This window comes from Rhodococcus sp. 008 (genome assembly GCF_001682295.1).
GTDB classification, from domain to species: domain Bacteria; phylum Actinomycetota; class Actinomycetes; order Mycobacteriales; family Mycobacteriaceae; genus Rhodococcus_F; species Rhodococcus_F qingshengii.
In genome coordinates this window covers 2,521,847-2,636,723 of the sequence record NZ_CP012749.1, presented here as the reverse complement: position 1 = coordinate 2,636,723, position 114,877 = coordinate 2,521,847, and the positions used below count along the sequence as shown (strand labels likewise).

At 62.2% G+C, this 114,877-nt stretch carries 114 protein-coding genes, 4 tRNA genes and 1 pseudogene (2 of these 119 cut by a window edge); 41 read left to right on the top strand and 78 right to left on the bottom strand.

All coding sequences use genetic code 11. The annotated features are described in order from the left end of the window. The 6 genes from AOT96_RS12355 to AOT96_RS12330 form a co-directional block, all read right to left on the bottom strand. Positions 1-676: the 5' portion of an alpha/beta fold hydrolase gene (locus AOT96_RS12355; RefSeq protein WP_065351801.1), read on the bottom strand. Its footprint begins 197 nt before the window's first position; 676 of the gene's 873 nt are visible here — the first part of the coding sequence; its start codon is at positions 674-676; its stop codon lies off the left edge, out of view. A gap of 30 nt (positions 677-706) precedes the next feature. Next, positions 707-1,663 carry a catechol 1,2-dioxygenase gene (locus tag AOT96_RS12350; protein ID WP_054188629.1) on the bottom strand — a complete coding sequence of 319 codons (957 nt, stop codon included), beginning with the start codon at positions 1,661-1,663 and terminating at the stop codon, positions 707-709. Continuing rightward, complete coding sequence (locus tag AOT96_RS12345; RefSeq protein WP_007731632.1) at positions 1,663-3,006, bottom strand: M20 family metallopeptidase; 1,344 nt, start codon at positions 3,004-3,006, stop codon at positions 1,663-1,665. The genes AOT96_RS12350 and AOT96_RS12345 overlap by 1 nt, the downstream gene beginning before the upstream one ends. A gap of 122 nt (positions 3,007-3,128) precedes the next feature. Next, positions 3,129-4,418 (bottom strand): aromatic ring-hydroxylating oxygenase subunit alpha, encoded by a 1,290-nt coding sequence (locus AOT96_RS12340; protein WP_007731634.1) that lies wholly within the window; start codon positions 4,416-4,418, stop codon positions 3,129-3,131. 81 nt (positions 4,419-4,499) lie between these two features. Next, complete coding sequence (locus tag AOT96_RS12335; protein WP_065351800.1) at positions 4,500-4,898, bottom strand: acyl dehydratase; 399 nt, start codon at positions 4,896-4,898, stop codon at positions 4,500-4,502. After that, positions 4,895-5,380, bottom strand: a complete 486-nt coding sequence (locus AOT96_RS12330) for an FAS1-like dehydratase domain-containing protein (RefSeq protein WP_007731639.1) — start codon at positions 5,378-5,380, stop codon at positions 4,895-4,897. Before AOT96_RS12330 ends, AOT96_RS12335 begins: the two co-directional genes overlap by 4 nt. A 101-nt stretch (positions 5,381-5,481) precedes the next feature. Here AOT96_RS12330 and AOT96_RS12325 point away from each other — a divergent pair, with 101 nt between their 5' ends. Both AOT96_RS12325 and AOT96_RS12320 read left to right on the top strand, forming a co-directional pair. Next, on the top strand, positions 5,482-6,333 hold the full coding sequence (locus AOT96_RS12325) for an alpha/beta fold hydrolase (RefSeq protein WP_007731641.1): 852 nt from the start codon (positions 5,482-5,484) through the stop codon (positions 6,331-6,333). A gap of 7 nt (positions 6,334-6,340) precedes the next feature. Beyond that, positions 6,341-7,522, top strand: coding sequence for a multidrug effflux MFS transporter (locus AOT96_RS12320; protein ID WP_019746495.1), 1,182 nt, complete (start codon positions 6,341-6,343; stop codon positions 7,520-7,522). Between the two features lie 5 nt (positions 7,523-7,527). On the opposite strand, the gene AOT96_RS12315 is transcribed toward AOT96_RS12320, so the two are convergent. The 5 genes from AOT96_RS12315 to AOT96_RS12295 form a co-directional block, all read right to left on the bottom strand. Then, the gene (locus AOT96_RS12315) at positions 7,528-8,271 is read right to left on the bottom strand and encodes an IclR family transcriptional regulator (RefSeq protein WP_007731643.1); all 744 of its coding nucleotides are present in this window, start codon (positions 8,269-8,271) and stop codon (positions 7,528-7,530) included. 70 nt (positions 8,272-8,341) lie between these two features. Further along, positions 8,342-10,273 carry an ABC transporter ATP-binding protein gene (locus AOT96_RS12310; protein ID WP_003943946.1) on the bottom strand — a complete coding sequence of 644 codons (1,932 nt, stop codon included), beginning with the start codon at positions 10,271-10,273 and terminating at the stop codon, positions 8,342-8,344. Next, on the bottom strand, positions 10,270-12,003 hold the full coding sequence (locus tag AOT96_RS12305; protein WP_054188631.1) for an ABC transporter ATP-binding protein: 1,734 nt from the start codon (positions 12,001-12,003) through the stop codon (positions 10,270-10,272). Before AOT96_RS12305 ends, AOT96_RS12310 begins: the two co-directional genes overlap by 4 nt. Positions 12,004-12,117: 114 nt before the next feature. Beyond that, the gene (locus tag AOT96_RS12300) at positions 12,118-14,472 is read right to left on the bottom strand and encodes an MMPL family transporter (protein ID WP_003943813.1); all 2,355 of its coding nucleotides are present in this window, start codon (positions 14,470-14,472) and stop codon (positions 12,118-12,120) included. Between the two features lie 71 nt (positions 14,473-14,543). Further along, positions 14,544-15,173, bottom strand: coding sequence for a TetR/AcrR family transcriptional regulator (locus tag AOT96_RS12295; protein WP_003943912.1), 630 nt, complete (start codon positions 15,171-15,173; stop codon positions 14,544-14,546). 250 nt (positions 15,174-15,423) lie between these two features. Between AOT96_RS12295 and AOT96_RS12290 the strand changes: the two genes are divergently transcribed. Continuing rightward, positions 15,424-16,533, top strand: coding sequence for a GGDEF domain-containing protein (locus AOT96_RS12290; RefSeq protein WP_003943790.1), 1,110 nt, complete (start codon positions 15,424-15,426; stop codon positions 16,531-16,533). Between the two features lie 12 nt (positions 16,534-16,545). Here AOT96_RS12290 and AOT96_RS12285 read toward each other — a convergent pair whose 3' ends face one another. Then, entirely contained in the window at positions 16,546-17,001 is a 456-nt protein-coding gene (locus AOT96_RS12285) for an RrF2 family transcriptional regulator (protein WP_003943908.1), read from the bottom strand. Positions 17,002-17,129: 128 nt separating this feature from the next. Between AOT96_RS12285 and AOT96_RS12280 the strand changes: the two genes are divergently transcribed. Beyond that, complete coding sequence (locus AOT96_RS12280) at positions 17,130-18,071, top strand: sterol desaturase family protein (RefSeq protein ID WP_003943902.1); 942 nt, start codon at positions 17,130-17,132, stop codon at positions 18,069-18,071. On the opposite strand, the gene AOT96_RS12275 is transcribed toward AOT96_RS12280, so the two are convergent. The 3 genes from AOT96_RS12275 to AOT96_RS12265 form a co-directional block, all read right to left on the bottom strand. After that, the gene (locus tag AOT96_RS12275) at positions 18,037-18,375 is read right to left on the bottom strand and encodes a DUF202 domain-containing protein (protein ID WP_065351799.1); all 339 of its coding nucleotides are present in this window, start codon (positions 18,373-18,375) and stop codon (positions 18,037-18,039) included. The two genes, AOT96_RS12280 and AOT96_RS12275, sit on opposite strands and share 35 nt — an antisense overlap. After that, complete coding sequence (locus AOT96_RS12270; protein ID WP_003943804.1) at positions 18,376-18,726, bottom strand: YidH family protein; 351 nt, start codon at positions 18,724-18,726, stop codon at positions 18,376-18,378. Positions 18,727-18,849: 123 nt separating this feature from the next. After that, positions 18,850-19,533 (bottom strand): YceI family protein, encoded by a 684-nt coding sequence (locus AOT96_RS12265; RefSeq protein ID WP_003943876.1) that lies wholly within the window; start codon positions 19,531-19,533, stop codon positions 18,850-18,852. A 246-nt stretch (positions 19,534-19,779) separates the two neighbouring features. On the opposite strand from AOT96_RS12265, the gene AOT96_RS35680 reads away from it, so the two are divergent. Both AOT96_RS35680 and AOT96_RS12255 read left to right on the top strand, forming a co-directional pair. Continuing rightward, positions 19,780-19,953: a hypothetical protein gene (locus AOT96_RS35680; protein WP_003943953.1), complete on the top strand. Its 174-nt coding sequence runs from the start codon at positions 19,780-19,782 to the stop codon at positions 19,951-19,953. Between the two features lie 98 nt (positions 19,954-20,051). After that, entirely contained in the window at positions 20,052-21,539 is a 1,488-nt protein-coding gene (locus AOT96_RS12255) for a DUF1254 domain-containing protein (RefSeq protein WP_231917434.1), read from the top strand. A 52-nt stretch (positions 21,540-21,591) separates the two neighbouring features. Here AOT96_RS12255 and AOT96_RS12250 read toward each other — a convergent pair. From AOT96_RS12250 to AOT96_RS12235, 4 genes are all read right to left on the bottom strand, one after another. Next, positions 21,592-21,682, bottom strand: a tRNA-Ser gene (locus tag AOT96_RS12250). 56 nt (positions 21,683-21,738) lie between these two features. Then, positions 21,739-21,930 (bottom strand): CsbD family protein, encoded by a 192-nt coding sequence (locus tag AOT96_RS12245; protein ID WP_003943869.1) that lies wholly within the window; start codon positions 21,928-21,930, stop codon positions 21,739-21,741. A 138-nt stretch (positions 21,931-22,068) separates the two neighbouring features. Continuing rightward, the gene (locus tag AOT96_RS12240) at positions 22,069-22,530 is read right to left on the bottom strand and encodes a nucleoside deaminase (RefSeq protein ID WP_064112063.1); all 462 of its coding nucleotides are present in this window, start codon (positions 22,528-22,530) and stop codon (positions 22,069-22,071) included. Continuing rightward, a complete protein-coding gene (locus AOT96_RS12235) occupies positions 22,531-23,070 on the bottom strand; it encodes a tRNA adenosine deaminase-associated protein (protein WP_003943823.1) in 540 nt (179 codons plus the stop codon). Positions 23,071-23,118: 48 nt separating this feature from the next. On the opposite strand from AOT96_RS12235, the gene AOT96_RS12230 reads away from it, so the two are divergent. Beyond that, positions 23,119-24,093, top strand: coding sequence for a prephenate dehydrogenase (locus tag AOT96_RS12230; protein WP_031332706.1), 975 nt, complete (start codon positions 23,119-23,121; stop codon positions 24,091-24,093). A 26-nt stretch (positions 24,094-24,119) separates the two neighbouring features. Here AOT96_RS12230 and AOT96_RS12225 read toward each other — a convergent pair whose 3' ends face one another. Beyond that, positions 24,120-24,707: a putative glycolipid-binding domain-containing protein gene (locus tag AOT96_RS12225; protein ID WP_083197618.1), complete on the bottom strand. Its 588-nt coding sequence runs from the start codon at positions 24,705-24,707 to the stop codon at positions 24,120-24,122. 238 nt (positions 24,708-24,945) lie between these two features. Between AOT96_RS12225 and AOT96_RS12220 the strand changes: the two genes are divergently transcribed. The 6 genes from AOT96_RS12220 (at position 24,946) to AOT96_RS12195 (ending at position 30,688) form a co-directional block, all read left to right on the top strand. After that, a complete protein-coding gene (locus AOT96_RS12220) occupies positions 24,946-26,091 on the top strand; it encodes a DNA cytosine methyltransferase (RefSeq protein ID WP_030535749.1) in 1,146 nt (381 codons plus the stop codon). Then, positions 26,088-26,948, top strand: a complete 861-nt coding sequence (locus tag AOT96_RS12215; protein WP_065351796.1) for a hypothetical protein — start codon at positions 26,088-26,090, stop codon at positions 26,946-26,948. Before AOT96_RS12220 ends, AOT96_RS12215 begins: the two co-directional genes overlap by 4 nt. A gap of 10 nt (positions 26,949-26,958) precedes the next feature. Continuing rightward, on the top strand, positions 26,959-27,363 hold the full coding sequence (locus AOT96_RS12210) for a very short patch repair endonuclease (RefSeq protein ID WP_019746481.1): 405 nt from the start codon (positions 26,959-26,961) through the stop codon (positions 27,361-27,363). 10 nt (positions 27,364-27,373) lie between these two features. Continuing rightward, positions 27,374-28,063 (top strand): DUF998 domain-containing protein, encoded by a 690-nt coding sequence (locus tag AOT96_RS12205; protein ID WP_007731663.1) that lies wholly within the window; start codon positions 27,374-27,376, stop codon positions 28,061-28,063. A 79-nt stretch (positions 28,064-28,142) separates the two neighbouring features. Next, positions 28,143-29,387, top strand: coding sequence for an alpha/beta hydrolase family protein (locus AOT96_RS12200; protein WP_065351795.1), 1,245 nt, complete (start codon positions 28,143-28,145; stop codon positions 29,385-29,387). Between the two features lie 98 nt (positions 29,388-29,485). Next, positions 29,486-30,688 (top strand): DUF6461 domain-containing protein, encoded by a 1,203-nt coding sequence (locus AOT96_RS12195; RefSeq protein ID WP_065351794.1) that lies wholly within the window; start codon positions 29,486-29,488, stop codon positions 30,686-30,688. 73 nt (positions 30,689-30,761) lie between these two features. Here the strand turns inward: AOT96_RS12195 and AOT96_RS12190 are convergent, their stop codons facing one another. Further along, positions 30,762-31,940 carry a cation:proton antiporter gene (locus AOT96_RS12190; protein ID WP_065351793.1) on the bottom strand — a complete coding sequence of 393 codons (1,179 nt, stop codon included), beginning with the start codon at positions 31,938-31,940 and terminating at the stop codon, positions 30,762-30,764. Positions 31,941-32,054: 114 nt separating this feature from the next. Between AOT96_RS12190 and AOT96_RS12185 the strand changes: the two genes are divergently transcribed. Further along, positions 32,055-32,852, top strand: coding sequence for a DUF4352 domain-containing protein (locus AOT96_RS12185; RefSeq protein ID WP_030535755.1), 798 nt, complete (start codon positions 32,055-32,057; stop codon positions 32,850-32,852). Between the two features lie 86 nt (positions 32,853-32,938). On the opposite strand, the gene AOT96_RS12180 is transcribed toward AOT96_RS12185, so the two are convergent. The 9 genes from AOT96_RS12180 to AOT96_RS12140 all read right to left on the bottom strand — a co-directional run bounded on the left by AOT96_RS12180 (position 32,939) and on the right by AOT96_RS12140 (position 39,712). Continuing rightward, positions 32,939-33,568 (bottom strand): pyridoxamine 5'-phosphate oxidase family protein, encoded by a 630-nt coding sequence (locus AOT96_RS12180; RefSeq protein ID WP_042447707.1) that lies wholly within the window; start codon positions 33,566-33,568, stop codon positions 32,939-32,941. Then, positions 33,565-34,380 carry an ABC transporter ATP-binding protein gene (locus AOT96_RS12175; protein WP_065351792.1) on the bottom strand — a complete coding sequence of 272 codons (816 nt, stop codon included), beginning with the start codon at positions 34,378-34,380 and terminating at the stop codon, positions 33,565-33,567. Before AOT96_RS12175 ends, AOT96_RS12180 begins: the two co-directional genes overlap by 4 nt. Continuing rightward, positions 34,377-35,429, bottom strand: coding sequence for a FecCD family ABC transporter permease (locus AOT96_RS12170; RefSeq protein WP_065351791.1), 1,053 nt, complete (start codon positions 35,427-35,429; stop codon positions 34,377-34,379). Before AOT96_RS12170 ends, AOT96_RS12175 begins: the two co-directional genes overlap by 4 nt. Beyond that, positions 35,426-36,469: a FecCD family ABC transporter permease gene (locus tag AOT96_RS12165; RefSeq protein ID WP_065351790.1), complete on the bottom strand. Its 1,044-nt coding sequence runs from the start codon at positions 36,467-36,469 to the stop codon at positions 35,426-35,428. The genes AOT96_RS12170 and AOT96_RS12165 overlap by 4 nt, the downstream gene beginning before the upstream one ends. Then, positions 36,466-37,500 (bottom strand): iron-siderophore ABC transporter substrate-binding protein, encoded by a 1,035-nt coding sequence (locus tag AOT96_RS12160; RefSeq protein ID WP_030535759.1) that lies wholly within the window; start codon positions 37,498-37,500, stop codon positions 36,466-36,468. The genes AOT96_RS12165 and AOT96_RS12160 overlap by 4 nt, the downstream gene beginning before the upstream one ends. 156 nt (positions 37,501-37,656) lie before the next feature. After that, positions 37,657-38,433 (bottom strand): helix-turn-helix domain-containing protein, encoded by a 777-nt coding sequence (locus AOT96_RS12155; RefSeq protein ID WP_030535760.1) that lies wholly within the window; start codon positions 38,431-38,433, stop codon positions 37,657-37,659. Positions 38,434-38,649: 216 nt separating this feature from the next. Beyond that, a tRNA-Arg gene (locus AOT96_RS12150) sits at positions 38,650-38,722 on the bottom strand. A gap of 82 nt (positions 38,723-38,804) precedes the next feature. After that, positions 38,805-38,896: transfer RNA gene (locus AOT96_RS12145), tRNA-Ser, on the bottom strand. Between the two features lie 96 nt (positions 38,897-38,992). Continuing rightward, a complete protein-coding gene (locus AOT96_RS12140; RefSeq protein WP_003943860.1) occupies positions 38,993-39,712 on the bottom strand; it encodes a dienelactone hydrolase family protein in 720 nt (239 codons plus the stop codon). 61 nt (positions 39,713-39,773) lie between these two features. On the opposite strand from AOT96_RS12140, the gene hisC reads away from it, so the two are divergent. The 3 genes from hisC to AOT96_RS12125 all read left to right on the top strand — a co-directional run bounded on the left by hisC (position 39,774) and on the right by AOT96_RS12125 (position 43,552). Continuing rightward, on the top strand, positions 39,774-40,850 hold the full coding sequence (gene hisC / locus AOT96_RS12135; protein WP_065351789.1) for a histidinol-phosphate transaminase: 1,077 nt from the start codon (positions 39,774-39,776) through the stop codon (positions 40,848-40,850). A 100-nt stretch (positions 40,851-40,950) separates the two neighbouring features. Further along, the gene (locus AOT96_RS12130; protein WP_030535773.1) at positions 40,951-42,645 is read left to right on the top strand and encodes a bifunctional metallophosphatase/5'-nucleotidase; all 1,695 of its coding nucleotides are present in this window, start codon (positions 40,951-40,953) and stop codon (positions 42,643-42,645) included. Between the two features lie 37 nt (positions 42,646-42,682). Further along, entirely contained in the window at positions 42,683-43,552 is an 870-nt protein-coding gene (locus tag AOT96_RS12125; protein ID WP_047271521.1) for an MYG1 family protein, read from the top strand. A gap of 8 nt (positions 43,553-43,560) precedes the next feature. On the opposite strand, the gene AOT96_RS12120 is transcribed toward AOT96_RS12125, so the two are convergent. Then, the gene (locus AOT96_RS12120) at positions 43,561-44,571 is read right to left on the bottom strand and encodes an alpha/beta hydrolase (protein WP_065351788.1); all 1,011 of its coding nucleotides are present in this window, start codon (positions 44,569-44,571) and stop codon (positions 43,561-43,563) included. Positions 44,572-44,970: 399 nt separating this feature from the next. Between AOT96_RS12120 and AOT96_RS12115 the strand changes: the two genes are divergently transcribed. The 4 genes from AOT96_RS12115 to AOT96_RS12100 all read left to right on the top strand — a co-directional run bounded on the left by AOT96_RS12115 (position 44,971) and on the right by AOT96_RS12100 (position 48,084). Next, positions 44,971-45,591: a LysE family translocator gene (locus AOT96_RS12115; RefSeq protein ID WP_007731691.1), complete on the top strand. Its 621-nt coding sequence runs from the start codon at positions 44,971-44,973 to the stop codon at positions 45,589-45,591. Between the two features lie 25 nt (positions 45,592-45,616). Further along, positions 45,617-46,021: a DUF4259 domain-containing protein gene (locus AOT96_RS12110; protein ID WP_064113851.1), complete on the top strand. Its 405-nt coding sequence runs from the start codon at positions 45,617-45,619 to the stop codon at positions 46,019-46,021. Between the two features lie 160 nt (positions 46,022-46,181). Further along, positions 46,182-47,390, top strand: coding sequence for an aspartate transaminase (locus AOT96_RS12105; RefSeq protein WP_065351787.1), 1,209 nt, complete (start codon positions 46,182-46,184; stop codon positions 47,388-47,390). A gap of 25 nt (positions 47,391-47,415) precedes the next feature. Then, entirely contained in the window at positions 47,416-48,084 is a 669-nt protein-coding gene (locus tag AOT96_RS12100) for a 4-carboxy-4-hydroxy-2-oxoadipate aldolase/oxaloacetate decarboxylase (RefSeq protein WP_007731695.1), read from the top strand. Positions 48,085-48,143: 59 nt separating this feature from the next. On the opposite strand, the gene AOT96_RS12095 is transcribed toward AOT96_RS12100, so the two are convergent. From AOT96_RS12095 to AOT96_RS12070, 6 genes are all read right to left on the bottom strand, one after another. Then, complete coding sequence (locus AOT96_RS12095) at positions 48,144-49,187, bottom strand: L-idonate 5-dehydrogenase (protein ID WP_030535776.1); 1,044 nt, start codon at positions 49,185-49,187, stop codon at positions 48,144-48,146. A gap of 11 nt (positions 49,188-49,198) precedes the next feature. Beyond that, the gene (locus tag AOT96_RS12090) at positions 49,199-49,954 is read right to left on the bottom strand and encodes an SDR family oxidoreductase (RefSeq protein ID WP_007731698.1); all 756 of its coding nucleotides are present in this window, start codon (positions 49,952-49,954) and stop codon (positions 49,199-49,201) included. Positions 49,955-50,049: 95 nt separating this feature from the next. Next, the gene (locus AOT96_RS12085; protein WP_047271513.1) at positions 50,050-51,384 is read right to left on the bottom strand and encodes an MFS transporter; all 1,335 of its coding nucleotides are present in this window, start codon (positions 51,382-51,384) and stop codon (positions 50,050-50,052) included. Beyond that, positions 51,381-52,454 carry a biotin-dependent carboxyltransferase family protein gene (locus tag AOT96_RS12080; protein WP_007731701.1) on the bottom strand — a complete coding sequence of 358 codons (1,074 nt, stop codon included), beginning with the start codon at positions 52,452-52,454 and terminating at the stop codon, positions 51,381-51,383. The genes AOT96_RS12085 and AOT96_RS12080 overlap by 4 nt, the downstream gene beginning before the upstream one ends. Then, positions 52,447-53,154: a 5-oxoprolinase subunit B family protein gene (locus AOT96_RS12075; protein ID WP_172403470.1), complete on the bottom strand. Its 708-nt coding sequence runs from the start codon at positions 53,152-53,154 to the stop codon at positions 52,447-52,449. The genes AOT96_RS12080 and AOT96_RS12075 overlap by 8 nt, the downstream gene beginning before the upstream one ends. Next, positions 53,151-53,954 carry a LamB/YcsF family protein gene (locus AOT96_RS12070; RefSeq protein WP_054827080.1) on the bottom strand — a complete coding sequence of 268 codons (804 nt, stop codon included), beginning with the start codon at positions 53,952-53,954 and terminating at the stop codon, positions 53,151-53,153. The genes AOT96_RS12075 and AOT96_RS12070 overlap by 4 nt, the downstream gene beginning before the upstream one ends. Before the next feature lie 191 nt (positions 53,955-54,145). Here AOT96_RS12070 and nac point away from each other — a divergent pair, with 191 nt between their 5' ends. Continuing rightward, positions 54,146-55,069 (top strand): nitrogen assimilation transcriptional regulator NAC, encoded by a 924-nt coding sequence (gene nac / locus AOT96_RS12065; RefSeq protein ID WP_030535780.1) that lies wholly within the window; start codon positions 54,146-54,148, stop codon positions 55,067-55,069. Here the strand turns inward: nac and AOT96_RS12060 are convergent. The 24 genes and pseudogenes from AOT96_RS12060 to AOT96_RS11945 all read right to left on the bottom strand — a co-directional run bounded on the left by AOT96_RS12060 (position 55,063) and on the right by AOT96_RS11945 (position 78,377). Then, complete coding sequence (locus tag AOT96_RS12060; protein WP_065351786.1) at positions 55,063-55,989, bottom strand: D-isomer specific 2-hydroxyacid dehydrogenase family protein; 927 nt, start codon at positions 55,987-55,989, stop codon at positions 55,063-55,065. The genes nac and AOT96_RS12060 overlap by 7 nt on opposite strands. A 45-nt stretch (positions 55,990-56,034) precedes the next feature. Then, positions 56,035-56,817 carry an SDR family oxidoreductase gene (locus AOT96_RS12055; protein WP_007731708.1) on the bottom strand — a complete coding sequence of 261 codons (783 nt, stop codon included), beginning with the start codon at positions 56,815-56,817 and terminating at the stop codon, positions 56,035-56,037. Continuing rightward, positions 56,814-57,335 carry a gluconokinase gene (locus AOT96_RS12050; RefSeq protein ID WP_065351785.1) on the bottom strand — a complete coding sequence of 174 codons (522 nt, stop codon included), beginning with the start codon at positions 57,333-57,335 and terminating at the stop codon, positions 56,814-56,816. Before AOT96_RS12050 ends, AOT96_RS12055 begins: the two co-directional genes overlap by 4 nt. Positions 57,336-57,439: 104 nt before the next feature. Beyond that, the gene (gene yut, locus AOT96_RS12045; RefSeq protein ID WP_042447682.1) at positions 57,440-58,483 is read right to left on the bottom strand and encodes an urea transporter; all 1,044 of its coding nucleotides are present in this window, start codon (positions 58,481-58,483) and stop codon (positions 57,440-57,442) included. Positions 58,484-58,517: 34 nt separating this feature from the next. Then, entirely contained in the window at positions 58,518-59,465 is a 948-nt protein-coding gene (locus tag AOT96_RS12040) for an urease accessory protein UreD (protein WP_042447680.1), read from the bottom strand. Then, positions 59,462-60,103: an urease accessory protein UreG gene (gene ureG / locus AOT96_RS12035; RefSeq protein ID WP_007731713.1), complete on the bottom strand. Its 642-nt coding sequence runs from the start codon at positions 60,101-60,103 to the stop codon at positions 59,462-59,464. The genes AOT96_RS12040 and ureG overlap by 4 nt, the downstream gene beginning before the upstream one ends. Before the next feature lie 10 nt (positions 60,104-60,113). Beyond that, positions 60,114-60,827, bottom strand: coding sequence for an urease accessory protein UreF (locus AOT96_RS12030; RefSeq protein WP_042447677.1), 714 nt, complete (start codon positions 60,825-60,827; stop codon positions 60,114-60,116). Next, positions 60,811-61,458, bottom strand: coding sequence for an urease accessory protein UreE (gene ureE / locus AOT96_RS12025; protein ID WP_050655600.1), 648 nt, complete (start codon positions 61,456-61,458; stop codon positions 60,811-60,813). The genes AOT96_RS12030 and ureE overlap by 17 nt, the downstream gene beginning before the upstream one ends. Positions 61,459-61,467: 9 nt before the next feature. After that, positions 61,468-63,186 carry an urease subunit alpha gene (locus AOT96_RS12020; protein WP_003943847.1) on the bottom strand — a complete coding sequence of 573 codons (1,719 nt, stop codon included), beginning with the start codon at positions 63,184-63,186 and terminating at the stop codon, positions 61,468-61,470. Between the two features lie 35 nt (positions 63,187-63,221). Then, positions 63,222-63,659 (bottom strand): urease subunit beta, encoded by a 438-nt coding sequence (locus AOT96_RS12015; protein WP_003943812.1) that lies wholly within the window; start codon positions 63,657-63,659, stop codon positions 63,222-63,224. A 29-nt stretch (positions 63,660-63,688) separates the two neighbouring features. Then, positions 63,689-63,991 carry an urease subunit gamma gene (locus tag AOT96_RS12010; protein ID WP_042447673.1) on the bottom strand — a complete coding sequence of 101 codons (303 nt, stop codon included), beginning with the start codon at positions 63,989-63,991 and terminating at the stop codon, positions 63,689-63,691. Between the two features lie 51 nt (positions 63,992-64,042). Beyond that, positions 64,043-65,728, bottom strand: coding sequence for an ammonium transporter (amt, locus tag AOT96_RS12005; RefSeq protein ID WP_042447671.1), 1,686 nt, complete (start codon positions 65,726-65,728; stop codon positions 64,043-64,045). A 569-nt stretch (positions 65,729-66,297) separates the two neighbouring features. Beyond that, the gene (locus AOT96_RS12000) at positions 66,298-67,293 is read right to left on the bottom strand and encodes a squalene cyclase (protein WP_042447668.1); all 996 of its coding nucleotides are present in this window, start codon (positions 67,291-67,293) and stop codon (positions 66,298-66,300) included. Positions 67,294-67,385: 92 nt separating this feature from the next. Then, positions 67,386-68,081: an Imm52 family immunity protein gene (locus AOT96_RS11995; protein WP_230793306.1), complete on the bottom strand. Its 696-nt coding sequence runs from the start codon at positions 68,079-68,081 to the stop codon at positions 67,386-67,388. After that, complete coding sequence (locus AOT96_RS35280; protein WP_155277918.1) at positions 68,078-68,254, bottom strand: hypothetical protein; 177 nt, start codon at positions 68,252-68,254, stop codon at positions 68,078-68,080. Before AOT96_RS35280 ends, AOT96_RS11995 begins: the two co-directional genes overlap by 4 nt. 43 nt (positions 68,255-68,297) lie before the next feature. Then, positions 68,298-68,717: a hypothetical protein gene (locus tag AOT96_RS11990; protein WP_030535789.1), complete on the bottom strand. Its 420-nt coding sequence runs from the start codon at positions 68,715-68,717 to the stop codon at positions 68,298-68,300. Between the two features lie 60 nt (positions 68,718-68,777). Beyond that, the gene (locus AOT96_RS11985) at positions 68,778-69,596 is read right to left on the bottom strand and encodes a hypothetical protein (RefSeq protein ID WP_136471673.1); all 819 of its coding nucleotides are present in this window, start codon (positions 69,594-69,596) and stop codon (positions 68,778-68,780) included. 1,399 nt (positions 69,597-70,995) lie between these two features. Then, positions 70,996-71,121, bottom strand: a complete 126-nt coding sequence (locus AOT96_RS36550; RefSeq protein WP_080712705.1) for an HNH endonuclease — start codon at positions 71,119-71,121, stop codon at positions 70,996-70,998. Positions 71,122-71,580: 459 nt separating this feature from the next. Then, positions 71,581-72,354, bottom strand: a complete 774-nt coding sequence (locus AOT96_RS11970; RefSeq protein WP_230587489.1) for a hypothetical protein — start codon at positions 72,352-72,354, stop codon at positions 71,581-71,583. A 3-nt stretch (positions 72,355-72,357) separates the two neighbouring features. Beyond that, positions 72,358-75,372 carry a Tox-REase-5 domain-containing protein gene (locus AOT96_RS11965; protein WP_050655605.1) on the bottom strand — a complete coding sequence of 1,005 codons (3,015 nt, stop codon included), beginning with the start codon at positions 75,370-75,372 and terminating at the stop codon, positions 72,358-72,360. Beyond that, on the bottom strand, positions 75,369-75,707 hold the full coding sequence (locus tag AOT96_RS11960) for a hypothetical protein (RefSeq protein ID WP_065351782.1): 339 nt from the start codon (positions 75,705-75,707) through the stop codon (positions 75,369-75,371). Before AOT96_RS11960 ends, AOT96_RS11965 begins: the two co-directional genes overlap by 4 nt. 62 nt (positions 75,708-75,769) lie before the next feature. Further along, positions 75,770-76,162: a hypothetical protein gene (locus tag AOT96_RS11955; protein WP_020968150.1), complete on the bottom strand. Its 393-nt coding sequence runs from the start codon at positions 76,160-76,162 to the stop codon at positions 75,770-75,772. A gap of 90 nt (positions 76,163-76,252) precedes the next feature. Then, entirely contained in the window at positions 76,253-76,936 is a 684-nt protein-coding gene (locus AOT96_RS11950; protein WP_020968149.1) for an MspA family porin, read from the bottom strand. Positions 76,937-77,526: 590 nt separating this feature from the next. Then, a pseudogene (locus AOT96_RS11945) lies at positions 77,527-78,377 on the bottom strand (glycoside hydrolase family 43 protein). A gap of 251 nt (positions 78,378-78,628) precedes the next feature. Here AOT96_RS11945 and AOT96_RS11940 point away from each other — a divergent pair. Together AOT96_RS11940 and AOT96_RS11935 are read left to right on the top strand one after the other, a co-directional pair. Continuing rightward, positions 78,629-79,123, top strand: a complete 495-nt coding sequence (locus AOT96_RS11940; protein ID WP_030535796.1) for a DUF1877 family protein — start codon at positions 78,629-78,631, stop codon at positions 79,121-79,123. 401 nt (positions 79,124-79,524) lie between these two features. Further along, on the top strand, positions 79,525-79,905 hold the full coding sequence (locus AOT96_RS11935; protein WP_065351781.1) for a hypothetical protein: 381 nt from the start codon (positions 79,525-79,527) through the stop codon (positions 79,903-79,905). Positions 79,906-80,656: 751 nt separating this feature from the next. Here the strand turns inward: AOT96_RS11935 and AOT96_RS11925 are convergent. From AOT96_RS11925 to AOT96_RS11905, 4 genes are all read right to left on the bottom strand, one after another. Then, positions 80,657-80,929 carry a hypothetical protein gene (locus AOT96_RS11925; protein WP_020968145.1) on the bottom strand — a complete coding sequence of 91 codons (273 nt, stop codon included), beginning with the start codon at positions 80,927-80,929 and terminating at the stop codon, positions 80,657-80,659. Between the two features lie 1,340 nt (positions 80,930-82,269). Beyond that, positions 82,270-82,359 (bottom strand) — tRNA-Ser (locus AOT96_RS11915). Positions 82,360-82,410: 51 nt separating this feature from the next. Beyond that, on the bottom strand, positions 82,411-82,836 hold the full coding sequence (locus AOT96_RS11910; protein WP_020968140.1) for a MarR family winged helix-turn-helix transcriptional regulator: 426 nt from the start codon (positions 82,834-82,836) through the stop codon (positions 82,411-82,413). A gap of 128 nt (positions 82,837-82,964) precedes the next feature. Further along, positions 82,965-84,203, bottom strand: a complete 1,239-nt coding sequence (locus tag AOT96_RS11905; protein WP_051720822.1) for a lactate 2-monooxygenase — start codon at positions 84,201-84,203, stop codon at positions 82,965-82,967. On the opposite strand from AOT96_RS11905, the gene AOT96_RS11900 reads away from it, so the two are divergent. Further along, the gene (locus AOT96_RS11900) at positions 84,202-85,191 is read left to right on the top strand and encodes an NAD(P)H-quinone oxidoreductase (protein ID WP_007731765.1); all 990 of its coding nucleotides are present in this window, start codon (positions 84,202-84,204) and stop codon (positions 85,189-85,191) included. The two genes, AOT96_RS11905 and AOT96_RS11900, sit on opposite strands and share 2 nt — an antisense overlap. Positions 85,192-85,206: 15 nt before the next feature. On the opposite strand, the gene AOT96_RS11895 is transcribed toward AOT96_RS11900, so the two are convergent. Continuing rightward, positions 85,207-86,409, bottom strand: coding sequence for a cysteine desulfurase-like protein (locus AOT96_RS11895; RefSeq protein WP_007731767.1), 1,203 nt, complete (start codon positions 86,407-86,409; stop codon positions 85,207-85,209). A gap of 132 nt (positions 86,410-86,541) precedes the next feature. On the opposite strand from AOT96_RS11895, the gene AOT96_RS11890 reads away from it, so the two are divergent. The 6 genes from AOT96_RS11890 to AOT96_RS11865 all read left to right on the top strand — a co-directional run bounded on the left by AOT96_RS11890 (position 86,542) and on the right by AOT96_RS11865 (position 91,876). Beyond that, positions 86,542-87,111: a bacterial proteasome activator family protein gene (locus AOT96_RS11890; RefSeq protein WP_003943894.1), complete on the top strand. Its 570-nt coding sequence runs from the start codon at positions 86,542-86,544 to the stop codon at positions 87,109-87,111. Positions 87,112-87,175: 64 nt separating this feature from the next. Beyond that, the gene (wzm, locus tag AOT96_RS11885) at positions 87,176-88,048 is read left to right on the top strand and encodes a galactan export ABC transporter permease subunit Wzm/RfbD (protein ID WP_029254233.1); all 873 of its coding nucleotides are present in this window, start codon (positions 87,176-87,178) and stop codon (positions 88,046-88,048) included. A gap of 9 nt (positions 88,049-88,057) precedes the next feature. Continuing rightward, a complete protein-coding gene (gene wzt, locus AOT96_RS11880; protein ID WP_007731776.1) occupies positions 88,058-88,864 on the top strand; it encodes a galactan export ABC transporter ATP-binding subunit Wzt/RfbE in 807 nt (268 codons plus the stop codon). Further along, positions 88,861-89,757 (top strand): galactofuranosyltransferase GlfT1, encoded by an 897-nt coding sequence (gene glfT1, locus AOT96_RS11875; RefSeq protein ID WP_054188649.1) that lies wholly within the window; start codon positions 88,861-88,863, stop codon positions 89,755-89,757. The genes wzt and glfT1 overlap by 4 nt, the downstream gene beginning before the upstream one ends. A gap of 174 nt (positions 89,758-89,931) precedes the next feature. Then, on the top strand, positions 89,932-91,002 hold the full coding sequence (rsgA, locus tag AOT96_RS11870; protein WP_065352833.1) for a ribosome small subunit-dependent GTPase A: 1,071 nt from the start codon (positions 89,932-89,934) through the stop codon (positions 91,000-91,002). Positions 91,003-91,048: 46 nt separating this feature from the next. Then, entirely contained in the window at positions 91,049-91,876 is an 828-nt protein-coding gene (locus AOT96_RS11865; protein ID WP_065351779.1) for a TylF/MycF/NovP-related O-methyltransferase, read from the top strand. A gap of 3 nt (positions 91,877-91,879) precedes the next feature. On the opposite strand, the gene AOT96_RS11860 is transcribed toward AOT96_RS11865, so the two are convergent. After that, on the bottom strand, positions 91,880-93,745 hold the full coding sequence (locus AOT96_RS11860; RefSeq protein WP_083197705.1) for a glycosyltransferase: 1,866 nt from the start codon (positions 93,743-93,745) through the stop codon (positions 91,880-91,882). Positions 93,746-93,823: 78 nt separating this feature from the next. Next, positions 93,824-94,633 (bottom strand): glycosyltransferase, encoded by an 810-nt coding sequence (locus tag AOT96_RS11855; protein WP_054831529.1) that lies wholly within the window; start codon positions 94,631-94,633, stop codon positions 93,824-93,826. A 145-nt stretch (positions 94,634-94,778) separates the two neighbouring features. Here AOT96_RS11855 and AOT96_RS11850 point away from each other — a divergent pair, with 145 nt between their 5' ends. Continuing rightward, positions 94,779-96,989, top strand: a complete 2,211-nt coding sequence (locus AOT96_RS11850; protein ID WP_065351778.1) for a hypothetical protein — start codon at positions 94,779-94,781, stop codon at positions 96,987-96,989. On the opposite strand, the gene AOT96_RS11845 is transcribed toward AOT96_RS11850, so the two are convergent. Both AOT96_RS11845 and AOT96_RS11840 read right to left on the bottom strand, forming a co-directional pair. After that, on the bottom strand, positions 96,944-97,924 hold the full coding sequence (locus AOT96_RS11845) for a Gfo/Idh/MocA family protein (RefSeq protein WP_065351777.1): 981 nt from the start codon (positions 97,922-97,924) through the stop codon (positions 96,944-96,946). The two genes, AOT96_RS11850 and AOT96_RS11845, sit on opposite strands and share 46 nt — an antisense overlap. A gap of 3 nt (positions 97,925-97,927) precedes the next feature. Further along, the gene (locus AOT96_RS11840; protein ID WP_042950324.1) at positions 97,928-99,028 is read right to left on the bottom strand and encodes a DegT/DnrJ/EryC1/StrS family aminotransferase; all 1,101 of its coding nucleotides are present in this window, start codon (positions 99,026-99,028) and stop codon (positions 97,928-97,930) included. Positions 99,029-99,138: 110 nt separating this feature from the next. Here AOT96_RS11840 and AOT96_RS11835 point away from each other — a divergent pair, with 110 nt between their 5' ends. Together AOT96_RS11835 and AOT96_RS11830 are read left to right on the top strand one after the other, a co-directional pair. After that, complete coding sequence (locus AOT96_RS11835; protein ID WP_058038038.1) at positions 99,139-99,855, top strand: DapH/DapD/GlmU-related protein; 717 nt, start codon at positions 99,139-99,141, stop codon at positions 99,853-99,855. 58 nt (positions 99,856-99,913) lie between these two features. Further along, the gene (locus tag AOT96_RS11830; protein ID WP_065351776.1) at positions 99,914-100,933 is read left to right on the top strand and encodes a lysylphosphatidylglycerol synthase transmembrane domain-containing protein; all 1,020 of its coding nucleotides are present in this window, start codon (positions 99,914-99,916) and stop codon (positions 100,931-100,933) included. Positions 100,934-100,940: 7 nt separating this feature from the next. On the opposite strand, the gene rfbB is transcribed toward AOT96_RS11830, so the two are convergent. Further along, positions 100,941-101,942, bottom strand: a complete 1,002-nt coding sequence (gene rfbB, locus AOT96_RS11825) for a dTDP-glucose 4,6-dehydratase (protein ID WP_042921217.1) — start codon at positions 101,940-101,942, stop codon at positions 100,941-100,943. A gap of 96 nt (positions 101,943-102,038) precedes the next feature. Between rfbB and rfbA the strand changes: the two genes are divergently transcribed. Genes rfbA through AOT96_RS11805 form a run of 4 tightly spaced genes read left to right on the top strand, consistent with a single transcriptional unit; the run spans position 102,039 to position 105,559 of the window. Next, on the top strand, positions 102,039-102,914 hold the full coding sequence (gene rfbA, locus AOT96_RS11820) for a glucose-1-phosphate thymidylyltransferase RfbA (RefSeq protein WP_003943968.1): 876 nt from the start codon (positions 102,039-102,041) through the stop codon (positions 102,912-102,914). A gap of 1 nt (position 102,915) precedes the next feature. Then, positions 102,916-103,521 carry a dTDP-4-dehydrorhamnose 3,5-epimerase family protein gene (locus AOT96_RS11815; protein WP_042921219.1) on the top strand — a complete coding sequence of 202 codons (606 nt, stop codon included), beginning with the start codon at positions 102,916-102,918 and terminating at the stop codon, positions 103,519-103,521. Positions 103,522-103,572: 51 nt separating this feature from the next. After that, complete coding sequence (locus AOT96_RS11810) at positions 103,573-104,664, top strand: S1C family serine protease (RefSeq protein ID WP_003943984.1); 1,092 nt, start codon at positions 103,573-103,575, stop codon at positions 104,662-104,664. A 34-nt stretch (positions 104,665-104,698) separates the two neighbouring features. Then, a complete protein-coding gene (locus AOT96_RS11805) occupies positions 104,699-105,559 on the top strand; it encodes an ATP-grasp domain-containing protein (RefSeq protein ID WP_064113905.1) in 861 nt (286 codons plus the stop codon). On the opposite strand, the gene AOT96_RS11800 is transcribed toward AOT96_RS11805, so the two are convergent. From AOT96_RS11800 to AOT96_RS11785, 4 genes are read right to left on the bottom strand one after another with little or no spacing between them, the layout of a single operon-like run. After that, positions 105,548-107,095: an AMP-binding protein gene (locus tag AOT96_RS11800; protein ID WP_083197617.1), complete on the bottom strand. Its 1,548-nt coding sequence runs from the start codon at positions 107,093-107,095 to the stop codon at positions 105,548-105,550. The two genes, AOT96_RS11805 and AOT96_RS11800, sit on opposite strands and share 12 nt — an antisense overlap. Continuing rightward, positions 107,092-108,330: a thiolase family protein gene (locus AOT96_RS11795; protein ID WP_065351775.1), complete on the bottom strand. Its 1,239-nt coding sequence runs from the start codon at positions 108,328-108,330 to the stop codon at positions 107,092-107,094. Before AOT96_RS11795 ends, AOT96_RS11800 begins: the two co-directional genes overlap by 4 nt. Further along, positions 108,327-109,259, bottom strand: coding sequence for a fumarylacetoacetate hydrolase family protein (locus AOT96_RS11790; RefSeq protein WP_030535808.1), 933 nt, complete (start codon positions 109,257-109,259; stop codon positions 108,327-108,329). Before AOT96_RS11790 ends, AOT96_RS11795 begins: the two co-directional genes overlap by 4 nt. A gap of 53 nt (positions 109,260-109,312) precedes the next feature. Then, a complete protein-coding gene (locus tag AOT96_RS11785; protein ID WP_065351774.1) occupies positions 109,313-110,104 on the bottom strand; it encodes a cyclase family protein in 792 nt (263 codons plus the stop codon). Positions 110,105-110,313: 209 nt separating this feature from the next. Here AOT96_RS11785 and AOT96_RS11780 point away from each other — a divergent pair, with 209 nt between their 5' ends. After that, positions 110,314-110,922, top strand: coding sequence for a TetR/AcrR family transcriptional regulator (locus AOT96_RS11780; protein WP_158170230.1), 609 nt, complete (start codon positions 110,314-110,316; stop codon positions 110,920-110,922). A gap of 13 nt (positions 110,923-110,935) precedes the next feature. On the opposite strand, the gene AOT96_RS11775 is transcribed toward AOT96_RS11780, so the two are convergent. Genes AOT96_RS11775 through AOT96_RS11765 form a run of 3 tightly spaced genes read right to left on the bottom strand, consistent with a single transcriptional unit; the run spans position 110,936 to position 113,375 of the window. After that, positions 110,936-111,919: an alpha/beta hydrolase gene (locus AOT96_RS11775; protein ID WP_030535811.1), complete on the bottom strand. Its 984-nt coding sequence runs from the start codon at positions 111,917-111,919 to the stop codon at positions 110,936-110,938. A gap of 19 nt (positions 111,920-111,938) precedes the next feature. Beyond that, on the bottom strand, positions 111,939-112,847 hold the full coding sequence (locus AOT96_RS11770) for a PIN domain-containing protein (protein ID WP_007731798.1): 909 nt from the start codon (positions 112,845-112,847) through the stop codon (positions 111,939-111,941). Positions 112,848-112,901: 54 nt separating this feature from the next. Further along, on the bottom strand, positions 112,902-113,375 hold the full coding sequence (locus AOT96_RS11765; protein ID WP_269465953.1) for a GtrA family protein: 474 nt from the start codon (positions 113,373-113,375) through the stop codon (positions 112,902-112,904). 63 nt (positions 113,376-113,438) lie between these two features. Here AOT96_RS11765 and AOT96_RS11760 point away from each other — a divergent pair, with 63 nt between their 5' ends. Together AOT96_RS11760 and AOT96_RS11755 are read left to right on the top strand one after the other, a co-directional pair. After that, positions 113,439-114,872, top strand: coding sequence for an FAD-binding oxidoreductase (locus AOT96_RS11760; protein ID WP_003943934.1), 1,434 nt, complete (start codon positions 113,439-113,441; stop codon positions 114,870-114,872). Further along, positions 114,869-114,877: the beginning of a decaprenylphospho-beta-D-erythro-pentofuranosid-2-ulose 2-reductase gene (locus AOT96_RS11755; RefSeq protein ID WP_007731800.1), read on the top strand. It continues 753 nt past the right edge of the window; the window shows 9 of its 762 coding nt (coding positions 1-9); its start codon is at positions 114,869-114,871; its stop codon lies beyond the right edge, outside the window. The genes AOT96_RS11760 and AOT96_RS11755 overlap by 4 nt, the downstream gene beginning before the upstream one ends.

Genomic DNA, 114,877 nt, shown 5'->3' with positions numbered 1-114,877 from the left:
GAGTCGGCGCCTTGATGAGTGCCATTCGATCCGGGCGCAGCAGGTTCCGCTGGCGAACCTCCATCTCCTGCAAGGAAAGGAGGTTGTGGATGTTGGCGACAAAATCAGGCTGATGGTAGATCCGGTGACGAGCCTGAACCAATTCCTCGGTTGCATCGGCGGGATCATGCATGAGCAACTGCATACGTGCGCGGGTCAATTCGATGTCGTCGCTCTGGACGGCCTTCGCGGTCGACGTCTTGATGCGCTCCATGACTTCCGGGTTCGCGACTGTTCCGCCTGCTGCCAGCAACTGCAGCGACAGAACACGTTCGGGCTGCTCGCTGGCCAGGTAGGCAGCGACCCAACCACCGAGGCTTTCACCCACCAAGTGCACACGGTCCAGTCCGACCGCGTCGAGGTAGTTCACCAAATGCTCGACGTAGCGCGGAATCTCGTACGGGTAGTCAGGCTTGCCGGTGTAACCATGGCCGAGCATGTCGATCGCGTGAACCCGGTAAGACTCGGCGTGCGGTGCAATATTGCGTGCAAATGCCTCGAGGTGTCCGCTGGTGCCGTGCAGGAAGATCACGGCCTCGTCACCGGATCCTGCCTGCAGAGAGCGCGTGGGCACACCGCCGGCGTCGACGGTCGTCAACTCGAAATCGAGCCCGGCAAGTTCGTTCCAGATTGTCATCAGAGAAACTTCCTTTACTGAAGGTGCAGATTATGTTGTTGCGCTGTCTGTTCCAGCTGGATCGAGAATCGTGACACCCATACCGGTGAGCCACTCGGGAATCGCTTCGTAGGCAAGGCGTTCACCCGGAACGTAGTCGAGCATCGCGGCCATCATGAGCCAGGTCCGCAACTCCTGCGCACCGTTGCCCGCCTCGTCTTCGATCTGCTGCGTCGTGAACTCGGCAAGCTCACTTGCCTTGCCGCTGGCAAACAGATCAAGAATTCGGTCATCGAACTCCGGAGTGATCGCGGCATCGGCTGCGCGGATGATCTGGCGTCGCCGGACGTCGTAGTCGGACCAGTTCTCCCGGCCGTCCAGCCAGGCTTGAACCATGAAATCCTCGTCCTCACCGTGCGGATCCCGCCAGTCCGGCCAAGGCAGACGATGAGACAATCCACCGGACGCGATCACCACGACCCGGGTATCCGCCGGATACGACGCAACGGCATCCCGCAGGGCCTTCGCCACTTCCTCACATCGCTTGAACGTCGGGAGGGGCGGCGCGAATACGTTGACCACCAACGGAACTATCGGAACATCGATTCCGTCGAGAAGGTACTGAATCGCGTGAGACTGACCATGATCGATCTGCAATCGCGCCGAGTAGGCAAGATCGAACCGGCCACCTTCGATCAGCTCGTTTGCAAGGTGCCTGGCGAACTCCACGTCGACCCGTTGCGGCCCCTTGGGTGTTCCTGACTCGCCACTGGAAATGCACTCTCCGACGCCGAGAGTGAACGCCGGAATCAGATCCAGCCAGAAACCGCGAAAGTGGTTGGAGCCGAAAATCAAGACAACATCGGGTTTCGACGCCGCGATCTTCTCCCGGCTCAGATACAGCGCGTCCCGGAAGCGTTCGGCCTCCGCCTTGTGCGTCGTCTCTTCCCAATGGGTGTTCATCAAGGTGCTGTGGGAGGCACCGATACCCAGAACTATCTTCGCCATCAGTCGATTCCTACTTCCTCGAGCGAGCGGGTGACGGTGTCGAGGGCCACTCGGATCAGATACTTCGTAAATCTCTCCGCCGCAGCCAGATCCACAGTGTTCATCCCCATCGCGAAGTCCACCTCGAACGGTGCGTCGACCACCTTGGGCATACCCACCCGAATCGTCGGGATGCCGCGGCTGCGCAGGATGTTTGCGTCGGTGGCTCCACTCGCGTCGAAGAAGTCCTGATGCGGCTCTCCTTCGGCAGCTTCCCACGCGTGGACTGCGGCGCGGCGCAACCACATTCGAGGGTCGGAACCCTCACCGGGGATGGCAAGAACCTGTTCGACGTCGATCTGCAGATCCAGCGATTGTGCGATCTCCGCAACGACGGCTTTGAGTTCGCGCTTGGCCGCGGTGGGCGTCGTCCGCGGGCTGAGCCGTAGATCAACGGTAAGGCGCACCTGCTCGGGGGTGAACGACGCTGTTCGCTCCCACCCGCCGCGGATGTTGGCAACGATCCCCTGAGGCGCAACCAAACCGTCCTGATGCGCCGCCGAGTACTTCGGGAACCATTCCTCCAACTTGGCGACCACCTCGCCGGCTGCGGTAATCGCGTTGCGGTACGGCAACCGGTGGCGCGAGCCGACGTAGGTGTGCAGACCGTGCACCGTGATCTCGAACCAGGCCAGTCCCACTTCTTCCCAGGAGACCGTCCAGCCGGGCTTGGCGATCAACGCGCAGTCCGCCCACACTCCCTGTTCCAGGAGGAACGAGCAGCCGACGCCCTGGCCGGTGTTGCGTCGGGGGTTTCCGACACCGGGGCGGGCATTGGTCGGCATACCACCGGCGCCGAATCCGAGCACCAGGTCACCGCGGAGCGGAATACCGGCTGCGGCAATTGCTTCGGCCGCCGCGACAATGCAGACGGCGTGGCCTTTGGGGTTCGACGCACCCAATCCGATCACGTAGTTCTCGTCGAACTGGGCGTGCGGCGTCAGATCCGCTCGCAGCTCATTTCCCACCCACGGCAGGTCTTCCGCCGGATCGCCGGTCGTGACGGTGTCGATCGGCGCATACAGCAACAGGTCCGGTCCGGACCCGTCACCGCGGAGCCTTCCCCACGAGTTCGCTTGCCGATCATCGAGATCCATTGTGTGGGCCTCGATGCCCGACGCTGCCAGGACCGCCGTGATGTGGCGGGCCAGCGGTGCTTCGTCACCCGTCGGACTGGGAATGTTGACCACCGAAGTGGCGAGATCCCGCAATCGCGCACGATCGACATGGGCGTAGGCTCGCTCGACCCATTCCCGGCGCTCGTCGCCTAGGCCTGCGAGAGCATCGGCCCTCGCAGTGGTCATGGATTGACCTGATGTACCTGAGTATTGCTGCGCTCGCCGGCCAGCTGCCACAGCTTGGGAACTGCCACTGCAACAGCGGCACCGATAGCGACAGCCGTCAGAATCTTGAACATGTATCTCTCCTATTCGCTGGTGCCGGTGGGAATCTGAGCGTCGGCGACAGGGGCCGAGCGGGGCGTTGGCGTCCGGCGCTCTCGGGTGGGCCTGACCGGCGCCTTGGGGGTGTGCTTGGCCGCGTCGGCGATCTTCTCGGCGTACTCTTCCTCTGCCAGATTTCGCCACGTCGTCAGCGACACGTCCGGTCGGTACAGCTTCTCCGGCGGTGCGTCGGTGACCTCGACCATCCACGCATCCTGACCCGAGAACTGACCGTGGAACAGCCAGCGGATCGCGCCGAGGTACTTGGCGTAGAAGCCCAATTTTGCTGCGCCGGAGACGAAGTTGACCATGAGGCCGACGTACTTGTGGTTGTCTTCGTCCACCGGGACGTAGAACTCGTAGTGAATGAACTTGGGGTACGCGATGCGCAGGACACCCGGCATGGACAGTGAAGCAAAACCGGGGAAGTTCTGAGCTGCGATCACAGGATTGACGTCCAGACCGGCGCCGACGTTTCCGATCTGCGAAATCTGGGTCTCGTCCGGCTTCTTCTTCCACCACCGCTTGTTCGTCCAGGTTCCCACGCCCGGGAATTCCGCCTCCCAGTACACCTCTTCCTGCACGCGGTAGATCCAGCGTCCCTCAGGAACGATGCTCGTGATGTTCCACGTCGGCATCGGCTTGAACAGACGCCACAATGCGGTGCGGTGCAGGTACTTCGCATGTCCCTCGTCGAAACCGTTCTCACATGCGAAGCGCCAGTTGCCTTCTCGGGGCTGAATCCGACCACCGACGATACCCTTGTTCTCCACCAGCTCACGCGGCAACTGGTCGTCGATGGACGGCGCCGGCTCGTTGGCGATCGGGATGTACACCCACACCAGACCGAGTCGCTCCTCGATCGCATAGGTCTGGACGTTCAGCTTGCCGCAGATCTTGGAATCCGGACCGTCGGTGATGACCGCGGCCAGCTTGCCGTCAGTGAGCCGGTACGTCCAGCCGTGGTACGGGCAGCTGACAGTTCCCGGGAACTGCTGATCGCCCTCGGACAACGGAACGCCGCGGTGCGGGCACCGATCGTGCAGGGCATATGCCTTGCCTGCGTCGCGGATGATCGCCAGCTTTTCACCACAGATGGTGAAGCTCTTGGGGTCTTTGGTGATGTGGTTCGACCACGTGACCGGGTACCAGTAACCGCGGTATCCGCTGCCGGCTGCGTTGTAACCCGGCCATGCCGTCCAATCCTGCCGACCGGCCGCTCGTGGCCGCTCGGGCAGCGCGAACGTGGCTTCCGACGCCTCGACACCAGTCATGTGAAGTCCTCTCGACACTGAACGTTTGAATGAAACAGATCTTGGGTGAGATTGCGGTCTACGCCAATGGATTCGGTTCGCTCAGCAGACCCGGACCACCACAGCGGTTCCGACGGCACACAGCACGCCATTGTCCGAATGCTCCCGCAATGCCAAAGTTAGTTGGTCACTGTCGATTTGGGACACTTCACCCGACACCTCGAGTGTGGTTCCGACGGGCGCGGGCGCACGATTCTGCCAGGAGACGGACACAACTCCTTCGTATCCACCGGCAAAGTGTGACGCGGCACGAAAGAACAGCGTGCCCTGCAACTGGGCCATGACCACCGGTGCGGACAACCCCTCCGTCTGCGCATATGAGGCGTCGTAGTGAATACGGTGCGAATTGTGCGTCGACGCCCCGAATCGAAGGATCCGAACCGGATCGCAGATCAAGGTCACCGATTCGATCGGCGTGCCCACGACTACTGTTTCGGTCATCGGACGATGAACTTCTCGACGACCTCGGCAAATGCGCCGGACTGCGCACCCCGGTAAGTCTTGGTGACCGAGAGCAGCAGAAACTCGTCCGGAGCCCGGCCCTTGGTCGTCACGGTATCGAGTACTCGCCCTACGACGACAGCCTCACCCAGCGGGGCCGGTCGCAAGAAAGTCACACTCTGCCCGCCGGCCATCAAGCGCACGTCGATACCGTCTGTGCCCGGCACTTCGTCACGGAACATGCCGTCTGCTCGGTACTCTCGATCGGAGCCACCTTGCGGTCCTCGCAAAAGCGAAGGCAGATACATCGGATGGACGGCAAATGCCGGGTGCTCCGGGTCGAGAAACCGGGGGTCCGTCTCGGCGGTGGCAACCGCAAACGCAACCGACTCCGCCGGACGCACCGTTCCCAACTCTCGCGTTTCCCGCGTACCGATCATCGCCTCCGCGCGATCACGCGCGTGCTCGAGTTCTGTTCTCATGCCAGCACGCTAGGCATTCGGAAGTCTCACAGCCACGAACCGGGTTCGCCTGCCGGACCGCGATACTTCCAATACCGCTCACCTCGAGGTCAGGTATAGCCATGGCTGATCAACCGAAGAGCTTGTACGCCAAAGCAGATGGCGTCACATTCCATTACTACGACCTCGGCGAGGGCGACCCCACGATTTTCCTGCACGGAGGCGGCCCCGGCTGCACTGCGTGGTCCGACTTCGGGCCAGTGGCACCGCTCTTCGCCTCGGATCGACGAGCGATTCTCGTTGATCTGCTGCAATACGGTCGGTCCGACAAGTGCACCATCGCCGGCCCAATGTGGGACTTCCACGCCGCCAAGGTGGTTGCCCTGCTCGACGAACTCGGAATCGAACGCGCAGACTTCGTCTGCAACTCGTGGGGCGGCACCATAGCTCTCAATCTTGCGGCAAAGTACCCGGAACGCGTTCGCTCCCTGGTGATCACGGGCAGCATGCCCGTCTTCTACGGTCCACTCGCGCCGCTCCCCGAGGATGGCCGTCGTGGCCGCAACGCCCGCGACGTCTACTACGGCGGCACCGGCCCCACCCTCGAAAAACTCCGCACCTTGATCACCAGTCTCGAATGGTTCGACGGATCGAAGTTGCCCGCCGAAACCCTCCAGATGCGATACGAGCAAAGTCTCGACCCCGAAGAAATGGCCCTGGCTGCCTCGGCGGACTCACCTCGTGGCGATTGGCAGGATCTCACAGCTGAACTCGGCCAGATCCAGGCGCCGACGCTCTTCGCCTGGGGCATGCACGACGCATTCCTCACCCCGGACTACCCGCTCATGCTTGCGCGGATGATTCCCCATGGCCATCTCTACATCATGGACAAGGCGTCGCATCATCTTCAGGAAGAACGACCATACGACTACTACAGTGTAGTTTCGGGTTTCCTTGACCAACAGCACAACTGAACTAACGGTGATCGCCCCGAGGGGCGGTGCACGGATCCGATTGGTACTGCTTCTCGGAATTCTCACCGCCCTCGGGCCGTTCACCGTCGACATGTATCTTCCTGCGCTGCCACAGATCACGCAGGAATTCGGTACGTCGGACACGATGGTTCAGCTGACCCTGACGGGCACACTGCTGGGTCTGGCTTTCGGCCAGTTGCTCATCGGCCCACTGTCCGACATCTACGGACGTCGACGTCCCCTGCTCGTGGGCACAGTAATTCACGTCGGCGCGTCGTTGGCCTGCTTCTTTGCTCCGTCCATCGAAGTCCTCACTGCGCTGCGAACCCTTCAAGGTTTCGGCGCCGCCGCGACAGGCGTGATCGCGATGGCAATCGTTCGTGATCTATTCACCGGACACGATGCGGCAGTTGTACTTTCGCGGCTGATGTTGGTCATGGGCGTAGCGCCCATCCTGGCCCCCTCCATCGGCGGGGCACTGATGTCCGTAACACAGTGGCGCGGAGTCTTTCTCGCTCTCTTCATCCTGGGCATCGCGATGATCGCACTCGCGGCAGTATCGCTGCCGGAAACACTTCCACCCGAGAATCGGTCGGGCAAGGGCATCGGCGCCATCGCGCGAAACTACATTGCGCTCGGCAAGGATGCCCACTTCATGGTGTTGGTGCTCGTGTGCGGTCTCGGCCGCGGCGTTTTGTGGTCGTACATCGCCGCGTCGTCCTACGTGATGCAGGAACAGTTCGGACTGAGCGCCACCGCATACGGATTTGCCTTTGCCGGCGGCGCCGTCGTTCTGATCGGTTCGTCCCAGCTCAACGTCGTGCTTCTCGGCCGGTGGTCGCCGAATTCCATCACGATCTGGGCAATGTGGGGCAGTAGTGCCGTCGGCGCTGCATTTGTTGTTGTTGCCGCCACCGACTCGTGGGGATTCGTCGGGTTTGCCGTCCCCATCCTGCTGATGCTCTGCGCAACGGGTTTTGTCATGCCCAACGCACCGGCGGTTGCACTGTCCCGTCACGGAGAAGCCGCAGGCTCAGCAGCCGCGCTGATCGGATTTGCGCAGTTCGGCGCTGCCGCTGTGGTTGCGCCCATCGTCGGCCTTCTCGGCAACACCAGTCTTGCCGTGGCCATCTCCATGACCGGGGCTTCGGTTCTCGGCGTGATCGCGCTGCTCTGCGTGCGTCGATAAAACGGTTATGCCGAGCGTTCGAGAACCGATACCTTCCGGCTGATCCCTTCGGCCGCCGCGCGCAACGGTTCGGCAAAACGCTCGGTGTCCATTCGATACCGCGGACTCGACACACCGATCGCGGCAACTGCTTCACCAAGTCCACCGAAGATCGGGGCAGCGATACTCGATGTTCCCAGGCGAACCTCTTCGGTCTCGACCGCCAACTGCTGCGAACGAACAGCGTCGAGTTGCCTACGTAACCCGTCTTCCGAGTTCACCGTCCGATCGGTGAACTCGACAAATCCGTTGCCTGTCACCGCTCGAAAAACGGAATCCGGTGAGTACGCGAGTATCGCTTTGCCGGTTGCCGTGGCATACATCGGCAGCCGGCCAGCCACCCGCGACGGCAGGTCCACCCCGTGATGACCGGAGATCTTGTCGATGTACAGAACATCGAGGCCGTCGCGAATCGCGAGGTGAACCGTCTCCCGGGTCGCCGCGTGAAGATCCTGCACATACGTCAAGGACACCTCGCGCAGAATACGTTGACGAGGAACCAACTGCCCCAGTTCGAAGAGCCGTAACCCCAACCTGTACTTGGTTCCGACCCGTTCCAGTAGACCAAGAGACACCAGTTCACCGGCTATTCGATGCACCGTCGCCTTCGCAACACCACTCCGATTCGCAAGTTCGGTCAGCGACAGCGCACCCGAATCCGCATCGAAGGAATCGAGTATCAGGCGCGCTTTCCCCAGCAACGAATGCATCGCCGAGCGCCTCCAGTACACAGAATGTGGTCCACCCAGCGGACCAAGTCTGCTCCAGTCTACTGAGGCATCAGATCTCCGCGCCCACGAATTGGCTGTTGTACAGACGGAAATACGCGCCGCGGGATTCGAGCAGAGCCTCATGGCTCCCCTGCTCCACGATCCGGCCTTCCTCCATCACCACGATCAGGTTCGCATCACGAATTGTCGAAAGACGGTGCGCGATGACAAAGCTGGTGCGGTCGTTGCGCAGAACCGCGGTGGCGCTCTGGACCAGCAGTTCGGTGCGTGTGTCCACCGAACTGGTCGCCTCGTCGAGGATCAGGATGGACGGCTGCGAGATGAAGGCGCGGGCGATAGTGATGAGCTGCTTCTCGCCCGCACTGACGTTGCTGCCTTCCTCGTCGATGACCGTGTCGTAACCCTCAGGCAGAGAGTGCACGAACTTGTCGACGTAGCTCATCTCGGCCGCACGACGAATCTCCTCGTCGGTGGCACCAGGCTTGCCGTACGCGATGTTCTCGCGGATGGTTCCACCGAAGAGCCACGCGTCCTGCAGAACCATGCCGATGCGCGAGCGCAGATCGTCTCGCGTCATGTCGGCGATGTCGATGCCGTCCAAAGTGATACGGCCCGAATTGAGTTCGTAGAACCGCAGGATGAGGTTGACCAGGGTGGTCTTGCCGGCGCCGGTGGGTCCGACGATCGCAACCATCTGACCCGGCTCGGCAGTCAGGGACAGGTCCTCGATCAGCGGCTGTTCCGGCTTGTAACTGAAGGTGACGTTCTCGAACTTGACGCGCCCCTTGTCGACCGTGGGCGACTTCGCACTCTTCGGGTCCTCCGACTGCTCCTCTTGGTCGAGCAGCGCGAAGACCCGCTCGGCCGAAGCGACACCGGACTGCAGCAGATTGGTCATCGACGCGATCTGCGTGAGCGGCTGGGTGAACTGCCGCGAGTACTGGATGAACGCTTGCACATCGCCGAGCGTCATCGTTCCGGATGCGACGCGCATGCCACCCACCACTGCGATGGCGACGTAGTTGAGGTTGCCCAGGAACATCACGGCCGGCATGACCAGACCGGAGATGAACTGCGCCTTGAAGCTGGACTCGTACAGATCCTCGTTCTGCTTGCGGAAGCGCTCCTCGACCTCCTGCTGGCGGCCGAACACCTTGACCAACTCGTGGCCGCTGAACGCTTCCTCGACCTGTGCGTTGATTCCGCCGGTGCTCTTCCACTGCGCCACGAAGTGCTTCTGTGAACGCTTCGCGATGAACGCTGTGACCATGATCGACAGCGGAACAGTTGCCACCGCGATCAAGGCGAGCAACGGTGAGATCCACAGCATCATCACCAGAATGCCCAGGACGGTCATCACCGACATGACCAACTGGCTGAGCGTCTGCTGCAAGCTCTGCGCGACGTTGTCGATGTCATTGGTCACGCGTGAGAGAACATCACCGCGGGCATGGGTATCGAAGTACCGCAAGGGAAGTCGGTGAATCTTCTGCTCGACATCCTCACGCAACCGGCGAACGGTTCGCTGGACCACGATGTTGAGCAGATACGCCTGCAACCAACTGAACAGCGACGCACAGACGAACAGCAGCAGCACGATCATCAAGACCTTGCCGACTGCGTCGAAATCGATTCCGGTTCCAGGCACAACTGCCATGCCGGAAACCATGTCCGCGAGCTGACCCTGCCCCGAAGCGCGCAATCCTTCGACAGCCTGTTCCTTGGTCGTCCCCGGCTGGAGTTGCTTGCTGACGATGCCGTCGAAGATCAGGTTGGTGGCGTTTCCCAGGATCTTCGGCGCGATCGAGGAAAGTACGACGCTTGCCGTCACCAAAGCGAAGATCAGGACGACGATCGGCTTGTCCGGGCTCAAGCGACCGAGGAGACGCTTGAGAGAAGGGCCGAAGTTCATGGCCTTCTTGGTGGGATCGCCGCCGCCGGGCGGGCCGATGGGAGGCGAGGAAGTCGGTCGATTACTCATGATGCGTCCTGTACGGCTAGCTGAGAGGCGACGATTTCGCCGTAGGTGGGACAACTGACCACGAGTTCGTCGTGCGTGCCGATCCCCACGATGGCGCCGTCGTCGAGCACGATGATCTGATCGGCTTCCACGATGGTGGAAATGCGCTGCGCGACAACGACGATGCAGGCGTCTTGCGTGACCGGCCGGAGCGCCGCACGCAGCCTCGCATCAGTAGTGAGGTCGAGTGCCGAGAAGGAATCGTCGAACAGATAGATCTGTGGCTTACGCACCAACGCTCTCGCGATGGCGAGTCTCTGACGCTGGCCACCCGATACCGTCGTACCGCCTTGTGCCACCGGTGTGTCCAGGCCTTCGGGCATGGCGCGGACGAAGTCGGCGGCTTGGGCGATCTCGAGGCACTCCCACAGCCATTCGTCGGTAGCTTCGGGGTTTCCGTAGCGGAGATTGGTGGCGACAGTGCCCGAGAACAGATACGGCTTCTGCGGGACCAGACCGATCACCGAGCAGAGCAGTTCCGTGTCGATGTCGCGGACGTCGACTCCTCCCACCGATACCGATCCGGAGGTGGAGTCGATCAATCGTGGAATCAGGTTAAGCAGAGTGGTCTTTCCCGATCCGGTGCCGCCGATGATCGCCGTCGTCTTGCCGGGTTCGGCACGGAACGTGATGTCGCGCAATACAGGTTCCTCGGCTCCGGGGAACTGGAACTGAGCGCCACGAAGTTCGACGACTCCCGGGTCCTTCAGTTCTCGGACCGGGTTCTCGGGCGGAATCACCGACGAATCCGTGTCGAGCACCTCGGAGATACGTTCGGCGCACACCGACGCACGCGGCAGCATCACCGCCATGAAAGTGGCCATCATGACGGCCATCAGGATCTGCATGATGTAGCTGAGCATCGCGGTGAGCGAGCCGATCTGCATCGAGCCCTCGTTGATCTGATGGCCACCGAACCAGATGACCGCGACGCTGGTGACATTGCTGATCAGCATCACGAGCGGGAACATCAGTGCCATGAGGCGGCCGACGCCGAGTGCAGTCTCCGTCAGCTCACGGTTGGCATCGCCGAAACGCTCTACCTCGTACGGTTCCCGTACAAACGCTCGGACGACACGGATGCCCGTGATCTGTTCGCGAAGAACACGGTTGACGGCGTCGAGGCGGCCCTGCATGACCCTGAATCCGGGGACCATCCGGGCAATCAGGAAACCCATCGAGACTACGAGAAGCGGGACGCTGATCCCCAGGATCCAGGACAGATTCAGGTCCTGACGCAGAGCCATGATGATGCCGCCGACGCACATGATCGGCGCCATGACGAGGATGGTGCAACTCATCACGACCATCATCTGCACTTGCTGGACGTCGTTGGTGTTGCGGGTGATCAGCGAAGGCGCACCGAAGTGCCCGACCTCTCGGGCCGAAAACGTCCCGACCTGATGCAGCACCGAAGCCCGGAGATCGCGTCCGACGCCCATGGCAACTCGCGCACCGAAGAAGACGGCCCCCACCGAGCACAGGATCTGCGTGAGCGTGACCATCAGCATCATCCCGCCGGTGGAGAGGATGTAGCCGGTGTCGCCTTTCGTCACGCCGTTGTCGATGATGTCGGCGTTGAGACTCGGAAGGTAAAGGGCCGCCATAGTCGAAATAAACTGCAGGACGACAACGCCCGTGAGTTCACCCCGGTACGGCATCAGATAAGTGCGCAGCAGCCTGATCAGCATAGTGAGCGAAGGTTACCAATCCTGGCCGACATGTGCCGCTGGATATTTCGATACACAAAAACTGCTGTGCGCCTTTATTAACCGCGGGGGGTTAATAAAGGCGCACAGCAGAGATCAAGCAGATGCGGACTGAAGCTCCGCTTCCTTTTCTTCACGGAGGGCCTTGCTGAGCTTCTCACCCTCGATGTCGACGTTCGGCAGAATCTTGTCCAGCCACTTCGGCAACCACCACGCCTTGTCGCCGAGCAGTGCCATGACGGACGGGATGATCACCATGCGCACGATGAAGGCGTCGAAGAACACCGCCGCGGCAAGCGCGAAGCCGATCGACTTGATGAACGAGTTCGGTTCCGCGATGAAGGCACCGAACACGGAGATCATGATGACCGCGGCCGCACTGACGACCCGGGCGCCATGGTTGAAGCCGATGGTCACGGCCTCCTTCGCGCTCGCGCCGTGGACGTACTCCTCACGCATACGCGTCACGAGGAACACCTGGTAGTCCATCGCGAGTCCGAACACCACACCGATCAGGAAGATCGGCATGAAACTCACGAGTGGTTGCGGGTTCGAGATGATGCCCAACCAACCGTGCTGGAAGATCGCCACCGTCGCACCGAATGTCGCGAGCACGCTGAGCAGGAAGCCGAGCGTCGCCGTCAGCGGAACCAGGATCGAACGGAACACCAAGAGCAACAAGATGAATGCAAGGCCGACGACGACGGCCAGGTAGGGCACCAATGCATCCTTCAGCGTGTCCGAGACGTCGCCTTCGAGTGCGGTCTGACCGGTGATGCCGTAGCTGACGCCGATCGAATCGTTGAGTCCGCCTTCGGCTCCACGAAGGCTGGACACCAGATCCATCGTGGCGGGGTCGGTCGGACCACTCTTCGGAGTGATCAGTACCTGCGCGGTGTCGCCGGCCTCGTTGACCCCGACGACCTGTGCGTTCTGGACGTCATCGAAGCCCGAGATGGTCGAGACGACCTCCGCAAAGGCCTCCCCGGCGGGAACGCTGGCCCCCTTCGCGTCGACAACGGCGATAAGCGGTCCGTTGCGACCGTCACCGAAGCCCTCGTCGATCAGGTCGTATGCCTGACGCGCACTGGTCGCCGGGTCACCGGTGGCCTCCGACGGCAGTGCCAGGCTCAATCCCGTTGCGGGCAGAGCCAATGCGCCCAGAAGCACTACTCCACCGATCAGCGGCACGAGCGGACGACGGACGACGGCACTGATGAAGCGCAGAGCCAACTTCGGCTTGCCCGAATCTTCGTCTTCGGACTCCTCTGCGCGCTTGCTGAGGAAGGGGATCTTGCCGGCAAAAGCCTTGCGTCCGAACATACCCAGGATCGCAGGCAGCAAGGTCAAGGCGATCAGAACCGCGATCAGCACGGTAAAGGCCGCTGCCGCACCCATATCGGAGAGGAACGGGATGCCGACGACGCGCAATGCAACCAGCGCGATGATGACCGTCAAACCAGCGAATACCACTGCGGAACCGGCGGTTCCGACGGCGCGACCTGCTGCTTCGGCACGGTTGTCGGTAAGGGTGAGCTCATGCCTGAACCTGGACATGATGAACAGCGAGTAGTCGATCGCTACGGCCAGACCGATCATGATCGCCAACGTCGGAGTCATCGAACTGAGATCCATGAATCCGGTGGCAACCGTGATTCCGAGGCTGCCGATAGCGATACCGATGATCGCGGTGAGGAGCGGAAGCCCCGCGGCCACAAGCGAACCGAACGTGATGGCCAGAACGACTGCGGCAACGGCGATACCGATCAGCTCGGTGACACCACCGGGCATCTCCGCTTCCTGAGCAGCAGAACCACTGACCTGGACGTTGAGTCCCTCGGCCCGACCGACATCGGCTGCGGAGTTGATCGAATCACGCAACGCCTGATCGAGATCGGCGAAGTCACCGCTGAACGGAACCTCGACGTACCCGACTGTGCCGTCGGCACTGAGCGGCGACAACGCACGCGCGTCGTCCACGGCCTGTGTCTCGGAAGTTCCAGCCGCAGCAGCCTTTTCCTTGAACATCGCAACCATGGAGTCGTTGCCGGTAACCGGATTGACCAACGCCTTCGCGGCCTGTTCCGGAGTGGCAGTCGCCGGGTCCACCTTGGCAGAGTCGGCGACCTTGTCGATGCCACGAATACTCGCGAGCATGTCGTCCATGGCCTTGACGTTCGCCGGATCGGCCAGCGTCGTGCCTGCCGGAGCTTGCACTACGTATCGCGCGCTCAGCGAATCCATAGGATTGGGCGCGTCGGGAAAACGCTCCGCCATCAGGTCTTGCGCCTGCTGCGCCGGGGTTCCCGGAATGGAGAACGAATCCTTGGTGGGGCCGGACAGAGTCGCTGCCCCGACGCCCATCAGGACCAGGATTATCAGCCAAACGCTGAGGACCGCGCCTTTTCGCCGGTAGGCGAACTTGCCGATCCGATAAAGATAGGTGGCCACGACGGGCTCCTTGCTGTTTCGGTGCGTGTACGTGGACAGGTATTACGTGTGGGGCTCAGAGACGAGACATCTCAGGGACGCGACATCTCAGGGGCAGGCGGCGGCGCGGGCAACCCGGCACGAATCTGCCGAAAAGCGTCGTGAACCAACTCTTCCGGACTGGAAGCCTCCGACTTTCCGCCAGTCCAGACGTCGATCACCGATTTAGCGGCTCCGCCCACCGCTCCCAGGAGGAGCGTCGGGTACAGGTCCTTCTCGGCGTCGGTACCGGTGCGTTCCGCCAATGCCTGAACGACTGCACGGTTGATCCGCTGATGCATGTCTGCGGCATCCCGGTAGAGCGCGGGACTCGAATCCGACAGCAGCCAGATACTTGCCTTCTCACTCCCACTCGGACCTGAGTCGTTCACGATTTCGACCACAAGTTCTTCGAGGACGTCGAGAATTGGTTCGTCCGCGGGCCGTGACGCAAGCGCCTCGATCCACAAAGTCACCGATTCCTCGAAACTGGCGAGCACTGCCTCCTCCTTGCTGGAGAAGTAGTTGTGGAACGTCCTCGTCGACACTCCGGCCTCGGAGGCGATTGCGTCAGCGGTGACGCATTCGATCCCCAGCGCACGAGCAAGCCGTGCTGCCGCGCCGCTGAGTGCGGCACGGGTTGCTGCCTTCTTGCGGTCACGAAGGCCTTGTTCGATGATCACCCCAACACGGTACCGAACTTGCAGAGCTCTGCAACTTTGCAGAGGTCTGCAATATTGTGCGATCGAACACACGGCACGGAAACTCGAGGCGTACCTCACACTCACGCACGGCAAATGCCTGAACAGCGCGACAGAGAGGGTTGCGAGCAACTCCACCGCCTGACGCCCCCTGCCAAGTTGACGCGTGAATCAACATGGCCTGACATACTTTGCGGTGAATTAACCGCAATTTGCTCGGCGAAGGAATCTGATGGACCCGCTCCTGCACACCTGGCCGGTTTCGTCCACGGTGATGCTGTGGGGATCGAAGTCCGGACGAGGCTCCGTACTACGTCTCGTCCGTCTCACCATCGGGTTCTGCTCACTCAATTTCTCGATCGTGGCGTTCCTGTTTCTCCTCAGCGGAGAGGGCCCGGACGGACCGTTTGCGCGCAGTTGGCTCGTCGGCATTGCGACCGTCAACCTGATCCCTACGATTCTCTGGTTTGTCGGCCGAATCAGAGGTTCACGCATGCTCAAGCTCTACGGACTGTGGGCAGATCTCGGAACTGCCTCGATTCTCATCACCTTCACCAGCCATAACGCCGCCCTCTTCGGCGCGGCACTCTTTGTCGCCACCGGCGCCTACTTCACCTATTTTCTCGATTACCGCTGGTTGGCCTTCCATCTCGCCTTTGCCACGACATTTGTCATCGCCCTGACGGTGCTCGGCCTGACGAACGGCGACTACTCGACAACCAGCGTGATCGCACGCACGGACGTCGTCCTGTGTGCCGTGATCTTCATTCCGGCCACGATTCAGTTCACCTGGCGGCAATTACTCGCGCGCGCAACGGGATCCAAAGTGGATGCGCTTACCGGCCTGTTGAACCGACGAGGACTGTGGGACATGTCGGAGCGCATCTGGTCGGTCGCGTCGGCAAATCGTGCCGACATTGCTGTTGCCGTCGTCGACATCGACAAGTTCAAGGCGGTGAACGACACGTTCGGCCACGAAGTCGGTGACGCCGTCATCATCCGGACCGGAACGCGCCTGCAGGCGCATGTGAACGGTTTCGGTTACGCCGCGCGCACCGGCGGCGAGGAGTTCACCGTTGTGATGATCGGTACTCCGTACGGACTTCGCAAACGAATCGCGACGCTCCCCAAAGCCGTGGTGAACGCCTCCGACGACCCCCTGGCCACGGTCAGCGTCGGCGCAGCGACGCTACCTTTCATCCCACATCAGGAAGAGTTCGACTACAACGAGTTCTCCCGAGCAATCGTTGCGGCCGATCATCTGATGTACGACGCAAAATCCGCGGGAGGCAACACCGCGAACACTGCTCCTATGGCAGTTCCGCGTCGACGGGCACACTGAAACCGGGCTGTATCAGCGCCGATTCCACGCCTCGGGATCTGCCGTCAGTTCGTGAATGAACTCGGGCAACTCTCCACCTGCAACATCGGTGAGTGTGACATTTTCGAGCACAGCACGGAGGTTGACTCGCACTGCAATCCACACCTCCTTGAGGGGCGTTGCCGGTCCCCCGTAGTCGACGTCTTCCGGTCGCTGACCCCGAATCGAAGCCAGCGGTCCCTCGACAGCTCGTATGACGTCGGCAATCGTGATCTCGTCCGCGGACCGAGCGAGCCAGTATCCCCCGTCCGGGCCTCGACGGCTGTTGACCAAGCCACCGCGCCGCAGGTCCGAGAGCACCGCTTCCAGGAACTTGTGGGGTATTACCTGGGATTTGGCGAGAAACTCGGCCTTGGCCGGGTCAGGACCAACTGCCGCGAGCTCGACCAGAGTCCGCACGGCGTAGTCCACCTTCGCGGTGATATGCACCGGCAATTCCTACCATCGTTCTATGAATAGTCGCAACAAACCTGCGAGTTCTTCGCCGCAAAGGGTTCCCTGACGTTACATTTTGATGCATGATGTAACGATCAGAGCTAAAGAACAGGACAAATCGCGTGTGGGAAACCCTTCTCGAATCATGGAAGTCACTGCTCGAACCGCTCCATGATCCCGTTACGCTCGCAATCCCCGCGTTTGTCATCTTCCTCGCAATCGAATGGTTCGCGGCCCGTGCGCTCGAAGATCATCCCGACGACGCCGACGGACGCGCACGGCCGGCACAGGGCGGCTACCGAAGCGTCGACGCCAGAACCAGCGTTCTACTCGGACTCGTGTCGATCGCAACGAGCACCTTCTGGAAAGTGCTGGCGCTGATCGGCTATTCCGCAATCTGGGTGTATCTCGCTCCGTGGCACCTCTCGCCGACTGCCTGGTACACCTGGGTGATCCTGCTGCTCGGAATCGACGTCCTCTATTACGCGTATCACCGCATCGCACACCGAGTTCGAGTCATCTGGGCCACACACCAGGCTCACCATTCGAGCGAGTACTTCAATTTCAGCACCGCACTGCGGCAGAAGTGGAACAACAGCGGTGAGATCATCATGTGGTTGCCGTTGCCGTTCCTCGGGATCCCGCCGTGGATGGTGTTCGTCGGCTTCTCCGTCAGCCTCGTCTACCAGTTCTTCGTCCACACCGAACGTGTCGGAAAACTCTGGCGGCCCATCGAATTCATCTTCAACACGCCGTCACACCATCGCGTCCACCACGGCTCCGACGCCGAGTACCTCGACCGCAACTACGCCGGAATCCTCATCATCTGGGACCGGATGTTCGGAACCTTCGCAGCCGAAACCCACCGCCCCACCTACGGACTCACGACGCCGGTCGGAACGTACAACATCTGGAAGCTCCAAACGCGCGAATATGCTGCCATTGCTCGCGATTGGAAGGCGTCGACATCGTGGCGGCAGCGAGCCGGCTACGTGTTCGGCCCGCCCGGCTGGGCGCCGAAAGCCGAGGTCACTTCAGCAGAATCCACAGCCCCGTCGCACTGAGCAGGAGCAGAGCGACCGCGAGAGTTGCTCCCATACCCAAAGCGGGCGTTGCCTTTTCGGCCGAAAACTGGGCCAACCGCCTGGGCCGCAACCGACGTTCGTAGACCGTCACCGCGACGACGAGCACGGCAGCGACGGACGGGCCGATCAGGGCCACCGACCCGAACGGCGGCAACCATCTCAGACAGGCGGCAGACAAGCCGAGGATCGACAGACTCGTACGCACGAACGAGAGCGATGTGCGCTCGGACTGCAAGCCCTTGTCCGGAGGCTTGACACCTTCCGACGGTTCCAGCGCGGTCAATCAGTTCACGACCTCGACCACCAGGACGGTCGCGCAGATCACCAGCACGATGCCGACGACCGGCGCCATGAGCGGCACCGGCAACGAGCGCTCAGTTCGCAGTGCACGCTCGGCGCTGATCCAGTGGACAAAGGAAGTGATTGCGATCAGAGCACCGCCGACGAGCAACAACGCGGCCAAGCCGGATCGAACCGTCGGATTGAGAATGTCGCCGCCGAACGCTTCGAGTCCGACGCCCGACGCGACGAAGGCCGTTGCAGTGCGGATCCAAGCCAGATATGTCCGCTCATTGGCGAGCGTGAACCGTGGATCGGGGTCTTCGCCCGTTCGGAACGGTCTCCACCGGGGCATCACCTGTTCATTCCGTCCGGGCAGAGATCGCACACTGCCTTCGGAACGGACAAGAAGAAAGGAAGGTCATGTCCTTAATCTTCCCTGCCCGCCCCGAAGCAGTGCGAATCGGGTGGACGTAATTCAGCTCGCGGCGAGTGAGACCAGGAAGTCCACCGAACCGCTGCCGTCGACGGTGACGAAACCGAGGGACGGAGGCTCGACTCCGAAATCGGTCCAGGTGACCGGAATCGAGCCCGATGCGATCAGCGAATCACCCGAATGCAGCACCGTCATGTCGACCGACACCGGCTTGGACTGACCCTTGAGCGTCAGCGTTCCTGACACCGTGACCGTCGCCGTTGTTCCGTCCGTCGGTACAGCAGACAAGTCCACCGGCGAGTCGATCGTGAACGTCGCCGTCGGATACGTGCTGGTATCCATCACATTGCCCGTGAACTGGCCGTCGCGCCGATCCGAGTCGGTCTTGATGCTTGCCACCTGCACCGTTACTTCGCCGGAAGTGAGCTTTTCACCCTCGACAACCGCGTTTCCGCTCACCTCGCCAGTGGTTCCGACGACGGTCACACTCGATCCGTTGAGAATCTCGTGCACGGTGTATCCCGCTGCCGTCTGGTTGTCCCCCTGCCCGGCGACGACGGTCCATTGCCCGTCGATCGATCCGGACGCCGCCTCCGCGCCCTCAGTGGACACCACGGCCGCCGGTGCATCGTCTTCAGCGATGAACTTCCCGTACGCCCACGGCCCCACGAGCAGGGCGAGTACGACCACAACTACTGCTCCGCCGATCCACCAGATCTTTTTCATGGGCTCGACGATAGTTGCAGCTTCAACAGTTGTCAGGACTTACGACCTGGGAGAACCCTGTGAAAGTGCTCCACGAACACCGAAAGGTGAGCCGCGTCTACAGCCATTAGTAATCATTTGGTAAAGTCGACTGTGCATTCCGGCCCCCAGCCTGGAATGCCTGGGCCGTGCGCATCGAATCATGCATCGATCCCGATGCGCACGGTCTGCCCGAAACACGAATCACACCGATCGAGGGAGCTCGCGATGGCGGACCTGACGCTCCTGACCGACGACGAGTTACGCGAGCGTCGGATCGCCCTCAGTCGATCCCTCACTACCGCAGCAGATTTGATCCCCACCCCGCCACCCTCGTTCTTCGAGAAGCTGAAGCAGGACATCGATGCCGCCGCTGCAGAGTGGATCGCCCGCCGCTCCTGAACGTTCGAATTGCGCACACAGAACCGGTTTTCGATTTCCTCACCGGTTCACCCCGCAAGGGTGATGATGCAGCGGACGGTCACCGGCACCATGACTTCATGGACTCCCCGACCGACTCAATCGCACAAGGTTTCACGCCGGCACACGCTCAACTGGCGAGATCGGCCGGAGTTCCAGCAACGCTGGCCGCTGAGAGTTACGTGGAAGCCCTCGCCCGGATCGTCTATTACTGGGGCTATCCAGCTGTGGACACCTTCGGCCGTACAAACATGTGGGAGATCATGGATGGCAAGACCGGACTCCAACTCGGTCTTCTGCCAGGCGCCGCCAAGAATTACACAGGTGCCCTCACCGACTACATGAGCCCGGCGCAGCGGTGGGTCGTCTCACCCAACAACGACACGATCTACGGCGCAGGATTCGCCGATCTCACCGACGAAACCGCAGTGATACAGACCCCGACCGAGGTACCCGACGGCCATTACTGGACTATCCAGATCGTCGACGTGCTGACCAATGTGACTCACCAACTTGGTTCGGCGACAGGCACTCCCGGCGGAAAGTTCCTTCTGGTCGGACCTGATTGGGATGGCGAGTTGCCGGAAGACTTCCTCGATGTGCTTCGATCACCGACGAACGTGGCTGGTGTCTTCCCTCGCAGTTTCGCAGCACGTTCCGAGGCGTCCAAGCAGCAGGCGCGGTCGGTGCTCGACCAGATCGGCATGTACCCGTTCAGCGAGGATCGACCCGGCCCGCGGTCCTTCGGCTACGAGGCCCACGCCGCGAACTCGATCTACCCTCAGGGCGTCACCGCCGAAATGTTGGCGGTCGATCCCGACGCCAGTCGACCTCAATGGGTGAAGCCGGAATCTTTCTGGACCGATCTTGCAGCAATGCTCGATTTCAACCCGACCATGGGCGCAGCAGACACCCCGATGGCTGATCAAGCCAAGACGCTTGTCGCACTGTATCGTTCGGACAAGTCGTACCGAGCGCTGCTCGACCGCGCCGCGCTCCGCGCCGACGTCGCCCTCCATCAATCGGCGAGCTACGTCCAAACCGGGGTCGACGCAGGCAACGGATGGCAACGGCAACGCAACAGTGGCCTGTGGGGCACCGACTGGTTCGGACGGGCGCTCGCGGCCGTCATCTACATTTACGTCAACGACTTTCACGAGGCTGTCTACCTCATCCGGGGTACCGACCGCGACGGAGCGTTACTCCACGGCCGCGAGCGGTACACCATGACCTTCACAGAAGACGCACTCCCACCCGTCGACCGCAGTCGCGGCGGCTTCTGGTCTCTGACCATGTACGACAAGGACGCATTTATGCTCGCCGACGCACCGGGTAACCGCGTCAACCTCGGCACCGTCAATCTCGACGCGGGCGATCTCGTCTTTCGTGACGGGAAGCTCACCTTGCACCTGTCTCACGACGAGCCGACCGATCCGGATGCTCGTGCCAACTGGCTACCCGCTCCGCACGACGAATTTCGACTGATCATTCGCAGCTATGTCCCCGACAAATCAGTCCTCGATGAAACCTACCGATTCCCTGACGTCGTCCGAGCAACGGGACTATAGGCGCCACCAAGCACAAAAAAGCTCCCCACCTGCGTGAACAGGTGGGGAGCTTTGGCGGTGGCGGAGGGATTTGAACCCTCGGACGGGGGTTACCCGTCACACGCTTTCGAGGCGTGCTCCTTAGGCCGCTCGGACACGCCACCGTTGGTGACTTTACCGGATGGAGTGCCCGTGGCTGAAATCGCCAGGTGGAGCGGTACTACGTGAGCTTGTCCTTGATGCTGGAAGCGGCGTCCTTGACCTTCTCGCCTGCATCCTTGACGGCCGATTTCACCTGGTCGCCCTTGCCTTCGTTTTCGAGGTCCCGGTCACCGGTAGCGCTGCCAGCAGCTTCCTTGGCCTTGCCCCCGAGGTCTTCGGCCTTGTTCTGAGCCTTGTCTGCGATTCCCATGAGTACTCCTCTGTGAACGCGAACGAATCGCCTTCCGACGATCCGCCGATGCCCTGACGGCATCTGCCTCCACCATGCCCTCGATTGATGGATCCGGCTACCCGAGTGTGCGATCACTCTCGATGGGGAATGCCGAATTCAGGCCCGCTGCTCGCGGAAGAAATCTTCCAAAAGCCCAGCGCATTCGTCCTCGAGGACCCCGCCGCGCACCTGCGGCCGATAGGTCAATCTTTTATCTCGAACTACGTCCCATAATGATCCGACGGCTCCGGTTTTCGGCTCCCACGCCCCGAAAACGACCCGAGAAACCCGGGCGAGGACCAGAGCGCCCGCACACATCGTGCATGGCTCGAGGGTCACGGCAAGCGTCGCACCTTCCAGGCGCCAGCCGTCACCGTAGGTTTTTGCGGCAGCACGCAACGCGAGGATTTCGGCGTGCGCGGTCGGATCGGACGACGCTTCCCTGGCATTGGAGGCCCGAGCAACTTCGACGCCGTCTGCGTCGAACACCACTGCCCCGACCGGGACGTCTGCGTCGGAGGTGGAACGTGCGGCCACGATGGCCGCACGGATCATGCGCTGGTCGTCAGCGAGAGTCATCTAGCGCGGGAGCTTGTCGAGCGCTGCGCCGAACTCGGATGCGAACCCGAGTCGCTGCGCGATCATCCCCAACTGCTCGTCCGGATAGAGATCGGTCTCGGCCGCGATGACGGCGAGCACGGGTTCCGGCAGGCCCAGATCGGCCAGCACGGACAGATCGCCCTCTTCCCAGGGTTCGACATCGTCGAGGTCGTCCGGGTCGATGTCGGGGATCTCGATGTGCAAGGCGTCGAGGACATCGGCTGCGATGTCGTAGTCGATGGCGGCGGTCGCGTCGGAAATCAGCAACTGCGTGCCCGACGGCGCCGGACGCAACACGATGAAGAACTCGTCGTCGACGTCGAGAAGACCGAAGACGGCACCCGAACTTCGCAGCTCACGCAGCTGCGTTTCGGCGGCCGAGAGCGAGGTCAACGCGTCGGGCGTCAGTGCCTTGACCGTCCAACGCCCCTCTTCACGGACCACCGCGACACCGAAGCCTTCAAGCTCCTCCGACTGGTTCGAAGAGGCGCTCTTGTTACCCGCGCGCTGTGCACCCATGGCGCAACGGTAGCCCGCCTGGTGCCAGTGAGTGAAGTCCGAGCATCGATGTGCCAACCTGAACTCGTGTCTGCGATCGATTCCGCCCCACCAGTCTGCGTTCTCGGCCTCGGATTGATCGGCGGTTCGCTACTTCGCGCCGCCGTCCGATCCGGCCGCCGGGCGTGGGGTTACAACCGTTCCAGCGAGTCCGCCGACGCGGCCCGAGCCGACGGTTTCGACGCCGACACCGATCTGGTTTCAGTGCTTCAGAGAGCGAACGAAAGCGGCGCGATCATTGTGATCGCCGTGCCGATGCCTGCCGTCGACGCCACCTTGGAGGCAATCGCCGCGCATGCGCCCGACAATCCGATCACGGACGTCGTCAGCGTCAAGGGTGAAGTGAAGGCCGCGGTCGAACGAGCGGGCTTGAGCGCCAAGTTCGTGGGCGGTCATCCGATGGCGGGGACGTCAGCTTCGGGTTGGGCGGTCGGGGATGCCGATCTGTTCGTCGACGCGGTATGGGTCGTTGCCACCGACGAGGGCGTCGACGCAGATGTGTGGTCGCAGGTCGCCGACCTCGCGCTCGACTGCGGCTCGGTGGTAGTGCCGGCCGAATCCCTCGAGCACGATCGAGCAGTCGCGCGAATCTCGCATCTGCCTCACCTGCTCGCGGAAACGCTTGCGATCACCGGAGCTGCCGGCGGCGAACTGGCTCTCGGGCTGGCTGCCGGATCATTTCGCGACGGCACCCGCGTAGCCGGGAGCGCTCCTGGCCTGGTGCGGGCGATGTGCGAGGGCAACCGCGACGCCCTGCTGGTCGCGCTGGACGAGGCGCTCGACCTTTTGCAGGGTGCACGTACCGATCTGCTCGACAACGGCTCGACGGCACGATTGGTGGACGCAGGGTTCGCGGCGCGCGGCGCCTACGAGTCGCACGAGCGGTGGGACATCGAAGACGTTCAGGCCGGAGAACCCGACTGGATCAACCGGATGCGAGACGCCGGTCGACGCGGCGGCGTCATCCGGCGATCCGCAACCTAGAACTACGCAACCTGGAGATACGAAACCTAGATACGAGTTGCCAGACCCGGGTAGTCGAGGACAAAACCTTCGGTGTCGACGGACAGCGTCGAGATGGACACCGGGGACAGCACACTGATTCCGTCTGCGCCGGAGCTGTAGGTGATGGTCGCACCCTCGACGCGCAGGTCGAGGAGATTGACGTAGACGACCGGGACCTCGGCGTCTTCGATGTCGTTCTGCAAGCCGACGCGGCGGATGGGCAGCGTGTTGAAGAACGGGCTGAGGATCACGTCGACATCGAGTGCGCCATCGAACGCAGAGCGCTGGTGACTGGCGCCGTTCTCGACCATCCAGGTGCCTTCTTCGTCCCGGCTGATCGACATCTGACGCTCACCGGCGGCCAGGGCGGTCCGCACGGACAACCGGCGGGTGATGCCGGCCTCGTCGGTGACCAGGTCGTACGACGCGCTGAATGCCGGGTGCTCACTGCAGGCTCCACCGATGATCCGGCCGGAAGCCTTGATGCGATTTCCGTTCAGCTGCACACGAACAGACTCCATACGAGGAGCGTTGTGGGCCTGCCAGGTCAATACCGCGGGCCAGGACGCGTCACCGGAAGGTTGGATGCTCACCCGACCACGGTAATGGACGAACGGGCACGGAGCACCGCTGGTTCGGGTTATTGCTTCGATCAGGGACCTTTTAGGGAGTTCGATCGGCCCCGAAGATCTCGATGTAAGGCGTTTCACAACGGTTCTTCCGTAAGGAGCACGCCGCGGACCGAATAGTTGGCAAACGGTGTCGGAGTTCTCGAGTACCGTGCTTCTAGGTCGGTTCGTGAGGAAGGGTGCTGTGACGTCGTCGCGGAGCATGGTGGGTTTGTTTGCCGGTATCGGTGGTCTCGAGTTGGGGCTCTCGGAACATGGGTGGAACACCGAACTGCTGTGTGAAATCGATCCGGGCGCGCAGGCAGTTCTCCGTTCGCGTTTCGCCGACGTGCCGTTGCACGGTGACGTCACCAAACTTCGCGCGCTGCCCAGTGACATCGAATTGGTGGCCGCCGGTTTCCCCTGCCAGGACCTCTCTCAGGCCGGCAAAACGGCAGGCATCACCGGCGCACGCTCAGGCCTGGTGGACGAGGTGTTCCGTCTGGTCAAGCGCAAGAAGGGCCCGCGCTGGCTGTTGATCGAGAACGTTCCGTTCATGCTCCAGCTCGGCAAGGGCGCCGCCATGCGGCACATCACCGACGCCCTCGAAGACCTCGGATACACCTGGGCGTACCGGGTGGTCGACGCCCGCGCCTTCGGACTCCCCCAGCGTCGCCAGCGAGTCATCATGCTTGCCTCGCGCACAGATGATCCCCGCGAAATCCTGTTCGGCCAGGACGCCGGCGAGCGCCTGGGTGGCGATCCCGCGGACTACCCCTGCGGCTTCTACTGGACCGAAGGCACTCGCGGTCTCGGATGGGCCGTCAATGCCGTGCCGACGCTCAAGGGCGGCTCGTCCGTCGGCATCCCCAGTCAGCCGGCAGTCCGGTTGCCGTCAGGTGAGATCGTCACTCCCGGTCTAGTCGATGCCGAGCGACTGCAGGGTTTCGATCCCGACTGGACGCTGCCGTCCGTCGAGGTTCCCGGCCTACGCCACAGCCATCGCTGGAAGCTCGTCGGCAATGCCGTGAGCGTGCGGATGGCGTCGTGGGTCGGTGGCCGGTTGAGCGATCCCATCGAATACGACGCCGCGGGCGAGACGCCACTCGAACCGGGCGACGCCTGGCCGAGTGCGGCCTGGGGCCGTAACCGCCAGGCCTTCCGCGTCCATACCTCGACCTGGCCGGTCCAGTACGACTACGAGGATCTGAGCGGCTTCCTCGAAGACACGCGGTTGCTGTCGGCTCGGGCCACCGCCGGCTTCCTCAAGCGCGCACGCATGGGTAATCTTCGGTTCATCCCCGGTTTCATCGAGGACGTCGAAAGCCATCTCGAGCGGATGGGCGGATACCCCGAGGCCGCAGCATGACGGACTCGCTGTTCCCCGAATCTGAAACGCTGTTTTCCGAGCCGGAACACGAACCACTGTGGAGTGCACTGCAACTCGCGGGCGACAAGCCCCCGGCCGACGCCGATCGCGGCGAGAAGAAGAACTACGCCCAGCGACTGTCCAATCAACTGGCACAGACGGTCGCCGACGCTCTGCGTCCGCTGTATCCCAACATCACCCCGACGGCGTCCGGTGAAGGCCAGGAGGCAACAGTCGATGTCGCCAAGGGCCGAAAGCGCTTGGACGTCAAGGCACTCGACCCCACTCTCGGCCTGATCCTCTGCGTCTCCATCAAGACGTACAACTTCCAGGACTACAGTCCCCGCAGCGGCAAGCTGGGACGGTGGACCAAGAACATCGTCCGCAACGACCACGAATTGCGTGGCGAGGCAATGGTTCTGCATCAGCGTCAGCCGTACAGCGTGCTGGTCGCCGTCATGTTCGAGCCGTACGCCACGTGCGACGACGGCGACCCGACCAAGACCAGCGACACCGGCAAATCCTCTTTTGCACACCACGTCACGACGCTCTCGAAGCGCTCGGGCCGAGGCAAGCGCGCGGTGGTCGGCGTTCCGGGAAAGGCCTGGGTGGATCTCGGCGCCGAGGACACCCGCTACGACCTCTTCGAGAAGGTCTACATCGGACTCTACGAACCCGATGGCGCAGTTCGGTTCTTCGACGTCGACGAGCCGCCGCCGCGCAACGGACGCCCCACCGAAGCTCAGACGCTCTCGTTCACCGACTTCGTGACCGTCGTGCACGGTGAAGTGGAGCGTCGCAACAGGTTTGCGCCCACCTGGTCCGATCCCGAAGACAGCGAAGATTCCGACGGCTGAGGGAACCACGGTGCCTGCGACGGATCCTGCCACCAGCGCTCGGATGAGCGCTCAGCGTCGGCGCGACACCAAACCCGAAATCGCACTTCGACGCGAGCTGCATCGACGCGGACTCCGGTACTTCGTGGATCGGGCGCCTGTCAAAGGTGTTCGCCGACGGGCCGATCTGGTATTTCCACGCCGCAAAGTCGCGGTGTTCGTGGACGGATGCTTCTGGCACAGCTGCCCGCAGCATGCGACGTTTCCCAAGAACAACGCGCAGTGGTGGACGGACAAATTGGCCGCCAACGTGGTTCGAGACCGCGACACCGATGCACGTCTGGCAGAGCAGGGTTGGACCGTCATCCGCATCTGGGAGCACGAAGATCCGCTGGTAGCGGCCGAACGCGTCCAGAAAGCCCTGCTCGGTCCGTAAGCTCGATTTCGTGAAGGAACGCAATGTTGCGCGGTGGGGTTTGGTGGCTGCGCTGGCTCTGGGCGGAATCGTCTACTCGTCGTGGATTCTCGAATTCTTCCTGGACACCGGCCTCGACCCGGTGACATCGTTCCTCAGCGAACTCGATGCCGAGAACCAGAAATACCGCGATGTCTTCGGTAACGCCGATGTCCTGTCCGCAATCTTGATGTTGATCTCCGGAGCGCTGGGTCTGCTGATCACGCCCCGGCGAAGGCTCTACGTCACGGGCTGGATTGCGCTGGCGGTGTTCGGCATCGCGACCATCGCCGACGCGTCGTTCCCCCTCGAATGCTCGGGCGAGGGTTGCCCGTCGAGCGCACCCGACGGTCTACTTCCGCAGCTCCACCATGTTCACGCGTTGACGAGCAGCGTGGCGGTCTTCGCGATCTTCACCGCGATGATCGCATTCACCGTGGGAGCGTTCAGGTATCGCGAGCACCCTTCTTTGCGGACGACGGGTCTGACCATTCTGATCCTGACTTCCCTTGCGACGGTGTGGATGTTGACGACCAACAGCATCGAAGTCTCCGGCGGCGGTAATCTCGGACTGGGTATCGCTCAACGTGCGCAGGTGCTGGGAATGTCGTTGTGGTTGTGCACCCTGGCATTTGCGATGTCGAGGCCGCCATCCACCGGGCTCCCGGCGTCGCCGCGCTGACAGGTTTTCCGGCAAGCGATTCGGGCGATCCTGGAACTACAACTGAAAATGGCTGCCCCGAACTAGCGAAGGTGTGCCCATGTCTCTCGCGTCGTCGTTCTTCGCCCATCCGCACCAGGCGTTCACTGCTGGTTTCTATCGCAACGAATCCTTCGACTTCGAGCTACGAGTCGTTCTCGGGCAAGCCACCTTCGGCGCGGCAGACACCGGCGAAGTGCTCTCGGCCATCGCTCACGTCGGCGAGAAGGACCTCGAAGGCTGGTACGAGGCCTGGTTCGACCTCGGCACACGGGTATTCGGGCAGGCAGTAGAGGCAGCCGAGGCCGGGCATTCGCGAAGCGCGTCCAACGCGTACCTGCGGGCGGCGTCGTACTTCGGTGTGGCGATCAACGCAGTCGACGGTCTCAGCGACGATTCGGTTCTGGTCCCCACTTTCAAACGTCACCGACAGGCGTGGGACTGCTTCGTCGACACCACCTCCCAGCCCGTCGAACGCGTCCGGATCCCTTACGAGGACACCTACCTGCCCGGGTACTTCTTCCGGCCGCCCGGGGACGTGCGACGGCCGACGTTGATCATGGTGAACGGTAGCGACGGCCCGATCAGCGGGCTGTGGGGCAGCGGCGGTGCCGGGGCGCTCGAGCGGGGCTACAACGTGTTGATGTTCGACGGTCCCGGTCAGCAGTCGATGCTCTTCGAGCGCAACATCCCGTTCCGTCACGACTGGGAAGCCGTCATCACGCCCGTCGTCGACTATCTCGTGGACCGGCCGGACGTCGATGCGTCGAAGCTGGCGATGTACGGGATCAGTCAGGGCGGGTACTGGGTGCCGCAGTCGTTGGCGTTCGAGCATCGGATCGCGGCAGCGATCGCCGATCCGGGGGTCGTGGACGTGGCCGCGTCGTGGCTCGCCCATATCCCCAAGAACATGCAGAAGCTGCTCGACGAGGGGAAGTCGGAGGCCTTCGACCGCGACATGGCGATAGGGCTGGGAATGAAATTCTCCAAGGACAGCGCCCGAATCTGGCGTTTCCGAGCGCGTCCGTACCTCGCCGACGGCTACTACAACACTCTCGCCGAGGTTCGGAAGTACCACCTCGAACACGTCGCCGGCTCGATCTCCACTCCCCTGCTCATCACCGATCCGGAAGGCGAGCAATTCTGGCCTGGTCAATCCAAGCGGCTTGCCGCCCTCGCCGGCGGACCGACGACGGTGGTTCCCTTCACCGCTGCCGAGGGCGCGAACTTCCACTGCCAGCCCATGGCGAGGCGTCTGACTGATCAGCGGATGTTCGACTGGCTCGACGAGCAGTTGGATCTCTGAATCAGGCCCTCGAATCAACGATCGAATGATGGCGTATTTGCTGTGCGCTCGATGGAGTTCGGCATTCGTCGGGTATCGATCTGTGGAAGCGTGCGAGTGTGCCTACCTATCACGACTATGTGTGGATTCAGCAGTACCTCAACACGAGCCTGTCTCTCGGGTACTGCGCTGCACTCATCCCTCGGTCCACTCCCGCACAGGTGTTGAGTGCCCTCGGCGCCGACGAGAACACACAATCGGAGGCAATCGGGATCGCCGAACTCGGCGAGGTGATGTCCGATCTCACTGAACAGCCCGAGACAGCCGGGGCTGGGCAGGTAGTCGCAGTCGCGGCGGTGGGCGACGACAGCACACTGTTGATGCAGATCAACGGCGGTTCCTTCGCTATCTCCGAAGAATTGATGCGGCCCCTTCTATCCGATCGCGAGGTGGCTTCGCACTATCTCAGCGTCAATGCCGACAGCCAGTTCATCTGGTGGTCGAACGGCACACGCGTGGCTGAATTCGAACTCTTCGGATCCAGCCCGGTGGTCGGGGACGATCGGATGGTGGATTTGATTCTCGATGTCGGCGGAATCGGAATCGACGATGACGCCCAAGGCTATGCAGGTGAGTATGCGTTGGAGGGCGCCTTTGCTCTCGCCGAGCAGATCACCGGCGTCGCAGTCCCCGCCTCGCTATTCGTGGAAGGCCAATTTATGGTGGCCGTTGTCCCCAAGTCAGGACAGTCCCCCTCGGCAGATGTGCCATCTGAGGCTTCTCCGCGAAAGTCGCCCGCTGCGTGGAGCGAGGTAGCGCGACGTTACAAAGCGGCGGAACGGATTCCGCTACATGGGGTGATGTTCCGCGGGCGACCCCCCGGCGGTCGTCCCTCCGTGCGACTCGAATTCTGGTTCAAGCCGCGCACCTGCATCCGTCTCGAAGACGAGCAGGGAGTGCTGTTTCTGCAGAACCGACAGAAGCAGACGTGGTTCCGCACCGACGGGGTCCTCGAACGACGAAACGGCGGATACAGTCTCGACATCCATATCGAACAACTTCTCCAGATACACAGAACCTGGCCGTACACACCTTTCGCCGACCTACGCCCACCCGACACGACAGGGCGGGAAGTAGAGGTCGACGGGCGGAGAGCGTGGGAATTCGCGATGCCACCGGATTGGGCCGGCCGTGTTGCCACGGTGGCGTTCGACGCGGAAACCGGGATCCCTTTGCGGTGGGCGGACCGAACGGGCAGCCATGAGATATCGGCGCTGGAAACCGGTATCGACGTCGACGACGGCTTTTTCTCCGGCCCCTGATAATCGAAGCAAGCGAGGCGTCTGACGGATCAGCGGATGTTCGACTGGCTCGACGAGCAGGTGGATCTCTGAATCAGGACACTTTCTCCTTTTTCGTCAAGAGAGTGGCGAGCATCGGCAACAGCAGAACCGTGATCGCCCCGGCCGCGACAAGAATCGACGCGTTGTCCGAGGACATCTGATGCGCGTCGACGGCCGCGCCAGTGACCGCCACGATCATGGGCAGGCCGGTAGCCCCGTACAACGCGACTTGCGCACTTTCGCGCGTGGTGAAGGGTGGTTCGACCTTCTCGAACTTGGTCACGAAGAACACCGGCACGCCGCGGACTACAACGATCAGGATCAAAAACGCAATCAGTATGCCGGGACTGGCGGCGACCGCCGAGACGTCGATCGCCATGCCTGAAGTGATGAAGAAAATCGGGATGAGGAACCCGAAGGCGATCCCGTCGAGCTTGATCTCGAGGCGCTCGTCGCCCTCTGGCATCAGTCGCCGCAGGATGAAGCCGGCGGCAAACGCACCGAGAATGACGTCGAGTGAGAACACGGCCGACAGCACTCCGAGGCTGACCAACAACAGAACGGTGAGGCGGACCGTCGTCTGCGCCGTGGTGTCCGCTCCTGCCCGCACCAGGCGATGTGTCCACGAGCCTTCGTGAATCAGCTTGCCGGGCAGCACCGCCACGATGATGGCGATCACGGCGAAGACGGCAAGAACGATCAGCGACAGGATGGCGCCACGGGCACTCAGCAGCACCGCCATCGCGACGACCGGCCCGAGCTCGCCGACGGCCCCGTGGTTGAGGACGGTCTTGCCCAAGCGTGTGTCGAGGAGTTTGTTGTCCTTGAGGATCGGCAGCAGCGTGCCCAGAGCGGTCGACGTCATCGCGATGGCAACTGCGGCTTCGGCGGAGATCACGTTCCTCATGCCAAGCAGCGCGACCACCGTGAACGCCAGCGCGAGGCAGAACAGCCACGTGTAGAGCGCTCGACGTCCGCCGCGCCCACTGAGTTCCTGTCGGTCGATCTCGTAGCCGGCGAGCAGGAACAGCATGCCGAGGCCGAGTTCGCGGAGGATGCCGATCGCTTCGCTGTCAGCTGCGATGTTGAGGGCGAACGGCCCGACCACTGCGCCCGCGACCAGTAGCAACACCACTTCGGGAACCAGTCGACGCGGGATCAGGCCCGCGACTATCGGCGCGATGGCCGCGATCAGCGCAATCCAGAACAGCGAGGAGGCAATTGAAGGCACGGATCATTGTCGGACAAAACCGACCACTCTGCACACATTGCGACCGGTCAGTCTGGTAGAAGTATCGAATGCTCACCTAGTAATGCGTGAGCAATCCCACGTGAAGGAACGGCCATGACACAACCCCCGCAGGACCCTAACCAGCCATATGGCCAGCCGCCTCAGCAGCCGTACGGGCAGCAACCCCAGCAGCCCTACGGACAGCAACCACCGGCTCAGCAACCTTATGGACAGCCTTATCCAGACCAGTCTGGCGCGCCGTTCCCGGGCCAGTACGCTCAGCCGGCCGGTGGATTTCAGCAACCGCCGCCTTCACCGGCGAAAAAGAAGAAGTGGCCATGGGTCGTCGGAGGCATCGTGGCGTTCTTCGTGATTGTCGCGATCGCCACTGGCGGCGGGGACAAAGACAAGGAAGAATCCGCCGCGGCCCCCACAACCACGCAAGCCGCGGCCAACGGTGCCTCCGTGGCCGCAGTTGCCCCGGCCGAAGCTCCCAAGGAAACGAAGTCTTCGAATCCCGGAATCGGCGAGGAAGTGCGAGACGGAAAGTTCGGTTTCGTCGTGACGGGTATCGAGACCGGCCTCACGACGATCGGCGACAATCCCTACTTGCAAGAGCAAGCTGAGGGTCAGTTCGTACTCGTTCACGTCGAGATCACGAACACTTCCGACAAGCCCCAGGCTTACTTCGGATCCAATCAGACCTTGATCGACACCGAAGGTCGCGAATTCACCAACAACACGATGGCAGCGATCAATATCGACGCCGAAACCGCGATCGGCGGCGACATAAACCCCGGCATCACCCGGAAGACCACCATTGTCTTCGACATCCCGACCAGTGCCACCCCCAAGGAGATCGAGGTACACGACTCGATGTTCTCCGGTGGCGCCACAATTTCGCTTCAGTAAACCCGGAACAGTAAGAACGACGGTCTCCACCAGTTGACGATCAGCTGGTGGAGACCGTTCTCCTGCGAAAGGCCAACGGACTGAGGTCAGTACAGGTACTTGCGGTACGCCTCTTGTCTGGCGGGTTCGAGGTCCTCGACGCGCAGGCTGTGTTGCTCCGCCATCATGTCGCGCAGACTCGGCACCTCATCGGATGCGGGCCACGTCGACGGATCCCACAGCTTCGCCCGCAGAATCGCTCTCGCGCAATGCAGATACGCCTCGTCGATCTGCACGATCACCGCAAGCTGTGCAGGCTTGCCGTTCATCGCCATCGAATCCAACAGATCAGGATCGGTGGACAGAGTCGCCGTGCCGTTGACGCGCACGATCTCGTCGTGCCCGGGCGCGAGAAAGAGGATCCCCACGTGAGGATTCTCGATCATGTTCCGGTACGAGTCGGCGCGCCGGTTGCCCGGACGATCCGGGAGCACCAGTGTCTTCTCGTCGGGGAAGAGAACCTGACTGACCAAGTCTCCGCGCGGCGAGCAATCGCAATTTCCGGCCGCATCGGATGTCGCGAGCACAAAAAACCGTGCCTGCTCGATGAATTCACGGATCAACGGAGTCGTGTAAGCGGTCTGCTTCTCCATGATCGTCGGATGGGGCTGTCCGAGAATCGCATTGAGTTGTTCCACGGATTCGATCCGCCCGCCCGGGGCGTTCGACGCCGTCACGTCGACACGTCGTCGAGCACGTGGTGGCGCCCGAGCGGCAACACCAACGGCTTACCCGACATGGGGTCCGGGATGATTCGGCACTCGAGACCGAACACGGTGCGGACGTTGTCGCTCGTGAGCACCTCGGCAGGATCACCCGCCGCGTAGACCCGGCGATCGGCCATGGCGACGAGGTAGTCGGCGTAGCGGGCGGCGAGATTGAGATCGTGCAGAACCATGACAATCGTTGTACCCCGAGTCCGGTTCAGGTCGGTGAGCAGGTCCAAGACCTCAACCTGGTGGCTCACGTCCAAGAAGGTGGTCGGCTCGTCGAGTAGAAGCAGATCGGTTTGTTGGGCGAGCGCCATCGCAATCCACACACGTTGGCGCTGACCACCGGAAAGCTCGTCCACCGATCGTTCGGCCAATCCGGTTGTGTCCGTGGCCGCAAGCGCCTCGGCGACAGCTGCGTCATCCTCGCGGCTCCACCTCGACAGCACCCGCTGATGTGGATGACGACCACGGCCGACGAGATCGGCGACAACTATCCCTTCCGGTGCGATCGGTGACTGCGGCAGCAGACCGAGCGTGCGAGCGAGCTTCTTCGCAGGCAGGCGATGAACATCCTTGCCGTCCAACAGAACATGACCGCTTCGGGGACTGAGTAGCCGCGACATCGACCGCAGCAGTGTCGATTTGCCACACGCGTTGGCGCCCACGATGGTCGTGATCTTTCCCGGCGGCACCGCGAGGTCGAGCGATTCGACGACGGTCCGTCCTCCGTAACCGAGTTCGAGGTTTTCGGCAGTCAGAGTATGGGATTCGGTCACAGCGAACCTCCCGTTCGGTTGGAGCGAATGATGAGGTAGACGAGATACGGCGCTCCCAGCGCGCCAGTCACCACGCCAACGGGGTAGCGGGTGCCGAAGGCGTACTGTCCGCAGAAATCGGCAACTAGCACCAGCAGCGCTCCGACCAGCGCCGACGGAATCAAAAGTGATGTTCCCGGACCGACGATGCGGGCGGCGATGGGCCCTGACAGAAATGCGACGAAGGCGATGGGCCCCGCAGCGGCAGTGGCAAAGGCGATGAGTCCGACGGCCGCAATGATCGTCAGAATGCGCGTTCGTTCCACTCTGACGCCGAGCGCTTGTGCTGCGTCGTCACCGAGCTGGCTGGTCGAAAGGTTGCGCGATTGGCTCAGCAGCACCGGTCCGAGGACAACCAGCGCCAGGAGTACGGGAACCGTCGAACCCCAGTTGGCACCGTTGAGACTGCCGGTGAGCCAACGCATCGTCTCCTGCAGATCCCACGCGGCGGCGGTACTGAGAAGGTAGGCGGTGACGCTGTCGAGCATCGCGGCGATTCCGATACCGATCAGTATGAGCCGAGTGCCCGCCACACCGTCCCGGAAAGACAGAACGTAGATCAAGACTGCGACGCCCAGACCGACGGCGATAGCAAAAACCGATACCTGTGAACCGCCGAGTGAAAGCGAGATGATCACGAAAGCCGCTGCAGCGCTTGCGCCGGAGCTGATTCCGATGATGTCGGGGCTCGCGAGCGGGTTGCGCAGCATCGTCTGGAACGTGATGCCGCCCAAGCCGAAACAGATTCCGGCGACCACAGCGAGGACAGCGCGAGGCAGACGGAGGCGACCGACGGTGAACGAGGCACCAGGCACGTTCTCCCCCAGCACGACGCGAAGCACATCTGACGGCGGGTAGAAGGTTTTTCCCACCATCAGAGTGACCGCGAAAGAGGCGACGGCGAGGACCGTCAGCACGGCAATCACGATGCGGCGGCGTCTACCTCGTCGGATACGGCTTGCTCCGACTGCGTCGACCTCGACTTCGGGAGTAACGAATGTAGTGGTCACAGCTCACGTATCTTCTGACGGCGGACGATATAGATGAAGAAGGGCGCTCCGATGAGCGCGGTGATGATGCCGACGTCGATTTCGCTCGGCCGGGCGACAATTCGTCCGAGAATGTCGGCGGCGACGAGAAGGCCGGCACCTGTCAGCGCAGAAAACGGTAGTAGCCAACGGTTGTCGATACCGATCAGCAGGCGGCACAGATGCGGGACAACCAAACCGACGAAGCCGATCGGTCCGGCAATGGCAGTGGCTGCACCGCAGAGCAACACTGCACCGAGCGCTGCCACTGCACGAACCACCGCGACGCGTTCGCCGAGACCTGACGCAACCTCGTCGCCGAGCGCAAGAGAGTTGAGACTGCGCGCTGACAGCAGACAGATCACGAAGCCGACAATGAGGAAAGGCAGACCCTGCTGGATCACCTCGAAACTCGCGCCACCGACGCCGCCGATCTGCCACGAACGAATGTTGCCCGCAATATCGTTTCGCGGCAGCATGATCGCAGTGATGAACGAAGCAAACGCAGCCGATGTTGCGGCCCCGGCGAGAGCCAACTTGAGTGGGGTGGCTCCACCTCGCCCGAGTGACCCGACCACGTAGACGAACAACGCCGCCCCGGCTGCACCGAGTACGGCCACCCAGATCATGCTGGTCTGGGTCCACAGTCCGAACCACGCCATTCCGATCACCACGGCGAGCGAAGCGCCCATGTTGACGCCCAGGATTCCGGGATCCGCCAAAGGGTTTCGGGTAATCCCCTGCATCACAGCGCCGGCAAGACCGAGCGCAGCTCCCACGATTATCGCGAGCACCGTCCGCGGAATGCGCTTGGCAATCGCACCCTGACCGATGTTGTCCGTTGAACCGCCTAGTGCGGCAACGATATCGGACCAGTCGACCTCACGAGAGCCGATGACGATCGAAGCGCACATGAGCACCGCGAGGACAACGAGAAGGGCGATCAACCACAGCGAATTGCCGAACGTCGGGCGCCGCGTATCGCGAGCGCCCGACGTCGAATCCTGCGAGGTTACAGTCACTCCGACTTTCCAGCGGCCCCGGCGAGCAGATCGACGTAGTCGCCGAGTACCCACGAAATCGCGAGTGGAGTCGGGTTGGCCGCCGTTCCCATCGGCCCGGTTCCATTGAGGAACACGATCGCGTTGTTGGCGACGGCAGGCATCTGCGAGAGCAGCGGGTCAGCCTTGAGTGCGTCGACAAGTGCCTGGTCACCGTAGGTGACGATCAGTTCGACGTCGTCGAAGACGTCCACACGCTCCGCACTGACCTTCTTCGAGAACTCACCACCCGTCGAGGCGTCAGCAACGCTCTTCGGCGTCGAAAGTCCGAGGTCCTCGAAGAACGCGGCGCGCGTGTCGTTCGCCGTGTAGAAGCTGACCTGGCTCAGATCAGCGGTGTCGACGTGCGTCAGGAACATGGTTGCCTTGCCTGCAAGCTGCGGATGCGCGGCAACCTCGTCGGCGATCTCCTTCTCGATGGTGGAGATCAGTTCCTGCCCTTCGGATTCCATGCCGAGGCCCATGCTGTTGAACTTGATGACGTCACGCCACGACGTCGCCCACGGCCCCTCGGGATACGCCACAACCGGAGCGATCTCACTGAGAGTGTCGTAGTCCTCCTGCGTCAATCCGGAGTATGCGGCAAGAATGACGTCAGGGTTCGTATCGGAGACGGCTTCGAAGTCGATGCCGTCGGTCTCGTCGAAGAGCACCGGCGGCTTCGCGCCAAGGTCGTCGAGCTTTTCCTCGACCCACGGCAGCATTCCGTTGCCGTTGTCGTCACCGAAAGTCGCCGCTGCCATTCCGACGGGAACCACGCCGAGAGCAAGGGGCACTTCGTGATTGGCCCAGGCAACGGTGGCAACTCGCTCCGGCTTGGCGTCGATCGTCGTAGTTCCGAAAGCGTGCTCGATCGTGACAGGGAAGGAGCTGGATCCGCTTCCGGCGCTGCCGCCGTCGGCGGTCTCCGAGGAGTCGGAACTGCAAGCTGTCATGCCGAGGGCGACTGCGACCGCTGCTGCGGCCACCGCCAAGAAGCGTTTTGAACGCATGAAAACAGAACTCTCTCGAGAAGGGGTACGGCCCTCAACCCGGCTCAATCAGGCACTTAGGTGAGGTTTGCCTAAACCGTATACGGGAGGGCAATGTGGCGCAATCGCGTGTTTGGGACACCCCGTGTAGCGATCGAGACAAGGTGTGATGGCCGATCAGCTAGCCCGGAACATCCCTGGTGTAGCGCCTGTCGTGCGCCGGAATGCCGCCCCGAATGCGCTGGTCGAGTGGTAGCCCACACGCTCGGCAACCTCTTGTAGATCCAAGCCGTGGGCAAGAAGGGTCACCGCTCGTTGGGCGCGCACAGCCGAGACCCACTGCCCGAAACTCATCCCGGTCTCCGACCGAAATACCCGGGTGATGGTTCGCGGGCTGACACCGAGGAGCCTTGCCCAGTCGGACAGCGTTCGCATGTCACTCGGATCGTCACCGATCGCATCGACGATGGGTTGCAGAAGTGGCGAGTCCGGCACCAGCACCAGCAACTCGTTCGGCGACGGTGCCAGCACGTCGATCACCATCTGCTCCGTGAGCGAGCGTGAAGAGGTTCCGAGTGAATCGTCTGCCAGTCGCTCGAGGAGGTTCCGCAGCAGCGGAGTGACCTCGATCGCCACCGGCACGTCGGACAGAGAAGGAACTGACGCGATGTCGAGCTGAGCGGCCCGATACCAGGTGCCGGCCGGCGCGATCGCCGAGTGCAGGACGCCGGCGGGCATCCACAGACCGACGGTCGGCGTAATGGTCCACGTGCGCGATCCCACCGTGGCGCTCGACGCTCCCCGCTCGTTCCACAACAATTCGTGAGTCGGGTGCGAGTGCGCATCCCACCGGGTCTCGCGGGAGACAAGTTCGTCCATGCCCGCAATGACAAAGGGCACCTCGACCGCCCCCGCCGAGTAGACCGGGAGCGTCCGACTGTCGACGGTCTCCAACGGGTTCTCCTCGGTTCGCGTGGCTGCTCCGCAGAAAGCATAGGTCGCGGGGATCGGTTGTCGGTTCCCACGATCGCGGGGATCGGTTGTCGGTTCCCACGATCGCGAGGATCACCGCCCGAAATCGCCGAGGTGACCTCACACACATTCAAGAATTGCGTATGCACCACAACAAAAAGAAGGTCACAGACCTGAAGTCTGTGACCTTCTTTCTTGTGCGCCCGAAGGGATTCGAACCCCTAACCTCTTGATCCGTAGTCAAGTGCTCTATCCGTTGAGCTACGGGCGCATGTTCTGTTGTCTTGCTGGTCTTGCGTGTCTTACCGTCGTAATTTCTATCATTTCTAACCCGCCGGTCAAAATCACCGGCTTGGCGGAGGCGAGAGGATTTGAACCTCCGGTCCCTCGTAAAAGGGACAACTCATTAGCAGTGAGTCCCATTCGGCCGCTCTGGCACGCCTCCCTGGGGGTTCCGATCCTTTCGGACCGCCGGATCGAAAGATTACACACCCTTCGCCACCAAAGGCAAAACGTGTGGTCAGCGGACTGTTTTGTGGACTTACCGCAGGTGGCTGTCGAACCAGTCGAAGATCCGGGTCTGAGCTTCGATGATCGAGGCCGAATCAGGGTCGTCGAGGTCAGCGTCCTCGGACAGCTGTGGCGGCTCGTCCGCCCGGTGAGCCAGTCCGGCGTAGCTGACCACCAGTGTCGCGACGTCGGCCTTCGCGGTCGCTTCCCGGAGCAGAGTCACGTGTTCGCGAGGCGTGCTGGGATCGTCCTCGCCGTACAGCGCCAGCCACGGCGCCTGCAGGGAAGTGGCCGCGTCGACAAGCGCCTGAGCATCCACCGACAAGGCTTCGACGATTCCCCGGGCGGCGACGCTCACCGCGGCGCCGACCGGACGGCTGGTGGCCACGAGCATCGCGGCGGTACCGGCGTCGTCGAATCCGAGCACCCCGATGGTGTCTGCGAGAACTTCGCGTCCGACGAGCCAATCGAGGGTCGCGTCGAAGTCGGCGAAGAGGTTGTCACCGAACACCTCACCCTGCATGTGTTCGGGTTCGCGGTGAAACAGGTGAGGTGCGACGCTCACCCACCCTTCGCCGGCAAGCGCGCACATCAGATTCAGCAGAGCCGGGCTGAACTTCCGGGCTTCATGCAGGACGACGATCCCGCCCCGCGTCGGGCCGTCCGGCTCCACCACGGTCAGCGGAACAGCCGTGGCGACCTCCCCTTCGGCTCCGCGCAGATACGCGGTGGCTCTGAAGATTTCCGACATCTTCTAACTCTGACACGCAGACGTCCGCTACGCACCAAATCAGTGCGCGCATAATCGACTCGTGACCGCACACATTCGCCCTGACCTCGCCTCCATCCCCGCCTACGTTCCCGGACGCAATTTTCCGGGTGCGATCAAGCTGGCGAGCAACGAAACGACAGTAGGGCCGTTGCCCGGTGTGCGTGACGCCGTCGCCGACGCGGTCGCCAATGCCAACCGCTACCCGGACAATGCCGCGGTTGCACTCATCGAGGCGCTGGCCAGCTTCTTGAAAGTCGAGCCGGCCAACGTCGCCGTTGGTTGCGGTTCCGTGACGCTGTGCCAGGAACTCGTGCAGATCACGTGCGATCAGGGTGACGAGGTCATCTACGCGTGGCGTTCGTTCGAGGCCTACCCCGTGGTCACTCAGGTCGGCCACGCCGTCTCGGTCAAGGTTCCGCTCACCGAGGACTTCGGCCACGACCTCGATGCGATGCTGGCCGCGATCACCGACCGCACGCGGTTGATCTTCGTGTGCAACCCCAACAACCCGACCGGCAATGCACTGTCGAAGGCAGAGCTCGAGAGCTTCCTCGACGCTGTGCCGGCTCACGTCGTCGTCGCACTCGACGAGGCGTACTTCGAATACTCACGCTCGGACGCCGACGGCATCGAGCTGTTCCGCAGCCGCCCCAACGTGGTTGTTCTGCGCACCTTCTCGAAGGCGTACGGCCTCGCGGGAATCCGCGTGGGTTACGCGGTCGCGGATCCGGAGATCATCGTGGCCCTCGGCAAGGTGCACACCCCGTTCACCGTGAGCGCTGTCGCGCAGGCCGCCGCAATCGCTTCCCTGGCTGCAGCAGACGAACTGCTTGCCCGCACCGAAGGTGTCATCGCCGAGCGGACGCGAGTTCGAACCGCTCTGATCGAAGCCGGGTACACCGTCCCCGAGTCGTCGGCGAACTTCGTCTATCTCCCCCTCGGAGAACTCTCTCCCGCTTTTGCTGAGGCGAGTACCGAAGCGGGCATTCTGATCCGCCAGTACGGCGTCGAGGGCGTCCGGATGACCATCGGCGATCCACACGAGAACGACGCATTCCTCGCTTTCGCGAACACCGACGTCGCGAAGCAGGCCGCGGGCATCGGCGTCACCGCGTGACACTCGATACATAACTGTTACGCCGAGGACTGGAATTCGTTTCGGCAGACGGGCACACTCAGGGAGGTTCGAGGCCGGTCCGAGTGAGGGAGCACGACGCATGACGCGACGCATGACACGAACGTGTGCCGTGCTCGCAACGACCCTTCTCGCCACCACCGCGACCTCCCTGAGTGGCGTCGCCAACGCAGAGTCCCAGGACACGGTGTCGGTACGTCTGTTGGCGTTCAACGATCTGCACGGCAGTCTCCGCCCGCCGGAAGGTGTTCGCAGCGAGATCAGGCAGGCCGACGGCTCGCTCACTCCCGCAGGTGGCGCGGCGTATCTCGCTGCTTACGTGACGCAACTTCGCAGCCAAGCCACCAACTCGCTGCTGTATTCGGTCGGTGACAACTGGGGATCGTCGGCGCTCGAGTCGGCGATGTTCAACGACGAACCGACGGTCGAACTCCTGAACCGGATGAAGATCGACGCTTCCGCGATCGGCAACCACGAACTGGACAAAGGGCTCGCCGAGTTCCGTCGCATGCAGTCCGGCGGTTGCTCCGCCGTCGATGCGTGCACGTTCAGTCCGTCCTTCGGCGGCGCCAACTTCCCTCTGATGGCCGCGAACATGACGTACACCAACGGCGCTCCGGCCACGCTGCCCTTCACCGTGAACATGGTCGACGGCATTCCGCTCGGAGTCATCGCGATATCCCCCGCCAACACGTCGCAGATCGTGACACCGGGCGGGATCGCCGATCTGCAGTTCGGCGACGAGGTCGAAGCGATCAACCGCACCGCCGACGTCCTCGACTTCTTCGGCGTCAAAGCCATCACCGTCCTCCTGCACCGTGGGGACGAACCGGCCGTCGAAGGTGGGCCCAACGACTGCAACGTCGAGTCCGGCCCGGCCCGCGACATCGCCCTCCGCGCCTCACCGAAGGTGGACGTCATCTTCACCGCCGACAGCCACCAGCAGTACAACTGCGAATTCCCTGATCCCGCAGGCAATCCCAGAGTCGTGATGCAGGGCGCTTCGCACGGCCGGATCGTGTCCGTCGCAGACGTCACCATCGACCGCAACACACGCGAGGTCGTTCGCGATCAGACGTCCGCGTTCAATCAGATAGTGACACACGATATTTCGCCGGATCCCGATATTCAGGCTCTCGCCGACCGGGCCTGGTCGGAGGCGTCGGACAGCGCTCAGCGGCCGGTGGGGACCATTACCGCCGATCTGACACGCGACCGCGTCCCCAGCGGCGAATCGACACTCGGCAACCTGGTCGCCGACGCTCAACTCGCCGCCGGATCGACACGAGGCGCCCAACTAGCGTTGACGAACCCCGGCGGCATGCGCGAGGACTTGGACTTCGGCACTTCCGGCCAGGTCACCTACCGCCAGGCCTACGGTGTTCAACCCTTCGGTAACAGCCTCGAGGTGCTCTCCGTCACAGGAGCGGTGTTGAAGGACGCTCTCGAACAGCAATTCCAGATCGACCTCGACGGCACCGCTACCGAGCGCATCCTCTCCCCGTCCGCGGGCTTCACCTACGCCATGGACCGGCGAGCAGCGCCGGGCTCGCGAATCTCGGAAATGCGTCTGAACGGGCAGGACATCGCGCCCGACGCCGTCTACAGCGTCGTGGTGAACAAGTTCCTCGCCGAGGGCGGGGACGGCTTCACCGCACTGAAGAACTCCACCCAGATGACCGGTGCTGGCAACGACCTCGACGCCTTGACCGCCCTGTTCGCAGCCGGGTCGCCGGTCTCGCCACCTGCCACCGACCGCATCCGCACCATCGGCTGACTAGGCATCCCCGCGCTCGATTGCCTAGTCTCGACGGGTGATCATCGCGACCCATAACGGCAAGTTCCATGCAGACGACGTCTTCGGCGTATCGCTGCTCAAGCAGCTGTACCCCGACGCCACCGTCGTTCGCAGCCGTGACGAGTCCGTCCTGGGCAGCGCGGACATCGTGCTCGACGTCGGCGGTCGCTACAACCCGGCCGAGGGGCGCTTCGACCATCACCAGCGTGATGCCGGCGAGCGCAGCAACGGCATCCTGTACTCCGCCTTCGGTCTGCTCTGGCAGGAATACGGCCTGCAGTTCTGTGAAGGCGACGCCTCCGTGTTCCGCCGTATCGACAGCCGACTGGTCGAGGGCATCGACGCCGTCGACAACGGCCAAGAGATCTACACCCTCAACGACTACGGCACCAAGCCTTTTGATCTGTCGTCCGTGCTGGACCTTTTCAATCCGATCTCGTCCACCGACGAGGAGTTCGACACCCAGTTCGAGCTGGCCGTCGTTCTCGCAACCCAGGTCTTGATTCGCCTGCGCGCCAAGTATGCCGGCGACGCGGCGGCCGAGCGCGAGTTCACCGAGACCTACGAAAAAGCAACGGATCCGCGCTTCGTCGTGCTGGAACGCTTCGTTCCCCACGGCCGCGCCGCGTCGGCCCAGCCAGAGCTGCTGTTCACCATCTTCCCGAACACCAACGGCGGCTGGTCGATTCAGACGGTCAAGCCTGCTGACTCCAAGTTCGGTTCACGAAAGCTGTTGCCGGAGCCGTGGCGCGGCCTGAACGGCTCGGATCTTGCCGCCCAGACGGGCGTCGACAGTTCGGTCTTCTGCCACAAGGCCGGGTTCATCGCGGCTGCGCAGACCCGTGACGGCGCCCTCCAATTGCTCGAACTGGCACTGGCCGAGTAGTTCTCAGCTCACATTCCCAGCGCCGTCTTCACCGTCGGCCAGGAATCGTGAAGCGCGTCTTGCCAGTACGGCCACGAATGGGTGCCGTCGTTCCGATACGCGAATACTGCGGGAATCGACAACTCGCCCAACCTCGCTTCGAACAGTTGTGTGCACGTATTAGCGAGCGCCTCGAGCGGTCCGCCTTCGATGGCAGTCTGCAGTCCACTCGGGGTGAAGACGTTGTCGTATTCTCCGGGCGCACCTGTACCGGAGGACACGTAGATCGTCTTCCCTCGCAGCGTTTCCGCGTTGGTGGACGGGTCGTGCTTTTGCCAGTCGGGGTCCGACGCCGGACCCCACATGTTGGTGGCGTCGCCCGCCTTGCTGGCCACGGTGAGCCGCACGGAATCCTGCGAGGACGATTCGGAGTTGTCGAGACAGCCACTGTACGAGGCCAATCCGGTGTAGAGCTTCGGGTGATGTGTGATGAGGTTGGCCGCGCCGAGCGCACCCATGGACACCCCGCCGACCACGTTCGTCCCATTTCCGGAAAACGCAGAATCGATCAACGTCGGAAGTTCTTCTGCGAGAAACGATTCCCACTTGTTCACACCGAGGTTCGGATCGTCGTTCTTCCAGTTGGTGTAGAAACTGCCGGTGCCACCCACGGGGAGAACGACGTTGACGTTCTTGTCGGCGAAAAACGTTTCGATGTCGGTCTTCTGGGTCCAGGTGCTCTCGGAGTATCCGGATTCCGAACCGGCACTGACTCCGTCGAGTAGGTAGAAGGACGGACGTGAACCGGCGCTCGACGCTGGATGCAGAACCTGCACTTGTACCTCGCGTCGCATGGCCGGCGACTCGACGAACACGGCACTGCGTGTGGGCGACAACTGCTCTATGCGATTGATGTGAGCCCCGGCCTGACCGGCCGAATCTCCTGGTGGGTTTTCAGGTGCCGGTTCGGCATACGCCACTCCGCCCACGACAAGCGCGAGCACGACCAACACAATCCCGACAAACCCAAATCTCCGCATCCGTCAAGCGCCCCCTGAGCATCGCACGACTACCGCTGACCCTCGATTGGACAGGACGAACGTCCCGGGGTCAACCCACTGGTTGGGATTTATTACTCGCGGGTATCCAATGGAGTTGGACAGTTCTCCACCGATGCACACACAGGTGTGGATAACTTCATTCACATCCACTTCCCAAATGTGCATAACCTGTGGACAAAAGGATGAATTACAACAGAGTTATTCCTCCTACCTGCAACGATTCGTTTCCCCACAGTGTGCATAACTTTGTCGAACAGGGCTCGCGAGACGCCGGTTTCCGGGCGTGTCCATGCAGTTCACACCGCCGCGCCACTCTTTGTTCACAGGCCCGACACCACCGGCCGACAATGCTCCCCACCCCGACTTCATACTTGTTGCATGCTGACCGCTCTGCTCGCCGCCACAGCTGTGCTCGCCCTACTGACTCTGGTCCCCGGGCCCGACATGGCCGTCGTGACGCAGGCTGCTCTCGGCGCGGGCAGATCTGCCGGTTTCCGGGTAGCGGCCGGCATCGTCTCGGGCCTTCTGGTGTGGGGTCTGTTGACCGTCCTCGGGCTTTCGGCGATCCTCGCCGCGTCGGCCGAGGCGTACACGGTGGTCAAGCTCGCCGGCGCGGCTTACCTGATCTATCTCGGTGTGCGAGCACTGTGGGAGAGCCGGACGTCGCGGATGCAACACAATGCCGACGCTCCACGATCGCAGAAGGCCGGGACATGGAAGACGGGCTTCACCACCAACCTGCTCAACCCCAAGATCGCCGTCTTCTACACCGGACTGTTGCCGCAGTTGGTTCCGGCCGGGTGGCCGACGGGACCGTCGCTTGCATTGCTGGTGCTCATCCACGCAGCCATCACCATCGTGTGGCTCAGTGGCTACGTGGTCCTTCTCTCGCGAGCGCGTAGCACCTTCGAGAAGCCCCGAGTGCGACAGGCACTCGAGCGCATAACCGGAACAGTTCTTCTAGGATTCGGAGCGAAGATCGCGCTCGAAGCGCGCTGAGACGGCAATCGGAAAAGAGTAGACAGTGGGCGCGTGGGGATCGGGACCGTTCGATAACGACGGTGCAGGGGATTTGATCGCGTCCATCGGGCACGGTGACTTCACCTTCGAATCGGTGGAGTGGGCATTCGAGGACGACTACCTCGAGGTGGACGGCGGCCAAATCGCCGTCGCCTTGCTCGAATTGGTGTTGATCGTGCGCGCCGATCGCAAACGCGACCCCGCCGCCCAGGACCTCGATCTCGACTCCTTCACCGCGGCTCTGACCAGTGAACGGCTCACCTGGCTGATCGAAATGGTGGAGCGCACCATCGCATCGACCGATTCGGAACTGTTCGAGCTGTGGGACGAGCAGGGACCGGAAGAGCTTGCGTCGTGGCGCGTTCCCGTCGTGGACGGTCTCGAGGATCTGCGCGTTCTGTCGGTCTGATTCCGTCGCCGCTCCATCACGTTTGCTTATCGGGCCACAACGGTTCGGTCTTGGTCAGATGCCCTGGTAGGACCCTATGGTCGAACGGATCACCGAGTGAGAACTGTGGCTCGTCGACGACGGGAATCCACGCTCACCCCGGACCCAGGAGCAGACCATCATGGCGACTTTCGTTCCGGCTGCGCGCGTCGACAGAATCAGGGAGTCGCCGAGTGTGGCTGCCGCACAACGAGTGCGCGAGCTGAAGGCCCAGGGCCGTGAAATACTCGACCTGACCGTCGGGGAGCCCGATTTCGACACACCCGACAACATCAAGTCTGCGGCGATCACTGCGATCAACACGGGTCAGACCAAGTACACCGCAGTCAACGGCATCCCGGCTCTACGCGAGGCAATCGCAGCACGCGCGGCTTCGCGAACCGGAATCCAGTACGCGGACAACCAGATCACCGTCGGCGGCGGCGCGAAACAGGTCATCTTCCTCGCTCTCATGGCGACGGTCGAAGCCGGCGTCGAGGTTATCGTTCCCGCCCCTTACTGGGTTTCGTACCCGGATATGGTCCTCGCTCACGACGGAACTCCGGTGATCGTTCAGTGCGAGGAGTCCGACAACTTTCTTCTCACAGCCGAAGCACTATCCGCTGCAATCACTTCGAACACCAAGTGGGTCATCCTCAATGCCCCGGGCAACCCCACCGGATCTGTGTACACCCGCGAGCAGCTGCAGGCCCTCGCCGAAGTGATCGAGGCCAATCCCCATGTCAGTGTGTTGGTCGACGAGATCTACGACGAGATCAACTTCGGCGACGCTCCGATCCCGAGTCTGCTGCAGGTCGCTCCGCACCTCCGTGATCAGGTACTGGTCACCAACGGAGTCTCCAAGTCTCATGCCATGACCGGGTGGCGACTCGGATACGGACTCGGAAATTCCGGATTGATCGGCGCCGTCAACAAACTGCAGGGTCAGAGTTCTTCCTGCCCGTCCTCGATCAGCCAGGCCGCAGCCGTGGAAGCCCTCACCGGCGACCAGAGTTTCCTCACCGAATCCGTACGAAGTTACCGACGACGACGCGACCTCTCGGCTCACCTCCTCAGTGTTGTCCCCGGGCTCGAGCCCGTCGTGCCGCAGGGTGCGTTCTACCTGTTCGTCAACTGTGCCGGCTTGATCGGCAAGCAGACCCCGGATGGCACCGTGATCGAGTCCGACCAGGATCTCGTCCTCTATCTCCTCGACGAGGCGTCGGTTGCCACCATTCAGGGTTCGGCTTACGGCGCATCGCCGTACTTCCGTGTCTCCTTCGCCACCTCCGAGGCCGTCCTCGAAAAGGCCGCGGCACAGATCGCCGCGGCAGTCGAACGCCTTTCCTGATCTTTCATACTTTCTGGAGTACAAGATGATTCACGTCAAGACGAAAATTGATCGCGCGGACAAGGACCTGATTGCCGAACTGGGGACGTTCTCCGCGGCCACGATTCACGAGGCACAGGGACGTAAGGGGTCGCTGCATCCGGCGATCAAACCGATCGACCGCGACATGAAGTTCTGCGGCTCCGCCTTCACAGTCAAGTGCCATCCCCGTGACAACCTCATGCTGCAGGTTGCGATCAGCTACGCACAGCCGGGTGACGTCCTGATCGTCTCTTCAGGTGATCAAGCCGCCGGCCAGTTCGGCGATGTCCTCGCCAATGCCTGTGTTGCGCGCGGCATTACCGCACTGGTCACCGACGGCGGAGTGCGCGATACCCGGGAGATCCGCGAACTCGGATTCCCCGTCTTCTCCAAGCACGTGTACATCGAGGGAACCGTCAAGGAATCTCTCGGCCCGATCAACCATCCCCTGGTCTTCGGAGAACAGGTCATTTATCCCGGTGACGTCGTCAAGGGCGACTGCGACGGCGTTGTCGTGGTCCGCCGCGAGGAGGTTGCCGAGGCAATCGAACTCTCGCGTGCCCGTGACGAAGCCGAAGCCGGGTACATCGAGCGTTACAAGCGGGGCGAGACCCCACTCGAGGTGAGCAATCTGACTGCCCTGCTGGAAGCCAAGGGCCTGGTGGTCGAATAACCTGCTGTGCGCCTTTATTAACCGCCCGCGGTTAATAAAGGCGCACAGGGTCGAAGGACTCAGAACCGCAACAGCACCTTCCCCGACACCGAAGCATCCTTGGCGACTGCGAAGGCTTCCAGAGCTTCCTCGACCGGATATTCGTGTGTGAGAACAGCATCGACAGCAAGCGAACCGTCGGCGAGGGCGAGCAGCACCTCGTCGATTTCGTCGTTGAAGCGGAATGAGCCCACCAACTCCAACTCTCGCGTGATCGCCAGCGAAATGTGTACCGGTTGAGGTCCGGACGGAAGAAGCCCGAGCATGACCACCCGTCCACCGCGCGTCGCCCCGCGAATAGCGGATTCGAGCCCGCGATGATTGCCGGTGCACTCGACGACCACGTCGGCATCGGATGCGGCGACTGCCTCGGCGTCGGTGGCCTCGAGAACCCGATCCGCACCGAGCGTCGACGCGATCTGCAGCGGAACGTCGTGCACGTCGACCGCGGTGATCGACTGCGCGCCTGCTCGTCTGAGCACAGCCACGACCAGTGCGCCGATGGGTCCGCAGCCGACGACCAGCGCCTTCTTCCCGCGTACGTCTCCCGCTCGCGAAACAGCGTGCCAGGCAACGCTTGCCGGTTCGGCTACCGACGCAGTCCGCAGGTCCAACCCCTCGGGCAGTTCCCGGAGCATGCGTGTCGGGAGCACTGCGTATTTCACGAAGGCGCCCTCGGTGTGTGGGTACTGCGCTGCACTTCCCAGGTATGTGCAGCAGGGCGAGAGGTTGGGCCGATCGCTCGGGAACCGAGGCGCGGTCCCACCGGGCGTTGCGGGGTGTACGGCCACGGAAGTTCCAACTGCCGGCCCCGTTCCGTCCGCCGCGGCCGTCACGACCGTGCCGACCACCTCGTGACCGAGCAGCATCGGTGCCTTCAGAATCGACTCCCCCGCCGCGCCGTGCGTCCAGTAGTGCAGATCTGATCCACACACACCGCCGTAAGCGATCTCGATCACTGCCTGCTCGGCGGTCGGCGCAGTCAACGCAACATGCTCGACCCGCAGGTCACCTGCCGCATGGGCCACCACTCCGAGCGTCGTTTCCGGTAGTACAAAACTCATGATGCGCTCTCTCAGTCGTTGCGACGGATGAAGTCGAGGCCACCGGGCACCTGGAAGGTGGGGAGCACCTCGATGAGACCAAGATTGACGTGGCCAGGGGCGTCGATCGCGAACTCGATGGTATCCGCGATGTCCTTGGTAGTGATGGATTCGTAGCCTTCGTAGAAGGTCTCCCACGCTTCCTTCATGGCTTCGGGCGTGCCGCCGAGGTTGCGACCGAAGATCTCGGTCTCGACCCGGCCAGGGCAGATCTCGGTCACTCGAATCCGCTTGCCGATGCAGTCGTTTCGCAGCTGGCGCGAAATCTGGTGCACCGCAGCCTTGGTCGCGTGGTAGGCAGTGTGGCCGTAGAAGTTGTACAGGCCGGCGATGGAGCTGATGTTGACGACATGACCTAGATCGCGCTCCACCATTCCCGGCAGCAGAATGCGGCACAGGTGCAGCACTGCACGAAGATTCACGTCCACCATCGCGTCGACCGATGCTTCTTCGGCGTCGAGAATGTTTCCGGTTGCGGACACCCCCGCGTTGTTGACGAGGATGTCGATCTCCAGTCCGCCGACAGCTTCGGCGAGCGCGGCGGTGTCGGTGATGTCCACGGGCAGAGGGATCATTCCGGTGCGATCGGCAACCTCACCGAGCTTGTCGGCATTGCGGGCGACGCCGTAGACCGTCAGTCCGCGCTTGGTGAACATCTCGGTGACGGCGGCACCCATTCCGGTGTTGGCGCCGGTGACGAGAGCTGTGCGGTAATCGGAGAAAGGCATTGTGTGCTCCTACAGGAAGAAATTGGTATGACCCGGCGGCCGCCGCGGACTGCAGGCGGCCACCGGGCCGGATCAGGAGTGACTCACGCGAGAAGTCACAGAGTGTCGCGTAGCGGAACGTGGGCGCGATCGGTGATGGTGCTGACCGCGATCAGCGTGCCGATTGCAGTGATGACCGCGTAGAAGGCGGGAACGTAGATACCGAATTCGGGGATCAACCAGGTCATCAACAACGGTGCGGTACCACCGAAGAGTGCGGACGAGATGTTGTAACCCAAACCGTAGGCGGAGTAGCGAACCCGCGTGGGGAACAGTTCGACGATCAGGATGTGGATGACGGCTGTGTGCCCGGCGAAGATCACTGCCATGAGGCAGGCACCGAGAACGGCGAGGCCGACGTTGCCGGTCACGATCATGGCATAGCAGGGGATCGCTCCGATCGCCATTGCCGCAGCTGCACCGGCGATGACCTTCTTGCGACCGATCCGGTCGGAGAGAGCACCCATGAACGGAATCGCGAAGCAGATCGCGACCAGGCTGGATGCGGTGACGAGAAGCGCTGTCCCGGTCGAGAATCCGATCTGATCGCCTTTGAGGAACGTGGGCATGTACGAGAACAGAACGTAGTAGCCGGAACCATTCATCAAGGGGATGAACAGGGCGAGGATCATGGCGCGACGGTGTTCGGGAGTGGAGAATGCTTCCTTGAGCGGATTGCGCGACAAACCGCCGGATTCCTTGAGCCGCTCGAAGTTCGGGGTATCGGAGATCGCGCGGCGGATGTACCAGCCGATGATTCCCATCGGAATGGCCATGAGGAACGGGATGCGCCACGCCCACGATGCGAGTCCGCCGCCGTTGATCGCGTCGGCGTTGAGCCACGGCGACATGGCAAACGCGATCATCGTTCCGGTCAGCAGTGCGAGGAACGACGCGATCTGCGCGTAGCTCGTGATCAAGCCGCGCTTGCCTTCCGGGGCGTGTTCGGCGAGGAACGTCATGGCGCCGGCAGCTTCACCACCGACGGAGAATCCCTGCACGATCCGCAGAAAGATCAGCAGTGCCGGTGCCGCGATACCGATGGCCGCGTAGGTGGGCAGCAAGCCGATACCGGCGGTCGCCACGCTGATCAGCATGATGACGAACACCAACATCTTCTGTCGACCGATCCGGTCGCCGAGGATGCCGCAGACCACCGCGCCGAGGGGTCGAACGAAGAACGAGACCGCGTAGCCGGCGAACACCAGCATCAGCGCGTCGCTCGACTTCGATACGTCGAAGAACACGATGGCCAGTGCCGTCGCCATGAACGCGAAGACACCGTTGTCGTAGAGCTCGACGAAGATGCCGACGCAGCCCGCTGCGACGACTTTCCGGACCTTGCGCGGGTCGGCTACCTGGCCGTCTACCGCTTCGATGGTGTTGGTCATGCTGTCTCCAAAATAGACGCGCGGCGCGGAGCGCTCGCGGGGCGTGTGGTGCCGACGTGGCTCGGTACTCGGGCTTCCGAGGTGTGAAGAGGTATCCGGAGGGTGGTGAATACGTTCTCCACACGCCGCCTCAGCAAGGCGATGCGGTGCTGCTGTTCGCGGTGCTCTGCAACCGCCGTTGCGACGCTGCAGTTCCGGAATCGGACGCGGTGCCCGGGTCGGGCCTGTCCCAGCTGTGAGAGTGAAACGGTGGTGACGACTGCCAGCACCGGATAACCGGCGGTGACGCCTCTACCTCGATGCAGGACCAGAAGTTCGTTGCCAGCGGGTACTTCGACGGCACCGATGGGGACGCCGCGCGAGAGGACCTCGCCGGTGCCGGTGCGCTGTGGCAGCGGCTGCTCATCGGTAGATGCCAGCCGAAGCCCGATGTGATTGCTCTGATCGCCCACCACGAATTCGGTGCCGAACAGCGCGGCTGCACTCTCCCCGAAGTCGTCGATGTCGGGGCCGTCGGTCACGTCGAGCGTCCACACGTTGCCGAAGGACGGTCGGTCGGGCAACAACCGGAACAGCGGTAGCCGGAAGACCGGGTGGTCGATCGGCGGGCAGTCGGTGTCGACGACCAGCGTCTCCCCCGCGGTCAAGTGACGGCCGAATCCGAGGACCTGGTCGGGAGCGCAGCTGCCCAGGAGGTAGTCGGCCGTCAGCTCTCCGTGGACGGCGACGTAGACGCGCAATCCGTCGTGGATTCCGGTGACGGCAAGCCGCTGACCGGCTCGCCAGACGATCGGTTCCCACTGCGGTTGCCGATGTCCGTCCACCGTCACCGTTGCGGGTGCACCCGTGACGGCGATCAGCAGATCCGTGGACGCCGACGCTGAAAAGTCGAGGGCCGTCAACTCCAGTAGCGGGGCCTCGCGCCTACTACCCACCAACGCGTTGGCGATCTCCGCGCTGATCTGGTCGGCTGCGCCGCCCGTCGCCTGACCGAACTGTGACGCCGATCCACGCCCCAAATCCTGGACGGAGCTGATTCCGGGAGTCAGGACGGTGACGGTCTCAGCCATGGGGATCACCCCCTACGGGCAGGAGCGAGCGTCCGTCGAAGTCATCCCAGCGATCGGCGTCGATCGCACGGAAGACGAACAGATCGCCCGGGCGGTAGGCAGAAATCTGCTCCGACGCCGGATCGACCAAGATGAGCGGGGTCCGGCCGATCACTGCCCAACCGCCGGGCGCAGGCCTGGCCGAAACGACTGCCTGACGTCCGGCCACCGCAACGGAACCGGCCGCGACGTGCGGTCGCGGGCTCGATCGGCGCGGGATGGGAAGGCCGAACGCCGGGCCGTCGAGCATCGGGGCGCCGCCGGGTGAGCCGTAGCAACGCATGACCAACGGGGCTGCGGAGTGAAGGCGCACCACTTCGGCTTCGGTGACGCCGAGAAACCGCGCTGTATCACCCAGGTCCGGGCCGTGTTCGCCCCCGTAGACGACGGGGATCTCGAACGTCCTAGGTTCACCTTCCAGTGGTCGGGGGATAGTCGTTGCTTCGCGAACCAGGCCGCGGACGGCGTCGTGGTCGGTGAGGAGGTTGTCGAACTCGACCAGCAGGGCGTCGTATGTCGGGATGACGCTGACGATGCCGTCGGCACCGAGATCGAAACGTGCAGCGATCGATCGAACGGTGTTCCAGTTCTGCTCGGCGGTCCCGCCGCTGACACTGACGCGAACGGCGGCGTCACCGCAGTCGGCGACGTAGGTCTTCACGCGGGACACCCGACATCACGGGCCCGCCGTGACGCCACGACCCGGGTCAGCGGCGCAATGGTGACACCGGCGGCCTCGAGCGCGGCGCGAATCGCCTTCGCGTTCGCGACGGCACCGGGGTTGTCACCGTGCACGAGGACCGTATCGGCGACAACCGGGATCAACGTGCCGTCCACAGCTTCGACGACTTCCTCGACCACCATCCGAACGGTCCGCTCGACCAGAACGTCGACGTCGTGAATCACCGCTCCCGGCTCGCTGCGGGGCACGAGAGTTCCGTCGGAGTTGTATGCGCGATCCGCGATTCCGACGATGCCGACGCTCAATCCGCGGGCAGTCGCCTCGTCGGCCAACGCCCCGTCCTGGGCGAGCACGATCAACGACGGATCGAAGGCCGCGACCGCATCGACGACGGCGCGCGCGTAATCCTGGCGTACAGCAACAAGATTCCCGAGTTTGCCGTGGGGAGCGATGTGCGACAACGACGTTCCGTTCGCGACCGCAAAGGCGTGAAGGGCGCCGAGTTGGAACAGCACGTCGGTTCGGACCTCGTTCTCACTGAGATCCATCGCGCGACGTCCGAATCCGGCGAGGTCCGGAAAACTCGGATGCGCGCCGATGCCGATACCGCGCGATACGCACCCCCGCACGGTCGCATCCATGGTTCGTGGATCGCCTGCATGGAATCCGCAAGCGATGTTGGCCGAAGTCAGCGTGTCGAGCAGAGCATCGTCGGCGCCCATGGTCCACGTGCCGAAACCTTCGCCGAGATCGGCGACAAGATCGATGCTGGTTGCCATTTCGGTCCTTCCGGTTCGTTTACTTGTTCGTACGGGCGCCGTTGCCCGTGGTTGGTCCGACTGTCGAAGTTCTGTGTGTCGACTTCGGTGTTTCTGGGACGCTACTCAGGAACGCCAAAGGGTTGTTAATACCGTTTCGCGTTGGGGTGATCGGAATTCGATATGTCCGTTGAGCTGGTAGTTTGCACAGCATGGACACGAGAAGGCTCTACTCGTTCGTACGAATTGTCGATGCCGGCAGCATCACCCGAGCCGCCGACATCCTGCACATCGCACAACCCGCCCTGAGCCAACAGATGACGTCGCTGGAAACGCAGTTCGGTCAGCAACTTCTGATCCGCAGCAAACAGGGTGTCGAGCCGACCGATGCGGGGCACGCACTCTATCGGCATGCTCAGGTGATTCTGCGTCAGGTGGAGAGTGCTCAGGCCGAGGTGTCCGTGGTCGGACGGGCGCTGGCGGGTGGCGTCTCGGTCGGCCTCGCCCCATACAGCACCGCGACGGCAATCGCCTTGCCGCTCTTGGCCCGTGTGCGCGAGCAGCACCCGAATATCTTGTTGCACATCAACGAGAACTTCGGTGGCGTGCTCAGCGAAGCGATGATGACCGGTCGCATGGATCTGGCGTTGTTGTACGACGCCGGCCCGATCAAGGGTGTGACGTTCGAACGCTTGCTCACCGAGGAGCTGGTGGTGGTTGCGCCGTTCGGTACCGGACTGGCAGGCGAATCGGGATCCGACATCTCCCTGCCCGAGATCGCCGAACTACCACTATTGCTTCCGGGTCGGATGCACACCATCCGCAAGGTGGTGGAGCAGGCTTTCGACCGTGCAGAGCAGCAACCGAACGTCGTGGCCGAAGTGGAATCGGTGATGACGCTGTCCGAAGCCGTACGCACCGGATTGGGCGCGACGGTTCTGCCGTGGTCGGTGGCCCGCAGGGTCATGGACGTCGAAGCGCTCGAGCTACGACGCATCGAGCCGGGCATCGAAGTGCATGTCTCCCTTGGCACCCCGGCCAATCAGCCCCTCTCCAAACCGGCCGAGGCGGTGCGCGATGTTCTGCGCACCGTCGTTGCCGATTACGTGAAGGGAACCAACGCGAGCGGTCAGTAGCCCGCCGACGGATCGATCACGGCGGCGAGGTCCTCACCTGCGGCGAATCGGGCGACGTTGGCTGCAACGTGATCTGCCAGGACGCGGGTGAGCGTCGTAGCCGGGTTGGCGACGTGTGGAGTGATGATCGCGTTGGGCAGCTTCCACAACCGATGCCCGTCCGGCAACGGCTCGGGATCGGTGACGTCCAGTGCCGCCCCGCCGATCGAACCGGCTTCCAGTGCGTCGACCAATGCGTCCGTGTCGACGAGGGTGCCACGCGCGATGTTCACGATCCAGCTCGACTCCGACATCTGGTCCAGTTCGGCCTTGCCGACCAGATGCCGCGTCGCGGATGTCGACGGTGCTGCGATCACGAAGTGATCTGCCTTGGACCAGATTTCGCCGGTGCGGTCGGCCGAGAGCGTTTCGGAAGCACCCTCGACAGGGGTCCCGGAGCGGGTGATCGCGATGACCTTGACTTTGGACGCGGCGAGGTACGGGATCAACGCACGGCCGATTCCGCCGCAACCGATGATCGCCACTGTCGAGCCCTGCAAAGTGCCCACCCGCGGGTCGAACTCTTCCTTGCGCCACGACTGCGCCGCCAATTGTTCGGGGAGAGAACGAACTCCGGCGAGGAGAAGCATCATCGTATGTTCGGCAACATTGCCCGCGTACGCTCCGGCAGCAGACGTCCAGACCCGCTTGTCGTCGATCACCCCGGCGTCGAACCAGGGCTCGATGCCGGCGAACGGCAACTGCACCCAGCGAGCCGAATCGGGTAGCGACGACGGGAACGTCTCCGGCCCGTGTACCCACACGACGCCCTCGGCGTCTGCCAGTGGAACGAGAACTCCACCGGCTCGGCGTATTCCGTCGGCGACGTGAGGATCCTCGACGGGACCGAGGTGGATGCGAGGGGCGCTGGCGTCTGTCATGTGGGTGCTTTCTGTTCGAGTAGCGGACGATCTAACAGCGGACAATCAGACGACGGCCGTCATTCCGCCGTCGACGTAGAGGATCTGACCGTTGACGAAATCCGAAGCCGGGGAGGCCAAGAACAGTAGCGACCCGATCAGCTCCTCGGTACGGCCCCAACGTCCGGCGGGTGTCCGCTTGGCGAGCCACGCGGTGAACTCCGGATCGTTGACCAGCGCAGAGGTCAGTTCGGTGTCGAAGTATCCCGGTGCGATCGCGTTGATCTGCAAACCGAAGGGTGCCCAGTCGGCGCACATTCCGCGGGTGAGCATCTTGAGCCCGCCCTTGCTGGCCGCGTACGGTGCGATTCCCGCTCGGCCGAGCTCGCTCTGCACCGAGCAGATGTTGACGATCTTCCCGTGTCCGCGCTCGACCATGCCGCGGGCGAATTCACGTCCGACGTAGAACGCACTGGTCAGGTTGGTGTCCATGACACGCCGGAAGTCGTCGTCGCCGAACTCGAGAAGCGGGGCACGGTGCTGCACGCCGGTGTTGTTGACAACGATCTCGACCGGGCCGACCTCCGCCTCGATGCGTGTCGCCGCATCCCGGACGGCGGCCGAATCGGTGACGTCGAACGCGTATGCGTGCACCGTTGCGCCGGTCGCGTCGGCGATGCGTCGACGCTCGGCTTCGAGCACGTCGGAATTTCGGCTGTTGAGCACCACCACCGCACCCGCCTCGGCGAGACCAGTCGCGAGGGCCGAGCCGATGCCTCGGCTCGAACCCGTCACCAGCGCGACCTTCCCGGAAATGTCGAACGGGCCGGGGCTTGCGGTGCTACTCACGCTGTGACGCTCCTCTGAGATGTATGGATGTAGTCGACTGCCTCGCCCACCAGTGTGCTCGGTTCGGAGACGACATTCAGCGTGATGCCGCGCTCGTCGTCTGTAAGCGGTTCGAGAGCCTCGAACTGGGAGATGAGCAGACTCTCCGGCATGAAGTGCCCGGCGCGGGAACGCATACGTGCGGAGATAGTCTCGAAATCACCGGCCAGGTGGACGAACTGCACGTCGAGACCGTCCGGGCGCAACCGGCCCCGATAGTCCTTTCGCAGAGCCGAACAGGCAACGACGCCTGTTCGTCCCGCATCGGCACGCTCGGAAAGCCAGACCGCGATCGCGTCGAGCCACGGCACACGGTCTTCGTCGGTCAACGGTGTCCCCGAACGCATTTTGGCGACATTGGACTCGGGGTGCAGATCGTCACCGTCGACGAAGTCTGCCCCGAGAGACGTGGCGAGACCCACTGCCACGGTGCTCTTTCCAGCACCGGCCACACCCATCACAACTACCTGCACGGTCATGCTTCGACCATGCCCGACTACCGGAGGCCAGACAATACTCGAGCGATACCGGTTCGCGAGGGTGCCATATCGGAACGATCTAGGAACTTCTGCGCGTTCGAGCCCTATCCGTTCGCCTTTGCGATCGAATCCTTGCCCTCGGCCGCTCCACCCTCGATGGTGTCGTGCTGGATGGGAACGAACTTCTTCTTCGGCAGCAGGAACAGCCACGTCGCGAAGACGAACGGGCCCGTTCCGGCCGGCAGGCTGATCGGAGCAAAGGCAGACACCAGCGTGCCGTGGATGACAACAGTCACCAGTACTCCGAAGACGGTGTAGACGAACACACGCCACGACGGGTTGTAGAACACCGATCCGAGAGCAATTGCCGTCAGCACCGAACTGAGCCCGTAGAGACCATTGCCGATGTCGACGGTGTTTGCGCCCAGCGCCAGTACCGAACCCATCGCTATCGCGGAACCGATGAGCGCGAACAACGCCGCCCAACGCGACGCGACCAGCAGCGCGATCACGAAGATAATGCCGGTGACGGTGTTGTTGATCAGAAAGATCTGGGAGACGTTGCGGAACAGCGTGTCCCACAGGAAGCTGAAAGTGATGTCGGCATGAACTGACGCCTCCCCGATGTGCTGGGGAAACTGGCCCGCGCTGAGGTCTGACGTTTCGATCCGCAGGAACTGGAACGCCGCAAGAAGGAAGAACCAGTTGACGAGGTTGAACGGAAAGGTCAGCGCCGGTACGCCCCACGTCTTGAAGACATTGGCAACGGCCAGGAACGCGATCGTCGACGCGGCAGCTCCCACCACGAGGTAGATCCACAGCATCACGCCGCCGGCAAGGAACGTCGGAAAGGCAGCTCCCACAAGAACTCCGTTGTATCCGTACAGGCCGATACGCATCGAATCGTCGTCGGAGTGCAGCATCATGCCGGTGACGGTGGATACCACCAGACCCACCACGGCACCGATCGCGACGGTGATCGTGTCCGCGGCTATCGCGCCCCAGAAGATACCAACCAGAAACAGCAGGCCCGTCAGCGCATTGCCCTGGAACATCACCTGCCCGGAGCCTTTGAGATTCGTGTCGATGAATCTGAGCACGACGTTCTTGTCCGCGACGTCGTCCCACGGTTTGGTGATGGTGGTCATCGCGCGTTCCTCGATCCCTATCAGGCAATCCGCGTCATCCCCAGAGCGGGACGGGCGGAATGGTGGTGTCCAGAACTGCCTTTCGTACCAGAGACCAGAAATCACGGACCTTCGCCTTGACGGGTTCGCTCTCCGGACCGAGGACTTTGAAGATGAGACCGGCGTCGTTCGGTAGCCGGCTCGCCCCGGAGACGACCTTGCCGTCACGGCCCGGAACTATCTCCTCGAGAATGGCGTCGGCGTGCTCCTTCGGTGTCAGTAGGATGACATTGCCGAAGACGTCGTGGTCGCCCATGATTCCGCCGTATCGCACGGGGAAGCGTGCCGGTTCGATCACCAACTTCTCGGTGAAGAGATTCTTCCCGTCCGGGCGCTTCGCCTTGATCATTGTGGAGTACAGGTCGTAGACGAACATCTCTCCGCCGTCGTGGTACTTGCGACCCGACATCACGATCTCCGAGAACAACAGCGTTGCAGTCGGATCCACCGTGAGGTCGGTGCGCGCGTAGTACCTCGCGTTGCGGTGTGGGATCGTCACCCCGGGCATCAGTTCGAGATACGAATTCTCCGCGAGCACCACTTTCTGGAGTTGCGACGCGTGATTGGCATCCATCCGGTGAACCTTGGTGGCCGACTGAGTGGTCACGTGTGCGAGGGAACCCGGCTCCATTTCGATGGTCAGGAACAACCGATCGCCTTGCAGCACACTGCCGGACGTCGAGATCATGTAGACGCACGGCATGGTCGGCAACGCTTCGTCCCAGTACAGCGCCTGCTGAACGAGCAACGGTGTCTTGCGGTACAAGTCCCGCAGAATCGTCTTGTCGCCACGGTCGACAAATCGCATCTCGAGAACGCCGGTCTTCCCGACCATGCCGGCCGGGGCCTGCTTCGGCTGGTCCTGGTACTGGTCGAGTTCCGGGATGGTCGGGATCGGACCCGGGAGCGCCCGCGATGCTCCCGGGGCGGGCGGTGCGCTCACGGTGCGCTCGCTCCCACTTCCTCTTCGTCGAAGAGGACTCCGTGCACGATGAGGTCCACCACTTCCTTGATGCCTTCCCCGGTCATGCAATTGGTGAAGACGAACGGCTTGTCTCCCCGCATTCCCTTGGAGTCGCGATCCATGACTCCGAGATCGGCGTTGACGTACGGTGCGAGATCGGTCTTGTTGATGACCAGGATGTCGGACTGCGAGATTCCCGGACCGTTCTTACGCGGAATCTTGTCGCCTGCGGCTACGTCGATGACGTAGATGAAGAAGTCGACCAGAGCTGGACTGAACGTCAGTGTGAGGTTGTCGCCACCACTTTCGATGAACACCACGTCGGTGTCTGGGAACGTCTTCTCCATGTCCTCGACGGCCGCGAGGTTCATACTCGGGTCTTCGCGAACGGCGGTGTGCGGACAGGCCCCCGTCTCGACGCCGACGATGCGTTCCTCCACGAGAACACCTTTGAGAGCCTTACGCACGTGCTTGGCATCTTCGGTGGTGACCACGTCATTGGTGATGATCAGAACGCTGGTGCCCCGCTTGATGAACTCCGGCGTGATCGCCTCGATGAGTGCGGTCTTACCCGAACCCACGGGTCCGCCGATTCCGATGCGCGTTGTCTTCTTCATCGTTCTCCTTCTAGTTCATGAACATTCGGACGTGCGCCTTGACGTGCACCGCAGCCAGAATGTCGATCATCGGGGCGAAATTGGACATGTCGTCGAGTCCGTAGTCACGCACTGCGGCGTACTCACGGCCGGCAGTCTGATTGACCTCGAACAGAATCTCTTGCGTCGCGAGGTGATCGACTCGGACGATACGAAGGGCAGCGCCGAGCAACGTCATCGCGACACCGTACTGATTGACCGTGAAAGCGTCCTCTTCCGGAGAACCCATCTCCGCGAAAGCAATTCCGAGGCCGACGGGGTAGGTACCCGGTGTCTCCCCCGATGCGATCGCGGCCAACCACTTGTTGAACAGGGTCTCACCGGCCAAGCGCCCGCCGAGTTCGGCCAACTTCTTACCCATGCGGGTACTCATCGTGCGTGCTTCTTCGTTGAGTTTGCGTTCGATCACTGCATGATCAGCGGCGAGGATCGCCGAGAAGTCACCGGCGGTCGCGCCCCGGTGCGCCGCGAGTACGGCGATACCGTCGCACGTCGCGCCCTGATGGGCGGCCGAGAGCACAAACTCCCGCAGCGACGGACCACCCGTGACAATTCCCTGCGCCACGGCCGATTCCAAACCGTTGGAGAACGAGAAGGAACCGACCGGGAACATGGAATCGGAAAACTGCATCATCCGCATCGCGCGGTTGATGCTGAGCCCGGATCCCTCAGACGAGAGGGTCATGGGTATGCCCCTCGCCCTCACGCGCGGCCGCACCGAACAAACGGCGTGCCTCGTGTGGAGCGATGTAGGGAATGACCTCGGCGCCCGGGATGAAGGTGTACTCGATGCCCTCGAAAGCATGTGTCCGCATCACCGAGCCCATGACCGCCTTGTCGACCGTCAACGGAACGTAGACCTTCATTCCCTTCACCACCGCAGGCCAGTGCTGGTTACCCACGGCATGTCCCAACTCCAAGCACGTCTGAATCATCTTCTCGGGCGTCACCTCGACCAGTGCGCTCAGGTCGATCTCCAACACGTCCTTGAGGTTGATCCTCGCCACGACGACGGTGTTCGCCTGCTCGTCCCACAGCAGAATGTCGCCGTCCTGCAACTGAATACCCCGATCGAGCGAGACGGCCAATTCACGGCCACCGATCGTGGTGCGTCGTAACCGACTCTTCTGCGCTTCCCACTGATCGAGCGACAAGACGTCGACTACCGCATTGTCGAGTCGACCGGCCCACTCCTCGTCGGTCTCCTTCCCGAGCAGCGCGTCGACTCGCGTCGGCTTTCCGCTCGGCGCGGTCATCTCGCCGTGCGTGTGTGGCGTCGCATCGGCGCCGTGCGTGTGTGTGATAGTTCCCGACACTGGAGACCCCTAACTGAAGAAGTAAAGTTGGTTCAAGCGAATGGATTCGGCAGGTTCGACGTACGCATGGACACCGTCCGCAGTCACCGCGAAGGTCTCCGGGTCCACCTTGATTTCCGGAGTAGCCGAGTTACGAACCAGATCACGCTTGGTGACCGTCCTCGTGCCCTCGACGGCGACAACCTGACGTTCGAGACCGAGCCGATCCTTGATACCGTCGTCGAGTGCCGCTCGCGAGACGAACGAGACCGAACTCTGCGGCAACGCCTTGCCGAATCCACCGAACATCGGCCGGTAGATCACCGGTTGTGGTGTCGGGAGCGACGCATTCGGATCTCCCATGGCGTGCCAGCTGATCAGACCGTTCTTGATGATCGTCTTCGGCTTCGCGCCGAAGAATGCGGGCTCCCAGAGAACAAGATCCGCCATCTTCCCGACACCGATCGACCCGACCACATGCGAAAGACCGAACGTCAACGCTGGATTGATCGTGACCTTCGCGACGTAGCGCAACACGCGGAAGTTGTCGTGTGTCGGTGAATCCTCTGGCAGCTTTCCGCGGGACCGCTTCATGCAGTCCGCTGTTTGGATCGCGCGAAGCCAGTTTTCTCCGACGCGGCCCATCGCCTGCGAGTCACTCGAGAACATCGAGATGACGCCCATGTCCTGCAGTACGTTCTCGGCACCGATCGTCTCCGCGCGAACGCGAGACTCGGCAAACGAAACATCCGAGGGCACTTTGGGATTGAGGTTGTGACAGACCATGATCATGTCGAAGAGCTCGGCCTGAGTATTGATGCCGTACGGCAACGTCGGATTGGTCGACGCCGGAAGTACGTTGTCCTCGCCCGTCACCCGCAGAATGTCGGGTGCGTGACCACCACCCGCACCCTCGCTGTGATAGGTGTGAATGGTACGGCCTTCGAAGGCCGCGATGGTGTCCTCGACGTATCCGGCCTCATTGAGGGTATCCGTGTGAATGGCGACCTGAACGTCCATTTCGTCTGCCACCCGAAGAGACTCACGAATTGTGGCCGGTGTCGCGCCCCAGTCCTCGTGGACCTTCAGACCGGCCGCACCGGCCTTGATCTGTTCGACCAGCGACTGATGCCCGGACGAGTTCCCCTTGCCCAACATGCAGACGTTGACCGGCAAACCCTCGTTGGCCTTGAGCATCATCTCCATGTTCCAGATACCGGAAGTGATGGTGGTGCCGTTGGTTCCGTCGGTCGGGCCGATGCCGCCACCGATCAGCGTCGTCACTCCCCCACTGAGCGCGTGGTACGCCTGCTGTGGTGACACGAGGTGCACGTGCGGATCGATGCCGGCTGCAGTGAGGATCATCTGCTCACCGGAAATCGCGTCGGTCGCCGGACCGGTGGTCAGCCCCGGGGTGACACCTTCCATCGTGCTGGAGTTTCCCGCCTTGCCCCAGCCGACGATCTTGCCGTCCTTGATTCCCACGTCTGCCTTGACGACGCCGATGGTTGCATCGACGATGACCACGTTGGTGATCACGAGGTCGAGGGCACCGTCGATGCTGCACGACTCCGGATCCTGGCCCATGCCGTCGCGCAGCGTCTTGCCGCCGCCGTAGATCGACTCGTCGCCGATCGTTCGAAGATCTTCCTCGACCTCGATGTACAGGTCGGTATTACCCAGCCTGATCTGGTCACCCGTGGTGACCCCGAACAGACCCGAATACTCTTGTCTCGAAATGCTTGTCATGGGTGTTGCTCTCCTTCGTCCGCCGTGAACGAGAATCAGTCGGTTTGAGGTTCGGACAGGAAGCCGAGTTCTTCGGCACGCTGGACGGCTCCGGGGAGCCTCGGCCGGTAGGCGGCGTGGGTCGGCGCCCAACCGTCGACAAGTCCGTTGAAGCCTTGCACTCGTTGCTTGCCGCCGAACGGCACCAACGTCACTTCCTTCTCGTCGCCCGGCTCGAACCTGACCGCCGTGCCCGCGGGAATGTCGAGGCGCCAGCCGAAGGACTGTTCACGATCGAAGGACAACGCGCGATTGACTTCCATGAAGTGGTAGTGCGAACCCACCTGGATGGGACGGTCACCGGTGTTTCGGACTCGCAACTTCAAACGTGGACGGCCCTCGTTGAGTTCGATCGGCTCGTCCCGCAACACGTATCCGCCGACCGGTACTTTCTTCTCGCCGCCGGAATCCTTCTTCGTTGATTTGCTTGCCATCTTGGAGTCCTCCTGACATCTCGGTCGGGCTACTGGATCGGAGAGTGCACGGTGACGAGCCGGCTACCGTCGAGGAACACCGCCTCGACCTGCACACGTGGAATCATCTCCGCCACACCGTCCATCACGTCGTCGATCGTCAAGGCGTGCGATGCGTCGGCCATGACCTCCTCGAGAGTCTTGCCCTCCCGAGCTCCCTCCAGGGCGGCTGCAGTGATAACTGCGACGGACTCCGGGTGATTGAGTTTGAGCCCCTTTGCCTTTCGCCTCAGTGCGACATCCGCCAACATGAGGATTGTCAGCTTGTCGAGTTCTCGCGGTGTCAGATGCATTCCGAACGCTCCTTGTCGATCATGCGGTAACTCCCTGTCGTCGAATACATGTCAGCTCCCCTGTTCCGTCGCTTCGGTGAGAGGTTCGGCCGCTTGCTGGACGAAACCGCTCCTCCTGCCGCCCGAGTACTCGTTGATCGCGTCCAGAACCGCCTGTGCATGTTCCGAGGCGACCAGCACCTCGACACGCAGCCGCTCGGTGAACACGACGTCGTTGCGTTGTCCGCGGAACTTGAGCGAGGCCGAGTCACTCGCGGAGACATGCGCTTCCGATACGACTATCGACTCCGCTCCGGCGGCCAGCAGCGCCTCCCGTAGCTTCTCGGACTCGATGGTCTGCAATACCGCGGTGATGAGTTCGTGCTTCGGGGCGCCGAGGTTCGGAACAAGTTTTTCCCCCTCGACCAGGACCCCCGAGTCGAACCCGCTGGTCTGCGGCGCACCACCCGCGTCCACGAATGCGGCGTTGTAGCGGTATGCGTCCATGCCTTGCTGACGACGGTCGATGTCCACCTGGTCTTTCGGGGCCAGCTTGAGACCGATGGTCTTCTCGATGCCCGTGGCGATCAGCCAGGTCACCACGAACGAGAAAGCGATGACGACGATCAACGCCAGCGCCTGCTCGCCGAGTAGTCCTGCCCCGCCGCCGAAGAAGAGTCCGTCGCGGCCGATCGAATTGATGGCTTTTTCGCCGAACAAACCGAGAAGGAGTGAACCGAGGATGCCGCCGATGAAGTGGACCGCGATGACGTCGAGCGCGTCGTCGAACTTGAAGATCGACTTGAGCGCGAGCGCGAAGTGGCAGACCAGTCCGGCAAGCGCGCCGATCGCCAACGCGGAGAAGGTGCTGACGAAGCCGGCGCAAGGGGTGACGGTCGCGAGACCGGCTACCGCGCCGGTGATTCCGCCGATCGCCGTGGCCTTGCCCTCGGTGTACCTTTCGATGACGAGCCAGACGACCATACCGCCCGCTGCGGCGATGTGAGTGTTCATCAAGGCCTGTGCCGCAACACCATCGGCAGCCAATCCGTCGCCCGCGTTGAATCCGAACCAGCCGAACCACAGGATGCCTGCGCCGATCAACGCCAGAGGCACCGAGTGCGGGACTGCCTCGGCGTTGGGCCATCCCGGACGTTTACCGACCACCAGCAAGATTGCCAGGGCGGCGGCGCCGGCGGATGCGTGGACGACAATTCCGCCGGCCCAGTCCTGAGCTCCGCGGAGCGCCAACCAGCCTTCGGGATTGAAGAGCCAGTGCGCAATCGGGGGGTAGACGATGATCGACCACAGCACGAGCAGAACGGCCCAGCCCAAGGGCTTGAGCCGGTTTGCGGTCGCACCGGTGATCAGCGCGGGCGTGATGATCGCGAACATCATCTGATAGACCACGAACGCCAGAGTCGGTACCGCGACTGCACCTTCGATCAGGTGGAAGCCCGGGGCGGCGGCAGTGTGTATGTCCTGCAAGCCGAACAATTTGAGGTCACCGAGGAAGCCGGAACCCCAGTCTCCACTGAACGCGAAGCTGTATCCGAACACGACCCAGGTAATCGAGACGAGTCCGAGTGGGACGAGGTTCTGCTGCAACATGACGAGCGCACTGCTACCACGCACCAGACCGGCGTAGAAGAAGGCGAGTCCGGGAACCATGAAGAGAACCAGACCCGCGGAGATCAGCACCCACGCCGTGTCCCCACTGTCTATCACTGCTTCGGCTAACACCATTTCCATCGACATCGACGACCTCCGAGCATTATTCGGACCTGAACAAAGTCATTGGTTAGAGCAGCAATTCGCGATGTTCCGGTTCGCTGCGACAGTTACGCTACGCCCCATAGTTGCACCTTCTCAGCAAAATCGGGGGAACATCCGGTTTTCACGTTTAGTAGAGCATTGTTCTGGGAAAAGATGGGACTTTGCCTAAACATTGCGGACGCTCCACAACCTACAATTGCGGGACTAATTCTCGCCGAAAGTGGTTTAAATCTTGCAAAATGGGGAACGTAGCCGCAGGTGAGCGCCACTTTCGGAGCAGAAATGCCGTTTCCAGCTCGGGACTTAGCTCCCTAACCAAGACAGCTGCGAGCGCCTTATTTGATTACCAACGTCGGTGACCCGCCTATCCAATCGGGTAGGTAATTTCACCGAACATCTTCTCACCTGTTCAGATGATTAACCTTCACCGCACTGAGGGCAATCCTGTCGTTAATATGCTCTTCATCCGTACTGGATATTTCGACCGGAAAGTCGAAGATCACCTTTCGATAACCTTCAAAGGTGAAATAATTTTCGCTGTAACTATTTTGTTATGCAGAACCTAGAGGGGAGGATTGATCCCACCAGGCGAGCACTCGGATGCCGGACAAAGTCAGCCACTTCGACGGCTCCCCCGCCTTTGTGTCGACCTCGAACCACACCCGCCCCGGTTGGCGACCGGCCTGGAGCCACGTCCCATCCGAGGCTCGAGCGGCCCGGATCATCTCGATCGAGTCCGCCATTCGCGGATCAGGCTCATTTCCATACGACAACGACGCTTCACGGAAGTAGTCGGCCGCATTGAGCACGTTGTAACGCCACCGGAATGGATACGCGAACCGTCCGACCCAGGGCCCCAACGGTTCGCCGGTCGAGAGTCGCCGGAACAGACCGCGCCGCAGTAAGAATTCCTCACCGGATCGCCGAGCCGCGCGCGTCTCATCTGTTCCCCCGGTCGCGATCTCGTACGCGAGAAGCCCTTTGAGTGAATTGAGCGTCGAATGGAACGACGATCGGGTCGAACCTTCGATCCACTCACAGTTCCACCCACCATCCGGAAGTTGATGCCGCACAAACCAATCAGCCAGTTCATCAACGGGCATGCCGAGCCACACACCGTTTGCCACCGTCCAGGCGTTGATGCAGCAATCGACCTCACCGTCCCAGTACGGCCGGCCCTCGTACTCCCAGCGACAGTTCTCCGCGAGCAGTTCTGCGGTACGACGCTCCCGCAGAACACTGGCGTCGAGGCCCCACTCCCGCAATGAGTTGAGCGTCCAGGTTGTTGCCGTCCAGGGTTGCGAACTTTGTTCTGCTGCTTCGGGTCCCGCAAAGTCGAATTCAGCCGGGAAGAACGCCCCACCCGCCCATTGGCCGTCTCGGTCCTGCAATGAAAGCAGGCGTGCACCAAATCCTTCGGTGGCGATCGACGCGCGCGTCGCCGCCCACACAGTGGGCGCTTCGTTCACCAGGTCGCGCTCCACCTGCCACCGAATCGCTGGATCCGAATCGAGGAGCCACGCGAGCAAGTCGATTCGGGATGCCATCTGGCAATACTATCGAAAGGCGAAGCAGGCCATCCGGTTAACACATTTCTCGCCGTCTGATGCAATGGTGAATTCCAGACCCGTTGCGGGGCCTACACCGGGTAACCCAACGCCGCCCGCACCGCCACGATGTCGGCGGCAGCGACCTCCATTGGCTTGTCCCCCAACCGAACCAACGTGCCAATGGGCAGTTCCTCCACCACCGCAGATTGGGGGAGTTTGCTGCGATCGAACGTAACTCCTGAATGGAAGTATGTTTCCCATCCCACCTCCACCTCACCTTTCGACCGATTCTGAAGGTGCCGGTAGTCGCCGATGCTCCACCGAGCCCGATCCGGATCCCAATGCTTGACGATCACTCTCACGATCGCGTCTCCGATATCCGGGTCGAGCAACCGCCGGGTACTGTCGGTGAGCTGCTTCTCCGTCGGCAACGACACCCGGACACTGTTGGGAGCACTGGTTTCCAGCCCGCCGACCCAGGCACCGACCCGGCGCGCGGTCCCGTCCTCGGGCGACAAGTCGATGTCGTAACCCGGTCCCGGGGTGTCCGAATACCCCATCTCCTTCGAGCGGGAATACTCGAAGATTCGCACCAACCCGTCCACACTGAGATCTGCTGGCACCTTGTCGAACTCGGCAGTCGAGACCCACGGCAACGCCAACCCCGGGTCGACCGCTTCCAGATCATCGAGGAAAGCCCGCATCGTCTGCGCCACCTCCTGACTCGACTGCACCCGCGTGCCCCAATATCCGGCTACCGTCGGCCGCCGCCCGAACATGCTCATCGCCCCGTCCTTTCCAATCCGACCTGATCTCCATAGCCCGACACTGCGCGCACTGCCACGATGTCGGCGGCATGGACGTGCATAGGCTTGTCTCCCAACCGGATCAACGTGTCAGTGGGTAGTTCCTCGATCACGGCGGCTTGGGGGAGCGCGCTGCGCTCAAGGCATGCCATCACATAGTTTCACCACGGCAAAGCATATGTAGGGCAAGTTGGTTCAGCCGAGCCATTCGGAGATGGTGGCGTTGTCGATGCCGCCACCGAAAGAGTGGAACACCAACAACGCTTGCCCCGACATCACCAGGCGGCCGTCCTCGGTGAGGCCGATATCGAGCATCCCCGCTTGCCCATGCACCTGACACCACACGAAGTCGGGAACCCGCAACAACCCCGACGCCGGGTCCGTATCGAGGTCCGCCGGATGAAGGGACACTTCACCGAAGACGTTGTCCTCGAACGCTTCCGCGGTCTCACGGTCCACCAACACCAGCGGGCCGGCACCGATCAGTCCGTCGGTAGGTTGCCGGGTCAACACGAAGTGCGCCCTCTCCACGGTCGGCGGCGAGGTTGCGGTATCGACAACTGTGCGATCCCCGACAAACCCTGGCTGTTCCGGGACGACGACCCAGTGGTCCATTGATTTCTCCTCTTGAAGTGTTGTGGTCGAAGTAAATTCGAGATTCTTGTACTCACATGGCTAGCCGTTGCCCAGGTCTTCGAGAACGTCGGCGAACACCGCCGGTAGCGCGCAGTGCTCACGTACCGTGGCACGTCGATGCTCGTCGAGCCACCGCAGTGTCCTCTCTCGATCACCGGCAGCAGCGACCTCACGAAACTGTTCCCAGAACATGACAAGTGGACCTGCCGGGTCGGCAGCCCGGCCGCGGAAGTATTCAATCGCGTTGTCGATAACCTCGAGCGGTGAACCGGTGTCAGTGATCACACGCAGCCCCGCCAAGATTGTCCAGCGTGCTGGACCCGACTGATTGCGCTCAAGGTACTGCTTCTCACGGAGTGGGGTGAGTGCCTCCACCGATCGTGCGTCGAACAGCTCGGATGCTGGCCCCTCAGCCCACCAGATCACTAGCTCGGCAGCGGAGACGGTATCAAAGATATCAATCTGGCGGCCATGGTAGTCGTGTCCGCTATGCCTGCTGTCGTAGTGGTCCTGCCACTCAGTGAGTGTTCCGGGATCGAGGGGTTCGATGAGTGGTAGGTGAGTAATCGTCAGTTTCTCACGGTTGGGAATCGGATCGATCCCGACGGTGTCGAAAAACCATCGCACCGGAGTGTGCAGCAGCTTGGCTCGCAACCCGCTCCCGATGATCGTCCAGTTCGGCCCGAGCTTCTTAACCGCCGCTCCCAACACCTTCTCCCACGCAGCGCCTCTCCCCTTTTTCGGAGTCAGGTCTGCGATCGCATCTATCGCCATCTCCCGCAACTGATCCCGGTCCATTCCCAGGGACTCCAGGACCTCAGTGACCGATTTCGGCGACTTAGGCTTGTCATCGCTCATGTGCATGCTTGCCATAAAGGACCATTCGTATTATTTGGTAGACGAAAAGGAGCGACTGTGCGCACCGCCAGCGGTTCTCCGACGCGGCGCGCGATCCATCCGATTCCACTCCCTCACGCCTACTTCCCTCGGCTACGAGTCCTCAGTACGGAAAATCACATCGGCAAACGCAGAATCCCGAAGCCCGTATGCATCCTCTACAGAACGACGTCGTTCTTCGTCCAGCCACTGCAATGTCGCTAGTCGGTCTCTGTTTTCCGCGACCGCGCGAAATTCTCGCCAGAAACTTTGGACGTGGCCACCGACGTCACGGCGAGCCAACTCCCAGAGGACGCTGTCGATGACCTCGATTGGCGAACCGGTGTCAGCTATCACCCGCAGTCCAGCCGAAATCATCCAATCCCGGCAAGGCTCTTCCTTGCGGTCGGCATAAGCCTGCTCGGCTGCAGCTACCGAGTCGGGGAAGCGGCGGTGCAGCAAAGAACTTGGTGGACGGACCAAGCGCCCACCAGCGCACGATCTCCGCAGCACCGCGGGTATCGAAGATGTCCATCTGAATATTCGGTGGTTCAGAATCTGTGGGACCAGGTTGATATGAACTCTGTCGAAAGGTGATAGTGCCCGGCGTGAATTCTCTCATCAGGGGCGCATGACTGAAGGTCAGCTCTTCCCGATTCGGTTTGGGATCCAAACCCAATGGAATTGAACCACCATCGCACTGGTAGATGGATCAACTCCGCCTGAGTGCCAGATCGTGCCACAACCCACTCTGGGCCAAGGTTGCTCGCCGCAGACTTCAACACCCGCTCCCATGCAGAACCGCGCCCCTTCCTCGGGGTCGACATGGCCAAGCCATCGATTCCCTCGAGGATGGAAGCCAACTTCGCTCTCCGGTGTATCAAACGATCGAGCGCTGCCAGTGGCTTTCTCCAGGTAAATCACGATAACGCAGCAAGAAGTCGGAAATGTTCCGCCCCACGATAGGCCAGTCCTCACGTCCGTCGAGAGTTGAAGCTAACAGAACATTGAAGTCGTTTTTTCTTGTGTCGAATACAATGAAATCTGGCTCGACCACCATTGTGCCGATTATTATGTCACTCTTCAAGAAGCGCCCATCCTCGTCATCCCAGAATTCCAGCTCGCGTTCCGTAACTTCTCGAGCTTTAGGCGGAGAAAGGAGTGTTATTCCGTCCTTTCCTAAGCCCCTATCGTGGTGAAGTCTGCATTCTCTCGCACTTCTCCATAAATCGAAGAGATCTCTCGGCAGGGTATCTAGGTTCCAATACTGAGACACCTCTTCAGCCTCTGCCGGCGGGTCGTATGTGTTGTAGACGTCGAATGATCGGCCTGGATGCGTCGGGACTAGGACCCGCTGGATGTCGGGATAGGACTCCAGCGATCAGTTATAGATATCGGCATAAAATTCCCACCATCGAGTGAAGAGTGCATGTATAGAAGTGGGCAGGGGAACTAGATTCCAGAATTCATTCGTACCTCCGTACTTTCGGGGAAGTATGTGATGCACCTCCCAGCGCCTTCGACCGCGCCGGAATCTCCCACATCGACTGGATCGCCGAAGGGTTCGACGCCATAGACAAAGGCCGCAGCCGGCCGCCCGCCTTCGAAAACGGTATGGTCTCCGCTGACCGCCTCACTACCGACCCACGAATCATCCGCACAATTAGCCCCGGCCTACCTGGCAGTCCGGACATCATCCCTCAGTATCAAGCACTATCTGCGAGGGTTCCGGAATCGCGGGATCCGGGCGTGCAGGTTCATTCACGGACGGAACAGAGGGTTGATCATGCTCGGCAGGTGGAACGGTACCGTCGATGGCGGGTATGCCGCGCGGTGGCACTCCACCCGGAGCGTCGATCAGCTGGTGCGTAGCCGGATCGGGATCGCGGCGCGGTAATTGCGGGCAGGCTGGTCGGTCCGCGCCATCCCTACCTGCAGGCAGCCCCGAGTGCGCCCAACGTAGGGCTCACAGCCGTCTGAAACCTTTGGGTAGAGGAATCTCCGGTCGTTCGGTCGGCAGTCCTGCTGCTGCGCGGATGCTTCGGATGTCCTCGACGGTTAACGGCGTGGACAGATTCTTCTGGATGACGATTGTGCCGTCATGGTAGGGAAATGCCTCCACGCTGGGCGGGAGCTGCGTTTCCTTGATCGGCAACTCAGGACCGAAGTAGGTGCAACTGCCCACGATTGCGTCACCCGGTACGTTGCGCTGAGGCGATGATTCGGTTCGGCGGTAGAGCACGGTGACACGCGAGTCCCAGATGTCGGCTAGTCCCTGTACGAGCTTCGATGCCAGCGAAATCAGTGATTCGTCGGCAAAGGCACATGCGAATGCGCCGGACCCTGAGGTGCCCCCGAAACTAACAACGACTTTGACGTCTCCAGCGGGTGAATACAGGGTCATATGTCGTCCCAATGAGAGGGGATACATACCGCCGGTGGCATCAGGGGATCGTCTGCGCTCGATCAATGCGGCTTCGATCGATTTTTCCGTCGGAGGCACAAGGATCTGACGGATATTCGACGCCAAGGCTTGCTCGACTCCGGCACCGTCGGGGAGGGCATCGCCTACTGTTTGGTACAAGTCGACGTCGAAGACAGGATCGATGTCGCGAAGCAATCGTAGCGAACGTGCAACGAGCGCGGCCGTGACGGCCTCGCTTTCAGGCGCACCCTTTCGTGGAATGACCTTCACTGTCAAGCCCGCCGTAGGATTGCGGCGCAGTGATGATGTAGGCACTCTTCACTCCCCTCCAAATACGATGATGTTGATGTTCTCCAGCCCGATTACCTCGTCGAACGCATCCTCCATTATCTGCGCAGCTTGTTCTTGCAGAAACACCCATTGGAGGTGTGCATCGCTGCCCGCAAGAGCTATGGCTCGGACCTGTCGCTCAGCTTGCTCAAGCATGCCATCGACAATATTGTCGCGCATGAAGTCTGGTACATGCGGTCTGAACAGCATGTCGTAATTACCTTTGACCTCTTGAAGAATATTGAGTTCTCGGATCCAGTTGTCGATACTGATGCGCCCGGTTGGTCTGAAAGGCGCCGGAAGGTAGTAAGTGAACGCTGGGTCAACTCCGGTAACCAACTGCTGAAAAGCTGCGTTGGGTGTCAAATTGCCGTTCTGGTCGAACATCGACGCGATCTCTGATGGATAGGCGTTGTCCCAAATACCGTGACCGCCCTCAGGATCTCCGAGTATCGGAATACGACCTGCAGGAACGTCTGCGGGTTCACCGGTTTCGATTCCGCCAGGATCCGTCTGCGTGTTTGTAATCGGAAGCGATACGCCTGGTTCGCCAGAATCGGGCTGTAGCGGCGGGGTAGCGACAGTCGGCCGGTCTGTCGGACCTGGAATAACACCTGGCTGCTCGATCGTGCTCGGATCGGTGGCGAAGGGGTCGAATTCCGGTGGTCCGGGTTGCTGCGGAGCGCCGGGAGCATCCGGATTCACCGGCACATGACCGACATCGGGCAAAGTCGGCACACTCGGTTCCTCGACGTGACCTGGCGAGGGAGCCTTCGGTTCTGGGTTCGACCCCGGATCAGCAACCTCACCGGGCGAGGGTGATTCCCACTCGCCACGATCGGGATCGCCGGGCGAAGTGGGTTGCGAGGGTTCCGGAATCGTGGGATCCGGGCGTGCAGGTTCATTTACAGACGGAACAGAGGGCTGGTCATGCTCGGCAGGTGGAACGGTGCCGTCGATGACGGGTATGCCGCGCGGTGGCACTCCACCCGGCCGGGGAACACTCTGCGCCGGAACAGACGGTGCGCTGGTCGGGGGCCGGGTCGGTGTTGTCCGGTTCGAGACGATCAGGTCTTCGGCCCGGACTGCGCCAGCAATCAGACGCCCCCCACGCAATGGTGGGAGAACGAAGCTCATGATCTCGCCGGTGTAAGGCTGATCGAAAGCAACGCCCGGGTCCAGATAATGCGGGTCGCCGATCAGAACGGGTTCGCCGGTGCTCCAGTCGTACAGGTACAGAGTGGAGGTGTAGTTGTCGAAAACCCGATGCGGGCGACCCTGCTCGTCGTAGGTGACCTGCAGGTCGTGCTCTTCTCCCTGGGCGTCGGTGTACGTCCAACTCCACACGTTCGGCACTTTCGAGGCTGTGCCAGACCAGCTGGTTCCGTTTTCGTCCGTGAAGGAGGTGTCAGTGACGACAGGTTCGGTGGTGTAGTCCTGCCCGCCGATGTTCGAAGTGATCGGCTCCTGGGTTTGATTGGCGAGTATTGCGTCGCCGACAGGGTTTCCGGTTCCTGTTTCGGTGATCGGTGGTTCGGAGACCTCGGAGTTAGGGTCACCGGACATGAGATGGCCGAGGTCTGAATCTGCCGGGTCCGCAGGTTCTGTGGTGTAGTCCTGCCCGCCGATGTTCGAAGTGATCGGCTCCTGGGTTTGATTGGCGAGTATTGCGTCGCCGACAGGGTTTCCGGTTCCTGTTTCGGTGATCGGTGGTTCGGAGACCTCGGAGTTAGGGTCACCGAGCATGAGCTGCTCGAGGCCTGAATCTGCCGGCTCCGGGGGGGTGGCGGCGAGGACGTTTTGTGCGTCCCTGCGTGCTTGTTCGCCCTCCGGGGTCATCGGGCCGATGAAGTTCGCCTGCGCTTCGAGCGCAGCACGTTCTTCCGGTGTCAGCTCCGGGTCGGCGAGGATCGGGTACAGCAGGTTCTCTATGCCCGCGGTGTCGACGACCTGGACGAGTTGCCCGTCCCGGATCTCGTAGTGCGTCGGAACAGGAGTGCCGTTGGCGTCGTACGCCCACGGGGCATCGATTGTCGAGACCGGATTCCCGTCGGCGTCGAAGACGGTGACCGTGCCATCGGGGTTGACACTCATGTGACCGCCGGGCGGCACCGTCACCGGAATCACGGATTCGTGCGACGACGTTTCGTCGTGGATCAGGAAGAAGAACCGGCTTCCGCCGGTGATCGGATCGAACACCCGCAACGAGGACTGCCCGCCAGGTGCGTACGCAGTCAACGGCGACACGACAGTCCCGACCGCCTGGGAGAGTACTGATTCGGGCGTGCGGGGGCTGAAAGGTCCCGGCCGCCCGCGCACTCCGATACCCGCAGCGGTGAACGCCGCAGCGCCGATCAGGGCGAGTTCGAGATACCGGTCACGGCCCGAGTCCTCCCCGGCGGTGGAAACATCTGCTGCCGGGTCCGGAACCGTTTGGGCCGGTGCGATATTCGAATCCGAATCCGCGGGGATCGGTCCGGGACCACGATCGGTGGTGGTTCCCTCACCCGGGGTGGGTGTGGGTGAGGGAACCGCTGATGCCGATGCATTGGGGAATGCACCGACACCAGTTTCCGAGGCCGGGGACTCGGAAGTAATGGGCGGAACCTCGATCGTCGGCACAGGGACGATGGGGGTGCCGTTGTAGGTGGGAAAGTTCGTCGGAGCATTGGCCCCGACATTCGGGCCACCGCCTGGAGCCTGCACACCGGGGAGCCCGACAGTGGTCGTCGGCGCAGCTGTCGACGTCGTGGACGGCGCGCTCAGGCACGGGTTGATGATCTCTGGCGGGATGGGCGCGCCAGGTGGCAGCGACGCAATGAGATTCAGGTAGATCTGATGATCACGTGCCCGCACCGCCGCGCAGTCTTCTTCCGGCGTCGCGTTCGCCGGAGCGGCGGAGAGTGCAATTCCCGCACCGATCGCTCCGGCCGCTCCGGTCAACAGCGCCCCGGCGGCAAGCACTCCCGCGAGAGTCCGGCGAAGTCGTCTACCGGACTTCACCGGCGCGCACCACGATTGTCACTCTTCTTCGTTCGGAGTAGCGCGATGAGTTTGTCTGCGCCCCACCAGAACAACCGTCCGGAGATCGACATCCACAAGAAGAACGCCAGGTAAACCAGGATCGTCCCGTAGTCGTTCGCCCAGCCGGCGAGCTTCCCGATCACCGCGAATGCCGCGATCAGCAACCCCAGTCCAACTGCCGTAGCGATCACAGCCTTGGAGAGTGGACCGAGTTCACTGTCCGGATCCCAGTCATCAACGTCTGCAACGTCTTTCCTATCGACGGCAGTGGATTCCGACTGGACACTGCGGCGTTCGGCGTTGTTGACGGTCATGGCTGGAACTCCAAATAGGAAGGGAGAGCGGGGACAACGGGTCGCCGACGTTCGGCCTGGTATCAGTTCCAGTACTGCTCCGTCAGCACTATGTGCCCCTCACTGGCGGGGTGATTCGGGTCGGAGACAAAGACATTGGCATGCCCACCACGCGCGGCTGCTTCACCGAGCACAGCTCCTTCGAGGGCGTCGACCTTGCCATCGGTAACAGTTATCGCGGAACCAGGCGCCAACCAGACCCCCCTCAGCGAACCTGGAACGATGTTCGCAATCGCATCAGGAATCGGGCTCGCCGCCAATGCCGCGGTTTCCGCATTCGAGAGCGACAGACCGATCCGGCCATGTTCCGGTTCGACGATCGGAGTTGCGGCAGATGCCACGCCGGCGCCGAGAACACCGATCAGGGCGATACCTGCGGTGAGAGTTCCGGCAGTGGCCAAGGTACGAATCTTCATGATTTCTCCTTTGTGGGCGTGATGAGTAACCACCCCTGGACGGGGCGGATCGGGAATAGTCGCCAGCAGCGCTGACGACGGCTGCGTGGGTTAGAGCCAGGTGGGATCGGAGTACACGAACAACGTGTTGTCGGACGTCGCCGTCGACACCGAGAGTTGTGCGTACGAGCGGATCGTCACCGGCCCCATGCACGCATCAACCTTCACGTGCACGTTCTCTGCCGTGATCGACGCCTTCGACGACTCGAGATCCTTCTTCCCCAACGGAATCGTCGTGATCGTGCCCGGCGCAATCGTCGACTGAATACTCGGATTCACCGACGCATTCACACCCACGTTCGCCGACGGGACACCCGAAATACTCACACCGACAGACGGGCCGAGCGAAAAGCCAAGCCCCAAGCCAAGTCCGGAGGAAACATCGATCTGGCAGCCGATCTGCAATCCCTGCTCGACATAACCGGTCTTCACCGCCGAATCGCCCGCACCACCGATCGTGCCGGTCACCTTCGCCGACACGAACCCCTCACGAGTGAACGCCGTCGTCGCCAGATTCGGCACCGGATTCGCCGACAGTTTCGTGGCGGCGAGATCCAACGACCAGCCGTCATCGGTGACCGTACTCGCGAATTTGTCCGCCAACGCCGTCGGCGTTGCCGATGCGCTCCCTGCGAAGACCACACCCGACGACAGCGCGGCAACCGCACACGCCGCGAGCCCTACCGCGGCCCTCGATCGACGGTGGGATACGCCGTTTTGCGATTCGATCGACATGAACTGCTCCTCCACGTGACACAGCAACCAGAGCGGTAGCCGACAACTAACTGAATTAGTTACCGGACGGTACCAATCGTCCTGTTTGCCCGCCAGCGCGCCATCTCCCCCATCTTGGATTTAGGGTGAACTTTCGGTAACAGATATATATCGACAGGCTTATCAGCAGCGAAAAGGACCTAGGTCCTACTATGAGCAAGGTCACCGTTTACGGACGAGAAGATCCCTCAGAAACAGTGCGGCAAATCGAATTGAATCCGCATTTCGCGGGCCTCAGAGCAGTTGGAGACCGAAAGTGCGGGCATCAAGCCAGTGCGCGTACTTGAATATGAAACCAACAGGCATTACTTGGCAATCAATCGTGAAGTACGGCGCCCGAGCGGGGCCTGGGAGCGCAACTCTGCACAGCTCACGCGGAGATACTCACTTCGTGGTCGGCGCGAACTCGTCGGACCCACTGGCATCGCATCGTTAGCTTGTCAATCACTGATTAGCGCAGGCGACGCACACAAGTAGTACGCAAGTACGAGAAAAGGCTCTGACCAAGACCGGAGTCCTTGATCAGAGCCTTACCAACTCGGGGTCGAAAGTTATGCCGGTTCTCTCATGATGCCGAGATGCCGTGCAGTCCCGGACACCCCAGGAACCTCTTGCACAGGAGACCAGGTGTTCAGCCCGTCCGTGCTGTCGGAGTAGAGATACTTACCTTCGGTATAGGCGTCAAGATAGATCCGCCAGTCGCCGCTCGGCAACTGAACCACGGCCGGACCTTCGACAAGCGAACCCCAATTCCCTGGCGGGACAAACGAATAAGGTCCCGTCACCGAAGGAGCGACCGCATGCTCGACGACCTTCTTCGTCTCGTTCTTGGTGAACGCATGATAGGTCGATCCGACTTTGACCACGGTGGTGTCGATGTGGTCCGCACCGATCCCGGCGAGCGGAACAGGCGGGCTCCACAACCGGAGCGACGGTTCCAACGCCGTCATCAGATACGGCACAAATCCTCCACCGGTCGACATCGACAGGATGACGTTGACGCGATCGCCGTCCACAAACCATTCAGGCGCCCAGGCCTTGGTGACGAATGGTGACAGCGACGGTCCGTCGCTGAAACCAGCCGAACCCGAGAAGCCCGGGGGCTCGCAGAACCGGTGCCATCTCCCGTACCGGGCATCAAGGCGCAGCAAAACGGAACCGGATAGTTCCCCAGCGGCGTCCAGTTGATGCGGTCGCTGCTGCGTGCAAACCCGATGTTCGCCCCACCACCCGTCGTGTAGGTGAGGTAGTACAACCCGTCCGTGTTCCGGAAGATGCTCGGATCACGCACGAGCCCAGATGGCGGCCTGTACGCCGACTGCTGGACGAGTTGAAAGCCGGTGCCGTCAGCCGACTCGTAGACATCCATGTCGCGGTCGCTGGCATTGCTGAACGCCACCATTGTGTATTTCCAGTCAGGCGGCGGCGCGGCGCTGCTGGCAGGGGCTGCGACCAGCAACCCCGCGACGACGAGGATCACCAGCGATACAACAGAAAGGCCGGTCCGTTTTGTCGGAATCACCGATGAAGTATGTATGACAGCAGGCCCTCCATGGGTAACTTCGGTCGGAGGCAGAGCAGGATCGTTACCTAAGTCGATTCGTCTTGTAGTGACGGCGGGACGGCGGCAAGGTCGGCCGTTAGCATCACGCCATGGAACTTGGGGTGCATTTCGCGCTGTCAGACAGCGTGGCAGCGGAACTTCTGGACGCGCGCGGCGACGACGACAAACTCGGCGCTGTGGTCGAGGACATCGAGGAGACGGGCCGATCCGAGTTCTCGTGCGACACGGACAAGGCGTGGGATCCGATCCTGTGCGCCCTCTCCAGCACGGGGTACGAGCGCGTGTCCGAGAACTGGCCGGCCTACGGCGTGATCTTGGGGGACGAAGACCTCAACACCGACACCGACGACCAACTCGTCACCTACCTGGCACCCGATCGGGTCGCCGAAGTCTCCTCGTACCTGGCGGAAGTCACCGAATCCGAGTTCGGCGTGCGCTACGACGCAATGCCACTCGACGACCGCAACCCGGAGTACGGCTCCGACGAGCGCGGGTACGCCTGGGGCTGGCTTCAGGAAGTGGCGGACTTTTTCCAGCGCGCGGCCCGAGAGCGTCGCCACGTGGTATTCACCGTGCGGTTCTGACAGTCGAGAGCCCACTGCCGAAGCAGCGCGCCCTCGAAGAATGAAAGACCGCTTGACAGTGGCGCTCAACTGCGGAGGACCCTCTGCGCGGGTTCTTGCTCTGACAATTCCTGTGCCGCAGCGTTTCTGGGTGACCGAGTGCGTGTCCTTCTCGCAGCCAGACCGAGCAGTAACGGAAACGTAACGACAGCCCGCGCGCTTCTCTGGCATTCACGATCTCGACCAGAAGTTTCACTGAAACAGTTTATTCTTCAACGGATTTCCAGTAGTGAGCTGCATCTCAAACCAACCCAGTGGATTGCTCATTGTTTGCGACATGGCGTTGACTGTTACCGGAAGAATCAGACAAAGTGGCCTGTGGAGGCGCAACTCGAGTGGGCCACCGACGAGGGAGAAGCCGAATGACGCACCTACGCAAGATGATTACCGCGGCCGCATTGATACCTGCCGGTATCGCAGCCATCGCACTCAGCGGCGCGGGCGCAGCATCAGCTGTTACTCCGATCGCCGACAACGGGCGCATCGGCGTGCAGCTGAACCAGGGTGAGACGGCATTGTTCGGCCAGCTCAATGCGGGCGCTGCGATCGAAAACATCACTAACTCCACCCAGATCGGCGTGCGCCTCGCACCAGGATCGCGCTTCGAGAGCGGCCCCAACGTCGTCTGGGGACGTCTCGACCAGTTCGCCAACGAAGCAGCCTCCCGTGGTGGAGAAATTTCTCTCGGCGTACTCAACCCGGCGAGGGGTTCACAGCAGTTCTTCTTCATTCAGAACTGGTAATACCCTCCGCCGTCGAATTGATGCTTCGCTCTTCCTGTGGCGGGGCGGAGTATTTTTCGTTTCCCGTGGCCACGTTTGTCGCCGAGTGTTGAACAGGCGACGTTATCCCGGACGACTTTTGTGAGGACTGCAAACGGGCACCGATGCGTGCGGGAATTCCCTGTACCGCTGCGTAATAACGCATCCACAACCGACCCCTGAGGCGAACGAATGAGGTGGACTCGGCGCACCTCTGTTATTGAAAATGAAAATCATTTTGACCGAGGCAAGTGGATGGCATTCAAACTTAACTGTCCAGACGAGACGGATGCTCGAAAAGTGGAATGAGCTGCAGACTTAGGCGGCGTTGCCGTGCCGGTCGCTCTGCTCCATTACGTCCAGTTCGTCTGAGACGACGTCACGAGCGCTTTCGAATACTGAAAGTAACTTCTTCTGTTCCGAAGACAAGGTGACACGCCAGGCAGGCATACGGACGCCTGCGCTGCTGTACAGGTAGTCGGTTTTACCTGGAATCATCAGGATGTGGTCGTGTTCCACTGGGATGCGGTAGGCGAGGTAGTCGTGATCGGTGATCAGGGCAAATGGATGGCCGCCCTCGAAGGCGAAGACGTCTGAACCGTCAGCCTGCGAATCCTAATCTGCTCCCGCATCACAATAAGCAACTGCTGGCCAGTGTCACTTGACATGACACTGGTCGCGCAAGTGAGTCAAAGCCTGCCTTGATTAGTCGCCCATGGACCGAGAAAAGAGACTACGGAAGCAAGTCCAAGAATTCTTGAATAACTTCTCGCACCTCCGACTCATTTTTGCTCGAATTCGAAGGATCATCCTGGTTAATTGCATTCATTATTTCAATTTGACCCCAGGCCCCCCTCAGGGTTTCGGAATCTGATGCACGCTCCGATTCGCGTTCTCTGACGTACCTCTCGAATATTTCAACTAGCGCATGCAAGGATATTTTTCCGTCACAATAATCACGATTAACCTGCTCAGCTTCCAGGCGGTAAATTGATTGATCCGTCATGTTTTTCACTTTCCCGATAAATTGCCAAATGAGGTGGTCACAGCTCTGCCCGTTTCATTGATGATAACTGATAGGTTGTTTATCGAATCATAGATCACGGTCGTGTTTCCTCTGCTCGGGGTCGCCAACCCTTCACGAATGGCCTGTTCAACCAGGGATGGAAGTATGCCGCGCTCTTGCATTCGGTCGAACGCATGCCCCGTATATTCACGACCGTTGACTATTCCAGGACGATTGGTTCCGGGCTTTACATTTATTTCGCGATCTCCGCGCCCACCCACAGGCGTCGAGGCCGGTCTGTCTCCGACGGGAATAGTCGGATCGCTAGGGGCTCTATTCCCGGCCTCACCGGCGGTGGCGGCTGCCCTGCGACCTGCGGCTTCGGCGTCTGCGGCGGTTCCGCCGCGCCGCAGAACAGCCTCCACCGCTTCTTGCACGGCAGCTCCGCCGACTCTGCCTCCTGTGCCTACGATCGGAATGAGGGAGACGATATTTGCTGCTGCGGCAGCGATCTCAGCCGGAGAATGCTCGGGTGAAGGTTGTGCTCGTTGGCCGCGATTGAAGCCGAACGGATCGACGGCGGCATCGTGCACGGGGACTACGAGGAAGTTTCGCCACGCATCTCCGAGCGTTCCGACGCTATCGACTGTTGTGTCGACGGCACTTTCCCCGACACCCCACGCGGTGTCCCATACTTTTTGCGGGAACGATCGGTTCGTCGGGCTCGTTCGGATCTGGCGGGATCGGCACATTGCCGGTGAAACCGGCAGGCACGTCCCCGTGCGCTTCGGCAAGCTGGTTCGCAGCTTGTTGACGTGGACTGACAGTGGGTTTGGGGCCCGGACTGGTCACCAAACTTGGACCATCCGCCCATTGGTGACAGTCGAGCAAACGTGCAAACAAGGCACGATCCGGAGCATTTCAGCAGATTGAATGCAACGTGGTCTCTGGCGATATGGCCACGCAAACTTATTGAACGGTCAACAGTTAATTGGTGGCGCGCAGCCCATCCGGACACCAAGCGCAAGGAGGCCGCGTAAACCACGAGCCCATCTAGCCAAGGAGGGAATCGAATTGACCACCAGCCGCACGATGCGATCACCTGGAACTCTCGTCGCCGAGCGCCGCAATGGCTGATCGTTCACCACAGCACAACGAGAACCGGCAGATTGCCGCAACATCGGACGTAGCACCGAAGTGGCGAAGCCATTGCTTCACCCGGCGACCCCAGGGCGGCAAAGATTGCTACACATCCGACTCCTCGACGCTCCTGCGCTTCGTAGGGCACGAAAAAACCCAGCCCACGCTTTCGCGCGGGCTGGGTTTGAACAACGAACATTTGGCGGAAGCGGAGGGATTTGAACCCCCGGTGGGTTTAACGCCACGCTCGCTTTCAAGGCGAGTGCATTCGGCCGCTCTGCCACGCTTCCGTGGGCGATCCTATCGGGTGTTCCCACGGACCGCGAAAACGGCTCCAGAAGTCAGCGCTCGCCGATGGCTTTGTCGACCTTCTCGAAGACGTCTGCCAGCACGTCCAGTTCCTGGGGAGTCAGCAGATCGACCAGATTGTTCCGCACTCCGGCCACGTGAGTAGGCGCTGCCTCGGCGAGGCGACGCCTACCCTCTTCCGTGATCCGAGCGAGCACGCCGCGACCATCTTCGACGCAAGTGTCTCGCACGACGATGCCCTGAGATTCCATCCGCCTGATCTGGTGCGTCAGGCGGCTCCGCGAAGACAGCACGCCGTCTGCCAGGTCACTCATCCGCAACGACCCGTCAGCTGACTCCGAGAGCATGACCAAAATGCGGTAATCGGCCAACGACAGGTCGTGTGAATCCTGCAGTTCGCGGTTGAGAACCTCCATGAGGCGCTGATTACCGTCCATGTAGCCGCGCCATGCACGCATCTCGCACGGCGTCAGCCACGGTGTCTCACCGTGCGCCGCCTGCGATGTCTCCTCGGTTGTCGCTTCAGCTGTCACAGGTTCCAAGTTTAGACCTGTGTCCGCCCGTCACAGTAAGACTCACCCTAAAGTCACGAATTGGACATCAGGATCGAGGAATCGATTTCGGCGACCGATGCCAGCCCCGCCAGCCCCATGGTGAGATCCAGGTCGGCCAGGAGACTGCGCAATGCATGACGCACTCCGTCCGCTCCGGCCAATCCCAACCCGTACACCCACGGCCGCCCGTACAGCACTGCGTCGGCACCCAAGGCCAGAGCCTTGATTACGTCTGCGCCACAACGAATTCCGGAGTCCATCAGGATGTCCACCTCATGCCCCACCGCATCTGCGACGGGACCGAGAGCATCGAGTGCCGAAATCGACCCGTCAACCTGACGCCCACCATGGTTGCTCACGACAATGCCGTTGGCGCCGGCCGCGACGGCCTCACGTGCGTCGTCGGGATGGACAATTCCCTTCACTGCGATCGGAAGTGTCGTCCACTGGCGAAGTTTCGCGATATCCGCGATCCGCACCGCATGGTTACCGAACAACGACACCCACGTGAGAACCGCGATCTGCAGAGCTTCTGCGCTCTCCTCGGGCGGCGTCGCCAGTTTTGCGCGGAACACCGGATCCGACAGGTAGTTGGCAATTCCCTTCGCCTGCAGGAACGGAAGGTGACCGAGTTCGAGATCCCTTGGACGCCAACCCATACCGGGAGTGTCGGCAGTCAGGACGATAGCCTTCGCGCCCGCCGTCTCCGCTCGACGGACAAACGACTCGGCAAGCTCGTCGTCGGCCGGCCAGTACAGCTGGTACCACCAGTTATCGCCCGAGGCCGCCGCTACGTCTTCGATGGTCGAGGATGCCGCCGTCGAGAGAATCGATCCGATCCCCAACTCGGCAGTGACCGAACCGACCGCAACCTCGGCGTCGTCGTGGACCAAGCCGAGCACGCCCACCGGAGCCGTCAGGATCGGTGCAGCCAACCGCGTCCCCAACACCTCGACGCTCAGATCACGCGCGTCGGGCGCCGCAGTCCCCCGCAACATCCGCGGCACGATCGCATGCTTGTCGAACGCCCGCAGATTCGACTCCGCGGTTCGTTCGGTCGACGCGCTACCGGCGATGTACCCGAAGGCCTCCGGTGAGAGTTGCTCGCGCGCGGCATCTTCCAAGCCTGCCGCAGTCATCGGCAAAGCCGGCTTCGCGCCGCTCAGTCCCGTCAGATAAATCTCGTTCTGCATGTTCCCGAAGTAAGTCACGTCCGCGACGGTAGCGGCAAAACACCCGTCAGCGGGGAGATTCGCTAGCGTCGTATCCATGTACGCCATAACGATCGATCAGCCCGGCGGTCCCGAGGTCATGAAATGGGCGCAGCAGCCCGATCCTGAACTACCTCGCGGGCACGTACTCGTCGAGGTCGCCGCGACCGCAGTCAACCGCGCCGACCTGCTCCAACGTCAAGGCTTCTACCCGCCGCCGCCCGGCGCGAGTGACATTCTCGGCCTCGAATGCTCGGGTGTGATCACCGAACTCGGCGAAGACGTCACCGGTTGGTCCGTCGGCGACGAAGTCTGCGCACTGCTGGCCGGCGGTGGCTATGCCGAGAAGGTTGCGGTCCCGGCAACACAACTTCTCCCCGTTCCCGCTGGCGTCGATCTCCGTGTCGCAGCGTCACTGCCGGAAGTTGCGTGCACAGTGTGGTCCAACGTCGTGATGCGCGGCGGACTACGACGCGGACAGGTACTACTCGTCCATGGCGGTGGCGGCGGAATCGGCACCCACGCCATCCAGGTCGGCAAAGCCCTCGGCGCCCGCGTCGCAGTTACCGCGGGTTCGGAGGACAAATTGAACCGCTGCCGCGAATTGGGCGCGGATATTCTCATCAACTATCGCGACAGCGACTTCGTAGCATCACTCGCCGAAGCCACCGACAACCACGGCGCCGACGTGGTTCTGGACAACATGGGAGCGTCGTACCTCGGGCGCAACGTCGACGCACTCGCCATGGACGGCCACGTCGTGATCATCGGAATGCAGGGTGGCCGCAAGGGCGAGGTCGACATCGCCAAGCTGATGGGAAAGCGCGGAAACATCACGTCGACGGGCCTGCGTGGGCGTCCGCTCACCGGCCCCGGCGGTAAAGCGGACATCGTCGCCGACGTCCGCGCGAAGTTGTGGCCGTTGATCGCAGACGGATCGGTTCAACCGATCGTGTCGACCGAACTTCCGATCACCGAGGCGCCATTAGCCCATCAGTTGCTGGATTCGCCGGAAACCGTAGGCAAGGTCATCCTCACCGTGAAGTGAGCCGAGCGGGATCGATCAGCCCAGGGCGCCGAGTTCGGCGACCAGCTGATTGATCTCGTACCGCGTCGTGTACGGCGCAAGGCCGACGGTGACCGCGCCGCCTTCGTCGTTGACGCCGAGGGCGTCGAGCAGCCTGGAACCGCCGTGCGTACCGCTGACCGTCGCGATGCGCTTGTCGGCCAGGTGCGCCGCGACCTTGTCTGCCGCCATCCCCTCGAGTGTGAAACTGAGCGTCGGCACCCGCGTGGGTGCGCCGCCGATCACCATCACGTTGGGCAGGGCTGCGAGAGAACGCATGAGGTGATCGAACAGACCGTCCTGGTAGTCCTGCAGCGAGCTGATCGAGGTTTCGAGGCGCTCACGCCTGGTTCCCGTTGCCGATTCGTCCAAGCCCGCCAGGAAATCGATCGACGACGTGAGACCGGACAGCAGCGCGAACTGATGACCGCCCACCTCGAGTCGCTCGGCGCCACGCGCGTACGGGTTGAGCGACACGGCCGGAATTCGGTCGAGCAGTCCGGGATCGCGGAAGACGAGTGCGCCCACCTGCGGACCGCCCCACGACGGCGCGCTGACGGCAACGATGTCCGCCCCGAGATCAGCCATGTCCACATGCGCATATGGCGCTGCACCGACGGCGTCGACCACCATCAGTCCGCCGAATTCGTGCAGACGATCAGCTGCGGCGCGGACGTTCGGAGCCGAACCGACGACCGGTGATGCGGCCGTCAAGGCCACCAATCGAGTGGTCGAGGTGATGAGATCGTTGAACTGCCAACTCGGGAGCTCACACGTTTCGATTTCGACCTCTGCCCATCGCACCTGAGCGCCGTAGCGACTGGCCACACGAAGCCAGGGCGCGACGTTCGCCTCTTCGTCGAGGCGCGAGAGTACGAGACCGGTTCCGAGGCCCAACCGCGAACTGAGCGACTCGGCGAGCCAAGCCAACAACACCGCTCGGTCTGATCCGAGAACGACTCCCGCAGGATCTCCGCCGACCAGATCGGCGACCGCGGTGCGCGCACTCTCGAGAATGGCAGCACTACGACGGTTCGAGACGTGGCGACCGGAGGAAGAAGATGCAGAGGCACGGAACGCGGTGGAGACCGTCCGCGAGACGGCGTCCGGGATCTGCATTCCGGCCTGCGGATCGAGGTGGATCCAGCCGTCACCGAGTGAGGGAATCAACCCCCGTACGCGGGCAACGTCGTAAGCCATGCTCGACACTCTAGGTGCAGACGCCCGCTTAGTCGAAGGCAGTCACCCAATTACCCGTCAGTACAGTTATTCGATAGCTAACTTTTTGGGGGTTACGCGGCGTTTGTCGCCCACACACGACAAGATGGAAGCATGACGAACCCCGACAAAGAGCAGGTACTCGTTATCGGACCCGACGGTCGACCCGTCGCAATGCCGGCGGCCGAGGCAGAGGCCTCCACATCCGGCACCACCGAAGGCGCGGAATCCGAAGCCGAGTCCGTCGCCGAGATGGTCGAGCAGCCGGCCAAGGTCATGCGAATCGGCACGATGATCAAACAACTCTTGGAAGAAGTGCGCGCCGCGCCGCTCGACGACGCCAGCCGCAAGCGCCTCAAGGACATCCACACCTCGTCCATCCGAGAACTGGAACAAGGCCTGGCACCCGAACTCCGTGAAGAACTCGAGCGACTGAGCCTCCCGTTCACCGACGACTCCATTCCCTCCGACGCCGAACTGCGAATCGCGCAGGCCCAACTCGTCGGCTGGCTCGAAGGACTGTTCCACGGAATTCAAACCGCACTGTTCGCGCAGCAGATGGCAGCGCGCGCCCAGCTCGAACAAATGCGGCAGGGCGCACTGCCTCCCGGCATGAGCATCGGGGCTCCGCATTCGCCTGCCCATCCGGACCAACAGAGCCCGGGAACCGGCCAGTATCTGTAACCCGGACCACCACGAAGTCCGCGGGAAAACCGGCTCCGACGCCAGGCCGGTAGGCTCGACCTCCGTGTCAGCATCCGCAATCGAATCCGAGACGCCGGACGCACCCGCGCCCGTGTCCGACTCCCAGACGTTCCGTCGTGCGTTCAAAGACCTTCGCGACGGTCTGAATCAGCGTGAGTTGTGGCTCAGCCTCGGCTGGCAGGACATCAAACAGCGCTACCGCCGGTCGGTGATCGGTCCGTTCTGGATCACGATCGCCACCGGCGTGCAGGCCGGTGCGATGGGTCTTCTGTACTCCGCGTTGCTGAACATTCCGCTCAAGGAGTTCCTGCCGTACGTCACGGTCGGCCTGATCGTGTGGAACCTGATCAGTGCAGGCATCCTCGAAGGCTCCGAGGTCTTCATCGCCAACGAGGGCCTGATCAAGCAGTTGCCGTCGGCGTTGAGCGTGCACGTATATCGCCTGGTTTGGCGTCAGGTGCTGTTCTTCGCGCACAACTTCGCGATCTACATAGTTCTGCTGTTCGCGTTCAGCATCTGGCAGAACATGAGCTGGACTGCGCTGGCGGCGATACCGGCATTCCTGCTGATCGTGGCGAACACGCTGTGGGTCTCGATCGTCTTCGGCATCTTCTCCACCCGATACCGCGACATCGCCCCCATCCTGGGCAGCATGACGCTCCTGCTGTTCGTGCTGACGCCGATCATGTGGACAACTCAGGCCCTCAAGGACCAGGGCGGGCAAGCCAGCGAGCGAGTCCGGCTTGCCGAGCTCAACCCCCTGTACCACTACCTCGAGATCATCCGAGCACCACTCATCGGGGCCGACCAGCAGGCATACCACTGGTACATCGTCATCGCCTTCACCGTCGTCGGCTGGGCCGTCGCGATTCTGGCACTCCGCAAGTACCGGGCACGCGTGCCCTACTGGGTCTAGAGGAAACACATGAGTCAGCCAGTCAGCATCCACACGCAGAACGCGTGCGTCGACTTCCCGATCTTCGACGCGAAATCCCGCTCGCTCAAGAAGGCCTTCCTCGGCAAGGCCGGAGGATCCATCGGCCGCAACGACTCCGATGTCGTCGTCGTCGAAGCGCTCCGCGACATCACGATGACGCTCAAGGAAGGCGACCGCATCGGGCTCGTCGGCCACAACGGCGCCGGCAAATCCACCCTGCTGCGCCTGCTCTCCGGAATCTACGAACCGACCCGGGGATCCGCCAGCATTCGCGGACGCGTCGCACCCGTCTTCGACCTCGGTGTCGGCATGGACCCGGAAATCTCCGGGTACGAGAACATCATCATCCGCGGCCTGTTCCTTGGTCAGACCCGCAAGCAGATGCTCGCGAAGATGGACGAGATCGCCGAATTCACCGAACTCGGTGAATACCTCTCCATGCCGCTGCGTACCTACTCCACCGGTATGCGCGTTCGCGTTGCCATGGGCGTCGTGACCAGTATCGATCCTGAGATCTTGCTTCTCGACGAGGGCATCGGTGCCGTCGACGCGGAATTCATGAAGAAGGCCCGCATCCGGCTGCAGAAGCTGGTGGAACGCTCCGGCATCCTGGTATTCGCCAGCCACTCCAACGAATTCCTCGCTCAGCTGTGCAACAGTGCGATGTGGATCGACCACGGCCAGATCCGCATGCAAGGCGACATCGAAGACGTCGTGCGCGCCTACGAAGGTGACGACGCCGCCGAACATGTGCGCCACGTGATCAAGGAAATGGAACGGGAGAACACCCCGTGAGCGCACCCGAGAAAATCATCGGGGTCGTCGTCACTCACAAGCGTCGTGAACTGCTGGCTGAATCCTTGAAGGTTCTCAGCACCCAGTCGCGTCCGCTCGATCATCTGGTTGTCGTCGACAATGCCGACGAAGCCGATGTGAAAGAGCTCGTCGACAACGCTCCACTGCCGACCAGTTACATCGGTTCTCAGCACAACCTCGGCGGTGCCGGAGGATTTGCTCTTGGCATTCTCTACGCGCTTTCACTCGGCGCCGACCGCGTCTGGCTCGCCGACGACGACGGCCGCCCGGACGGCCCCGAAGTCCTGGAAACACTGCTCGACTGTGCAATTCGGAACGACCTGGCCGAGGTCTCCCCCGTCGTCTGCGACATCGACGACCCCGACCGCCTTGCTTTCCCACTGCGGCGCGGCACGTCGTGGCGCCGGTTGCGTTCCGAGCTCGGCGACGAGGATCTCCTGCCAGGCATCGCGTCTCTCTTCAACGGCGCACTGTTCACAGCCGACGCGATCGATGCCGTCGGAGTTCCGGATCTACGCCTGTTCGTCCGCGGCGACGAGGTCGAGGTACACCGTCGCCTCGTCCGCTCCGGCCTGAAGTTCGGTACCTGCCTGCAAACTGCTTACGTCCACCCCAACGGCGCGGACGAGTTCAAGCCGATCCTCGGCGGTCGCATGCACACGCAGTACCCCGACAACGACACGAAGCGCTACTTCACGTACCGCAACCGTGGATACATCCTCTCCCAGCCGGGAATGCGGAAACTGCTTCCGCAGGAATGGGTTCGGTTCGGCTGGTACTTCCTGATCACACGCCGCGATCCGGCCGGACTGCGCGAGTGGATGCGATTGCGCAAGCTCGGCCGGGAAGAGAAGTTCGAACGTCCGAGTTAAGTCGGCCGCCCCGAGTTAATTCAGTTGCACAGTCGCGTCTGCGGCTGAGACGATTCTGATCCGACGCATGGTGCGTCCTGAGATTTTCGAGGAGTGAGTATTGATGACTGTCGTGTTCCGCAGTTTCAGCACCGTCAACATTCACACTTCTTCGTACTCGAGGACACACTCACCATGCCGGAAAACAGCGCGCCCCTGACCGAATACGGTTGGAACGCAACACTCTCGAACACATTCACTGCCCTGGCCCCACCGGACTCCGCACCCGGGCGCGTTCTTCGCGTCGACCGGGGGCGGTGTGACGTGGCCGTCGCCGAAGGCACAGTTCGCGCACTCAGCGGCAGCGATCCACTCTGTACGGGTGACTGGGTCGCCGTGGCCGAGTTACGGGACTCACGCGAACCCGAGATGCACACGGTCACTTCGATACTCCCTCGATCAAGCAGCATCTTTCGATCCTCGGCATCCGGAAAATCGGAAGGCCAGATTCTGGCGGCCAATGTCGACACCGTCGTCATCGCCACGGCTTCGGACGGCGACGTCGATCTCGGGCGCATCGAGCGACTACTCGCACTCGCCTGGGAAAGTGGTGCAACCCCTGTCGTCGCACTCACCAAATCGGATGCAGCTCACTATATCTCCGACACTCTCGCCGAGGTCACTGCCATTGCGCCCGGCGCAACAGTGCTGGCCGTCAGTGCCGAGACCAACGAAGGAATGGATGTACTCGATGCAGTTCTGGACGGCACCGTGGCGATACTCGGTCCATCAGGCGCCGGTAAGTCGACGCTCGCGAACGCCCTCCTCGCGGACACCACAGACGCCGATCGACTCGAGACCGGTCGCGTTCGGACCGGTGACGGAAAGGGACGCCACACCACCGTCACCAGAGAGTTGATCTCATTCTCCGGCGGCCGGACACTGATCGACACACCCGGCCTGCGAGGGGTCGGCATGTGGAACGCGGCGGAGGGGATCGAGAAGACGTTCCCCGAGATCGAGGAGCTGATTGCAGAGTGCCGGTTCTCCGATTGCGCACACAACTCCGAGCCGGGATGCGCAGTCCTGAGCGCACTCGGGCGTGGCGATATCGATGAGCGGAGGCTCGCGAGCTACCGGAAACTACAGCGAGAGAATGCATGGAACGCCGCGCGAAGCGATGCTCGTCTGCAGGCAGAGAGGACGCGGGAGATCAAGGTGATCTCCCGACAACTCAAGAGTCACTACCGCGGTCGGGACCGGTAGCGAACAAAGCCTGGCAGCATGGGGGTGATCCCGACGAGAGGTTGCCATGTTCGAGCAGTTCCGTTCCAGCGCCAGAACCAAGCTTCAGCGTGCGGTATCCGAGGTGGTCGAGGCCGCCGACCGGCGCAACGCAGATCGCACGCAACAGATCCTCGACGCGCTGGCACTCTCACGTGACGAACTGGCCGAGGCCCGCGGTGACATCGCGGGCCTCCGGTCCAGGATCGACGAGCTGGAATTTCGCCAGCGTCGGGATCTGGCCTACGCCGTGGATCTGGAAGCGACAGCGTCGACTGCCGAGTTCATCCTCGAACACCTTCGAGTCGCGGAGACATTCGGCCACCCGCACGACACGCTGCGCCACGCATTGGGCTTGATCGAAATACCCGGCATGGCACTCGAATTCGGCGTCGCCAGCGGAACCACACTCAGGATCGTCGCGGAGGCTTTCACCGAACGCGAGGGGACCGTCGCAGGTTTCGACGTGTTCTCCGGCCTTCCGCAGACCTGGCGCACCGGGTTCCCGGTCGGCGAGTTCGCACAGGAATCCATCCCCGAAGTGCCTGGAGCGCAACTTGTTCCGGGCCTCTTCGAGGACACCTTGCCCTCGTTCCTGAACGACGAACCCGGCCCCGTTGCGTTCCTGCACCTCGACGCCGACCTTTACTCGTCCACCAAGACCGTGCTCGATCTGCTCGGCGACCGACTGGTCCCCGGGTCGATTGTCGTCTTCGACGAGTTCTTCAACTATCCCGGGTGGCAGCAGCACGAGTACCGGGCGTGGACGGAGTTCGTCACACGCACCGGCATCTCGTTCGAATATCTCGGGTATACCGTCGACAACGAGCAGGTCATCGCCAAGATAGTGCGTTGAGGCTCACTTCTCGTACAGTCGAGCCCAGTTCTCGCGGCTGGTGAGCTGCGGGAACTCGCGAGCGAATGCTTCAGCCACACTTGGCGCTTCGGCGAGGAACCGCTTCATGACGCCGGCGAGGCGACCGCTCATCTCGGCGGCCTTCTCGCTGTCGAAGCGGCGTTCGCGCACGCCTCCCTGCGAAGCATCGGTGACGAAGACGTGATCGAAACGTCCGACGTGCCACCACTGCGCATCTTCGTACGAGATCGCCACCGGGCCCCGCTCCAGATGATTGCGCGCTTGCATCACAGCACGTTTCGCGAGAACCAGGTCTGTCCACAAACCGGGTTTCGGGCTGGGCGCAACACGACGGATCGGCAGCCTTCCCGGCAACTCCGACGCCGGGCGAGTTACCGTCTCGGGGAAGCGCTTACGTTCCTGGTTGATCGCGGCAAGCGCCTCCTGCCCACCGTCCGCCAAACCTTCCGGCCCCTCGAGGAATCCCTCGATCGCCCGGAGTTGCGTATGTGCAAGGCCGTACTGCAAACCCACGATCGAGTGCGAAATATCCCGGGAGAGTTGCTTCGCGAGAGTTTTGGGTGCAAAACCCGGGTCGAGCGAAGCGGTGATGAGTCCGTTGCGCGTACTGAAGTAGTGCGCAAAACCGTCGACGTCCTTCCAGTAGAAGTCCGCATGCCACACAGCAGCCGAAGGCAACGTGATGGTGGGAATCCCGGCCCGCCCGGCCCGCAAGCTGTACTCGACGTCGTCCCACTGGAAGAAGACCGGCAGTGGCAAGCCGATCCGCTCGATGGCTTCAGCAGGAATCAGGCAAGACCACCAGCCGTTGTATTCGGCATCCACGCGACGTTCCGGTAGCTTCTCGAGCACACTCCGGTTGCGAACACCGTGCTCGTCGGTCGGTACACCGCGCTGCAGGGTGCCCAGATCGACGCGTTCACCCGAAGCCAACAGGAAGTCGGGGTTGAACAGAAAGAGCATCTGGGCGCCGATCAAAGCCGGCTCCGTCGTCATGTTCGCGAACGCGCTCAGTCGAAGAACCGATTCGGGCTCACACAGAATGTCGTCGTCCATCAAGATCACGTCGGCGTGCGGTCCGGCTGCCGAAGCCTCGTACAGGCCCCGCGTGAACCCGCCCGCACCGCCCAGGTTCGCCTGCCGCAGATACTGCAACCGCGAACCGAACTTCTTCGACACTTCCTGGAACAGCTCACGGCTCTCGACCGGATCCGTTCCCTGGTCGACTACGTACAGAGCGTCGAGCAACGCGAGCACACGCTCGTCGGACGCGAGGGCCTCGACTGTGCGCGCGCAGTCGTCCGCACGATTGAACGTGCAGATCGCCACGGCTACCGGGCGAATCGACTCCGGGGAGGCGACGGTCCATTCCACGTCGTCGACCACGGCGCCGCCACCCTGCGCTTCGAACTGCAGCCACAGCGCGCCGCCGTCGACGAAGGTATCGAGCGGGGCGGTCATGGACACGCGCTCGTCGCCGGTCACGACGACGTTCGTCACGATACGGCGGTGACCACCGATGTCCGAGGCCTGGACTTGGATGCGGCAAGCGGTATCGGCCACGACATGCGCGGTGACGGTGACCTCGGTGACGTTGGTCCAGCGCTGCCAGTAGCTGGCCGGAAATCGACCGAAGAAGGTGTTGGTGTGTGCGACGGCCCCGGGCTGAAGCCGCAACTCGAACCGCGATCGCGTCGACATTCCGACCTTGGTCACCGCATATAGTTCGTCACTGGCGACAGGCGAAGTTCCGGTGAACAACGTGCGCTGCGCCAACAGTCGATCCGACGTCGCGCTGCGTTCGATCAACTCGACTCCGGAATCGGACTGGTCATCGGTCGTGTTCACGGTATCCACGCCCCGCAGGGTATCGCGAATCCGCACCTCGGCGCCCCGGGCACCGAGTCACGCCAGGTCGACCCCTGATTACTCGCGATCACTCACTGCGGCCGCGGCCCGCAGCTCGGTCTTTCGGCGGCGAAGCGACAACAATCCCTTTGCCATCTGGATCACGTCCTTCGGCGAGATACGGCTTGCATGTGCCAGATGATCGTCACTGAGTCGGATCGGGACCTCGACCGGGCGCACCCCGGCCAATTCGAGCGCGTAGTCCAATTCGGTAGTGAAGAGGAATCCACGCTCGGTCAATGAGGGTGCGATTCGACGCAGCAAAACGCCGTCGACGATGAAAGTTCCCTGAGGATCGCCCGTGCGAGTGCCCAGCACGACCCGTCGCAGCGTCGCGAATCCGCCCGTCATCACCGAACGCAGCAGGCCACGTTCCACCTCTGATTCCGAATGAGCCTTCGAACCGATGACCACCGGCGGAACGGACCCTAGGTCCGCCATCACGCGGTCGGCCCCTTCGATGTCACCGAAACCGAACGGAAGATCGTCCGCTGTGAGCAACACGCGCCGTCCACGAGAAGCAAGTGTCCCGGCGCGAAGCGCCGCACCCATTCCTTTATCGCTGCTCATCGGAAGGAAAGTCACTCCCGGCCACGACCAGGAAGCCGCCAGAGCGGCACATACGTCGGCAGTGTTGTCCGTCGACCCGTTCTCCACGACGATGATCTCGACCTGACCGGCGCTCTCGGCCGGGCGGCTGGTGAAGTACTCGGCGAATTGACGCACCGTCGACTCCAGCACCTCGCCTGAGTTGTATGCGGGGATGATCACCGAGAGTTCCGGCGTAGCTGGTTCCCCACGAACGGGTTCCGTTCGCGATGTCGCCACGTCCCGATCTCCTTACTTCCCCGACTGCAGTTCGAACTCGTCGGAATACTACGCTCCGAGAAACAAGGCGCAGCCCAGGCTCCGAGAAAAAGAGCACGACCCCGGCTCCGAACAACAGCCATCGACTCGAAGACGAAAGCACATCGTGAAATCTGACTTACCGCTCGCACAACGCGTGGTGCCGCCAATTCTTCTCGCCGCTCTGGTGTCGATCGTCGCCGCCATCCCACTGATCTCCAATCGGTGGTTCTACTACTGGGACGACAGCGCAGCAGCTTTCACGCCTGGTTGGCACACGATCGGCGAGCGAATCCTGTCCGGGTCATGGCCGACGCTCATTCCCGAATTGTGGGCCGGCGGCAATGTCACAGCCGAAGCCCTTTACGGGACATACAATCCCGTGATCCTTCTGGATTCGGTTGCCATTGCACTCATTCCGAACCTGGGAATCGGAATCACCCTGGTCAAGATGCAATTCATGGCGATTCTCGCGGTAGGCGTTTATCTGGTGGCCCGCCAGTACGGCGCCAATCGGCCGATGGCTTTCATCGCCGGATTTGCCATGCCGTTCGCCGGATACACGCTCTATTTCGACGCCTCCAGTTGGGCGTCCGGGCTGATCGCCTTCGCCTGGATCCCCCACGTCTGGTGGTCTACCCGCGCCAGCGCCCTCGGCCGAGTGAACCCCCTGGTACCGATCGTTTTCGGCTATCTTGCGATGACCACCGGAAACCCGTACGGCGCTGTCGGTGTCGCGGTCGTCTACCTCGCTGTCATAGCGGAATGCATCGCAATCAAACGCGCAGGCAGCATCAAATCACTGATGATCAGCGCGGCAGCGATCATCATGATGTCGCTGATCGTGTATCTACCGTTGCTCTTCACCACCGGCGTGTCGGTGCGTACTCAGTCCGGAATCGCGAACGACGGTTCGCTTCGACCCGATCTCGGTGACCTGCTCAACCTCTCCGGCCCGTCGAACCAGCCGTACGTCACCGCTTTCGCTTCGCCTGCCATGACGATTCCGCTGGTGTACCTGGCTTGGTTCCTCATACCGCTCGCACCGTGGATTCAGTGGAAGTCACTGAAGAAGTTGGGCCGCCACAGCGTCTCGCTGTTCGTCTTCGGCGGAATTTACGTCGTACTACTTCTCGGACCGTCGAATCTGTGGCTTTTCCGTTGGCCCGCGCGACTGCTCGAGTACGGTCAACTGCCCGCCATCGTGGTCACGGCGGTCGCCCTCTCTGCCGGACTGCATCGTGATCGAATCCGGACAAGATCAATCATCACCGCGGGATTGTTGGCACTTCAGTTCTATCTTGCCTGGTCGAATGTCCCGGAAGACATCGGTATTCACTCGGCATCACTGATAATCACCGTGGTTCTCACCGTCTTCGCGTTGGTCGTGGCCTACCGAAAGCCCCGCTACCTCGCCGGTGCACTCGCTGTCGGCATCGTCGTCGTGCTCAGTGCTCAGACCAATTTCTGGTTCACCGGAAACTACAACGTGACACCGTGGAAGTTCCCCAGGCAGGTGGCATTCCTGGAGTCCAAGTTCGAGGACCGTTACCAGGGAACCACTTTCGCGATTGCCGACCCCGTCAACATCCCGCCGGACAACGAAACCGGGCAGTGGGGTGACCTCCTGTTCGGCAACGCCTGGCAGCCTGCCGGAGTCAATGCCGTCAACAGCTACGCCGGAATCAGCTACAACTATTTCGTTCAAGCACTGTGCTTGAACTACTACGGCGGCGTCCAGTGTCCGGACGGCGTCGACCGACTGCTCGCTGAATCGCCGGGAACGGGTGTGTCCTGGCTCGACGCGATGCGAGTCGACACGGTCGTCGTTCAGAATTCCGGACCGTACGGCGGAAAACGCGCCCTCGACGCCCTACCCGAGGGCGAGTGGACCGTATCGCCGGATCGGGTGGTCACGGTCGGCCATCGCACCACCGAGCATCAGTGGCCCGACGGTCGCGTATCGGCAACGACGCCTGGTCTCGACGTGCGTGGCGATGCCGCCGCTACGGACACCAGGGAAACCGTCGAATACACCGGATCAGGCACGGTCACATTCGCCCTGCTGGCCTGGCCGGGTTGGAGCGCGACCGTAGATGGTCAGACGGTCGAGACGAAGGCCAGCCCCGGCGGGTTGTTGCAGGTCGATCTACCGCCGAGCGCCGAATCCGGATCTACCCTCACCATCGAATTCAGTCCGCCCGGAAGTACTTTCGGGTGGACTGTCGCCGGCGTCGGATTGCTCCTGGCACTGTCTCAAGGAGCGTGGGCCTTCCGACGCCGACGCAGCGGTCAGGACGACAACGCTGCAGCCAACGCAGATTCCGTCACCTCGTGAACCGCGCGGTGAGCGGGCAGAATCGACGCCCGCTCACCGTCTGCGTCACCGGTGCCCTGCACCAATCCGAGGAAATGCGTCAGCTGCGCGGCAAGCGGTTCCTCGCTGTAGCGGATCGTCGGAATTTCGATGACCGTCTGCTGCTGGTAGCCGTCCCGATCGGTAGGCATGTTGTCGTCGATGTGCCGGTAGATCGTGATGTCGCGACGCAAGAGATCGATCTCGATGAGTCGATCGGCCTCGAGCAACGACAGCTGGCGAATCTTGCGCTGACTGATCCGGCTCGCGGAAATCGTTGCAACAGCACCTGATCCGAAGCGCAATACGGCGTCGGCGCAATCTTCCGACCGGTTCTGCACGGACGTCGGGTGGAAGTAGCCGAACTCCCCTTTTGCCAAACTGGGTTCCGAGCCGGCAAATCCGATGGCAAGGTCGATATCGTGAATCAGCAGGTCCGTCGCGACACCCGTCGGAATGCGGGAAACGAACGGCGAGTGGCGGATACCGTTCACCTGCCACACATCGCCGGAGAACTCACGGGCGGTGCGGACAGCGGGATTGAACCGTTCGAGCAGTCCACACATCAGGGGAACACCGGACGCGCGCGAACGATCGACCAGGTCGACGCTCTGCTCGTACGTCGCTGCCAACGGCTTCTCCACCAGGACGGGCTTCCCCAGATCGAGAACCCGGCCGGCCAACTCGTAGTGCGCCGGCGTAGCAGCGGCGATCACGACAGCATCGATCTCGTCGAGGGAGTCGAAATCGGGGGCCCAACGCGTATCGAACCGCGCAGCAACAGCTTTGCCCTGCTCCTCGCGCGGCTCGATCAGCAGATCCAACTCGCACAGCGGCGACTGCGCGATGACCCGCGCATGCAGCGAGCCCATCTGACCGGATCCGACAAGAGCGATACGTGGATTGCTAGCAGTCATTTTTCAGGCCTCCATGGCGCCGCGTACCGCGGCAACGATCTGATCGACGTCGCCGGCGGACAACGCAGCGTGGACGGGGATGCTCAGGCACCGCGACGCAACCGAAGTGGCCACCGGCGTCTCGTCGATGACGACGCGCGGATGTTCGCGGTAGCACTCGTAGTCGTAGACGGCCTTCGGGTAGTAGATGCCGCTACCGATGTCCTTCGCGGCCAGGCGCTCACTCAACTGGTCGCGAGTGATCGGTGCGTCTTCGGCCAGCAGCAAGGTGAACTGATGCCAGACATGTCCACGACCGGACAGTTCGCTCGGCAGGATCAGTCCTTCGACGTCCTTCAGGCCGACGCGCAAGGCCTCCGCATTCCGGCGGCGCGCCTCGACCTGCTGCATGTACGTCGCCATCTGGGGCAGAGCCAAGCTCGCCTGGAGGTCAGTCATCCGGTAGTTCTGGCCGACCATCTCGTACTGGTAGCGCGCCCGCATGCCCTGGTTGCGCAGGACCCGAAGTCGATCGGCGATCGCGTCGTCGTCGGTCGTGATCATTCCGCCCTCGGCGGTCGTGAGGTTCTTCGTTGCATAGAACGAGAAGCAACCCACACCGAAACTGCCGGCGCCTCGCCCGTCGTACGTCGCTCCGTGGGCCTGAGCGGCGTCCTCGACGACAGTCAGACCGTTTTTCGATGCCAGCGGCATCAATGCGCCCATGTCCGCCGACTGTCCGTACAGATGAACCGGCATCAGCACCTTCGTGCGGTCACCGATTCGATCGGCAGCGACTGCCGGGTCGATGTTGAAATCGGACTCGGAGATATCGGCGAACCGCGCCGTCGCGCCTGCCTCGAGAATCGCATTGAGCGTGGCCACGAACGTGAACGGCGTGGTCAAAACCTCGTCACCTGGCTGAAGATCCTGGACCTGGAGAGCCGCGATCAACGCCGTAGTGCCGTTGTTCACCGCCACCGCGTGTCGCGTGCCCACCAGCGCCGCGAACTCGTCCTCGAGCCGCTTCACCTTGGGTCCCTGCGCGACGATTCCCGATCGCAGAGTGTCCAGCACCTCGCGCTCGACTTCTTCCCCGAACGAGATACTGGATATCGCGATCACTGAGTTACCTCCGATAGATTCATCCGACCGTCGTCGGAACGAAATACCCCGACAACCCAGGAAGCGTATCGAAACACGATTCGATACTTCGAGAGGATTCCGGAACCTGCATGTCTGAACGAGCCGACTGCCACATCCATCCGACCGCCGTGATCGGCGCCGACGTACTGATCGGGGCGGGAGTCACGATCGGACCGAACGCGGTACTCACGGGCCCACTCGAGATCGGCGACGACTGCTGGATCGGCTCGGGAGCGGTCTTGGGAGCTCCCCCCGAGATCCTCGGCGCGTTACATCCGACGTCCTGGTCCGTCAGCGCCGGTCTGGGAATTCGAATCGGTGCTCGAACGACGATTCGCGAATTGAGCACAGTCCATCAGGGAAGCGAACGCCGCACCGAAATCGGCGAAGACTGCTTCGTGATGAACAGAGTGGGAATCGAGCACGACGTGCAGATCGGTGACCGCTGCGTCGTGTCCTCCGGTACGACGCTTGCCGGGCACGTCAGCGTCGGAGACGGCGTCAACCTGGGCATGCACACTGTCGCGCACCAACGACGCGTCGTCGGCTCCGGATCCATGATCGGCATGGGAACCGTCGTGGTCAAGGACGTCCCGCCCTTCTCCAAGGCCTTCGGCAACCCGGTGTCGTTGCACGGTGTCAACCGGGTCGGAATGAGTCGGTCGGGAATCGCGGAGGAGGACATCGCCGCGATCGAAGCCGTGTACGCCGCGGGAAGCTTCGGCACGTCACCGGCCATTCCGGACTCGCTGTCGGAAGCCTTCACCTGGTGGCGGGAACGCGCCGACAAACCGCTCGTGGTTTAGCGAGACAAATCCTGGTTGGTATCGTCTGCGAAATGACGAACGGGCGGGATGCAGGCGCGTGAGTACCTCTCCCGAATCTGAACAACCGGTCGAAGACGTCGAACCGGCCGCACAGCCGAACGCTCTACGCGGCCTTCTCGTCAACGCATTCAAGGTCCTCGTCACCCTCGCGATCGTCGTCGCGATCATCTTCGCGGTGAAGTCCCAATGGTCCGAGGTCAAGAACACGATCACCGAACTGAACTGGTGGACGCTTGCCGCCTCGTCGGTGTTCATCTTCCTCGGTATGGGTGCCGCAGTGCGGGCCTGGCAGCACGCACTCGGCGCCCTCGAACAACCGATCCCGGCCTTCGACGCCGCTCGCGCTTATCTGGTCGGCCAACTCGGCAAGTACCTTCCAGGCAGTGTCTGGGCCTTCGTTCTGCAAACGGAACTCGTGAGGCGCGCCGGTGTGTCCCGTGCCGCAGGCTTTGTCGCAGTGCTGGTCACGGTGGGGTTGAGCACAACTTCGGCGCTGGTCGTCGGCCTCTTCGGTCTACCTGCCCTGTTCGAGGTCAGCACGGCGGCAGCGGTCGGCGTGATCATCCTCGTACCGATCGCATTGGTCTGCGCCTACCCGCCGGTGCTCACACGCCTGGTGAACCTCGCGCTGAAACTGCTCCGCCGCACGCCGCTGCACAAGCCGCTCACGATGCACAAGATTGCGCTCGCGTTGGGCTGGTGCGCAGCAAGCTGGGTGCTCTACGGCATCCAGTTGTGGCTGCTCGCGTCCAGTTCGGCCGGCTTCGAAATCCGTGGGCTCGTCCAGTGCATCGGCGCTCTCGCCCTCGGTATGTGCGCGGGGGTCCTCGTCTTTGTCGTCCCGTCCGGAATCGGTGTCCGCGAAGCCGTCATCGTCGCAGCGCTTTCACCGTTCATGGATGCCGGCGTCGCGCTCGGCCTCGCACTGGCGTCGAGGCTGCTGTTCACCCTCTGTGAGGTCTTTGCCGGCGTCGTGGCTGCACTGTCGGGATCACGAGGCCTGCGCAATGCACTCGTGCACGAGCGCTCGCGGGTGCCGGACCCCACCAAAGCCTGACGTTCGGTCAGACCACTTTCTCGGACGCGGAATACTGCGTCTCGACGCCGGCCTTCTGCGGACGCCACCACTGCTCGTTGTCGCGATACCACTCGACGGTGGCTTCCAGTCCGCTTCGAAAATCGCGGTACTGCGGCTTCCACCCGAGCTCCTGCTGCAGTCGCGTCGAATCGATCGCATACCGCAGATCGTGACCAGGGCGGTCGGTGACGAAGTCGAAATCGTCCGGCTTGCGTCCGAAAATTTCGAGCAGAGCCGCAATCACCGTCCGGTTGTCGGTTTCACCGTCGGCGCCGATCAGATAAGTCTCGCCGGACTTTCCGCGGTCCAGAATGTCCCAGACGGCGCGGTTGTGGTCCTCGACGTGAATCCAGTCGCGGACGTTGCGGCCTTCCCCGTACAACCGTGGACGCACTCCGTCGAGCAGATTGGTGATCTGGCGTGGGATGAACTTCTCCACATGCTGGTACGGGCCGTAATTGTTGGAGCAGTTCGAGATGGTCGCCGCGATCCCGAACGAGCGCACCCAGGCGCGCACGAACAGATCACTCGATGCCTTGGACGCGGAGTACGGGCTCGACGGGTTGTACGGTGTCGTCTCCGTGAACTTCGCCGGATCATCCAGTTCGAGGTCGCCGTACACCTCGTCGGTCGAAATGTGGTGATAACGGACCCCGTGCGAACGCACAGCCTGCAGGAGCGAGAAGGTTCCCATGACGTTGGTGCGCAAAAACGGTTCGGGGTCGGCGAGGGAATTGTCGTTGTGGCTTTCGGCCGCGAAGTGCACGACTGCGTCGGAGCGCGAGACAAGATCGTCGACCAGCGGCTCGTCGGCCACGTCGCCGTGGACAAACGTGATCCGGTCCTCGACGGACGCCAGGGACTGGCGATTTCCGGCGTAGGTCAGAGCGTCGAGAACCGTGACTTCCACGTCGGGACGCGTCGCCACCGTCTGATGAACGAAATTGGCACCGATGAAGCCGGCACCCCCGGTGACCAGTAGTCGCACGTCATCTCCTCAGGCTCATCGGACGAACCCCACTTTAGCGGCCGGGCGTGTCATGTCCGTTTGCGTCGGCAGGCAGGAGTGCAGGACACTGCACGCATGCGCGGAATCATTCTGGCCGGTGGCACCGGGTCGCGGTTGCACCCGATCACCCTCGGAGTGAGCAAGCAACTCTTGCCTGTCTACGACAAGCCGATGATCTACTACCCGCTCTCCACTCTCATGCTCGCCGACATTCGCGACATCTTGATCATCACGACCCCACACGACGCCGAACAATTCCGCCGGGTTCTCGGCGACGGCTCACAATTCGGCGTCAACCTCACCTATGCAGTGCAACACGAACCGAACGGCCTCGCAACGGCATTCACCCTCGGCGCAGAGCACATCGGATCCGACTCCGTGGCGCTCGTCCTCGGCGACAACATCTTCTACGGCCCCGGCCTCGGAACCCAACTCAGGCGTTTCTCCGACATCGACGGCGGAGCCGTATTCGCTTACTGGGTCTCGAATCCGACCGCCTACGGCGTCGTCGAATTCGACGACTCGGGTCGCGCCGTGTCCATCGAGGAAAAGCCGACGTCGCCGAAATCCAATTACGCAGTCCCCGGCCTCTATTTCTACGACAGCGACGTCGTGGACATCGCACGCACTCTGAAGCCCTCTGCGCGTGGCGAATACGAAATCAGCGACATCAATCAGCACTATCTCGAAGCTGGCAAACTTTCTGTCGATGTCCTCCCCCGCGGAACCGCGTGGCTCGACACCGGCACACCCGATTCCCTGCTCGAGGCAGCGAACTACGTGCGGACCATCGAACACCGCCAAGGCCTCAAGATCGGTTCCCCTGAAGAGGTTGCGTGGCGTCAAGGATTCATCAGCTCCGACCAATTACGCACTCAGGCAGAAGCATTGGGAAAATCCGGGTACGGCAACTACCTACTCGAGCTGCTCGAGCACGGCAAGGAATGGTGACGTGGAAATCCGTCCACTGAAGATCGCCGGAGCTTGGGAAATTACACCGAAGCAGTTCGGCGACAACCGCGGTGTCTTTCTCGAATGGTTCAAAAGCTCCGCCTTCACCGCCGCGACCGGCCGCACTCTCGACCTCGCGCAGGCCAACTGCTCGGTTTCCGAAGCCGGTAGCCTCCGCGGGATCCACTTCACCGACAATCCGCCCGGACAGGCGAAGTACATCACCTGCGTGAAAGGTGCCTTCCTCGACGTTGTCGTAGACCTGCGCGTCGGATCACCGACCTTCGGCGAGTGGGATGCGGTGGTGATCGACGACGTCGATCGACGAGCGGTGTTCCTGGAGGAAGGCCTCGGCCACGCGATCCTTTCACTCGAAGACGGATCGACAGTGATGTACCTGTGCAGCATCGAATACTCGCCCCACCTGGACCGCGACCTCGATCCCTTCGATCCGGAACTCGCGATCGAATGGCCGAGAACAGACCGTAAGGGCAACCCTCTGACCTACGAGCTCTCCGCAAAGGACGCTGCCGCGCCGTCCCTGGCAACGCTCCGCGCGGACGGCATGTTGCCCGGTTTTGTGGCCGAAGATTCGCCGAATCGGTAATCTTCACCTTTCACGACTCGATGGCATGACACCGGCGGGACGGACGGCTGGATGACCAAACGTGCGAGCAGACGCGGCCTGTGGACGGCCGTCGTTCTCGCAGCCGGCCTCGGTGGTCTCGCGCTGGTCGCACCGCCCCTGACTCCGGGAACGATCGAGTCCGCACCGGTCACCGTCATCACGACCACCCCACCCGCGCCGGTTGTTCCACTCACGCCGGAGGAGCTCTCGGCCCGGGTGGTCCCCACCATCGTCACCATCACGGCGCCGGCCGGATTCACCACCACTGCTGGGACCGGGATCGTGCTCTCCCCTGACGGAGTGGTGCTCACGAATCACCACGTCATCAGCGGAGCTTCGGACGTCACTGCCGTCAGCATGTCCAACGGGCTGATCTACGACGCCGAGATCCTCGGGTACGATAGCGTCAGCGATCTTGCCGTCCTTCGACTCGCGGGCGCTGACGATCTGCCGGTGGCTGTGGTCGGCAAATCAGCAGAAGCCGCTCGCGGGGACTCCGTCACCGCAATCGGAAATGCGGAAGGCGGCGGAGTACCCGTCCCTGCTCCCGGCGTCATCACCAACCTCGGTGTCACCGTCAACACCCGCAACGTGTCCGACGGATCGCGAAACCAGTTGAAGGGCCTCATCGAGGTCGACGCGGACATCCGGCCTGGCGATTCCGGTGGCCCCCTGGTCAACGCCGTTGGCGAGCTGATCGGCGTCAGCAGCGCGGGCAACGCCGTCACCGACCGCACCGAAACCTCACCGGCGCCTCAGTCCTACGCGATACCGATCGACACCGCACTACCGATCGTCGAGCAGGTACTCGGTGGCCGCTCCTCCGAGACCGTGCGTGTGGGACCGACACCCGTACTCGGTGTCGCGGTGAAGGATCACGCGGACATGCCGGCCGGCGCCGAAGTTGTTGCCGTGAGCTTCGATTCGCCGGCCGAGCGGGTGGGGCTGACCAAAGGTGCGGTCATCACCGAGTTCGGTGGCAGCCGGATCGCGTCGTCCGCTGATCTCAACGCGGCGATGAGCTCGCGCCGCCCCGGCGACACCGTCGCGGTGACGTGGGTGGACGCAACCGGGCAACCCGGGACCGGTTCGCTGGTCCTCGACGAGGGGCCACCTCGCTAGTCGTACAGGGCGCCAGCCGTGAAAGCATCGTGGCATGACCACGGTTCTCCTGCTCACCTGTGACGGCGCCGCCCGCGAGGCGGATGTCGAAAGCAAACTCGTCATGGAAGCTCTCACCTCCTACGGCATCGCGTCGACGATGGCGCCGTGGTCGAGCCCGTCCCTCCTCGATATCGACGCCGACCTGGTTCTGATCCGGTCGACCTGGGACTACACCCAGCGCCTCGACGAATTTCTCGCCGTTCTCGATCAGCTGACCGCTCCGATCGCCAATCCACTCTCGATCGTGAAGTGGAACGCATACAAGGGATACCTCACCGAACTTGCCGCGGCCGGCGTACCTATCGTCCCCACCGCTGTGATCGCTGCCGGACAGAGCGAAACACTCACCCTCCCTTCGTTCGAGGGTGCCGACGTCATCGTCAAGCCGGCAGTGTCCGCCGGCGCTGTCGGAGTGGGAAAGTTTGCCTCGGGGTCCGCGCAGGCCCACGCTCACCTCAGCTCGATCCTCGACGGCGGTAACGACGCGTTGGTCCAGCCATTCGTCTCGGACGTCGTCGACGGTGAGCGCTCGATCATCCACATCGGCGGACGCTACTCGCACGCTGTCCAGAAGATCCCGGCCGCCCACGACTTCCGCGTGCAGGAATTTCACGGCGGAACCAACCACCTCCACCAACCGTCCGCCGCCGAACTCGCGGTGGCCGACGCAGCACTGGCCGCGACCCCATGCGGCCCCGGCGAATTGCTTTATGCACGTGTGGACGTCGTGGGCCCGGTGGATCAACCACTGCTCATGGAAGTGGAATTGATCGAGCCAGAACTCTTTCTGCCATTCGCCCCTGGATCTGCCGACGCCCTCGCACGGGCAGTTGTCGCGTCACTAGGTCGGTGACGCGCCACGGAGTGCCTTCTTGTCGATCTTCCCCAAAGCAGTGAGCGGCAGCGCTTCCAGAATCGAAATCTCCTTGGGCGCCCAGATCGGACCCTTGTGCGATCTCACGTGCGCGATGAGTTGATCGGGTGTGACCGACCATCCCGTCTTCAGTACGACTGCGGCGGTAACAGCTTCTCCCCATTGAGAATCGGGGACACCGAATACCGCACATGCTGCCACCGCGGGATGATGTCCGAGTGAGTCCTCGACTTCGCGCGGGTAGACGTTGAATCCACCACTGATGATCGTGTCTTTGATGCGGTCGACGATCGAGATGAGCCCACTTTCGTCGATTCGAGCAACGTCGCCGGTGTGCAACCACCCATTCGCGAGCGCTGCAGCGGTTTGTTCAGGTTTGTTCCAATAGCCGTCCATCACGAGCGGACCTCGCACACAAAGCTCGCCGGGTACGCCCGTCGCCGTCTCGTTTCCCTGCTCGTCAAGCAACACCACTTCGACACCTGGCATCGCGCGCCCACAACTCCCCAAAACTGCGGGATCGTCCGTGTGCTCACGTGTATCGAGTACCGTCAACGCATTCGGGGCTTCGGCCTGACCGTAATGCTGGCTCAGGATCGGCCCGAACACCGCCCCTGCCTGCTCGAGCCTGGTGGGGTCGATGGGTGCAGCACCGTAAAGCATCCAGTTCAGCCCAGACAGATTCGCATCCGACAGGCGTGGATGGTCGAGTAAGGCATAGAGCATCGTGGGAACCACGAATGTAGCTGTGACTCCGCCATTTTCGATGGCGTCGACAACTCTGTCCGGGTCGAACGACCTGTGCAACTCGAAGCTTGCACCTCGCAGCAGACCGGGTGCGACGAGCAGACCGGCAGCATGAGACATCGGCGTAGTGAGCAGCATGGTGGTTTCAGCCGGCCACTCCCACGTGGTGCAGGCCCAGGCATTGGCGACCAAGGATCGGTCCCTGAGCATGACGCCTTTCGGCTCACCGGTGGTTCCACCGGTGTAGAAGAGATACAAAGCTCGACCCTGACCGCCTAAGCCTGAACCTATTCCCGCCGTACCCAATTCACACGCTGATTCGAGGGCTGACAGTGACATCACTCGAGTCTGTGCCGCTTCGGCGCGTACCTGGAACTGTCCGTCGGCAACCAACAGGAGATCGGTACCACTGTCTTTCAGCACCATCCTGTCGTTCTCTTCGGTCGCGAGCGGATGGAGTGCCGTGTAGCGCACGCCCGCCAGACACGCCGCGGCCATGACCGTGAATGCTTCAGGACACGGCTCCGCAAGCAGGGCGACCCCGGCTCCGTCCGGCAGAGCGAAGCTACTGAGGACACCTGCAATCCGCTCGATCTGTTCCGCAGTCTGCCGATATGTCAGCTCGGCCCGATCACCGTTCCGATCCGTGAATCGAAACGCGATGTGGTCTGGTCGGCGTCGCAGCGCCGACAGAATCAGATCCGCATATCCCGCTTGCACGTGCAAGCCTGGCGCCATCGGTTCATCGTTCATGATGTCCGCGTTCATCGTGGCCCTCCCAAGATCGTGACCGCGGCGACGGCTTCCTCGATGCCGTAGAGACCTCCGCCGTTCTCTGCGACCGCGATTCGAGCACCCGGAACTTGTCGCCGCCCTGCTTGTCCACGCAACTGCGTGACAAGTTCGAAGACCTGCGCCAGTCCCGTTGCCGAGACCGGATGACCACGGGACTCGAGCCCGCCTGACGGATTGACCGGACGCACGCCTCCCAACGAACTCGCACCGGACGCCGACCACGCGCCGCCCTCACCGATCGGGCAGAACCCCAGATTCTCGACCTGCTGCACTTCACCGAAGGCCGTGGCGTCGTGGACCTCTGCCACATCCACATCGCCTGGCCCGACTCCGGCTTCCTCGTATGCGCTCATTGCTGCACGGCGACCGATGTGACTCTCCACGTCATCTGCGGTCCGATCCGTGCCTGACACCAAGCTGCAACCGAGTACCTGCGCCGCCCGCCGAGAGGAATCGTGCCTTCGAGCAAAGTCCGCACTGGTCACAATGACCGCCGCTGCACCGTCACTGACGGGCGAGCACATCGGAACTGTCAGAGGCCACGCGACTCGCCTTGCGGCAAGCACCTCTTCGACGCTGAAGGGTTTGCGAAAGTGCGACCGCGGATTGTGCACGGAATGCGCATGATTTTTGGCTGCTACGGACGCGAGCTCGAACTCGGTGGTTCCGAATCTCTCCATGTGCGCCCGGGCAAGAGAAGCGTAGATCTCCATGAACACCGACCGCTCACCCTGCGATCCGAGTGCATCCGGCAGCGGAGCGGACAGCGAAGCAAGGCCCGCGAGCGTCTCGTCGCGATGCGCAACGTCGAGTGCACCGTCGAACACCTCCAGACTTCGAGCCGGATCCGAGCACACCAGCTTGTCCACCCCGACCGCCAACGCGACCTCGGACAGACCGGCGCGAACGTGGGCGATCGCCAGCCAGAGTGCAGTCGCGCCGCCGGCGCAGGCATTTTCGACATTGACGACCGGGACTCCCCCGAAACCGTATGGCCTCAAGGCAATCTGGCCTGGGATCATGTGCTGCCGGTCGATCGCCTTCTGGCTGACTGTCGCGTAGAAGACCGCACCGACGTCACCGCGGGTCAGGCCCGCGTCTTCGACGGCATCGATCGCCGCACGCCCCGCCAATTCCGAGGCCGCGGTATCCGCGTGCCGCCCGAAGAGAGTCGCGCCGACACCGAGAACCATGACTTCGCCGCTCACGCCACCACTCGATTCCTCAATACACCGAGGCCGGTGACCTCGAGTTCGACTACGTCTCCCGGTTCCAGGAACCGCCCGTGCTCCAAGCCGCATCCACTCGGCACGGTGCCGGAACAGAAGACTTCACCCGGGTACAGCCGCGTGGAAGTCGAAGCGAACGAAATCACGTCCTCGAAACGATGGTCCATGTCGGCGCTGGTTCCTCGGCTCACCTCGTCTCCGTTGATTCTCGCGGTCATCTCGAGTTGGTAGGGGTCACCGACTTCGTCGGCCGTCACGATCCAGGGCCCGAGGACATTCGCGTTCGAAAAGTCCTTGCTCTTACTGAGACCGAGTCCGGTGGAGATCTCCTCGAGCTGAGTATCGCGGGCGCTGAAATCGTTGAAGATGGTGTAACCGAAGATATGCGCAGGGGCATCCGCGCGTGAGATGTCGGTTCCACCGCGCCCCAGCACACAGGCGAATTCGAGTTCGTAATCGCGCAGGCTCGAGTACTCGGGCCACACGACGTCAGATTTGTGTCCGGTCACCGCCAATCGGTTCGCTATGTAATACAGCGGGCGCTCCAACTGGATCTTCGGCAGTTCGACGTCCTCGAGTGCGACCCCTTGAATTCGGGCGCGAGCGTTGCGGAAGTGATCCATGAAGCAGCCGAAGTCTCGGATCTGGACCGGCTGAGGAAGCGGCGACATCCAGCGCACATCACCTGCGTCGACGATTGCACTTGCCGGCGGCTCGTCTGCGAGCCGATCCAGGGTCTCCCGTGCCGCCGGACCACCTTCGATGATGGTTTGCATGGTTTCCAGTTCTGGAGCCGGTTTTCCCGTCACATCATGATGAGCTCGCTCGAGTAACAACAGTTGCTCGCCGCTGCCCGTCACCAGAGCCGTCTGCTGAGTCTTTTCGTATTCGACGGTCGCAAGTTTCACTGTGAGTCAATACCTTTCACTGAATTGTTCGTTAGGTGAGGCAGGAATTTTGCTCAGACGAACGCGACCACACGAGCCGGGGCAGCGCTGGCTCGCGCAAGCTTGATCGGGAAAAACGCCACGTGAAATCCCGAGGGCGGAAGCGCGGCGAGGTTCGCCAGTTGCTGAACGATGAATACTTCACGTTCGCGTCCGGCCCGGTGCCCGTCCCAGAGAACCGAGTTGTCCCCGGTGTCACGAAATTTCTGCGCCATGACTGCAAAGCTCAAGTCCCAGCCGGCAGCGTCGGTGCCCAGCACCTTCGCGCCTTGCTCGGCGAGAAACAGCGTGCCTTCGCGACTCATCCCTGGATACTGAAAGAACCCTGGATCAGCCAAGGTGAAGCTCTCTTGTCCGGTACGGAGCAACACGGCACCACCCTGGGGAACGGACGCACCGTTTTCCGCCAGGGCAGCTTTCAGCGCGTCCACCGAGATCGGCTGATTCGCCTCGCACCGGCCGCGCAGGTCGAGCACCACTGTCTCGCAGAACAATTCATCCAACGCGATGTCTGTGATCGTGCGAGAAGGCTTACCCTCCGAGGTTGATCCGTAGTGCAACGGCGCGTCGACGTGTGTGCCCAGATGGCTGTTGAACTCACTCAACATCTCCGATCCCCACCCCTCACCGTCCGGAAGATCATGAACTCCGCACTGCAGTGCTGCCGCGAACTCGTCGCGTCCGGCACCTGCGGGGTGCGAGTAGGTCACCGAGGGGGCAACGACGGAAGCCAGTGCCTTCAAACCCTCGGGGAGCAATTCCCGATCGGCCGGATCGAGAGTTCTAGTCAGATCGATGAATTCCATGTCCGCCCATTCCGTTAAGTTATTGGACGCTCAGCATAGAACTGGACGATCAACATAGGCAAGAGGGTGTCGCGAGAGGAATACGGCCGGCCGATGGCCGGCCTCGTAGCATGAGTGCGGTGCGCAGGTCTCGGCCCCGACGGGCGCGTCGACGTCACCGCGTGCCGGAATTGGCTGCACTCGAGAACGAAAGAAGGCAGGAACACCGAATGGCGTCGACACGCAAGCAGGAGATTTCCGAGGAAACCAGACGGCGACTGGTGAAAGCCGCGGCCGAACTGGCTGCCGAAGGCGGGTCGACCGCGATGTCCGTACAAGCCGTGGCAGAAAGATCCGGTATCAGCAGAGGGTCCGTGGCCTGGCACTTCGGATCGAAGGACGGGCTTCTACGAGCCGTCGTCGAGGACGCATTCCGGTGGGGCATGGAAAAGCTACGCGCAGAGTTGGCATCATCCTCGGCGACTGGAATCGAAGCATTGATCGAAGCCAACTTCGTACTGATGTCATACCCCGAGGCACGAATTTTCTCGACCATCTTGATCGAAGCCGTGATTCCCGGGTCCACCATCCGCGAGACCTACGCAGAGCAGTACGTCGCAATGCGAACGCTGTACGCGGACTACCTGCGTTCGATCGACACCCCGGTCACCAATCCGGAGTTGGTTGCCGTCACCCTTCTGGCCGGCACTCTCGGGATCAACCTCCAACATCGCCTCGATCCCGACAACGTCGATCGACGTTCAGCAGTAACCGAGCTCGAATCGATCTATGCCCGCGCGATGGCACCTACCACAACGTCAGGACACGAGAATCCCTAACCGGACCGGAAGTTCAACTTCCCGAACAACTTTCGCCCGCGACCTGGGGCGGGACCGCATCCAGCCTGGCGCGAATGAACCTGGCAACGTCACGTAGCGCAGCCCGGCTCTCCGGCAAGCCAGGCCAGACGGCGGGAAACGCGTGAACCTGGCCGTTCCAGATCTGCAGCGAGCACGGCACCCCCGCGGCGGCGAGCCGTTGCGCCATCACCTCCGAATCGACTCTGAGCACCTCGGATTCGGCGGCGATCAGCAACGACGGCGGCAGAGCGGCCAGATCGCCGTCGACGGGTGAGTTCGTCTGTCCGCCAAGCTTTCCGATCGCCATCAATGCCGACACCGGGGCGATCACGTCGCGTCGAGCGTTGGCATGGACCGATTTGGTGGTGCAATCGAGATCGAGGAGCGGTGAGAGCCCGACAAGACCGGCCGGAACCTCGAGCCCCGCGGAAACAGCTGCAAGTGCCGTCGCGAAGACCAGGAAGCCTCCGGCCGAATCGCCAACGAAGACAACCTTTTCCGGCAAGGCTCCCTGTTCGAGGAGCCACCGGTATGCATCGAGACAGTCGTCGACGGACCCGCTGATGCTCGTGCTCGGCAACTGTCGATATGCGATGTGCAGGACCGGAAGGCCGGTTCGCTTGGCGATGCTTGCAACGACCGGCCGATGCGTGTTGAGCCCGCAGCACATGAACCCGCCGCCGTGCAGGTAGAGAACAACACCGTCGCGCAGATCAGCCGTCGAGCCTGCCGTCCGCACGAGTTCACCGTCGAAACCTGGAAAGCGAATCGCTTCCCGATCGATCCCGGACGGAATGCGTACACCCGCGGCCGAGTCCAGCACTGCGGCGCGGCGCATGGCGCCAGGCGTCAGCGGCGCGATCCCGACCACGGGCCGAAGCATCCATCGACACGCGTTGTAGAGGACCTGCGATTCGATACTCGGCCTGCCGTATCGAGTTCCGGTCCTTCGACTGACTGTCGGCAACAGAGACATCTGTCCAGATTAGAAGCGATCAGGCACCGAAGAGGTCGACTTCGTCGAGATCGTCGACGATCGTGACCTTTCGTTTCCGCCCGCCGATGACCTTGCCCAGACCGCGCAGTCCACCGGACTGAGCTTTCGGGGCGGGTTCGATGCGCTGCGGCGCAACTCTCGTCCGCGCTGCGCGCTGAACAGGCTTGGGGGCGGGGGCTGCTGCAGGTGCCGCGGGTTCGGGAACCTCGGCTGGAACCACCGCTTCCGGCTCCACGAAGCCCTGAGCAACCGGGGCCTCGGGCGCGACCTCAGCGGCTTCCTCGACCTCCGCCACCTGCTCCACCTGCACCGGTCCGTCGATCACCGGGATGTCCGACGCCCAGCGGACCCGATACTCCAGACCGCGCGACGCCAGCTCACGCGCGAGATCGCCGTGCCAGACCCCGTCTTCGCCGTCGCCGTATGCCCGTGCGTCGGAGCTCACCCAGATGACGTCGACGCCCGGGTTGCGGTCGGCGAGATCGAGCACGGTCAGCCAGTTCAGCGTCGCCGGATATCCGTCTCGCTTCTTCTTGTCGGTATAGGGCCGACGCAGCGAGATCGCCCTCTCGGCCACCTCGACATGCGACACGTCGACTGGATCGACCACTTCGACGCCGATCGCCACGAGGTCTTCGATCACGTCGTCGACGTAGCCGTCGGCCTTGTCGTGAGCAGCGTCGACGAACCTCGTGAGGTCGCGCCGCAATCCCAGTCGGTCGTACATGCGCGCCTGGACGCTCAGGGCCGCGATCATCTCCGCCGATTCCTCGCGGTAGCGACTCGCAACCTCGAGGACGACCAATCGCGGCACGACGACGCGGTGTCCGAGTGCGCGAGCGTCGGCGATGGCAGTGTCGAACCGTGCGCCCCTGGTCAGGGCCGAAGAATCGAGAACGATGATCATGCGCTCGATTCTCTCTCGAGAAACCGGACGAATGCGCTAATCCACCCCGAACCGTTACTTGATCTTGAAGATCACTGCCCGCTGAACGATGAAGTTGATGACCGTCGCGGTGCCCTGCGCGATGACGAAGGCCAGCGGTGTCCGCCACCAATGCTCGTCGAAGACATGGACCATCAGTTCGTTGAGTCCGACCTGAACCGCAAAAGTGACCGCGTACAGCGCGACTACAGCGATGAAGCGGGCGCGAGAAGGCTCGGCCTTGAACGTCCACCGACGATTGATGAGGTACGCCGTCGTGGTGCCCGCAACGAAGCTCAGCGATTTTGCGGCGACGCGCGGCAACCCCAACGCAAAGAGCAGCACGTACAGCCCGTAGTCCACGACAGCCGACAGCCCACCCGTCGCGACGAACCGGACGATCTGCGTTTTCAGGTCCATCGCGTCGTCGGCGATGTCCGTCGTGACAGGAATCTCGACGGGCAGCGGGACGTGGGGTTCGTGCTGGTGACTTGCAGGTGTTTCGGGCACGACGACGAGAGTAACCACTCGAGTCGGAGCCGTCGGCACTACTCCCAGGTAACCTCTACCTTGATGTCCACGACAGCAGAAGAGACGCCGCAGCCGGCTCTCCACACCCAAGCCCGCACCCTCACCGGTTGGGGACGCACCGCCGCCACCACTGCACAGGTGCTGTCCACCCCCGACGTGGAAGTGATCGCCAACGCGGTCGCCCAGGTTGCGGAACAGAACGATTCCAAGCCCTCGCATCTGCGACGCGGCGTCATCGCGCGCGGCCTCGGCCGCTCGTACGGTGACCCAGCGCAGAACGCCGGCGGCCTGGTCATCGACATGAATGCACTCAGCCGCATTCACCGCATCGATCGCGACACCGCTCTGGTGGACGTCGACGCCGGCGTGAATCTGGATCAGCTGATGAAGGCTGCTCTGCCGTTCGGCCTGTGGGTTCCGGTCCTGCCGGGTACTCGTCAGGTCACGATCGGCGGCGCCATCGGCTCGGATATCCACGGCAAGAACCACCACAGCGCGGGCAGCTTCGGCAACCACGTCGTGTCGTTGGATCTGCTGACGGCCGACGGCAAGGTTCGCACGCTCACCCCCAAGGGCGGGCGCAACGACCCGAAGGCCGCACTGTTCTGGGCCACGATCGGCGGCATGGGCCTGACGGGCATCATCTTGCGGGCAACCATCAAGATGACACCGACCGAGACGGCGTACTTCATCGCCGACGGCGACGTCACCAACAGCCTCGACGAGACCATCGCGCTGCACAGCGACGGCAGCGAGGCCAACTACGAGTATTCGAGCGCCTGGTTCGACGCGATTTCCGCGCCCCCGAAGCTCGGTCGTGCGGCAGTCTCGCGCGGATCTCTGGCGAAGCTCGACCAGCTTCCGGCCAAGCTGCAGAAGAACCCGCTCGCCTTCGACGCACCGCAGTTGCTGACGTTCCCCGACGTCTTCCCGAACGGGCTGGCCAACAAGTTCAACTTCACCGCGATCGGTGAGGTCTGGTTCCGCAAGTCCGGCAAGTATCGCGGCAAGGTCCAGAATCTGACGCAGTTCTACCACCCGCTCGACATGTTCGGTGAGTGGAACCGCGCGTACGGATCCAACGGATTCCTGCAGTACCAGTTCGTGGTTCCGCCGGAGGCCGTCGACGAGTTCAAGAAGATCATCGTCGACATCCAGCGCAGCGGGCACTACTCGTTCCTCAACGTGTTCAAGCTCTTCGGCGAAGGCAATCAGGCGCCGCTGAGCTTCCCGATCCCGGGCTGGAACATCTGCGTCGACTTCCGCATCAAGCCGGGCCTGAACGAGTTCGTCACCGAACTCGACAAGCGTGTCCTCGAATTCGGCGGACGCCTGTACACGGCCAAGGACTCGCGGACGTCCGCGGAAACCTTCCACGCCATGTACCCGCGCATCGACGAGTGGATCGCGACGCGCCGCAAGTACGACCCCACAGGCGTTTTCGCCTCCGATATGTCCAGAAGGCTGGAACTGTGATCAAC

Bases quoted from the DNA above. Each gene is read 5' to 3' on its own strand.
- AOT96_RS12350 (WP_054188629.1), bottom strand. From the start codon at position 1,663: ATGGCGAAGATAGTTCTGGGTATCGGTGCCTCCCACAGCACCTTGATG.
- AOT96_RS12345 (WP_007731632.1), bottom strand. From the start codon at position 3,006: ATGACCACTGCGAGGGCCGATGCTCTCGCAGGCCTAGGCGACGAGCGC.
- AOT96_RS12340 (WP_007731634.1), bottom strand. From the start codon at position 4,418: ATGACTGGTGTCGAGGCGTCGGAAGCCACGTTCGCGCTGCCCGAGCGG.
- AOT96_RS12335 (WP_065351800.1), bottom strand. From the start codon at position 4,898: ATGACCGAAACAGTAGTCGTGGGCACGCCGATCGAATCGGTGACCTTG.
- AOT96_RS12330 (WP_007731639.1), bottom strand. From the start codon at position 5,380: ATGAGAACAGAACTCGAGCACGCGCGTGATCGCGCGGAGGCGATGATC.
- AOT96_RS12325 (WP_007731641.1), top strand. From the start codon at position 5,482: ATGGCTGATCAACCGAAGAGCTTGTACGCCAAAGCAGATGGCGTCACA.
- AOT96_RS12315 (WP_007731643.1), bottom strand. From the start codon at position 8,271: ATGCATTCGTTGCTGGGGAAAGCGCGCCTGATACTCGATTCCTTCGAT.
- AOT96_RS12310 (WP_003943946.1), bottom strand. From the start codon at position 10,273: ATGAGTAATCGACCGACTTCCTCGCCTCCCATCGGCCCGCCCGGCGGC.
- AOT96_RS12305 (WP_054188631.1), bottom strand. From the start codon at position 12,003: ATGCTGATCAGGCTGCTGCGCACTTATCTGATGCCGTACCGGGGTGAA.
- AOT96_RS12290 (WP_003943790.1), top strand. From the start codon at position 15,424: ATGGACCCGCTCCTGCACACCTGGCCGGTTTCGTCCACGGTGATGCTG.
- AOT96_RS12270 (WP_003943804.1), bottom strand. From the start codon at position 18,726: ATGCCCCGGTGGAGACCGTTCCGAACGGGCGAAGACCCCGATCCACGG.
- AOT96_RS12265 (WP_003943876.1), bottom strand. From the start codon at position 19,533: ATGAAAAAGATCTGGTGGATCGGCGGAGCAGTAGTTGTGGTCGTACTC.
- AOT96_RS35680 (WP_003943953.1), top strand. From the start codon at position 19,780: ATGGCGGACCTGACGCTCCTGACCGACGACGAGTTACGCGAGCGTCGG.
- AOT96_RS12255 (WP_231917434.1), top strand. From the start codon at position 20,052: ATGGACTCCCCGACCGACTCAATCGCACAAGGTTTCACGCCGGCACAC.
- AOT96_RS12245 (WP_003943869.1), bottom strand. From the start codon at position 21,930: ATGGGAATCGCAGACAAGGCTCAGAACAAGGCCGAAGACCTCGGGGGC.
- AOT96_RS12240 (WP_064112063.1), bottom strand. From the start codon at position 22,530: ATGACTCTCGCTGACGACCAGCGCATGATCCGTGCGGCCATCGTGGCC.
- AOT96_RS12235 (WP_003943823.1), bottom strand. From the start codon at position 23,070: ATGGGTGCACAGCGCGCGGGTAACAAGAGCGCCTCTTCGAACCAGTCG.
- AOT96_RS12230 (WP_031332706.1), top strand. From the start codon at position 23,119: ATGTGCCAACCTGAACTCGTGTCTGCGATCGATTCCGCCCCACCAGTC.
- AOT96_RS12220 (WP_030535749.1), top strand. From the start codon at position 24,946: ATGGTGGGTTTGTTTGCCGGTATCGGTGGTCTCGAGTTGGGGCTCTCG.
- AOT96_RS12215 (WP_065351796.1), top strand. From the start codon at position 26,088: ATGACGGACTCGCTGTTCCCCGAATCTGAAACGCTGTTTTCCGAGCCG.
- AOT96_RS12200 (WP_065351795.1), top strand. From the start codon at position 28,143: ATGTCTCTCGCGTCGTCGTTCTTCGCCCATCCGCACCAGGCGTTCACT.
- AOT96_RS12185 (WP_030535755.1), top strand. From the start codon at position 32,055: ATGACACAACCCCCGCAGGACCCTAACCAGCCATATGGCCAGCCGCCT.
- AOT96_RS12160 (WP_030535759.1), bottom strand. From the start codon at position 37,500: ATGCGTTCAAAACGCTTCTTGGCGGTGGCCGCAGCAGCGGTCGCAGTC.
- AOT96_RS12140 (WP_003943860.1), bottom strand. From the start codon at position 39,712: ATGTCGGAAATCTTCAGAGCCACCGCGTATCTGCGCGGAGCCGAAGGG.
- AOT96_RS12130 (WP_030535773.1), top strand. From the start codon at position 40,951: ATGACGCGACGCATGACACGAACGTGTGCCGTGCTCGCAACGACCCTT.
- AOT96_RS12120 (WP_065351788.1), bottom strand. From the start codon at position 44,571: ATGCGGAGATTTGGGTTTGTCGGGATTGTGTTGGTCGTGCTCGCGCTT.
- AOT96_RS12115 (WP_007731691.1), top strand. From the start codon at position 44,971: ATGCTGACCGCTCTGCTCGCCGCCACAGCTGTGCTCGCCCTACTGACT.
- AOT96_RS12105 (WP_065351787.1), top strand. From the start codon at position 46,182: ATGGCGACTTTCGTTCCGGCTGCGCGCGTCGACAGAATCAGGGAGTCG.
- AOT96_RS12100 (WP_007731695.1), top strand. From the start codon at position 47,416: ATGATTCACGTCAAGACGAAAATTGATCGCGCGGACAAGGACCTGATT.
- AOT96_RS12095 (WP_030535776.1), bottom strand. From the start codon at position 49,187: ATGAGTTTTGTACTACCGGAAACGACGCTCGGAGTGGTGGCCCATGCG.
- AOT96_RS12090 (WP_007731698.1), bottom strand. From the start codon at position 49,954: ATGCCTTTCTCCGATTACCGCACAGCTCTCGTCACCGGCGCCAACACC.
- AOT96_RS12085 (WP_047271513.1), bottom strand. From the start codon at position 51,384: ATGACCAACACCATCGAAGCGGTAGACGGCCAGGTAGCCGACCCGCGC.
- AOT96_RS12080 (WP_007731701.1), bottom strand. From the start codon at position 52,454: ATGGCTGAGACCGTCACCGTCCTGACTCCCGGAATCAGCTCCGTCCAG.
- AOT96_RS12070 (WP_054827080.1), bottom strand. From the start codon at position 53,954: ATGGCAACCAGCATCGATCTTGTCGCCGATCTCGGCGAAGGTTTCGGC.
- nac (WP_030535780.1), top strand. From the start codon at position 54,146: ATGGACACGAGAAGGCTCTACTCGTTCGTACGAATTGTCGATGCCGGC.
- AOT96_RS12060 (WP_065351786.1), bottom strand. From the start codon at position 55,989: ATGACAGACGCCAGCGCCCCTCGCATCCACCTCGGTCCCGTCGAGGAT.
- AOT96_RS12050 (WP_065351785.1), bottom strand. From the start codon at position 57,335: ATGACCGTGCAGGTAGTTGTGATGGGTGTGGCCGGTGCTGGAAAGAGC.
- yut (WP_042447682.1), bottom strand. From the start codon at position 58,483: ATGACCACCATCACCAAACCGTGGGACGACGTCGCGGACAAGAACGTC.
- ureG (WP_007731713.1), bottom strand. From the start codon at position 60,103: ATGAAGAAGACAACGCGCATCGGAATCGGCGGACCCGTGGGTTCGGGT.
- AOT96_RS12030 (WP_042447677.1), bottom strand. From the start codon at position 60,827: ATGACCCTCTCGTCTGAGGGATCCGGGCTCAGCATCAACCGCGCGATG.
- AOT96_RS12020 (WP_003943847.1), bottom strand. From the start codon at position 63,186: ATGACAAGCATTTCGAGACAAGAGTATTCGGGTCTGTTCGGGGTCACC.
- AOT96_RS12015 (WP_003943812.1), bottom strand. From the start codon at position 63,659: ATGGCAAGCAAATCAACGAAGAAGGATTCCGGCGGCGAGAAGAAAGTA.
- AOT96_RS12010 (WP_042447673.1), bottom strand. From the start codon at position 63,991: ATGCATCTGACACCGCGAGAACTCGACAAGCTGACAATCCTCATGTTG.
- amt (WP_042447671.1), bottom strand. From the start codon at position 65,728: ATGTCGATGGAAATGGTGTTAGCCGAAGCAGTGATAGACAGTGGGGAC.
- AOT96_RS12000 (WP_042447668.1), bottom strand. From the start codon at position 67,293: ATGGCATCCCGAATCGACTTGCTCGCGTGGCTCCTCGATTCGGATCCA.
- AOT96_RS11995 (WP_230793306.1), bottom strand. From the start codon at position 68,081: ATGAGCATGTTCGGGCGGCGGCCGACGGTAGCCGGATATTGGGGCACG.
- AOT96_RS35280 (WP_155277918.1), bottom strand. From the start codon at position 68,254: ATGGCATGCCTTGAGCGCAGCGCGCTCCCCCAAGCCGCCGTGATCGAG.
- AOT96_RS11990 (WP_030535789.1), bottom strand. From the start codon at position 68,717: ATGGACCACTGGGTCGTCGTCCCGGAACAGCCAGGGTTTGTCGGGGAT.
- AOT96_RS11985 (WP_136471673.1), bottom strand. From the start codon at position 69,596: ATGAGCGATGACAAGCCTAAGTCGCCGAAATCGGTCACTGAGGTCCTG.
- AOT96_RS11960 (WP_065351782.1), bottom strand. From the start codon at position 75,707: ATGACCGTCAACAACGCCGAACGCCGCAGTGTCCAGTCGGAATCCACT.
- AOT96_RS11955 (WP_020968150.1), bottom strand. From the start codon at position 76,162: ATGAAGATTCGTACCTTGGCCACTGCCGGAACTCTCACCGCAGGTATC.
- AOT96_RS11950 (WP_020968149.1), bottom strand. From the start codon at position 76,936: ATGTCGATCGAATCGCAAAACGGCGTATCCCACCGTCGATCGAGGGCC.
- AOT96_RS11940 (WP_030535796.1), top strand. From the start codon at position 78,629: ATGGAACTTGGGGTGCATTTCGCGCTGTCAGACAGCGTGGCAGCGGAA.
- AOT96_RS11935 (WP_065351781.1), top strand. From the start codon at position 79,525: ATGACGCACCTACGCAAGATGATTACCGCGGCCGCATTGATACCTGCC.
- AOT96_RS11925 (WP_020968145.1), bottom strand. From the start codon at position 80,929: ATGACGGATCAATCAATTTACCGCCTGGAAGCTGAGCAGGTTAATCGT.
- AOT96_RS11910 (WP_020968140.1), bottom strand. From the start codon at position 82,836: ATGCGTGCATGGCGCGGCTACATGGACGGTAATCAGCGCCTCATGGAG.
- AOT96_RS11900 (WP_007731765.1), top strand. From the start codon at position 84,202: ATGTACGCCATAACGATCGATCAGCCCGGCGGTCCCGAGGTCATGAAA.
- AOT96_RS11905 (WP_051720822.1), bottom strand. From the start codon at position 84,203: ATGGATACGACGCTAGCGAATCTCCCCGCTGACGGGTGTTTTGCCGCT.
- AOT96_RS11895 (WP_007731767.1), bottom strand. From the start codon at position 86,409: ATGGCTTACGACGTTGCCCGCGTACGGGGGTTGATTCCCTCACTCGGT.
- AOT96_RS11890 (WP_003943894.1), top strand. From the start codon at position 86,542: ATGACGAACCCCGACAAAGAGCAGGTACTCGTTATCGGACCCGACGGT.
- wzt (WP_007731776.1), top strand. From the start codon at position 88,058: ATGAGTCAGCCAGTCAGCATCCACACGCAGAACGCGTGCGTCGACTTC.
- rsgA (WP_065352833.1), top strand. From the start codon at position 89,932: ATGCCGGAAAACAGCGCGCCCCTGACCGAATACGGTTGGAACGCAACA.
- AOT96_RS11865 (WP_065351779.1), top strand. From the start codon at position 91,049: ATGTTCGAGCAGTTCCGTTCCAGCGCCAGAACCAAGCTTCAGCGTGCG.
- AOT96_RS11845 (WP_065351777.1), bottom strand. From the start codon at position 97,924: ATGACTGCTAGCAATCCACGTATCGCTCTTGTCGGATCCGGTCAGATG.
- AOT96_RS11835 (WP_058038038.1), top strand. From the start codon at position 99,139: ATGTCTGAACGAGCCGACTGCCACATCCATCCGACCGCCGTGATCGGC.
- rfbA (WP_003943968.1), top strand. From the start codon at position 102,039: ATGCGCGGAATCATTCTGGCCGGTGGCACCGGGTCGCGGTTGCACCCG.
- AOT96_RS11810 (WP_003943984.1), top strand. From the start codon at position 103,573: ATGACCAAACGTGCGAGCAGACGCGGCCTGTGGACGGCCGTCGTTCTC.
- AOT96_RS11805 (WP_064113905.1), top strand. From the start codon at position 104,699: ATGACCACGGTTCTCCTGCTCACCTGTGACGGCGCCGCCCGCGAGGCG.
- AOT96_RS11800 (WP_083197617.1), bottom strand. From the start codon at position 107,095: ATGAACGCGGACATCATGAACGATGAACCGATGGCGCCAGGCTTGCAC.
- AOT96_RS11785 (WP_065351774.1), bottom strand. From the start codon at position 110,104: ATGGAATTCATCGATCTGACTAGAACTCTCGATCCGGCCGATCGGGAA.
- AOT96_RS11780 (WP_158170230.1), top strand. From the start codon at position 110,314: ATGGCGTCGACACGCAAGCAGGAGATTTCCGAGGAAACCAGACGGCGA.
- AOT96_RS11775 (WP_030535811.1), bottom strand. From the start codon at position 111,919: ATGTCTCTGTTGCCGACAGTCAGTCGAAGGACCGGAACTCGATACGGC.
- AOT96_RS11770 (WP_007731798.1), bottom strand. From the start codon at position 112,847: ATGATCATCGTTCTCGATTCTTCGGCCCTGACCAGGGGCGCACGGTTC.
- AOT96_RS11760 (WP_003943934.1), top strand. From the start codon at position 113,439: ATGTCCACGACAGCAGAAGAGACGCCGCAGCCGGCTCTCCACACCCAA.